The 108,762-nt window shown below is 64.0% G+C and carries 121 protein-coding genes and 3 pseudogenes (1 of these 124 only partly in view); 57 read left to right on the forward strand and 67 right to left on the reverse strand.

Annotated elements, in window-relative coordinates; translation table 11 throughout:
• Positions 1 to 176 (reverse strand): transposase (locus tag RAD16_RS05980; RefSeq protein ID WP_458157399.1); only part of this gene is annotated, 176 nt, incomplete at its 3' end.
• Positions 177 to 534: 358 nt separating this feature from the next.
• Entirely contained in the window at positions 535 to 1,356 is an 822-nt protein-coding gene (locus RAD16_RS05985) for an FkbM family methyltransferase (protein ID WP_458156961.1), read from the reverse strand.
• Between the two features lie 341 nt (positions 1,357 to 1,697).
• On the opposite strand from RAD16_RS05985, the gene RAD16_RS05990 reads away from it, so the two are divergent.
• Together RAD16_RS05990 and RAD16_RS05995 are read left to right on the forward strand one after the other, a co-directional pair.
• On the forward strand, positions 1,698 to 2,534 hold the full coding sequence (locus RAD16_RS05990) for a PhzF family phenazine biosynthesis protein (protein ID WP_458156962.1): 837 nt from the start codon (positions 1,698 to 1,700) through the stop codon (positions 2,532 to 2,534).
• 89 nt (positions 2,535 to 2,623) lie between these two features.
• Positions 2,624 to 2,974, forward strand: coding sequence for a zinc ribbon domain-containing protein YjdM (locus RAD16_RS05995; protein ID WP_458156963.1), 351 nt, complete (start codon positions 2,624 to 2,626; stop codon positions 2,972 to 2,974).
• A 54-nt stretch (positions 2,975 to 3,028) separates the two neighbouring features.
• On the opposite strand, the gene RAD16_RS06000 is transcribed toward RAD16_RS05995, so the two are convergent.
• Complete coding sequence (locus tag RAD16_RS06000) at positions 3,029 to 3,949, reverse strand: DMT family transporter (RefSeq protein WP_458156964.1); 921 nt, start codon at positions 3,947 to 3,949, stop codon at positions 3,029 to 3,031.
• Positions 3,950 to 4,134: 185 nt separating this feature from the next.
• On the opposite strand from RAD16_RS06000, the gene RAD16_RS06005 reads away from it, so the two are divergent.
• Positions 4,135 to 4,698 carry a bifunctional transcriptional activator/DNA repair enzyme AdaA gene (locus RAD16_RS06005; RefSeq protein WP_458156965.1) on the forward strand — a complete coding sequence of 188 codons (564 nt, stop codon included), beginning with the start codon at positions 4,135 to 4,137 and terminating at the stop codon, positions 4,696 to 4,698.
• A 4-nt stretch (positions 4,699 to 4,702) separates the two neighbouring features.
• On the opposite strand, the gene RAD16_RS06010 is transcribed toward RAD16_RS06005, so the two are convergent.
• The 3 genes from RAD16_RS06010 to RAD16_RS06020 all read right to left on the reverse strand — a co-directional run bounded on the left by RAD16_RS06010 (position 4,703) and on the right by RAD16_RS06020 (position 5,716).
• Positions 4,703 to 4,849, reverse strand: coding sequence for a hypothetical protein (locus RAD16_RS06010; protein WP_458156966.1), 147 nt, complete (start codon positions 4,847 to 4,849; stop codon positions 4,703 to 4,705).
• A gap of 283 nt (positions 4,850 to 5,132) precedes the next feature.
• A complete protein-coding gene (locus RAD16_RS06015) occupies positions 5,133 to 5,384 on the reverse strand; it encodes a hypothetical protein (RefSeq protein WP_458156967.1) in 252 nt (83 codons plus the stop codon).
• Between the two features lie 161 nt (positions 5,385 to 5,545).
• Positions 5,546 to 5,716: a Flp family type IVb pilin gene (locus RAD16_RS06020; RefSeq protein ID WP_458157400.1), complete on the reverse strand. Its 171-nt coding sequence runs from the start codon at positions 5,714 to 5,716 to the stop codon at positions 5,546 to 5,548.
• A gap of 307 nt (positions 5,717 to 6,023) precedes the next feature.
• On the opposite strand from RAD16_RS06020, the gene RAD16_RS06025 reads away from it, so the two are divergent.
• Positions 6,024 to 7,349, forward strand: a complete 1,326-nt coding sequence (locus RAD16_RS06025; protein WP_458156968.1) for a hypothetical protein — start codon at positions 6,024 to 6,026, stop codon at positions 7,347 to 7,349.
• Between the two features lie 4 nt (positions 7,350 to 7,353).
• On the opposite strand, the gene pdxY is transcribed toward RAD16_RS06025, so the two are convergent.
• The 3 genes from pdxY to RAD16_RS06040 all read right to left on the reverse strand — a co-directional run bounded on the left by pdxY (position 7,354) and on the right by RAD16_RS06040 (position 9,670).
• Positions 7,354 to 8,172: a pyridoxal kinase gene (gene pdxY, locus RAD16_RS06030; RefSeq protein WP_458156969.1), complete on the reverse strand. Its 819-nt coding sequence runs from the start codon at positions 8,170 to 8,172 to the stop codon at positions 7,354 to 7,356.
• 107 nt (positions 8,173 to 8,279) lie between these two features.
• Positions 8,280 to 8,921, reverse strand: coding sequence for an FMN-binding negative transcriptional regulator (locus RAD16_RS06035; protein ID WP_458156970.1), 642 nt, complete (start codon positions 8,919 to 8,921; stop codon positions 8,280 to 8,282).
• Positions 8,922 to 9,037: 116 nt separating this feature from the next.
• On the reverse strand, positions 9,038 to 9,670 hold the full coding sequence (locus tag RAD16_RS06040; RefSeq protein ID WP_458156971.1) for a TetR family transcriptional regulator: 633 nt from the start codon (positions 9,668 to 9,670) through the stop codon (positions 9,038 to 9,040).
• 97 nt (positions 9,671 to 9,767) lie between these two features.
• Here RAD16_RS06040 and RAD16_RS06045 point away from each other — a divergent pair, with 97 nt between their 5' ends.
• From RAD16_RS06045 to RAD16_RS06055, 3 genes are all read left to right on the forward strand, one after another.
• Positions 9,768 to 10,433: an O-methyltransferase gene (locus RAD16_RS06045; protein WP_458156972.1), complete on the forward strand. Its 666-nt coding sequence runs from the start codon at positions 9,768 to 9,770 to the stop codon at positions 10,431 to 10,433.
• 218 nt (positions 10,434 to 10,651) lie between these two features.
• Entirely contained in the window at positions 10,652 to 10,996 is a 345-nt protein-coding gene (locus RAD16_RS06050) for a DMT family transporter (protein ID WP_458156973.1), read from the forward strand.
• Positions 10,996 to 11,565, forward strand: coding sequence for a TetR/AcrR family transcriptional regulator (locus RAD16_RS06055; protein ID WP_458156974.1), 570 nt, complete (start codon positions 10,996 to 10,998; stop codon positions 11,563 to 11,565). Before RAD16_RS06050 ends, RAD16_RS06055 begins: the two co-directional genes overlap by 1 nt.
• A 109-nt stretch (positions 11,566 to 11,674) precedes the next feature.
• Here the strand turns inward: RAD16_RS06055 and RAD16_RS06060 are convergent, their stop codons facing one another.
• The 3 genes from RAD16_RS06060 to RAD16_RS06070 all read right to left on the reverse strand — a co-directional run bounded on the left by RAD16_RS06060 (position 11,675) and on the right by RAD16_RS06070 (position 13,659).
• Positions 11,675 to 12,460 carry a hypothetical protein gene (locus RAD16_RS06060; RefSeq protein WP_458156975.1) on the reverse strand — a complete coding sequence of 262 codons (786 nt, stop codon included), beginning with the start codon at positions 12,458 to 12,460 and terminating at the stop codon, positions 11,675 to 11,677.
• A gap of 469 nt (positions 12,461 to 12,929) precedes the next feature.
• Positions 12,930 to 13,301, reverse strand: coding sequence for a hypothetical protein (locus tag RAD16_RS06065; protein WP_458156976.1), 372 nt, complete (start codon positions 13,299 to 13,301; stop codon positions 12,930 to 12,932).
• A gap of 25 nt (positions 13,302 to 13,326) precedes the next feature.
• Positions 13,327 to 13,659 (reverse strand): hypothetical protein, encoded by a 333-nt coding sequence (locus tag RAD16_RS06070; RefSeq protein ID WP_458156977.1) that lies wholly within the window; start codon positions 13,657 to 13,659, stop codon positions 13,327 to 13,329.
• On the opposite strand from RAD16_RS06070, the gene RAD16_RS06075 reads away from it, so the two are divergent.
• Positions 13,658 to 13,921: a DUF3551 domain-containing protein gene (locus RAD16_RS06075; RefSeq protein WP_458156978.1), complete on the forward strand. Its 264-nt coding sequence runs from the start codon at positions 13,658 to 13,660 to the stop codon at positions 13,919 to 13,921. The two genes, RAD16_RS06070 and RAD16_RS06075, sit on opposite strands and share 2 nt — an antisense overlap.
• A gap of 19 nt (positions 13,922 to 13,940) precedes the next feature.
• Here RAD16_RS06075 and RAD16_RS06080 read toward each other — a convergent pair whose 3' ends face one another.
• The 3 genes from RAD16_RS06080 to RAD16_RS06090 form a co-directional block, all read right to left on the reverse strand.
• On the reverse strand, positions 13,941 to 14,168 hold the full coding sequence (locus tag RAD16_RS06080) for a hypothetical protein (RefSeq protein ID WP_458156979.1): 228 nt from the start codon (positions 14,166 to 14,168) through the stop codon (positions 13,941 to 13,943).
• Between the two features lie 222 nt (positions 14,169 to 14,390).
• Entirely contained in the window at positions 14,391 to 15,410 is a 1,020-nt protein-coding gene (locus RAD16_RS06085; RefSeq protein WP_458156980.1) for an SH3 domain-containing protein, read from the reverse strand.
• 144 nt (positions 15,411 to 15,554) lie between these two features.
• Entirely contained in the window at positions 15,555 to 17,477 is a 1,923-nt protein-coding gene (locus RAD16_RS06090) for an FAD-binding monooxygenase (protein WP_458156981.1), read from the reverse strand.
• Positions 17,478 to 17,583: 106 nt separating this feature from the next.
• On the opposite strand from RAD16_RS06090, the gene RAD16_RS06095 reads away from it, so the two are divergent.
• Positions 17,584 to 18,048 (forward strand): MarR family winged helix-turn-helix transcriptional regulator, encoded by a 465-nt coding sequence (locus tag RAD16_RS06095; protein ID WP_458156982.1) that lies wholly within the window; start codon positions 17,584 to 17,586, stop codon positions 18,046 to 18,048.
• Between the two features lie 121 nt (positions 18,049 to 18,169).
• Positions 18,170 to 18,601, forward strand: coding sequence for a COG4315 family predicted lipoprotein (locus tag RAD16_RS06100; RefSeq protein ID WP_458156983.1), 432 nt, complete (start codon positions 18,170 to 18,172; stop codon positions 18,599 to 18,601).
• Between the two features lie 22 nt (positions 18,602 to 18,623).
• On the opposite strand, the gene RAD16_RS06105 is transcribed toward RAD16_RS06100, so the two are convergent.
• Together RAD16_RS06105 and RAD16_RS06110 are read right to left on the reverse strand one after the other, a co-directional pair.
• Positions 18,624 to 18,824 carry a hypothetical protein gene (locus RAD16_RS06105; protein ID WP_458156984.1) on the reverse strand — a complete coding sequence of 67 codons (201 nt, stop codon included), beginning with the start codon at positions 18,822 to 18,824 and terminating at the stop codon, positions 18,624 to 18,626.
• A gap of 114 nt (positions 18,825 to 18,938) precedes the next feature.
• Complete coding sequence (locus RAD16_RS06110) at positions 18,939 to 19,535, reverse strand: L,D-transpeptidase (RefSeq protein WP_458156985.1); 597 nt, start codon at positions 19,533 to 19,535, stop codon at positions 18,939 to 18,941.
• Positions 19,536 to 19,867: 332 nt separating this feature from the next.
• On the opposite strand from RAD16_RS06110, the gene RAD16_RS06115 reads away from it, so the two are divergent.
• The gene (locus RAD16_RS06115) at positions 19,868 to 20,920 is read left to right on the forward strand and encodes a hypothetical protein (RefSeq protein WP_458156986.1); all 1,053 of its coding nucleotides are present in this window, start codon (positions 19,868 to 19,870) and stop codon (positions 20,918 to 20,920) included.
• 385 nt (positions 20,921 to 21,305) lie between these two features.
• A complete protein-coding gene (locus RAD16_RS06120) occupies positions 21,306 to 21,536 on the forward strand; it encodes a DUF6894 family protein (protein WP_235546697.1) in 231 nt (76 codons plus the stop codon).
• On the opposite strand, the gene RAD16_RS06125 is transcribed toward RAD16_RS06120, so the two are convergent.
• Positions 21,533 to 22,318 carry an SDR family NAD(P)-dependent oxidoreductase gene (locus RAD16_RS06125; RefSeq protein ID WP_458156987.1) on the reverse strand — a complete coding sequence of 262 codons (786 nt, stop codon included), beginning with the start codon at positions 22,316 to 22,318 and terminating at the stop codon, positions 21,533 to 21,535. The two genes, RAD16_RS06120 and RAD16_RS06125, sit on opposite strands and share 4 nt — an antisense overlap.
• 131 nt (positions 22,319 to 22,449) lie before the next feature.
• On the opposite strand from RAD16_RS06125, the gene RAD16_RS06130 reads away from it, so the two are divergent.
• The 3 genes from RAD16_RS06130 (at position 22,450) to RAD16_RS06140 (ending at position 24,394) form a co-directional block, all read left to right on the forward strand.
• Positions 22,450 to 22,836, forward strand: a complete 387-nt coding sequence (locus RAD16_RS06130; protein WP_458156988.1) for a hypothetical protein — start codon at positions 22,450 to 22,452, stop codon at positions 22,834 to 22,836.
• A gap of 91 nt (positions 22,837 to 22,927) precedes the next feature.
• Positions 22,928 to 24,046 carry a hypothetical protein gene (locus RAD16_RS06135; RefSeq protein WP_458156989.1) on the forward strand — a complete coding sequence of 373 codons (1,119 nt, stop codon included), beginning with the start codon at positions 22,928 to 22,930 and terminating at the stop codon, positions 24,044 to 24,046.
• A 96-nt stretch (positions 24,047 to 24,142) separates the two neighbouring features.
• The gene (locus tag RAD16_RS06140) at positions 24,143 to 24,394 is read left to right on the forward strand and encodes a hypothetical protein (protein ID WP_458156990.1); all 252 of its coding nucleotides are present in this window, start codon (positions 24,143 to 24,145) and stop codon (positions 24,392 to 24,394) included.
• A 64-nt stretch (positions 24,395 to 24,458) separates the two neighbouring features.
• On the opposite strand, the gene RAD16_RS06145 is transcribed toward RAD16_RS06140, so the two are convergent.
• The 4 genes from RAD16_RS06145 to minC form a co-directional block, all read right to left on the reverse strand.
• On the reverse strand, positions 24,459 to 24,644 hold the full coding sequence (locus RAD16_RS06145) for a hypothetical protein (protein WP_234682669.1): 186 nt from the start codon (positions 24,642 to 24,644) through the stop codon (positions 24,459 to 24,461).
• Between the two features lie 203 nt (positions 24,645 to 24,847).
• On the reverse strand, positions 24,848 to 25,129 hold the full coding sequence (gene minE, locus RAD16_RS06150) for a cell division topological specificity factor MinE (RefSeq protein WP_018644672.1): 282 nt from the start codon (positions 25,127 to 25,129) through the stop codon (positions 24,848 to 24,850).
• Positions 25,126 to 25,941 (reverse strand): septum site-determining protein MinD, encoded by an 816-nt coding sequence (gene minD / locus RAD16_RS06155; protein WP_458156991.1) that lies wholly within the window; start codon positions 25,939 to 25,941, stop codon positions 25,126 to 25,128. The genes minE and minD overlap by 4 nt, the downstream gene beginning before the upstream one ends.
• A 21-nt stretch (positions 25,942 to 25,962) precedes the next feature.
• Complete coding sequence (gene minC / locus RAD16_RS06160) at positions 25,963 to 26,661, reverse strand: septum site-determining protein MinC (RefSeq protein WP_458156992.1); 699 nt, start codon at positions 26,659 to 26,661, stop codon at positions 25,963 to 25,965.
• Between the two features lie 398 nt (positions 26,662 to 27,059).
• Here minC and panB point away from each other — a divergent pair, with 398 nt between their 5' ends.
• The gene (gene panB / locus RAD16_RS06165) at positions 27,060 to 27,881 is read left to right on the forward strand and encodes a 3-methyl-2-oxobutanoate hydroxymethyltransferase (RefSeq protein ID WP_458156993.1); all 822 of its coding nucleotides are present in this window, start codon (positions 27,060 to 27,062) and stop codon (positions 27,879 to 27,881) included.
• A gap of 36 nt (positions 27,882 to 27,917) precedes the next feature.
• Here the strand turns inward: panB and RAD16_RS06170 are convergent, their stop codons facing one another.
• The gene (locus tag RAD16_RS06170; protein WP_458156994.1) at positions 27,918 to 28,922 is read right to left on the reverse strand and encodes an ABC transporter substrate-binding protein; all 1,005 of its coding nucleotides are present in this window, start codon (positions 28,920 to 28,922) and stop codon (positions 27,918 to 27,920) included.
• Positions 28,923 to 29,022: 100 nt separating this feature from the next.
• On the opposite strand from RAD16_RS06170, the gene RAD16_RS06175 reads away from it, so the two are divergent.
• From RAD16_RS06175 to RAD16_RS06200, 6 genes are all read left to right on the forward strand, one after another.
• Positions 29,023 to 29,670 (forward strand): TetR/AcrR family transcriptional regulator, encoded by a 648-nt coding sequence (locus RAD16_RS06175; RefSeq protein ID WP_458156995.1) that lies wholly within the window; start codon positions 29,023 to 29,025, stop codon positions 29,668 to 29,670.
• Between the two features lie 81 nt (positions 29,671 to 29,751).
• Positions 29,752 to 30,522: an ABC transporter permease gene (locus RAD16_RS06180; protein ID WP_458156996.1), complete on the forward strand. Its 771-nt coding sequence runs from the start codon at positions 29,752 to 29,754 to the stop codon at positions 30,520 to 30,522.
• A gap of 30 nt (positions 30,523 to 30,552) precedes the next feature.
• The gene (locus RAD16_RS06185; protein WP_458156997.1) at positions 30,553 to 31,590 is read left to right on the forward strand and encodes an NAD-dependent epimerase/dehydratase family protein; all 1,038 of its coding nucleotides are present in this window, start codon (positions 30,553 to 30,555) and stop codon (positions 31,588 to 31,590) included.
• On the forward strand, positions 31,577 to 32,398 hold the full coding sequence (locus RAD16_RS06190; protein WP_458156998.1) for a GNAT family N-acetyltransferase: 822 nt from the start codon (positions 31,577 to 31,579) through the stop codon (positions 32,396 to 32,398). The genes RAD16_RS06185 and RAD16_RS06190 overlap by 14 nt, the downstream gene beginning before the upstream one ends.
• A gap of 6 nt (positions 32,399 to 32,404) precedes the next feature.
• Entirely contained in the window at positions 32,405 to 33,460 is a 1,056-nt protein-coding gene (locus RAD16_RS06195; protein WP_458156999.1) for a dihydrodipicolinate synthase family protein, read from the forward strand.
• Positions 33,448 to 34,230 (forward strand): ABC transporter ATP-binding protein, encoded by a 783-nt coding sequence (locus tag RAD16_RS06200; protein WP_458157000.1) that lies wholly within the window; start codon positions 33,448 to 33,450, stop codon positions 34,228 to 34,230. The genes RAD16_RS06195 and RAD16_RS06200 overlap by 13 nt, the downstream gene beginning before the upstream one ends.
• Positions 34,231 to 34,451: 221 nt before the next feature.
• Here the strand turns inward: RAD16_RS06200 and RAD16_RS06205 are convergent, their stop codons facing one another.
• Both RAD16_RS06205 and RAD16_RS06210 read right to left on the reverse strand, forming a co-directional pair.
• Positions 34,452 to 35,543 (reverse strand): TRAP transporter substrate-binding protein, encoded by a 1,092-nt coding sequence (locus RAD16_RS06205; RefSeq protein ID WP_458157001.1) that lies wholly within the window; start codon positions 35,541 to 35,543, stop codon positions 34,452 to 34,454.
• A 155-nt stretch (positions 35,544 to 35,698) separates the two neighbouring features.
• The gene (locus RAD16_RS06210) at positions 35,699 to 36,229 is read right to left on the reverse strand and encodes a MarR family winged helix-turn-helix transcriptional regulator (protein ID WP_458157002.1); all 531 of its coding nucleotides are present in this window, start codon (positions 36,227 to 36,229) and stop codon (positions 35,699 to 35,701) included.
• 495 nt (positions 36,230 to 36,724) lie between these two features.
• On the opposite strand from RAD16_RS06210, the gene RAD16_RS06215 reads away from it, so the two are divergent.
• Positions 36,725 to 38,581 (forward strand): tannase/feruloyl esterase family alpha/beta hydrolase, encoded by a 1,857-nt coding sequence (locus tag RAD16_RS06215; RefSeq protein ID WP_458157003.1) that lies wholly within the window; start codon positions 36,725 to 36,727, stop codon positions 38,579 to 38,581.
• Positions 38,582 to 38,841: 260 nt separating this feature from the next.
• On the opposite strand, the gene RAD16_RS06220 is transcribed toward RAD16_RS06215, so the two are convergent.
• Together RAD16_RS06220 and RAD16_RS06225 are read right to left on the reverse strand one after the other, a co-directional pair.
• Positions 38,842 to 39,099 carry a hypothetical protein gene (locus RAD16_RS06220; RefSeq protein ID WP_326898474.1) on the reverse strand — a complete coding sequence of 86 codons (258 nt, stop codon included), beginning with the start codon at positions 39,097 to 39,099 and terminating at the stop codon, positions 38,842 to 38,844.
• Positions 39,100 to 39,163: 64 nt separating this feature from the next.
• Positions 39,164 to 40,114 carry a DUF2778 domain-containing protein gene (locus tag RAD16_RS06225; protein ID WP_458157401.1) on the reverse strand — a complete coding sequence of 317 codons (951 nt, stop codon included), beginning with the start codon at positions 40,112 to 40,114 and terminating at the stop codon, positions 39,164 to 39,166.
• A gap of 192 nt (positions 40,115 to 40,306) precedes the next feature.
• Between RAD16_RS06225 and RAD16_RS06230 the strand changes: the two genes are divergently transcribed.
• Positions 40,307 to 40,744 (forward strand): DUF1810 domain-containing protein, encoded by a 438-nt coding sequence (locus RAD16_RS06230; protein WP_458157004.1) that lies wholly within the window; start codon positions 40,307 to 40,309, stop codon positions 40,742 to 40,744.
• A gap of 9 nt (positions 40,745 to 40,753) precedes the next feature.
• Here the strand turns inward: RAD16_RS06230 and RAD16_RS06235 are convergent, their stop codons facing one another.
• A complete protein-coding gene (locus tag RAD16_RS06235; protein ID WP_458157005.1) occupies positions 40,754 to 41,530 on the reverse strand; it encodes a crotonase/enoyl-CoA hydratase family protein in 777 nt (258 codons plus the stop codon).
• Positions 41,531 to 41,656: 126 nt separating this feature from the next.
• On the opposite strand from RAD16_RS06235, the gene RAD16_RS06240 reads away from it, so the two are divergent.
• The 3 genes from RAD16_RS06240 (at position 41,657) to RAD16_RS06250 (ending at position 45,297) form a co-directional block, all read left to right on the forward strand.
• A complete protein-coding gene (locus tag RAD16_RS06240) occupies positions 41,657 to 42,268 on the forward strand; it encodes a TetR/AcrR family transcriptional regulator (protein WP_458157006.1) in 612 nt (203 codons plus the stop codon).
• A 15-nt stretch (positions 42,269 to 42,283) separates the two neighbouring features.
• Positions 42,284 to 43,069, forward strand: a complete 786-nt coding sequence (locus RAD16_RS06245) for a 2-keto-4-pentenoate hydratase (protein ID WP_458157007.1) — start codon at positions 42,284 to 42,286, stop codon at positions 43,067 to 43,069.
• Positions 43,070 to 43,215: 146 nt separating this feature from the next.
• Positions 43,216 to 45,297 (forward strand): methyl-accepting chemotaxis protein, encoded by a 2,082-nt coding sequence (locus tag RAD16_RS06250; protein ID WP_458157008.1) that lies wholly within the window; start codon positions 43,216 to 43,218, stop codon positions 45,295 to 45,297.
• A gap of 103 nt (positions 45,298 to 45,400) precedes the next feature.
• Here RAD16_RS06250 and RAD16_RS06255 read toward each other — a convergent pair whose 3' ends face one another.
• Positions 45,401 to 45,991: an NADPH-dependent FMN reductase gene (locus tag RAD16_RS06255; protein WP_458157009.1), complete on the reverse strand. Its 591-nt coding sequence runs from the start codon at positions 45,989 to 45,991 to the stop codon at positions 45,401 to 45,403.
• A gap of 37 nt (positions 45,992 to 46,028) precedes the next feature.
• Positions 46,029 to 46,976: a helix-turn-helix domain-containing protein gene (locus tag RAD16_RS06260; RefSeq protein ID WP_458157010.1), complete on the reverse strand. Its 948-nt coding sequence runs from the start codon at positions 46,974 to 46,976 to the stop codon at positions 46,029 to 46,031.
• 306 nt (positions 46,977 to 47,282) lie between these two features.
• Between RAD16_RS06260 and RAD16_RS06265 the strand changes: the two genes are divergently transcribed.
• From RAD16_RS06265 to RAD16_RS06275, 3 genes are read left to right on the forward strand one after another with little or no spacing between them, the layout of a single operon-like run.
• Positions 47,283 to 48,401 (forward strand): DUF2336 domain-containing protein, encoded by a 1,119-nt coding sequence (locus tag RAD16_RS06265; protein ID WP_458157011.1) that lies wholly within the window; start codon positions 47,283 to 47,285, stop codon positions 48,399 to 48,401.
• Positions 48,402 to 48,404: 3 nt separating this feature from the next.
• The gene (locus RAD16_RS06270) at positions 48,405 to 48,743 is read left to right on the forward strand and encodes a PilZ domain-containing protein (RefSeq protein WP_458157012.1); all 339 of its coding nucleotides are present in this window, start codon (positions 48,405 to 48,407) and stop codon (positions 48,741 to 48,743) included.
• Between the two features lie 47 nt (positions 48,744 to 48,790).
• Positions 48,791 to 49,909 (forward strand): HD-GYP domain-containing protein, encoded by a 1,119-nt coding sequence (locus tag RAD16_RS06275; protein WP_458157013.1) that lies wholly within the window; start codon positions 48,791 to 48,793, stop codon positions 49,907 to 49,909.
• Positions 49,910 to 49,936: 27 nt separating this feature from the next.
• On the opposite strand, the gene RAD16_RS06280 is transcribed toward RAD16_RS06275, so the two are convergent.
• Positions 49,937 to 50,218 carry a hypothetical protein gene (locus RAD16_RS06280; protein WP_458157014.1) on the reverse strand — a complete coding sequence of 94 codons (282 nt, stop codon included), beginning with the start codon at positions 50,216 to 50,218 and terminating at the stop codon, positions 49,937 to 49,939.
• A gap of 63 nt (positions 50,219 to 50,281) precedes the next feature.
• Positions 50,282 to 50,959, reverse strand: a complete 678-nt coding sequence (locus tag RAD16_RS06285; protein ID WP_458157015.1) for a nitroreductase — start codon at positions 50,957 to 50,959, stop codon at positions 50,282 to 50,284.
• Between the two features lie 140 nt (positions 50,960 to 51,099).
• Here RAD16_RS06285 and RAD16_RS06290 point away from each other — a divergent pair, with 140 nt between their 5' ends.
• The 3 genes from RAD16_RS06290 to RAD16_RS06300 all read left to right on the forward strand — a co-directional run bounded on the left by RAD16_RS06290 (position 51,100) and on the right by RAD16_RS06300 (position 53,745).
• Positions 51,100 to 52,062: an alpha/beta hydrolase gene (locus RAD16_RS06290; protein WP_458157016.1), complete on the forward strand. Its 963-nt coding sequence runs from the start codon at positions 51,100 to 51,102 to the stop codon at positions 52,060 to 52,062.
• Positions 52,063 to 52,181: 119 nt separating this feature from the next.
• Positions 52,182 to 52,430 (forward strand): hypothetical protein, encoded by a 249-nt coding sequence (locus tag RAD16_RS06295; RefSeq protein WP_458157017.1) that lies wholly within the window; start codon positions 52,182 to 52,184, stop codon positions 52,428 to 52,430.
• A 223-nt stretch (positions 52,431 to 52,653) separates the two neighbouring features.
• Positions 52,654 to 53,745: a type II asparaginase gene (locus RAD16_RS06300; protein ID WP_458157018.1), complete on the forward strand. Its 1,092-nt coding sequence runs from the start codon at positions 52,654 to 52,656 to the stop codon at positions 53,743 to 53,745.
• Between the two features lie 50 nt (positions 53,746 to 53,795).
• On the opposite strand, the gene RAD16_RS06305 is transcribed toward RAD16_RS06300, so the two are convergent.
• Positions 53,796 to 54,671: an MBL fold metallo-hydrolase gene (locus RAD16_RS06305; protein WP_458157019.1), complete on the reverse strand. Its 876-nt coding sequence runs from the start codon at positions 54,669 to 54,671 to the stop codon at positions 53,796 to 53,798.
• A gap of 256 nt (positions 54,672 to 54,927) precedes the next feature.
• Between RAD16_RS06305 and RAD16_RS06310 the strand changes: the two genes are divergently transcribed.
• A complete protein-coding gene (locus RAD16_RS06310; protein ID WP_458157020.1) occupies positions 54,928 to 57,132 on the forward strand; it encodes an alkaline phosphatase family protein in 2,205 nt (734 codons plus the stop codon).
• Between the two features lie 188 nt (positions 57,133 to 57,320).
• Here RAD16_RS06310 and RAD16_RS06315 read toward each other — a convergent pair whose 3' ends face one another.
• Together RAD16_RS06315 and RAD16_RS06320 are read right to left on the reverse strand one after the other, a co-directional pair.
• On the reverse strand, positions 57,321 to 58,943 hold the full coding sequence (locus RAD16_RS06315; protein WP_458157021.1) for an ABC-F family ATP-binding cassette domain-containing protein: 1,623 nt from the start codon (positions 58,941 to 58,943) through the stop codon (positions 57,321 to 57,323).
• A 155-nt stretch (positions 58,944 to 59,098) separates the two neighbouring features.
• Positions 59,099 to 60,367 (reverse strand): serine hydrolase domain-containing protein, encoded by a 1,269-nt coding sequence (locus RAD16_RS06320; protein ID WP_458157022.1) that lies wholly within the window; start codon positions 60,365 to 60,367, stop codon positions 59,099 to 59,101.
• A 411-nt stretch (positions 60,368 to 60,778) separates the two neighbouring features.
• Between RAD16_RS06320 and RAD16_RS06325 the strand changes: the two genes are divergently transcribed.
• Positions 60,779 to 61,921 (forward strand): transporter substrate-binding domain-containing protein, encoded by a 1,143-nt coding sequence (locus RAD16_RS06325; RefSeq protein WP_458157023.1) that lies wholly within the window; start codon positions 60,779 to 60,781, stop codon positions 61,919 to 61,921.
• A gap of 81 nt (positions 61,922 to 62,002) precedes the next feature.
• Here RAD16_RS06325 and bamD read toward each other — a convergent pair whose 3' ends face one another.
• From bamD to RAD16_RS06340, 3 genes and pseudogenes are all read right to left on the reverse strand, one after another.
• Positions 62,003 to 62,404: an outer membrane protein assembly factor BamD gene (gene bamD, locus RAD16_RS06330; protein ID WP_458157024.1), complete on the reverse strand. Its 402-nt coding sequence runs from the start codon at positions 62,402 to 62,404 to the stop codon at positions 62,003 to 62,005.
• A 225-nt stretch (positions 62,405 to 62,629) separates the two neighbouring features.
• On the reverse strand, positions 62,630 to 62,860 hold the full coding sequence (locus RAD16_RS06335) for a hypothetical protein (RefSeq protein WP_458157025.1): 231 nt from the start codon (positions 62,858 to 62,860) through the stop codon (positions 62,630 to 62,632).
• Between the two features lie 159 nt (positions 62,861 to 63,019).
• A pseudogene (locus tag RAD16_RS06340) lies at positions 63,020 to 63,211 on the reverse strand (GrlR family regulatory protein); the annotation flags it as partial.
• 151 nt (positions 63,212 to 63,362) lie between these two features.
• Between RAD16_RS06340 and RAD16_RS06345 the strand changes: the two are divergent.
• Both RAD16_RS06345 and RAD16_RS06350 read left to right on the forward strand, forming a co-directional pair.
• Positions 63,363 to 64,550, forward strand: a complete 1,188-nt coding sequence (locus RAD16_RS06345) for an acyltransferase family protein (protein WP_458157026.1) — start codon at positions 63,363 to 63,365, stop codon at positions 64,548 to 64,550.
• A 206-nt stretch (positions 64,551 to 64,756) separates the two neighbouring features.
• Complete coding sequence (locus RAD16_RS06350; protein ID WP_458157027.1) at positions 64,757 to 65,656, forward strand: alpha/beta fold hydrolase; 900 nt, start codon at positions 64,757 to 64,759, stop codon at positions 65,654 to 65,656.
• Positions 65,657 to 66,480: 824 nt separating this feature from the next.
• Here RAD16_RS06350 and RAD16_RS06355 read toward each other — a convergent pair.
• Positions 66,481 to 66,888, reverse strand: coding sequence for a hypothetical protein (locus tag RAD16_RS06355; protein WP_458157028.1), 408 nt, complete (start codon positions 66,886 to 66,888; stop codon positions 66,481 to 66,483).
• A 271-nt stretch (positions 66,889 to 67,159) separates the two neighbouring features.
• Entirely contained in the window at positions 67,160 to 68,203 is a 1,044-nt protein-coding gene (locus RAD16_RS06360) for a medium chain dehydrogenase/reductase family protein (protein ID WP_458157029.1), read from the reverse strand.
• Between the two features lie 167 nt (positions 68,204 to 68,370).
• Between RAD16_RS06360 and RAD16_RS06365 the strand changes: the two genes are divergently transcribed.
• Positions 68,371 to 68,682 (forward strand): hypothetical protein, encoded by a 312-nt coding sequence (locus RAD16_RS06365; protein WP_458157030.1) that lies wholly within the window; start codon positions 68,371 to 68,373, stop codon positions 68,680 to 68,682.
• A 254-nt stretch (positions 68,683 to 68,936) separates the two neighbouring features.
• Here the strand turns inward: RAD16_RS06365 and RAD16_RS06370 are convergent.
• A pseudogene (locus tag RAD16_RS06370) lies at positions 68,937 to 69,248 on the reverse strand (tyrosine-type recombinase/integrase); the annotation flags it as partial.
• A 405-nt stretch (positions 69,249 to 69,653) separates the two neighbouring features.
• Here RAD16_RS06370 and RAD16_RS06375 point away from each other — a divergent pair.
• Together RAD16_RS06375 and RAD16_RS06380 are read left to right on the forward strand one after the other, a co-directional pair.
• Complete coding sequence (locus RAD16_RS06375) at positions 69,654 to 69,899, forward strand: hypothetical protein (protein ID WP_458157031.1); 246 nt, start codon at positions 69,654 to 69,656, stop codon at positions 69,897 to 69,899.
• A gap of 390 nt (positions 69,900 to 70,289) precedes the next feature.
• Complete coding sequence (locus tag RAD16_RS06380; RefSeq protein WP_458157032.1) at positions 70,290 to 70,484, forward strand: hypothetical protein; 195 nt, start codon at positions 70,290 to 70,292, stop codon at positions 70,482 to 70,484.
• 304 nt (positions 70,485 to 70,788) lie between these two features.
• Here the strand turns inward: RAD16_RS06380 and RAD16_RS06385 are convergent.
• The 6 genes and pseudogenes from RAD16_RS06385 to RAD16_RS06410 all read right to left on the reverse strand — a co-directional run.
• Positions 70,789 to 70,981 (reverse strand): annotated as a pseudogene (locus tag RAD16_RS06385) (GrlR family regulatory protein); the annotation flags it as partial.
• Positions 70,982 to 71,462: 481 nt separating this feature from the next.
• Entirely contained in the window at positions 71,463 to 72,236 is a 774-nt protein-coding gene (locus RAD16_RS06390; RefSeq protein WP_458157033.1) for an anti-sigma factor family protein, read from the reverse strand.
• Positions 72,233 to 72,760, reverse strand: a complete 528-nt coding sequence (locus RAD16_RS06395) for a sigma-70 family RNA polymerase sigma factor (RefSeq protein ID WP_458157034.1) — start codon at positions 72,758 to 72,760, stop codon at positions 72,233 to 72,235. The genes RAD16_RS06390 and RAD16_RS06395 overlap by 4 nt, the downstream gene beginning before the upstream one ends.
• 35 nt (positions 72,761 to 72,795) lie before the next feature.
• Positions 72,796 to 74,259, reverse strand: coding sequence for a YncE family protein (locus RAD16_RS06400; protein WP_458157035.1), 1,464 nt, complete (start codon positions 74,257 to 74,259; stop codon positions 72,796 to 72,798).
• Between the two features lie 16 nt (positions 74,260 to 74,275).
• Positions 74,276 to 75,337: an alpha/beta fold hydrolase gene (locus RAD16_RS06405; protein WP_458157036.1), complete on the reverse strand. Its 1,062-nt coding sequence runs from the start codon at positions 75,335 to 75,337 to the stop codon at positions 74,276 to 74,278.
• Between the two features lie 103 nt (positions 75,338 to 75,440).
• The gene (locus RAD16_RS06410; protein ID WP_458157037.1) at positions 75,441 to 75,959 is read right to left on the reverse strand and encodes a DUF305 domain-containing protein; all 519 of its coding nucleotides are present in this window, start codon (positions 75,957 to 75,959) and stop codon (positions 75,441 to 75,443) included.
• A 1,339-nt stretch (positions 75,960 to 77,298) separates the two neighbouring features.
• Here RAD16_RS06410 and RAD16_RS06415 point away from each other — a divergent pair.
• The gene (locus tag RAD16_RS06415) at positions 77,299 to 77,775 is read left to right on the forward strand and encodes a DUF4440 domain-containing protein (protein WP_458157038.1); all 477 of its coding nucleotides are present in this window, start codon (positions 77,299 to 77,301) and stop codon (positions 77,773 to 77,775) included.
• 204 nt (positions 77,776 to 77,979) lie between these two features.
• Here RAD16_RS06415 and RAD16_RS06420 read toward each other — a convergent pair whose 3' ends face one another.
• Together RAD16_RS06420 and RAD16_RS06425 are read right to left on the reverse strand one after the other, a co-directional pair.
• Positions 77,980 to 78,684, reverse strand: a complete 705-nt coding sequence (locus RAD16_RS06420; protein WP_458157039.1) for a GrlR family regulatory protein — start codon at positions 78,682 to 78,684, stop codon at positions 77,980 to 77,982.
• A gap of 258 nt (positions 78,685 to 78,942) precedes the next feature.
• Complete coding sequence (locus RAD16_RS06425) at positions 78,943 to 79,092, reverse strand: hypothetical protein (RefSeq protein ID WP_128925370.1); 150 nt, start codon at positions 79,090 to 79,092, stop codon at positions 78,943 to 78,945.
• 101 nt (positions 79,093 to 79,193) lie between these two features.
• On the opposite strand from RAD16_RS06425, the gene RAD16_RS06430 reads away from it, so the two are divergent.
• The gene (locus RAD16_RS06430) at positions 79,194 to 79,652 is read left to right on the forward strand and encodes a hypothetical protein (RefSeq protein ID WP_458157040.1); all 459 of its coding nucleotides are present in this window, start codon (positions 79,194 to 79,196) and stop codon (positions 79,650 to 79,652) included.
• Positions 79,653 to 79,665: 13 nt separating this feature from the next.
• Here RAD16_RS06430 and RAD16_RS06435 read toward each other — a convergent pair whose 3' ends face one another.
• The 4 genes from RAD16_RS06435 to RAD16_RS06450 form a co-directional block, all read right to left on the reverse strand.
• Positions 79,666 to 80,487, reverse strand: coding sequence for a tetratricopeptide repeat protein (locus RAD16_RS06435; protein WP_458157041.1), 822 nt, complete (start codon positions 80,485 to 80,487; stop codon positions 79,666 to 79,668).
• 32 nt (positions 80,488 to 80,519) lie between these two features.
• Positions 80,520 to 81,206, reverse strand: a complete 687-nt coding sequence (locus tag RAD16_RS06440) for a substrate-binding domain-containing protein (protein WP_458157042.1) — start codon at positions 81,204 to 81,206, stop codon at positions 80,520 to 80,522.
• A gap of 19 nt (positions 81,207 to 81,225) precedes the next feature.
• Positions 81,226 to 81,927, reverse strand: a complete 702-nt coding sequence (locus RAD16_RS06445) for a GrlR family regulatory protein (protein ID WP_458157043.1) — start codon at positions 81,925 to 81,927, stop codon at positions 81,226 to 81,228.
• 200 nt (positions 81,928 to 82,127) lie between these two features.
• Positions 82,128 to 83,162 (reverse strand): glutamine synthetase beta-grasp domain-containing protein, encoded by a 1,035-nt coding sequence (locus RAD16_RS06450; protein WP_008129886.1) that lies wholly within the window; start codon positions 83,160 to 83,162, stop codon positions 82,128 to 82,130.
• Positions 83,163 to 83,702: 540 nt separating this feature from the next.
• Here RAD16_RS06450 and RAD16_RS06455 point away from each other — a divergent pair.
• On the forward strand, positions 83,703 to 83,906 hold the full coding sequence (locus RAD16_RS06455) for a DUF2735 domain-containing protein (protein WP_458157044.1): 204 nt from the start codon (positions 83,703 to 83,705) through the stop codon (positions 83,904 to 83,906).
• A 131-nt stretch (positions 83,907 to 84,037) separates the two neighbouring features.
• Here the strand turns inward: RAD16_RS06455 and RAD16_RS06460 are convergent, their stop codons facing one another.
• Complete coding sequence (locus RAD16_RS06460; RefSeq protein ID WP_458157045.1) at positions 84,038 to 84,364, reverse strand: MliC family protein; 327 nt, start codon at positions 84,362 to 84,364, stop codon at positions 84,038 to 84,040.
• Between the two features lie 84 nt (positions 84,365 to 84,448).
• Here RAD16_RS06460 and RAD16_RS06465 point away from each other — a divergent pair, with 84 nt between their 5' ends.
• The 4 genes from RAD16_RS06465 to RAD16_RS06480 all read left to right on the forward strand — a co-directional run bounded on the left by RAD16_RS06465 (position 84,449) and on the right by RAD16_RS06480 (position 87,082).
• Positions 84,449 to 85,192, forward strand: coding sequence for a tyrosine-protein phosphatase (locus tag RAD16_RS06465; protein ID WP_458157402.1), 744 nt, complete (start codon positions 84,449 to 84,451; stop codon positions 85,190 to 85,192).
• 23 nt (positions 85,193 to 85,215) lie between these two features.
• Positions 85,216 to 85,896 (forward strand): SDR family oxidoreductase, encoded by a 681-nt coding sequence (locus tag RAD16_RS06470; protein ID WP_458157046.1) that lies wholly within the window; start codon positions 85,216 to 85,218, stop codon positions 85,894 to 85,896.
• Positions 85,897 to 85,998: 102 nt separating this feature from the next.
• A complete protein-coding gene (locus RAD16_RS06475; protein WP_458157047.1) occupies positions 85,999 to 86,682 on the forward strand; it encodes a DUF2161 domain-containing phosphodiesterase in 684 nt (227 codons plus the stop codon).
• Between the two features lie 94 nt (positions 86,683 to 86,776).
• Positions 86,777 to 87,082, forward strand: coding sequence for a hypothetical protein (locus RAD16_RS06480; RefSeq protein ID WP_015686575.1), 306 nt, complete (start codon positions 86,777 to 86,779; stop codon positions 87,080 to 87,082).
• A gap of 79 nt (positions 87,083 to 87,161) precedes the next feature.
• Here RAD16_RS06480 and RAD16_RS06485 read toward each other — a convergent pair whose 3' ends face one another.
• Both RAD16_RS06485 and RAD16_RS06490 read right to left on the reverse strand, forming a co-directional pair.
• Positions 87,162 to 87,773, reverse strand: coding sequence for an N-acetyltransferase family protein (locus RAD16_RS06485; protein ID WP_458157048.1), 612 nt, complete (start codon positions 87,771 to 87,773; stop codon positions 87,162 to 87,164).
• Positions 87,774 to 87,925: 152 nt separating this feature from the next.
• Positions 87,926 to 88,324 (reverse strand): PaaI family thioesterase, encoded by a 399-nt coding sequence (locus RAD16_RS06490; protein ID WP_458157049.1) that lies wholly within the window; start codon positions 88,322 to 88,324, stop codon positions 87,926 to 87,928.
• Between the two features lie 119 nt (positions 88,325 to 88,443).
• Between RAD16_RS06490 and RAD16_RS06495 the strand changes: the two genes are divergently transcribed.
• On the forward strand, positions 88,444 to 89,223 hold the full coding sequence (locus tag RAD16_RS06495) for a cobalamin-binding protein (protein ID WP_458157050.1): 780 nt from the start codon (positions 88,444 to 88,446) through the stop codon (positions 89,221 to 89,223).
• A 195-nt stretch (positions 89,224 to 89,418) separates the two neighbouring features.
• On the opposite strand, the gene kynU is transcribed toward RAD16_RS06495, so the two are convergent.
• From kynU to RAD16_RS06520, 5 genes are all read right to left on the reverse strand, one after another.
• Complete coding sequence (gene kynU, locus RAD16_RS06500) at positions 89,419 to 90,621, reverse strand: kynureninase (RefSeq protein ID WP_458157051.1); 1,203 nt, start codon at positions 90,619 to 90,621, stop codon at positions 89,419 to 89,421.
• Between the two features lie 8 nt (positions 90,622 to 90,629).
• Positions 90,630 to 91,469 carry a tryptophan 2,3-dioxygenase gene (kynA, locus tag RAD16_RS06505; RefSeq protein ID WP_458157052.1) on the reverse strand — a complete coding sequence of 280 codons (840 nt, stop codon included), beginning with the start codon at positions 91,467 to 91,469 and terminating at the stop codon, positions 90,630 to 90,632.
• A 35-nt stretch (positions 91,470 to 91,504) separates the two neighbouring features.
• Complete coding sequence (locus RAD16_RS06510; protein WP_458157053.1) at positions 91,505 to 92,314, reverse strand: alpha/beta hydrolase; 810 nt, start codon at positions 92,312 to 92,314, stop codon at positions 91,505 to 91,507.
• Positions 92,315 to 92,746: 432 nt separating this feature from the next.
• Positions 92,747 to 94,024: an ArgE/DapE family deacylase gene (locus tag RAD16_RS06515; protein ID WP_458157054.1), complete on the reverse strand. Its 1,278-nt coding sequence runs from the start codon at positions 94,022 to 94,024 to the stop codon at positions 92,747 to 92,749.
• Positions 94,025 to 94,077: 53 nt separating this feature from the next.
• Positions 94,078 to 94,803, reverse strand: a complete 726-nt coding sequence (locus RAD16_RS06520) for a pyridoxamine 5'-phosphate oxidase family protein (RefSeq protein WP_458157055.1) — start codon at positions 94,801 to 94,803, stop codon at positions 94,078 to 94,080.
• A 75-nt stretch (positions 94,804 to 94,878) separates the two neighbouring features.
• Between RAD16_RS06520 and pdxR the strand changes: the two genes are divergently transcribed.
• Positions 94,879 to 96,360: a MocR-like pyridoxine biosynthesis transcription factor PdxR gene (pdxR, locus tag RAD16_RS06525; protein ID WP_458157056.1), complete on the forward strand. Its 1,482-nt coding sequence runs from the start codon at positions 94,879 to 94,881 to the stop codon at positions 96,358 to 96,360.
• Positions 96,361 to 96,427: 67 nt separating this feature from the next.
• A complete protein-coding gene (locus tag RAD16_RS06530) occupies positions 96,428 to 96,673 on the forward strand; it encodes a DUF6719 family protein (protein WP_458157057.1) in 246 nt (81 codons plus the stop codon).
• A gap of 4 nt (positions 96,674 to 96,677) precedes the next feature.
• Here the strand turns inward: RAD16_RS06530 and RAD16_RS06535 are convergent, their stop codons facing one another.
• Together RAD16_RS06535 and RAD16_RS06540 are read right to left on the reverse strand one after the other, a co-directional pair.
• Positions 96,678 to 97,043 (reverse strand): hypothetical protein, encoded by a 366-nt coding sequence (locus RAD16_RS06535; protein WP_458157058.1) that lies wholly within the window; start codon positions 97,041 to 97,043, stop codon positions 96,678 to 96,680.
• Between the two features lie 34 nt (positions 97,044 to 97,077).
• Positions 97,078 to 97,245: a hypothetical protein gene (locus tag RAD16_RS06540; RefSeq protein WP_458157059.1), complete on the reverse strand. Its 168-nt coding sequence runs from the start codon at positions 97,243 to 97,245 to the stop codon at positions 97,078 to 97,080.
• A 418-nt stretch (positions 97,246 to 97,663) separates the two neighbouring features.
• Between RAD16_RS06540 and RAD16_RS06545 the strand changes: the two genes are divergently transcribed.
• Positions 97,664 to 97,867, forward strand: coding sequence for a hypothetical protein (locus tag RAD16_RS06545; protein ID WP_458157060.1), 204 nt, complete (start codon positions 97,664 to 97,666; stop codon positions 97,865 to 97,867).
• 71 nt (positions 97,868 to 97,938) lie between these two features.
• Here the strand turns inward: RAD16_RS06545 and RAD16_RS06550 are convergent, their stop codons facing one another.
• Entirely contained in the window at positions 97,939 to 98,487 is a 549-nt protein-coding gene (locus RAD16_RS06550; protein WP_458157061.1) for a CreA family protein, read from the reverse strand.
• A gap of 207 nt (positions 98,488 to 98,694) precedes the next feature.
• On the opposite strand from RAD16_RS06550, the gene RAD16_RS06555 reads away from it, so the two are divergent.
• The 4 genes from RAD16_RS06555 to RAD16_RS06570 all read left to right on the forward strand — a co-directional run bounded on the left by RAD16_RS06555 (position 98,695) and on the right by RAD16_RS06570 (position 102,761).
• Positions 98,695 to 100,353: a L,D-transpeptidase gene (locus RAD16_RS06555; protein WP_458157062.1), complete on the forward strand. Its 1,659-nt coding sequence runs from the start codon at positions 98,695 to 98,697 to the stop codon at positions 100,351 to 100,353.
• A 90-nt stretch (positions 100,354 to 100,443) separates the two neighbouring features.
• Positions 100,444 to 101,013, forward strand: coding sequence for a glutathione peroxidase (locus tag RAD16_RS06560; protein WP_458157063.1), 570 nt, complete (start codon positions 100,444 to 100,446; stop codon positions 101,011 to 101,013).
• 163 nt (positions 101,014 to 101,176) lie between these two features.
• Positions 101,177 to 102,190: a polysaccharide deacetylase family protein gene (locus tag RAD16_RS06565; protein ID WP_458157064.1), complete on the forward strand. Its 1,014-nt coding sequence runs from the start codon at positions 101,177 to 101,179 to the stop codon at positions 102,188 to 102,190.
• Positions 102,191 to 102,197: 7 nt separating this feature from the next.
• Entirely contained in the window at positions 102,198 to 102,761 is a 564-nt protein-coding gene (locus RAD16_RS06570) for a dihydrofolate reductase (RefSeq protein ID WP_458157065.1), read from the forward strand.
• Between the two features lie 78 nt (positions 102,762 to 102,839).
• Here RAD16_RS06570 and RAD16_RS06575 read toward each other — a convergent pair whose 3' ends face one another.
• Positions 102,840 to 104,867, reverse strand: a complete 2,028-nt coding sequence (locus RAD16_RS06575) for a tetratricopeptide repeat protein (protein ID WP_458157066.1) — start codon at positions 104,865 to 104,867, stop codon at positions 102,840 to 102,842.
• Positions 104,868 to 105,256: 389 nt separating this feature from the next.
• The gene (locus RAD16_RS06580; protein ID WP_458157067.1) at positions 105,257 to 106,417 is read right to left on the reverse strand and encodes a L,D-transpeptidase; all 1,161 of its coding nucleotides are present in this window, start codon (positions 106,415 to 106,417) and stop codon (positions 105,257 to 105,259) included.
• A gap of 357 nt (positions 106,418 to 106,774) precedes the next feature.
• Here RAD16_RS06580 and RAD16_RS06585 point away from each other — a divergent pair, with 357 nt between their 5' ends.
• Positions 106,775 to 107,902: a transglycosylase gene (locus RAD16_RS06585; RefSeq protein WP_458157068.1), complete on the forward strand. Its 1,128-nt coding sequence runs from the start codon at positions 106,775 to 106,777 to the stop codon at positions 107,900 to 107,902.
• A 299-nt stretch (positions 107,903 to 108,201) separates the two neighbouring features.
• Here RAD16_RS06585 and RAD16_RS06590 read toward each other — a convergent pair whose 3' ends face one another.
• On the reverse strand, positions 108,202 to 108,504 hold the full coding sequence (locus RAD16_RS06590) for a hypothetical protein (protein WP_458157069.1): 303 nt from the start codon (positions 108,502 to 108,504) through the stop codon (positions 108,202 to 108,204).
• 33 nt (positions 108,505 to 108,537) lie between these two features.
• Here RAD16_RS06590 and RAD16_RS06595 point away from each other — a divergent pair, with 33 nt between their 5' ends.
• Positions 108,538 to 108,762, forward strand: the beginning of a protein-coding gene (locus tag RAD16_RS06595; protein ID WP_458157070.1) for a hypothetical protein. Its footprint extends 243 nt past the window's final position; only the first 225 of its 468 coding nucleotides appear in the window; the start codon lies at positions 108,538 to 108,540; its stop codon lies off the right edge, out of view.

Genomic DNA, 108,762 nt, shown 5'->3' on the forward strand with positions numbered 1-108,762 from the left:
ATCGGCCGCAGCGCCTCCGCCCCGCCGGCGCGAAAAAGATCGCGCCATGCATAGAGGTCCTTACGTAACACATTCAGCTCCTGGGAAAGAGCCCTTATGCGCTCACCCGCCAGAATGCGACGGACTGCCTCGAGCTTGAACTCTCGGCTGAAAACACGGGGTGATTTGTTGGGCATACGTTCTCCGTTAGAGAACTGTCCCTAATTTCCCGTGTCTCACTTTTGGGGTGCACTCCAAAACCGGCCCCGGATTTCGCTTCGCTCCATCCGGGCTACGGGACTCAATCCCGGCTACGGGACTGGCGCGGCCGCAACAGGCGCAGCGAAACCCATCATTCCAGTACGGCCATTGAGGGGTCGCTTCCGCCTTCGCTCTTTGAGCTACGGCGGACAGGTCGCTCACCCCATCGCACGCAAAGATTCGTAGCCCGGATGGAGCGCAGCGTAATCCGGGACCAGTGCGCCTTGCGGCAAACATCCCGGATTGCGCTGCGCTCCATCCGGGCTACACAGCCCGTCTAGGCGTTCGTTGCCGCTAGGCCGCGTGCGGCCGGCCGGCGGCTTGAGCCTTGGTGATATCCACCCAGCAAGGATCGCTGGTATGGACCGCGACGACGTTGATTCCGAGCGCCAGGAACTGGTAGCCGTTGTCGCGCAGCCACTGCTCGAGCTGCTGGGGGTCCGTCTTGATCTTTTCGATCAGCAGGATCGGGTGATACCGCTTGATCGTCTGATGGGCGCCCGCGAGGGCCTCCATCTCCATGCCCTCGATGTCGATCTTGATGAAATCGACCCGCGGCAGGTTGAGCTCGTCCAGCGTCATCTTGCGGACGAGGACGGTATTCTGGGCATAGTCGATCGGCTGGCCGATGAATTCGTTGCCCGGGCGCTGGCGCAATTCCAGGCTGCCGAAGCTGGACGGCGTGAAATAGTCCGGGTTCGGGATCTGCATCGTGCCGGATTCGGAGGATACGGCCGCGTTCACTGCCAGCGCGTTGAAGCAGTTGTTGATGGCGATGTTGCCCGCCAGCGCGTAGTAGATCCGTTCCTGGGCCTCGATCGCAACCACCGAGCCCCAGCCCGTCATGAACGAGGCCCATTCGACCGTGTGCACGCCGATATTGGCGCCGCAGTCGATGGCGATCACCCCGTCATGGAAGTGTTTGCGGCGCAAGCCCAGCAGATCGAGCGCGACGTTGACTTCGCCCCGGTCGAAAGCGCCGGTTTCCAGGATCTGGAAGCCGACGCCATAGCCGCGGTCAGGCGCGACCATGCGGTAGTCGAAGCGGTTGACGATCATCGTGCCATGGTTGGACGAAGCCATGACGAAGGCCAGCTTTTGCCCTGCGATAGGCATGCAGAATCTCCTCTCACCCAGAGTAGATTCCACTATCCCAGTGCCTGCTTACGCGAGGCTTATCCCGGCCTCGGAGCGTCCCCGTCGCGACCATCGCCATCATGTCACCATAGCCCTGTTTTGCCCGACGGAGCAAGGTTCATTTCGTAAAATCCGCAAGGCTGCAGATTCAACGACTTGGCTACTGTGCATGGGGTTGTTTTCGACGTTTTAGTTGGTAAGCCCGTAGCCCGGATGGAGCGCAGCGCAATCCGGGACCACTGTGTCTGCCTGGACAGCCCCCTGATTACGCTTCGCTCCATCCGGGCTACACGCTTCATCCGGGCTACAGGAATGCCCCCATGACCCCAGTCCTCCGCATCGCAGCCTTCTCCGACGGCAACACCGGCGGCAATCCCGCCGGCGTCTGGATCGGCGACGTCCTGCCCGATGCCTCGCGGATGCAGGCGATCGCCGCCGAGGTCGGCTTCTCCGAAACCGCTTTCGCCGCGCCCGAGCGCGACGCCTGGCGCGTCCGCTACTTCTCGCCGTTGATGGAGGTGCCGTTCTGCGGCCACGCCACCATCGCGCTGGGCGCAGCCCTTGCGCAGCGCCACGGCGACCGCAGCTTCGCGCTGCAGCTCAATGACGCCGTCATTTCCGTGTCGGGGCGCCGCGACGGCAACACCATCGCCGCCGCGCTGCAGTCACCGCCGACGCGCAGCGCGCCGCTCGATGCCTCGCTGCGGGACGAGCTCTTGGACCTGTTCGGCTACGCCGCCGCCGATCTCGACCCACAACTGCCGCCGGCGAAAATCCATGGCGGGGCCGATCATGCCGTCCTCGCGCTGACATCCCGCGAAGCGCTGGCGCGCATGGGATATGACTTCGAACGCGGCCGCGCGCTGATGGCGCAATCAGGTCTCGTCACCATCGCGCTCGTCAACATCGCGACGCCGCGTCTGTTTCATGTCCGCAACGCCTTTGCCGCCGGCGGGGTCGTCGAGGATCCCGCGACGGGCGCGGCCGCCGCGGCGTTTGCCGGCTATCTGCGCGACATCGGCTGGCCGCATGGCGGCGCCGTCGACATCGTGCAGGGCGAGGACATGGGCGCGCGGTCGCTGATCCACGCCGAGATCGGCGAGGCCAGAGGTAGCTCGATCCGGGTCTCGGGCACCGCGCGCGTCATGGACGCGTGATCGGCGCGAGGCGTGGAGCTTTTGCTTGCATTCCCCCGCTCCGCCCCTACGGTGCGCCGCGCGAAGACAGCTATGAGACGAGACCTGCCATGACCGACGCCACCAAATGCCCGAAGTGCAATTCCGAGCACGCCTATCAGGATCGCGATCTCTGGATCTGCCCGGAATGCGCCCATGAATGGAGCGCTGCGGCCGGCGCGGTCGCGGATGCGCCGCAGGAGGCCGGCGTGCGCGATGCCCATGGCAATGTGCTCACCGACGGCGACAGCGTCATCGTGATGAAGGACCTCAAGGTCAAGGGCTCATCCTCGGTCGTCAAGGGCGGCACCAAGGTCCGCAACATCCGCCTCCAGGACGCCACCGACGGCCACAACATCGCCTGCAAGATCGACGGCATCGGCGCGATGAACCTGAAGTCCGAGTTCGTGAAGAAGGCGTAGGGTTCGCGCAAGTGCGTAGCCCGGATGGAGCGAAGCGCAATCCGGATGACAACCTCACCGCTGTCGTTGCGCGAGGTAAAATCCGCACAGCACCGTGACGAGGCCCGCGGTCTGCAACATCGTCGGCGGCTCGCCGAGCAGCAGCCAACCGGTGAGCAGCGTCAGCGCCGGCACGCAGGCCGGAAACACCGCCGCGCGGCCGACGCCGAGGCGCTGGACCGAGACGGCGTAGAGATAGAGCGCGGCGGGACCGGCGAGCACCCCCTGCGCCAGCGCTTGGATGGCGTTTTCGGTGACGCCGATCGCCGCGATGCGGGCAAGCCCGCCCGTGACGAGATAGACCGGCAGCAGCAACAGCGACAGCACGTTGATGACGAGCGCCGCCGACACGGCTGAGACGCGCCAGTGCCGCAGCAGCGCGCCGAAGCCGGCGAACATCAGGCCCGTGAGCACGAAGATCAGATCGCCCTGCACGCCGTCGGCGCCGATATGGCCGATCGATTCCGCGCCGATCACACCCAGGCCGCCGACGATCACCAGCGCACCCACGAGGCGCGAGGCGGAGATCCTCTCCTTCAGGAACAAGGCGGCGAGCAGGAGCCCGCCGAGCGTGGCGCAGGATGGCTGGATCACGCTGCCATGACCGAGCGGCACGAACAGAAAACCAGTGTAGGAGATCAGCGACATCACGGGGCCGCCAAGCACCATCAGCGCCACTCCCCTCGCCCAGCCGATGCCGCAGAGATCGGAGATGCCCGCGCGAAAGACCAGCGGCAGGAACGCGATGCCCGACCAGACATAGCGATGCACCAAGAGATCGACCGGCGTGAAACCGACCTTCAGGCCATGCCGCGTGCCGGCAAAGCCGAGCGCCCAGAACAGCGCCGCCGACAGGCCACAGACGACGCCGAGAAGCGCCGGTGCCGTATCGTTCTTTTGGGTGAGAGCGTCAGCGCCGCTCGTTCGCTGATCCATGACAAAGCCTTATGTCAGGGCGCGATGAGGCTCAACCCACGCAGCTGCACGGCTGGGCCGCAGTGAGGTTGCGTAGCCCGGATGGAGCCGCGTTCTATTCAACCACGCGCATGACGGCTCGCCGCAATCGGACTCGGTCATCCCGAGTTGCTTCCACCTGCGCCGTGCTGCGCTATCATCCGGCCATGCTGAGTTTCGACGACTGCAACGCCGCGCGCCTGCGCAGGGATCCCCGCTACGACGGCCGCTTCTTCACGGCGGTGAAGACGACGGGCATCTATTGCCGGCCGGTCTGTCCGGCCAAGCAGCCGCTGACGCGCAACGTCGTCTATTTTCCGACGGCCGCAGCCGCCGAGGCCGCGGGCTTCCGGCCCTGCCTGCGCTGCCGTCCCGAGACTGCGCCGTTCTGCCCGGCCTGGAACGGCACGCGCTCGACCGTGGCGCGCGCGGTGAAGCTGATCAATGAAGGCGCGCTCGACGAATGTTCGGTGGTGACGCTGGCGATGCGGCTCGGCATCTCCTCGCGTCATCTGGCGCGGCTGTTCGAGCGGCACGTCGGCGCCACGCCGCAGCAGCTTGCGAAGACGCTGCGCGTCCAGCGCGCAAAACGCCTGCTCGATGCCGGCGATCACAGCATGACTGATATCGCATTCCAGTCAGGCTTCGGCAGCCTGCGCCGCTTCAACGCCGCCTTTGCCGAGCTCTACGGCAGATCACCGTCGAGGCTGCGTGCGATGCGACGCGTGTAATCGCTCAGAAAAAGCCTGGGCTGAGATCGAGCCCGTAGGTCAGGCTCAGCACGAACACGAACAGCGCGGCGGCGGCGAACATTGCAAAATGCCGGACGATAAAATCGCGCGGCGACGTGACGGCAACAACGGCTTTCTGGGCAACAGGCATGACGGCTCCATTATGAAAACGATTCTTGGCCGCCAATATGCGGCGCCCGCATCAAGCGCCGCGATCTGCAAAGCAACTATTAAAGAGATCACACTCGTTTTGAACGGCGATACACAACTCGCGTGTCAGAGCTCATTTTTCCGCGCAATGATTCTCACTCCGCGCATCAACGCGTGATGCGACTGATCACATCGTCGCGACTGCATCCAAAAAAAATGGCCGGGACAAGCCCGGCCATGACGTCGTTGAAAGCACCGAGCTCGCAGCTCAGTGCGACGTCAGCTTAGCGCGCGGAGCCCGTGGTCACGGTTGCGGTCTTCAGCTTGCGCGGCGTCAGGACGCTGGCCTGGAGCGCCGTCACGCTGGTGGCGGGCGCCGTCACCTGTTGCTCGACATGGGAGGCGCCGAGCACGCGGACCTGCACGGGCGAGGCCGGAATGCCGTTGGCCTCATAGGCCGGCAGCTCGGCAGCGAAGGTGGCAGTCGAGCCCGCGATGACGAGGGCGGCTGCGATCGACAAAGTCTTCTTGTTCATGGTGATGCTCCAAAGAGTAGTTTAGAGCCCATGTAAGCCTGATTTGCTGCATTGCGATATGCACTGCTGCAACGCAATATCGCGCGCCATGCATGGCGATATGTTTAACGCGCCCGACGGCCTGGACGGATCCCCGCCCAGGACCTCGGCGGAAAAGCGCCCTACTTCAACGCGGTCGCCAAGGCTTGCAGCTTTTCGACGAGATTGGTTCCGAGCGCATAGATCACTTCGATAATCGCGAGCGCGATGCCCGCTGCAATCAGGCCGTATTCGATCGCGGTGGCGCCGGTCTCGTCGACCGCGAATTCAATCAAGAGGCATTTCAATTTCACAAGCATATCCTTCCCAAATCTACCGGACGTTGCCGACACGCGAGCAATGCACGACCACAATCCAAGATTGAGTAAATCCAGATCATTCAATTTGATTGGCATTCGGGGGCAATTTTTCCTGTTTTCCCGCTGGATAGCCGATGGTTCCGCCATTGGGAACTCAAGTTGCATCCGGGCAACACTCGCGTGAAAAGCCCTTTTTCGGCCATTGGTGCCATTGCGTCGCCACATCGTCCCCCGAACAATTGACGCGCCGCGTGCTTGGCTGTGCAATCTGGTTCGCTCACGAACTTCGGAGGCAGGGATCATGAATGATCGGCGGTCTCTTCTTGTGGCGGTCTCATGCCCCTCGGCCGTCATGGCCGGCTGGCTGGCGCTCTCCCTCTCCGCCTATGCCCCTGCCTTGATCGAGAACAGCGGCGCCAACGCAGCCGCCCTCTCCCGCGCGAAAGACCTCACCCGCCTCGAGCTTGCCGACATCCCGCACGCAGCGACAATCGACGACGGCGTTGCGCTGACGGCCGACATTGCCGCCGCGGCTGCGATGCCGAGCGTGGCGCTGGTCGAAGCGCCGCCGCCCGAGACCCCCGGCCCTGCCGTCCAGGTCGCCTCGGCCGATCCGACCGATATGGTTCCAGCGATCTCGCCGCCGCCTCAGGTCGCGCCTGAGCCTGAGCCCGTCGCCAGCGAGGCCAAGGCCGAAGTTAAGTCCGGGGCTGCTGAGGCTGAGCCCCCACCGGAACCTGCCATCAAGCTCGCCTCCGCCGATCCCGGCGACGTCGTCCCATCGGAAGCACTGTCGCCGGCGACGATCGCAACCGGACCGGCGCCGGCCCCAAGCAAGGCATCGCCCTCCGCCGACACCGTCGCCGTGCTCGACGAATGCTTCGTCATGGACGCCTGCATCGACCGCTATCTCTGGGCCCTCTATCAGCGCACGCCGAAAGAAGACTCGGTCAAGGTTACGGAGCGCCGCGCCGTCACCATCAAGCGCAGGGGCAAGATGGTGACCGTGATGCGCAGCTTCACGAAACTGGTCGATGAGGATTTCGGCTGGAAGGATCCGAAGGCAGCCGAGCACGCCAAGATGTCGATGATGGATTACGTCATCGGCGGCATGGACAAGAGCTTCAAGCGAAAACTGTTTCGCACGCTGCTCGCCGCCGAAGCGGCCGGCCTCTCCCCGGGCATCACCAGCGCGTTCCGCGACGATTATCGCCAGTCGATCGCAAGCGGCCTGAAGGCCGCCTCCGACCGCTCCTATCACGGCGGCAGCACGCGCGGCGGCTACGGCCACGGCATGGCCGCCGACATCGTCTCGACCGCCGGCAACAACCGCGCACAGCGCTGGGTCTCGACCGAAATCCTGTGGAAGTGGGTCGACGCCAATGGCAAGGCGCTGGGTATCGGCCGGCCCTATCTTGACCGCGATCCGCCGCATGTCGGCCCGGTCGACGGCGCCGAATACATCTCCAAGCGTGGCACGGGCGACCGCGTCGCCAGCGCCAAGTCCAGGAAGGTCGCGCGGGCCGCGGCCCACGCAAAGCCGCCCAAGGCGCAGGCCGCGCGTGAGCAGAGGAGCTCGGCCAAGCCGCAGAAGTCGGCACAATCGGCCGGCAAGCGGGCGACCTGAACCGTTACGCCTTTCGTCCTGACATCGGCAACGGCACGAGACGCATCTCGGCTGTCCCTGCTTGCTGCGTGCGCACCAGCACACCAAAGATGGTCTCGACCGCAAGCCGCACCGCCGCCTCCATCGCCTTGCCCTTGGCCAGTTGCGCCGCGATCAGCCCGGTGAGGAGATCGCCGGTGCCATAGGGGCGGATCGGCAGACGCGGCGTCGCAAAGCGCGACAATTGCCCGTCCGCACAGAGGATCGTCTCCACCTGCCTATCCGGCGTGTCGCTGAGCGTACAGCCGGTGGCAACGACGTCGATGCGGCCGGCCCCTGCGAGCGCCGTGCACGCCGCGCGCAAATCTTGAGTATTCGCAATCGACACGCCTGACAGCAGTTCGAGCTCGAACTGGTTCGGCGTCGTCAGGTTGGCGGCCGGCAACAGCCGATGCCGCACCACATCCAGAATACCGTCGGCGACATAGACGCGGCCGTCATCGCCGATCACGGGATCGCAGAGATAGACGAGCTTCGAATTCCGGTTCAAGGCCCGCTCGACGAAATCGGCGATCACCTGGGCATTGCCGGGCGAGCCGAGATAGCCGGTGACCAGCACCGCGGCCTCGTCGACGAGATCGCGTTCCTCGACACCCCTCAGGAGATCGGCGACGAGCTCGGTCTCCAGCACGCGGCCACGCAAGGTCGGATAGCGCGGATGGTTCGACAGCAGCGTCGTCGGCACCGCCGCGACGTTGACGCCCTCGGCCTGCATGGCATAGGCGGCCGCGCTGTTGCCGACATGGCCGTGGACAACCTGGCTTTGAATGGAGATGACGAGCATGGGAGGTCCGTAAGGTCTAACAATGAGAGTGGCAAGCGTAGCCCGGGTGGAGCGAAGCGTAATCCGGGGTTTAAGCATGCGGCACGATTCCCGGATTTCGCTGCGCTCTACGGCATCTCATACCCAAGCTCCGGCCGCAGCGCCTGCATCTTTCGCGCCAGCCGCCGGTGCCCACTCTCCTCCGACCGCGCCAGCCGGCCCGCGACCGCGACATGGTCCGCATCGCTCTTGTGCTGATTGAGCTTGGCCTGTCCCTCGATCTGGTCCACCACGAGATCGACGACGCGGATCGCCGCCAGCATGCTCTCGCGCTTGTCCGGCTCCATCTGCGCGAGGTCCCACGGCGCCTTCGGCAACCGCGCCTCGGCGACCGCCAGCAGCGCATCACCATGACCGCGGTTCTCGCCCTGCCCACGCAGATGTGCCACGCCGGACAGGTGCACCGCCTCATAGAGCCAGGTCGAGACGTTATCGCGCGACGAATACCAGTCGTTGGAGATATAGGCGTCGTCGCCGGCCACGATCAGCAGGAAGCGCCTCGCGCCATCTGCCAGCGGCACGAGTGGATTCTTCGCCGTGAAGTGGATCTGCACGATGGTGCGCCCGTCGCGCCGGTCCAGCACGAACGGCACATGCGAGGCGCGCGGGCCACGCTCATCCGCCGCGACGATCGTGCCGAAGCCACGCTGGGCTGCGAATCCCAGCGCACGCTCCTCCTCGATACGAAACTGGGGCCGAAGGACGTGCATGGCGTGGCGCTCGAGCTGGACGAAGGACGAAGGACGAAGGACGACGCAAGCCTAACCCATCATCCGGCGAAACCTGAAGCAATATTGGCCCGCAAACGCGGATGTCAGGAATGAGCTCAGCGGCGCGCAAGCTCGCCGAGATAGGCGCAGAACATGTCGGCGAGCCCATCGGCGTAGCGCGCGATCTCCGCCTCGCTGCGCGGCGTCTCCGAGAACCGCTTGCCGACCTCGCTCAGGGTCGTCGTGATCAGCTCGGCGGCAAGCCCGCGCATCGCGTCCGTCGCCGCGGGAAGCACTTCCTGCATGAAGGCGGCGACGATCCCCTTGCCGGCGGCGCGTGCGTCCTGCGCCTCGGGCGCATCGCGGTAGAGCGGTGCGGTGTCACTAAGCGCCGTACGGATCGCAGCCTCCTCGCATTCCGAGCGGATGAAGCCGTGGACCAGCGCGCGCAGCCGCACCAATGGCGGCTTCGCACGATCATCGAGAATGCCGCGCAACAGCTCGCTCGTGCGCCGCCACTCGTCGCTCTGGAGGCGAAACAGGATTGCCGCCTTGTTCGGGAAATATTGATAGAGCGATCCGACGCTCACCCCGGCCCGCTCGGCCACCCGTGCCGTGGTGAAACGCTGCGCGCCCTCCTTGGCCAGAACCTGAACAGCCGCATCGAGAACAGCCGCCACGAGCTCGCTGGAGCGGGCCTGCTGCGGCTGTTTTCGTGAGGAAACTGAACGACTTCGGCGATCAGCCACGGCATGCCCCAGTCCATGCGAATAGGAAACGCGACGAATTAGTCGTATTTCCTATTCCACGCAAGCACGTGTTTGCCGCGAACTCTGGAGACTTGAAATGACGACCCCAACCATCACTTCGCTTGCGCCGTTGCTGGAGCGCCTGTTCGACCAGGCCGAAGCCTCGGGCGGTGCAACGCGAGCCGCCGTGGCGGACCTGTCCGACGCCGACCGCGCGCGGATGATGCGAAGCAAGACCGATTACCGCGCGCTCTATGGACGCCTGAAGGACGCGCCGCTGGCCGTCTCGCGCGAGACGGGGCAGCTGCTCTACATGCTGGTGCGCAGCTCCGGCGCCAGGACGATCGTCGAGTTCGGCACGTCGTTCGGCATCTCCACCCTCCACCTTGCCGCGGGCTTGCGCGACAATGGCGGCGGCCGTCTCATCACCAGCGAGTTCGAGCCGTCCAAGGCGGCGCGGGCACGGGAAAACCTCTCGGCCGGCGGACTGATCGACCTCGTCGAAATCCGCGAGGGCGATGCGCTGCAGACGCTTCGCGAGGATCTGCCCGATACGATCGATCTCGTACTGCTCGACGGCGCCAAGGCGCTCTATCCTGAGATCCTCGATCTACTGGAAGACCATCTCAAGCCCGGTGCAATCATCGTCGCCGACAATGCCGATGACAGCCCCGACTACCTCGCGCGCGTGCGTAGGCCCGGAAACGGCTACATGTCCACGCCCTTTGCCGAGGACGTCGAGCTCTCCGTGCGGATTAGCTAGCGCGAGAATCGAACCGTTGCGACATCTCGGAGGCCGCCGTGCGATTGATCGCGCGGCGGCTTTGCGTTGCGGGCGGAAGCCTCGATAGTCCATGGTATAGGGTTCCGATCTGTCGCAGGCTCGTCACTCACACGTGATATCTCCTCCCGGCAAAAGCCATGTTCAGCGTGCGAAACATACCTACCGCGCGGTATCTTTCGTGCCTACATAAGCTCATCATGACCTCCGCCTTCAGTGCCTACGCAGCCCTCGCCCTTGCCATCGTCTTCGAGGTGACGGCGTCCGCCTTCCTGCAGCAATCCGCGCAGTTCACGCGGCCGTGGCCGACGCTGGCCATGGTGCTGTTCTACGTCGCCTCGTTCTACGCGCTGTCGGTGGCGATCCGGGTCATTCCGCTCAGCATCGCCTATGCGATCTGGGGCGGCGTCGGCATCATTCTGACCGCGACCGTCTCCTTCGTGCTGTTCCGCCAGATGCTGGACGCCGCAGCTTTCGTCGGCATCGGACTGATCGTCTCGGGGGTCGTGGTCATCAACCTGTTCTCGCAGACGACGGCGCACTGATGCCGGCGAGCGCCTATAGCCGCGCCAAGCAGCCCGAGCAGGTCCGGCGCGCCCTGCTCGACCATGCGGCGGCCATCGCCATGGACCATGGCGTCTCGGGGGTCACGGTTCAGGCAGTAGCGGCGGCGGCCGGCGTGACCAAGGGCGGGCTGTTTCATCATTTCGGCAGCAAGCAGGCGCTGATCGAGGGCCTGTTCGCCGATCTGCTCGCGCGCGTCGATGCCGAGATCGACGCAGCGCTCGAAGCTGACCCGAAGCCGCGCGGCAGTTTTACGCGCGCTTATGTGAATGCGGTATTCACCGGAAAAGCCTTCGGCTTTGCCACGCCCTGGGCGGCGCTGAGCATGGTGGTCGTGACCGATCCCTCGTTGCGCCAGCTTTGGAACGACTGGATGAAGGCCCGCCTCAAGCGCCATCGCGCGACCGACGGCACTCCCGAGCTCCATGTGGTCCGTCTCGCCGCCGACGGCGCCTGGCTGTCCTTCGTCACGACGGGACAGACGCGCATCAACGCCGAGTTGCGCGCCGTACACGACCGGCTGGTCGCGCAGACCTATCGGCGCAGCTAGCGGCCGGCCGCTATCCGTAGCCCGGATGGAGCGCAGCGCAATCCAGGATCCCTGTCGCCGTAGGCGCTGCCCCGGATTTCGCTTCGCTCCATCCGGGCTACGAACAACCTTACGGTGCGGTCTTGATCTTGGCGCGCAACGTGTTCACGTCCACGATACTCGGCAGGAAGCTGAAATTCGCCGAGGTCTTGCCGTCCGCCAGTGTCGCGAAAGCGTGGCAGCTCACGCATGAGCCCGGACCGGCAGCTCCATTGCTCAGATAGTTCTGGATGTAGGTTTCGAGCGTCATGTTGGAGAGCATGCCCGGCACGGCGTTGAACGGCACCGGATTGGGCGGCGTCGGCGGTTCGACCACGCCGCCCCATTGCGTACCCACCAGCATGTAGTTCTGGAACACGCTCTTGAGCGTGCCGAGCGCCATCCGCCATTGTTCGTTGAGGGCGGCCGTCGTCGGATAGATCCGCCAGCAGCGCACCGCCTGTGGCTGCGCGGTCGCACTGGTCGTGCTGCCTTGGGCGTAGGGCTTGCGCGGATTCCAGGGGAATGTCGTCTTGCTGATGTCCGGCGATTGCGGCGCGATGTTGGTGCCGAGGCCCGATGGCGCGCCGGTGTTGAAGAACGAGAAATGCGATCCCGGCGCCGGGTTCGCCGGCCCGCAGCTCGGCTGATTGATCCAGTTCGTGGCCTTGTCGGTGCCGCAGCCATCCGCGACGTTGCACGGCTTGTCCGCGAGCGGCGCGTTGTCGACATGCTCGAACGTCGCCCAGATCCATTGCGGCCGCAGCGCCGGATTGTTCTTGTCCACCGGATTGCGCTGGAGGATGTGCATGCCGACGAGTCCCACCCGCTCGCTGCGGCAGAACGGACGGCCGTCGCGCACGAGGTCGCCGGACACCGCAGCAGGATGTTCTGCGTGTAAAATTTCGACGGATCGTCCTTGGACGGATCGAGGATGCGCCAGGACGCCTTGATCTCGATCGAGCCATTGGTGCCGTCAGGCACCGTGGCCGATGATGTGAATTCGGCGCCGCCGGGATTGCTCTTGATGAAATTGAGCTGACCGGCCTTCGTCGTCAGCGTCTGCAACTTCTGACCGCCGGGCGCGCGCAGATATTGCGCCTCGATCTCGTTGACGCGGCGCTCGAACAGCGTCCAGTTGCCGTTGACGTCGATCAACGGCTTGTTGGTCGCGGCCTGCAGATATTCCTCATTGTTCGGCATCGGCTGGCCCTTGCCGTTCGAGCCGATATGGAAGATCGGAAACGCCAGCGCCTGCGGACAACCGGCGATCACGGGCGCATTGCCGAACAGCGAGGAGACCGTCGGATAGATCTGCCAGACCCGCCGGCGCCGTGGGGACGCGACTACTCGCTCTGCACTGGTTTGGGCGTGTGCGACTTGGATCGCGCAGGCTTTTTGGCAGGCGCTCCTGCAGCGCCCGGAGGCGGCGTATCGACCGACACCAGATAGGCCGCGAGAGCCTTGGCGGTGTCGGAGCTGGTGGAATAATGGTCCTGCAGGAACCAGGACAGCGTGAGGCTGTAGCGCCCCTTCGCAAGCCCGCGCGGGCTGCGATGGCAGGTCGTGCAGCCGTCGGCGAAGAGCTTTTCGGCCGATTTGCCGGCGTCGAGATTTTGCGCGGAGGCAAACGACCCCGTCAGCACGACGCCCGCTGCAGCAATGGCCCCAACCAGAGGCGCGATGACTTCGCGCCTCGGTCGAATGAGCGATCTCAATTTCGTCCCCTAGCCCGTCTTGCGGTCACGCCGCCAATAGCTGATCGAACTCTGTCGGAGTATAGGCCTTGCCGTCCTGGTCGGTGATGACGACCTGCCATCCCTCGCTCGCCCAGACTTTTGCCTTCGCCACGATGAGCAGCCGGCTCTCGCGGGCAAAACTGCACTTCTCATTGTCGCGTTCTGCGACCATCTTATAGGCCAATGCGCATCCCCTTGCGTTGCCCTGCACCCGTTTCCCTCGTGACAGCGGGCTTTGGCGGCAATTCGCCGGGAGCATGGCAATTTGATGCCAACCACGGCAGCATTGTGCTTCGGTTCCGGCCAAATGAGGGAGATTGATCGTGAGCCGCATCATGAAAGCGATTCTGCTTGTCGCGGGCTTGCTTGGCACCGTGCTCGCTGGCGCTCCCGCAGGGGCGCAGACCTACGACCCGCGCTATCCTGTCTGCATCGAGATCTACACTCTCGACGGCAGCAACATCGATTGCAGTTTTATGACGATCGCACAGTGCATGGCGACTGCATCAGGACAGTCGGCGCAGTGCTATGCCAATCCCTATGCCGCGCTGGGCCGGCAACCGAGCCCGATCCCGTCGCCGCCGCGACGGAGCCGTTAGCTCACTTTCTGCGCCCCGATCAGTGGACGCGAATGATATGGGGACGGCCGAGATCGATCAGCCCCTGCACCGCCGAGAGGCGATCGTCCAGGGCTGCGATGGTGAGCAACAGATTGTTGCGGCGCTCGTCGAGCATGCCGATCTCGGCGCCGGTGAGCTTCGTGCTCGTCCGCTCCTTGTGAATCCCGTCGAGGGATTTACGCAATCCGGCAATCAGGCCGGCCAGCTGTTTGGCTTCTTTGGTCATCGACCGCTTCGCGACATTCTGGCGGCGCGTCCCCGCCTGGTTCTGTCTCATCGTCATCCTCCCGTAGCCCCGCTGCCCCGAGTGGATGCTTACATCTTTGGGTCGACCTGTTACGATCGATGAAATCTGCCAGCGAAGAACTTTCTTAAATTGGATGCGCCGGGAACCTGGGCCCGGCCCAACAGAAAGCCCGGCGCGAAGGCCGGGCTTTCGTTGGTGGATTTACTGCTTCTGATGGCCGCCGCCGGGACCGCCGGCCGGCGCGCCGCCGCCATGCGGAGCGGCGTTGATATGCGGAGCGCCGCCGCCACCGTGCGGCATCGCAGGCGCGGCCGCGCGCGGCGCCGGCATCTGCGCATGCGCATTCATCGGCGAGCCATGACTCACATTCGGCTGAGCCACGTGAGGCGCGGCAGGACGCGCAGGAGGTGCAGCCGAGACGCGCGGCGCTTCATGCGCACGCGCCATCGGCTGCGCGCGCACCGCGGCGCGGGCCTGCGCCGGCTCATGCATCATGCGGGCCTGTGCGTCGCGCGGATTGCGGGTCTGCATGTTGGCCCGCTCATGCGCGATGTGATCGGCTCGTCCGACACGGGCCCGGTCGGCCGTCACGGCAGCGTCGCGTCTGGCGATTGCAGCGTCGCGCCTCGCGATCGCGGCATCATGCCGTGCGGTCGTGGCGTCACGCGTCGAGATCGCCGCAGCGCCCTTGGCGTCAGCCTTGCTGATCTCACCCTTGCCACGCACGCCCTCGCGTCCCAGCGCGATCGCAGCGTCGCGCGTCGCCGCGCGGCCGATGCGGGCCACACGCGGATCGATCGTCATCCGCGTCGCGATGTTCTGGTGCGAGGTCCAGTAATTATTCCAGTAGGCGTGGCGGCGATACCAGGGACGTCCCTCGTAATAGCTCGACCAGTACGAGGTCAGCACGAACGGGACGATCGGCACGTCGATCTGGTCGGCATAGTCGGGCAGATAGACGTAGTGATTGCGGTAGAGATATTCGAGATATTGCGACGAGACCCAGCCGCGATCGTCGGAGAAGCTCACGTCGCACCAGGCATTGCCGCGCAGGCAGCCATGGATGTTGACGCGGGCGCCCTCGGGGACGCGATCGACCAGCGGAAAGCCTGGCCCCGGTCCGGCGCGCAGGCCGGTCGAGACGGTGACGATGCCCGGCGCGGCCAGCGCGGCCGTCGGGGCGAGCAACAATGCTGCAACTAAAGCGGTTCTGAGCCTCATGGCGTAGTCCTCCTCTTGCGAGTCGGAACGCGCCAGCGGAATGAGCGTTCCGCGTGCCGTCGTTCATCCGTCAAAAGATTGAGATGCACGCCGCACGCGGTTCAATATTCATTCGCCGTTCATCGGCAGAGCACTGCCAGCGCGTCAATTCACCGACAGCATGAAGTTGTCGAAGTACGACGCAAGCGCAGCAAACCCGTTGAGCGGCAGCACGGTCGCGACATACTGGTCCGGCCGTACCACGACCATGCAGCCCGCCTTGCGATCGATACCGCGCATCGCGAAGACGTCGTGGCCGCTCTTGAGGTCCGGACAGAACATCTTTTCGTAGTCGAGCAAACCGTAGCGTCCTTTGCGCGGCAACAGCAGCGCGGGCATCGCCTCAATGGCGAGCTCGCGATGATCCTGCTGGAAGACCGCGCGCAGATCGATCACGCTATCGATGTCGGCGGCCGCAGGCGTATAGAGCCTGATCGGAGACTCCCGGGCCTCGCCGAGGAAATTGCACAGCGCGCGAATGGCCGAGCCTGACGCCGCAGGGTCTTCCGCCGGCGCGAACGCGTAGATGCGGAAGCGGCCGTCGGCCTGCGAGGCATGGCCGAGATGGACCGGCTTGGCGTCGCCGAGCCGAATGACCGGCGCGGAATGGAAGCGTTTGCCGATGACGAGACCTTCGGCGAGATGCTGATGCGAGGTGGCGCCGGTCAGGGTCGACGGCTTGTAATGCGTCGCGGTGCCCGCGGTGTAGCGGCCGTGCCTGACAAAATAGTCCTGCGTCTTGGCGGCATCGGCGCCGCCGGCCTTCGCAGCGGACGCCAGAATTCCCGCCCATTCGCGGTCGAAATCGATCAGCTCCTTCGCAACCGCCTGGCGTTCCGCCGAATAGGAATGCAGCAAGGTCGGCGGGCACTGCTTGCGCAGCACGGCTGCAAGCTTCCAGCCGAGATTGAAGGCGTCCTGCATCGAGACGTTCATGCCCTGCCCCGCCTTCGGGCTGTGGGTATGGCAGGCATCGCCGGCGATGAATATCCGCGGCAGACGTGAATTGATCTCGGCTTCCGGCACGTCGTCGAACTTGTCGGTCAGGCGCTGACCGATCTCGTAGACCGACCACCACGCGATCTCCTTCACCTCGAGCGTGTGCGGCTTCAGGATCCGCTGCGCTTTGGCGATCACGTCCTCGGCCGTGATGTTGCGATTGGCGACGCGCTCGCCGACATCGAGTTTTGCCAACTCCACATAGAGGCGCGCCATGTAGCCGCCCTCGCGCGGAATGATCAGCAGGCTGCCGTCCTTGGCCGACTGGATCAGGGATTTGAAGCGGATGTCGGGAAAGTCGGTCACCGCCAGCACGTCCATCACGCCCCAGGCGTGGTTGGCGGAATCGCCGTGCAGCTCGCGGCCGATCGACTTGCGCACCGTGCTGCGCGCGCCGTCGCAGCCGACGACGTAGCGCGCCTTGATCGTCTCGACCTTGCCCTCGTTTCCGGCATCGGCGCGTTCGAGCCGCGCGGTCACGGCATGGTCAGTAGCTCCTGCGGCCGGATCGACCTGGAGGTCGAGCAGGCGCCGGCTGTAGTAAGGTTCGAGCTTGGCCGGTGACTTGCGCATGACGTCGAGAAAGCCGTCATGGATGCGGGCCTGGTTGAGGATGACGTGCGGGAATTCGGACAGCCCATCCTCGACGTCCTGCACCCGGCCGCTGCGCACGATCTTCTCGGGCGCGCGCTCGTCCGGCTTCCAGAACGTGGTCTCGTTGACCCAATACGCCTCCTTCAGCACGCGCTCGCTGAAGCCGTAGGCATGGAACATCTCCATGGTGCGGCAGGCGATGCCGTCGGCCTGCCCGACCAGCAGCCGTCCCGGCTTCTGCTCGACGATGCAAGTCTTGATGTCAGGAAATTGCGCGAGCTGGGCCGCGAGCGTCAGGCCCGCCGGGCCGCAGCCGACGATGAGGACATCGACCTCTGCAGGGACGGTGCCCATTGCGCCCGGAGCCTGAACGCGCTCGGCGGGATCGGCAATTTCAGGATCGCCCGGCTGAAATCCATTGAGATGGAATTGCATGAGCACCTCTCCCTGGCAACGTTCTGTTTGGATATTGATCAGTATGCTGACTATCAGTATACTTGTCAATGATCCGCACCACTCCTGCCCGCAAACGGAGAACTCGGTGAGCGAACCCAACGATATGCCCGGCCATTTGGCGCGCCGGTTCCAGCAGATCGCCGTGGCCGTGTTTCTGGCCGAAGTGGAAGATGCCGGCTTCGATCTCACGCCGGTGCAATACGCCGCGCTCGCGACCATCAAGGCCAATCCGGGGCTCGACCAGGTGACGCTCGCCGGCCTGATCGCCTATGACCGCACCACCATCACCGGCGTGATCGATCGCCTGGTGCAGAAGGATCTGATCGAACGCCGCGCCAGTCCCCGCGACCGCCGCGCCCGCGAGCTCGAGATCACCGACGAGGGCCGTCGCACGCTGCGCAAGATCACGCCCGCGGTGGAATCCGCCCAGCGCATCATGCTGCGCGGCCTCAGTGCCAAGGAAGGCGACGAGTTGATGCGGCTGCTGCGCAAGGCCATCGCGGCCGGCAATGAACTCAGCCGCGCCCCGCTGCGGCAAGCGGGGACGTAATCCTGTATTTCTATGGGCATTTGTCGGAGGTCTGCGAAACCTGGAACTAACCTTCGGCTGCTAGCGTCGCCCCCATTCGGCGCTTAACGCGCGATTAACTTTGCCGGTTCGGGAGTTTCGGATGTTCAGGTTCCACATTGCGGCCGCGGCCATCGCGCTCTCGACCGTTCCTGCATTCGCGAACGGCCATGGCGGCGACGCCCCTCCTCCGCCCAAGCCCGAGGCGACGACCGCACCGGCCAAGGTGGTCCTGACCAAGCAGGGTCCCAAGCTGGTCGATCTCAAGGGCATGACGCTCTACACCTACGAGCGCGACACCAACGGCAAGAGCTCGAACTGCAACGGCAAGTGCACAGAGAGCTGGGTCCCGCTGACCGCGACCACCGACGCCAAGGCCGTCGGCGACTTCACCGTGATCAGCCGCAACGACGGCAGCAAGATGTGGGCCTATCGCTACCGCCCGCTCTACACCTCGCCCGCCGACAAGGCCCCCGGCGATGCCAACGGCAATGCCACGACCCTGCAATGGCGCGTCGCGCGGCCTGAGGATTGACGCGCCAGCGCCTCCGGCCGCATCAGTGTTTCGGCGCGCTCACGGCGACCTTGCCATGCGCGCCGGAATCGACCGAGGCGTAATTCACGTCAGCATTCCGATGCAGCGCCACATAGAGAGCCATTCCGGCCAGGAGCGATCCATAAAAACCGAACACCGCTAGCCGCCATTTGCGGGCAATTCGGCGATCGCTCTCATTCCATTGGTAAAGGAATTTCTGCATGATGCCTCCGATGGCAACCGGCCATCGGGGCATAGCAAGATCCCGTTTCATCGGCTGTGAAGCACTTCACCCTTGCAGCGCAGCGTCTTCACGCTTGAGTGAGCCGACGCAACGCTAGCCCCGCCAGCTCCTGCCGGCCTCGACCTGCGCGCTCTGTCCGGGCGGCAGCACCACGACGGTCGAATTGAGCTTCACCCGGTCGTAGAGATCGATCACGTCCTCGTTGCGCATCCGGATGCAGCCTGACGAGATCGCCTGCCCGATATATTCGGGCTGGTTGGTGCCGTGGATGCGGTAGAGCGTGTCCTTGTTGCCGAGGTAGAGATAGATGCCGCGCGCGCCCAGCGGATTGGCGGGGCCGCCGGCGACGCGCGCCGGATAGGGCCCGAGCCGCGCCTGGATGTCCGCCGTCGGAACCCAGTCCGGCCATTCCGCGAGCCGGCCGACCCGCGCGACGCCGGAGAACGCCATCGCTTCCTCGCCGACCGCGACGCCGTAGCGGATCGCCTTGCCGTCAGGCAGCACGAAATAGAGATAGCGCGCATCGGTATCGACCAGGATCGTGCCCGGCTGCTCCTTGCGCGGATAATCGACGATGTGGCGGAGATATTGCTCCGGCACGTTCGCCTTCGCGTAAGGCGTGTGCGCGAGCAACTGACGGTCGCGCGCAGTCATGCTCGCATCCGTCGATGGCGAAAGCGTCGTTTGCATGCAGCCGCCCAGCGGCAGCAAGGCAACGACGAACAAAGCGAGTAGAGATTTTGGCACCGCCGGCCCCCCGATAGCGCAAAGCAGCGCCCCCAGCATCCCCACTTGCTGCCTAAATCGTGCTGAAAGCAAGGCAATCTGGAACACGACCGCGTGTTGGGCAAAGCGGGTTCCATCACCACAAACGGCAGAGGAGCGTCGCAGCATCTCCATGCCCTCGCCTTGCTTTGGTCAAACCCGGCTGGACTCGTGGGTCCCAGGGTTTGGGAGATGGGGCACACCTCAACAGATCGGCTCGCGCCAATGCGGACGATGAAGGCATCAAAGGAGCTGCGATGCTCGCGACGCTGAACAGCAGTCAAATCGTCGATGCGATCGTGAAGGACACGGTGAAAGACACGATCAAGGACAACGATCCGCACGACGCGGTTCAAATCTCGCCCGAGATGGTGCTGGGCTCGCGCTCCATCAGCGTTGCGCCCGCGCTGGCGCCCGAGATCGCGGCGCGTCCGGAGCCGAAATTCGCACCGGAGCCCAAGGTCGGTCGAGAGATCAGTATGGAGCCGAAGTTCAGTCCTGTCGCCGAGCCGCAGACGGCAGCGCCTGCGGTCGACACCGCCGTACGCGTCACGGCGAGCGATGGTCATGTGAGGCGGAAGAAATCAGCTGTAGGCAGGTGGCTGCGCGGCGCGTTCCTCACGTTCCTGTTTGCGGGTGGCAGCGCGGCCGCCACCATCGCCTGGGAGAAGCACGGCGACACCGCAAAACAGATGCTCGCCGAATGGAAGCCGGTCCTGGCGGCGTTGTTGCCAACGACATCGCAGACCGCGCCCGTCGCCGCTGCAGAGGCCGCGCCGCCCGCGGCGCAGGCCGCAACGGACCAAACGGCCGATCAGCCTGCGGCACAAGCTGTGGCCACTCAGCCCGCGACGCCGCCTCCGGTTCAAGTTGCCGCCGCTGCTCCCACAGCAGCACAACCCGATACCGTGCAATCGTTGACGCGCGATCTCGGCTTGATGGCGCAGCAGATCGAAACGCTCAAGGCCAGCATCGCCGAGTTGAAGGCAGGTCAAGAGCAGATGGCGCGCGAAATGGCGAAGCCACCCGCACCGAAGCCGGTGGTCGAAGCGAAGCCGCCGATCGATCCGCGCGCACGCGTGTCGGCGATTCCGCCGCGCGCAGCCGCGCCGACGCCACCACCGGTTCGCAAGCCGAAGCCGGTCGTGTCGCACACTTACCCGCCGGCTTATTCGCCCGCGCCGCTCGCTCCTCCGCCGCCGCCCTCGCAGGCTGCCGCGATGCCGCCGCCGGCAGCACCGGCCGCCACGACGCAAGCCGTTGCCGATGACGACGGACCTGTCGTGCGCCCGCCGATGCCGCTGCGCTAGACAGCGTCATCAACAACGCAAGCGTTGTGCACGGTGACCTGAGTCGATGTGATGCGTTAAGTCCGGGCAATTACGGGAAGCGATGTTTCGATCGTCTTCCCTCATGAGAAAAGGCCGTCGGGATCTATGCCGCCGGCCTTCTCTTGCAGCTGCCGGTTCCCGGAGCCCGGTTCTGCTGCAATTCCATGCCTTATGATCGCGCCGACATATTTAATAAAATCTTAACGCCCTCGAACGCTGCACATCATTTCTGCGCCATAGGCACAGAGAATGTGCGGTCTGTTCATCCGATAAATATCGACTCGTGGTACGATCCAGCATGTTTTGAAGACTTCCGTTGAAGGCTTCGTTTGGAAATTTGGGTCGTCAACACCGGGGAATTCGGATGCCATACTACTCCTTCGATCTCGTGGTTGGTGAAGAGTTCAAGAACCAGGGCGGTATCATTCTCGAAGACATCGAGGTCGCCTCCGATCGCGCCGTTCAACTGGCGTGCGAGCTCTCGCAGGTGAAGCCGGAGCTGCAGCAGAAAGGTTGTGCGGTGCGCGTCACCGATCGCGATCACAACGAAGTCTATCGCACGCCGCTCGATCCCGTGCCGGCCTGGCAGCGCTAATCCTCAAGCACCGGCGCTTCGAACCAGTTCGTCAGCGACAATCCGCCGTCGACGACGAACGCTGCGCCGGTGACGTAGGCTGACAGCTTGTTCGACAGCACCGTGAGCGCCATCGGCGCGAGGTCATCAGCCGCGCCGAGACGCCCGAGCGGAATGTGCTTCGCGAGCGACGCGTCCGCGACGAAGCCGCCGGCTGCGATCGCCCCCGGCACCAGCGCGTTGACGCGGATGTCGTGACGCCCAAAGCTCTTCGCGAGCTCCTTCACCAGCATCGCCATGCCTGCCTTCGCCGTCGAATAATGCGGCAGGTTGCGCGGCGTGCCCGCATGCAGCGACGTCAGGAACAGGAACGAGCCGGGACGCTTGGCTGCGATCAACTTCTTGGCGATCGCGCGCGCCAGGTGAAAGCCGGCCTCGAGGTTGACGGCGTGCATCTCCTGCCAGGTGCTGCGATCGACCGCGAGCGCGTGGTCAGCCTCGCGGCGCGGCGGCGAGGCGCTGTGCACGAAATGCGTGACGTCGCCCAGCGCGGCATGTGCGGCCGCCAGCAACGCATCGCATGCATCTAACCTCGCGAGATCGCCGACCCACGGGACCGCCAGATCGGGCCTGCCGCTCGCCCCGATCGCGGCACTCACCCGTTCCGCGCTGATATCCGCGAAGACGGTCCGGACGCCCTCGCGGACCAGGGCTTGTGCGATCGCGCGGCCGATGCCGTTGCCGGCGCCGGTGACGAGCGCGGTGTCGCGTGCGGGATCGAATGGCGTGCTGAACAGGCTCATGTCGCGCTCCGGGTCCGGGAGCGGCTAGCGTAGCGCACCGCACCGCGATGCGACAATTCCGCCCCGGCGCCATTGCGGAGCCCCGCGCCGGACGCTAGCCTCCCCCAAAAAATCGAGGAGGTTACCCAAGAATGCGCACCCGTTTTCTGATGGCAGGCCTGTTGCTGATCGCAGCTCCCGCCCAGGCAGCCGACGACCACCCCCGCTCGACCTATGTGACGATGGTCCTGCAGGCCTTCGCCGCCAAGGTCGAATGTCCCGGCACCGATGTCGTCTACCAGGATCTGGTGCAGAAGGCGCAGCAGATGCAGCTGCCCGACGGCACCACCGAGCAGGTGCGCAAGGCGATCGCCTGGATGCACACCGGCGGCAAGATGGGTGAGAAGCAGGCCGACGACATCATGGCGGAGGTCGCGGTTGCGACCCAGATGACCGATCTCGATCAGCGCCGGCTCGGCATGAGCAATTGGTGCGAAAAGCAGAAGACCGCCGGCCTGATCCGCAGCAAGGGCGGCTAGCGGGACCGCAACCCCGGTCGGGCTTTCCGGTGAACCTCAGAGCTCCCCTCCGAGTCCAATGCTTCGAGCTGAGGACAACTCGAGAGGGGCCATGCTCTGGACACGCCGAATGGCGGCGCTTGCGGTGCTCGCCGCCGCCAATCTGACACTGCCCGCCCTGGCCGCAACCACGGAGGCTCCGGTCGCCGGACGGCAGGTGCGCTTTCCGCAAGGCGTGTGGAGCGCCCTGCCCCAGCTCGGCCCTGACGGCAAGGTGAGGCAATGCGTGCTGGTCGCGCCGAGGCAACGCAGCAAGCCCGGCGGCAAGGTCGATACCGCCTTCGTGCTCAACATCAGCCGCGGCTCGGGCCTCTCCATCACGTTGATGGATGACGGGCTGCCGAGCGAGCGGGTGCTGGACGACCAGGCCGAGATCGTCCTCGATGGCCGCAGCTTCCCCGCGGTCGCCTTCCCGGTCGGCAACGCCTTCGCGCTGCATCCCGGCGATGCGGAGGGCGTGCTCGCGGCGCTCGGCAAGGCGCGGGACGTCACGCTGCGCTCGGACGGTGCCGGCGTCGATTCCGGGCCGATCGCGCTCGATCTCCCCGCGGATGCGCTGAGCTGGCTGAAGCAATGCGGCAAGGCCTTCGATATCGCGGTCGACAGGCCGACCGATCCCAATGCGCCGGAGATGCCGGCGCCGCGGCAGCGCTCGCCGAAGATCGCGGTGATGCAGCCGACGCCGGCCGGCCCTCCCGGGATTGAGGACAAGCAGAAGATCGAAGGCTGGGATGCATCCGAGCTGCGCAACAGCGACGGGGCAATCACCGCCTGCTTCATCCGTCGCCGCTATCTCATCGGCACGGACGCGCCCGCGCCTGCACGCCGTCTCGGGATATTCCTGATCGTCAGCCGCGCGAAGGGGCTGACCATGATGCTGAAGGACTCCAAGCTCAACCGGCCCGAGGGCGAGGCCATCGAGGCGACGCTGAAGATCGGCAATGCGCCATTCCAGGGCTTCTCGGCGCAGGTCGAGGGATCCGACGAAATCGCCCTGTTTCCGCAGCATGGCGCCGCGCTGGCCGGAGCGATCGAGACCGGCTCCGTGCTGGCGATGAAGGCCAGGACGATCGAGGACAATTACGAGTTCTCGGTGCAGCCCGGTGTCGTCGGCTGGCTGCGCGCCTGCGCCCGACGCAACGGGATGGCCCTCGAGCCCGCCAGGCAGTGAGGGCCGCGCGTTAAGCACATCGCGGCGGAACTCGCGCCGCGGCCCATAATCGTCACATTCCTCGCCAGCATGCGGCTCTTCGAACAGGAGACCCCCGTGCGGATTGCTCATCTCGTTGTCGCCGGTACCCCTGCGATCAGCGCCGTGCTGGCAGGCCCCGCCTTCGCGCGGAACTCCGACGCCCAGAAGGGCGAGGACAAACCCACTTCATCGTCATCCTGCAGCGCCTATCAGCAGGCGCCGGACGGATCGTGGGAGCAGCTCCCCTGCAAGGAAACCGGCGAGCGCAGCCAGCCGCAAACCCAGCACAAGTCAGGCGCGCAAGACGCCGGTCAGGGCGAGCGTTAAGCCGCATCCTGGTGGCAAGCCCTCGACATGAATCAAGGATGGAAGCGGGCGGGGCTGATTTCGATCAGCTGTGGGCCGGCCCGCGCATGATCTTCATGGCATCGGCAATGTGACGCCACTCCTTAGCCTCGTCGGCCTCGCCGCGGCCCTCGCAGGCCTGCGCCTGTTCGGCGGCCTTCGCAATCGCCGCAAAACCATGCCGTTCCAGCATCTGGCGCGCGACGGTGTGGACCTGGACCTCGGACATCATGGGCGCTCTCCCGTCTTGAGGAAACCGCGGCGCCCGGCTCGGCGCTCCGCGGGTCTCTGACAACGATCTCGCCGCCGGCCCTGTTCCGCCGGGCGCCGATCACATCAACAAGCGCCGGGAACTACCCCAAACGATGAAGGCGGCCCGCCATGCCCGGCGGACCGCCTTCTCACCCACCCCAAATGGGCCGTCAGCCGCGTCCCCTACGCGACCGCCACTTTCTTGCGCTCGATATCGTTCGGCACCTCGATATCGACCTCGAGGGTCGAGACCTCGTCGCCACGCTCGAGCCGGACGATGACCTTGGTCGGGTCCAGCGTCACGTGCTTGGACACGACGGCGAGAATTTCCTCACGCAGCACACCGAGCAGATCGGGCTGGCCGCGCATTCCACGTTCATGGGCAAGCAGGATCTGCAGCCGTTCGCGAGCGACGGGTGCGGACGCCTTGTTGCCGCGGAGAAGCCGAAGCAGACCCATGCTCATGCAGCCCTCCGTCGCAGCAGACGATCCATCAGGCCCCTGCGCTCGGCGGGAACGTGCATCGCAACGGTCTCGCCACAGAGGCGCTTAGCCGCGTCCATATAAGCCCGCGCCGGCGCGCCATCCGCGTTCGACAGCGTCACCGGCGTGCCGACGTTGGAGGCCTTCAGCACGTCCTGGCTCTCGGGGATGATGCCGAGCAAGGGCGTTGCGAGGATCTCGAGGATGTCGTCGATGGTCAGCATCTCGCCGCGCGCGGCGCGCGAGGGATCGTAGCGGGTGATGAGAATGTGCTTCTCGACCCGCTCGCCCTTCTCGGCCCGCACGGTCTTGGAATCGAGCATGCCGATGATGCGGTCGGAGTCGCGCACCGAGGAGACTTCCGGATTGGTGACGATCACGGCTTCATCCGCAAAGCGCATCGCCATGGAGGCGCCGCGCTCGATGCCGGCCGGGCTGTCGCAGATCACCCAGTCGAAACGGCTGCGCAGGTCCGCAATGACCTTGCCGACGCCCTCTTCCGTCAGCGCGTCCTTGTCGCGGGTTTGCGAGGCCGGCAGCAGCCAGAGATTCTCCAGCCGCTTGTCCTTGATCAGCGCCTGCGGGAGCTTTGCCACGCCCTGCACCACGTTGATGAGGTCGAACACGACGCGGCGTTCGGCGCCCATCACGAGGTCGAGGTTGCGCAGGCCGACGTCGAAATCGACGACGACGACCTTGTCGCCGCGTTGCGCGAGCGCAGCGCCCAATGCGGCGGTCGTGGTCGTCTTGCCGACGCCGCCCTTGCCTGATGTCACGACCAGTACCTTACTCATCTGAAATGTCTCCTTTGCTGGTCAGTTCAGTGCTGTAATTCGCATGGTATTCCCCTGCAGCCAGGCCTGCGCCGGCTTGCCGCGCAGGGCGTCGTCGATGTCGTCGGCGGTCTGGTAAAACCCATCGATTGCAAGCAGTTCAGCCTCGATCTTCTGGCAATAGATCCGCGCGCTCGTGTGCCCGTTCACGCCCGCCATGGCGCGGCCGCGGAGCGCGCCATAGATGTGGATGGAACCGCCGGCGACGACCTCCGCACCGGAACCGACGGAGCCCAGAATGGTGACGTCGCCCTCCGGGAAGATCACGGTCTGCCCGGAGCGCACGGGGGCCTCGAGCAGCAGCGAGGTCGGCTTGGTCTCGGCTTTCGCCTCGGGCTTCTTGGGGGCCGTCGGCTCGATCACGCAGCTCCGCCCGCCCGACAGCAGCGGCGGCATCATCGGCGTCAGCCTGCCCTCGTCCACGCCCTCGAGGCCGAGCACGCGGATGTTGCGGTCCTGCAGGCTGGTCAGCAGATGGCTGATGCCGGCCTGGCTCAGATCGACCGAGGACAAGTCGATCACGACGGGCCGCCCGGCGAAGAAGCCCGGCGAGCGGGCAATAGTGGCGTCTATTTCCCCAAGCCAGTCCTGGATCGGAACCGTCGGCACGAATACGAAGGCCACATAGGAGCGCCCCCGCAGGCGCACCATTTGGCGTTGGACTTTTGCTGCAGCCTCCATAGCGGCCGACTCGTTCCCCGTTATTGAATGGTTAACGATGCGGCAGATTTGGTTAATGGCCGGTTAATTTCTGCGGAGGGGACGTGGGCGGCATGGGCTGGCTGGGCGGCCCGCACTCCCCATCCCCGTCATCCTGAGGTGCGAGTGGCGCGATGCCCAGGCATCGCGCCGTGAGCCTCGAAGGATGAACGGCCGAGCAGCCAGCCGAGCGGAAGGAGCCGGGCCGTCGCCCTTCGAGGGCCGCTGAAGCAGCGGCCGCCTCAGGGTGACGGGAGGACAAGTAGCGCCCCTGCCCCCCTCACCTCGCGCCGTCCATTGTGATCGCAGACCCGGTCATCCGGATTGACACCATCGTGCCTTCTGGTTTCGATCCGCCTCCCCCGTGGATGGAGCCGATCATGTCAATCCAGTCGTCCACCAGACGCAAGACTGCGCCGGACATTCGGGCTCGCAAGCGCGGCGAGCCGGTCGTCATGCTGACCTCCTATCATGCGCATACGGCGGCGCTGGTGGACCGGCATTGCGACATCATTCTGGTCGGCGATTCCCTCGGCAACGTCATGCACGGCTTCGAGACGACGGTGCCCGTCACGCTCGACATGATGATCCTCCAGGGCGCGGCCGTGATGCGCGGGTCCAGGCAAGCGCTGGTCGTGGTCGATATGCCGTTCGGATCGTATGAAGCCTCCAGGGAGCAAGCATTCAACGCCGCGGTACGGATCATGAAGGAAACCCAATGCGGCGCGGTGAAGCTTGAAGGCGGCGTCCGCATGGCCGACACGATCGCATTCCTGTCCGAGCGCGGCATCCCGGTGATGGGCCATATCGGCCTCACGCCGCAATCCATCAACACGCTCGGTTCGTTTCGTGCGCAAGGACGCAACGAGGTGGATTGGGGGCCGATCGAGGACGATGCCAAGGCCGTCGCCGACGCCGGAGCCTTCTCGGTCGTCGTTGAAGCCGTGGCCGAACCGCTGGCGCGCAAGATCACGGAGACGATCGCGATCCCCACCATCGGCATCGGCGCGAGCGCGGCCTGCGACGGCCAGGTGCTCGTGCTCGAAGACATGCTCGGACTGTCGCCCCGGACTCCGAAATTCGTCCGGCGGTACGGCAATCTCGGGCCGGCCATTGAAGCCGCGATCGAAAGCTATGCCGCCGACGTGCGGTCACGCGTCTTTCCCGGGCCCGAACACGTCTACGACATGAAGAAGAGCTGACGGCAGCAAGCCGTCAGGCGCCGCTTGCGTCAACGGCTACTTCTTCACCTTGCTCGCATCCATCTTGATGGCGGGATCCAGCATCTTGGTCGTGAACGCCGTCGAGACGTCGAACGGCTTCTCCATGCCAAGATAGGTCTGGACCAGCTCGTAGTCCTTCTTCATCCGCTCGCCGTCGATCCAGCCGAGCGACTTCGTCGTCGTGAACTCGTCGGTCATCAGAAACTTGATGCGCTCCCACTGGCGCTCCTGGTTCTCCTTGTCGAGGCCGGAGACCTGGTCGAGCAGCGCCTTCAGGCACGGCGTGACGTCGGCCACGCATGCGGCAAAGGCCTTCTGCGTGACGCGGACGAAATCCTCGACCACCTTCGGGTTCTTCTGCAGGTAGGCGCCGTTGACGATCAGCGAGTTGCCGTAGGGATTGAGCCCGATGTCCTTCCAGTTGATGTAGCCGAGGTCCTGCCCGAACTCGATCACCTTGAGATCGTGCTCGTTGTAGAAGTCGCTGATGATGTCCACGGTATGGCTCTTCAGCGCGGCGATCTTCGCGGTCGGCCCGACATTGACGAAGCCGACGGAGTCAGGCGCGAGCCCTGCGGCCTTGGCGAAGGCCGGCCACATCACGCGCGAGGCATCGCCCGGCGGGTTGCCGATCTTGTGGCCGGCGAAATCCTTGACGCCGTTCACGCCGTAGCTCTTCAGCCAGTAGAAGGTTTGCCCGGTGTTGGCATAGACGCTCATCACCGCAACGGTGTCGGCGCCCTTGCTCTTGGCCACCAGCATGGTGGCGAGATCGGCGACGCCGAACGGCGAGCCGCCGGAGCCGACCCTGGCGGCGGAGACGCCGGAGCCCTTGCCGGTCTCGATCGTCAGATCGATGCCTGCCTTCTCGTACCAGCCCTGCGCCTTGGCGTAATAGTAGGGCGAATGGTCGGCCGTCGGCGTCCAGTTCAGGATCAAATTGACCGCCTCGCCCGCGCTCGCCGGCACCGCCGGCAATCCGAGCGCCAGCGCCATAAAGGCCGTCCGCAAATGCTTCATCGCATCTCTCCTCATTCCCGCGACCCGGCTTGTCGCTCTCCCCCTGTGAGGATACCAATGCAACAAGCCCGCCCTCAACTTGTCAACTGTTTGGTTGGAAATGCCCGCAAAACGATCTGGCGACACCGTGCCGCAGCGGCGCGATCCCGTCGCCACCCGCAAGAAACTGCTCACCGCGGCCCGCCAGGAGTTCGCCCGGCACGGCTTTGCGGGGGCCCGCGTCGACGAGATCGCCGAGCGCGCTGCCGTCAACAAGCAGCTCGTTTACCACTATTTCGGCGACAAGGACGCGCTCTACCTCGCGGTGCTCGAATGGGTCTATGAGGACATCCGCGAGCAGGAGCGCAAGCTTAATCTCGAGGGCCTGGCGCCGGACAAGGCGATCCGCCGGCTGATCGAAGCCTCGTTCGATCACCTCGCCGCCAACCCTGATTTCATCGTGCTTTTGAACGACGAGAACCGTGGCGGCGCCCGCCATGTCCGCGGCTCGACGCGGCTGGAGGCGATGCATTCGCCGCTGGTGAAAAGCGTCTCCCACATCCTCCACGAGGGCGTGCGCGCGGGCGTGTTCCGCAAGGGGATCGACCCCATCCAGCTCTATATCTCCATTGCGGGCCTCAGCTATTTCTTCTTCTCCAACACGCCGACGCTGTCGGCAATCTTCGGCAAGGACCTGTCGAGCCGTGCCCAGCGCCGCGCCCGGCGCCGGCACGTAGCCGATTTGGTGCTGCAGTCGCTCCGGCCGTAATCAACCAACTGGTTGAAAGTTGTTCCGAGGAGAGTTAGGCTTGCCGCCGCGGCAGTGAAGCCGCGGCAATGGGAGCAAAAGGTGGCAGCCAGCGGAGCAAATCCGGCACGCAGCTTCGCGGTCATCCTGATCGTGCACCTTGCCGTGCTCGTGCTCTGGCAGGTCGCGGTCGATGCCTTCCACGTCCCGAAATTCATCCTGCCCTCCCCGCTGGCGACGGTGCAGACGCTGGGGACCGCGGGCTACGCCTGGGGCGCCAATACGCTGGTCACCGCCGTCGAGATTCTCGGCGGCTTCGCGCTCGGCGCCTTCATCGGCGTTGCGCTCGCCGTGATCTTCAGCTGGGCGCCGCTGCTCAGCCTCGTGCTGCTGCCGCTGTTCGTGACCTTGAACATGATCCCGAAGGTCGCGCTTGGCCCGCTCTTCATCGTCTGGTTCTCCTACGGCATCGTGCCGAACATCCTGATCGCCTTCAGCATCTGCTTCTTCCCGATCCTGCTCACCACCGCGCGGGGCCTGCGCGAGGTGGAGCCTGATCTGCTCGACCTCGTCAAATCGCTGCGCGGCTCGCGCTGGACGCTGTTCCGCAAGATCCAGCTGCCGGGATCGCTGCCCTACATCTTCTCCGGCATGAAGGTCGGCGCCATCCTTGCGGTCGCCGGCGCCATCGTCGGCGAGTTCATCGCCTCCGAGCGCGGGCTCGGCTACCTCATGATCCAGGTGCAGTCCTCGCTCGACACGCCCGCGATGGTGATGGCGGTCGTGCTGCTGACCCTGCTGGGCGTTGCTCTCTACGGCCTGGTGCTCGTCCTCGAACGCATGTTCGTGGTCGGCGATGCAAGACAGAACTGAAATCGGCAGGCTTAACTAAAGGACCGACCCATGCTGCTCACCCGCCAGACGCTGCCGAAGACCATTCCCGATATCGCAGCGCTCGACGAGCTCCTGTGCCGGCCGACCCAGGCGCTGATCGACGACCTCAGGAAGGTCGAGGGCGACATCATGATCCTCGGCGTCGCCGGCAAGATGGGCCCGACGCTGGCCGGCCTTGCGAAAGCCGCCGTGCCGGACCGCCGCGTCATCGGCGTTGCCCGCTTCAGTGACGCCGGCGTCAAGGACTGGCTGCAGGCACGCAGCGTCGAGACGATCAATTGCGACCTGCTGGATGAGGCCGCGATCAACGCGCTGCCGAAGGCGCCGAACATCATCTTCATGGCCGGCCGAAAATTCGGCGCCGAGGGCGATTTGTCGCTGACCTGGGCGATGAATGCGCATGTGCCGGCGCTGGTCGCGCAGGCCTTTCCGTCCTCGCGCATCGTCGCGTTCTCGACCGGCTGCGTCTATCCGTTCGTGCCCGTCGACGGCAAGGGCTCGACCGAGGACATGGCGCCGAACCCGCCCGGCGAATACGCCCAGTCCTGCGTCGGCCGCGAGCGCATGTTCGAATATTTCTCGCACAAATTCGGAACGCCGGGCCGCCTGTTCCGGCTGAACTACGCGATCGACATGCGCTACGGCGTGCTGCACGACATCGCCACGAAGGTCCTCACCGGCACCCCGATCGACGTCAGCCTCGGCCATGTCAATTTCATCTGGCAGGGCGATGCCTCTGCGCAGGCGCTGCGGTGCCTGGCGCATTGCACCGCCCCGACCTCGCCGATCAATGTCAGTGGCCACGAGATTTTGGCGGTACGCGACCTCGCGCAGAAGTTCGGCGCCCGCTTCGGCTGCGCGCCGGTGCTGACGGGCAAGGAAGAGCCGACGGCGTGGCTGACCGACACGTCAAGGGCGGTCGAGCTGTTCGGCCTGCCGGTTGTGGACACCGAGCAGTTGATCGCCTGGACCGCGGACTGGGTGTCCCGCGCCATGCCGAGCCTCGGCAAGCCGACCAAATACGAGGTGCGCGATGGTCGTTACTGACGGTCCGACAATCCTCAAGCTCGGCGTCGACGATGCGATCGCCGGGCTGGTGCTGTCGACGGAAGCGCAATGGAACCAGACGGAAGAGGACTGGCGCATCTTCCTGCGCGACGGCATCGTGTTCGGCATTCGCGACGGCATGCGGCTGGTCGCAACCGCTGCGCTGCTCCCGTACTCCGGCAACAACGCCTGGATCAGCATGGTGCTGGTATCACGCACCCATCGCCGCCGCGGTCTCGCCACGCGCCTCGTCGATGCTTGCCTCGAGACCGCGCGCAAGAACGGCCTGACGAGCTGGCTCGACGCCACGCCCGACGGGGCCGCCGTCTACGGCCCGCTCGGCTTCACGCCGACGCTGCAATTGCGCCGGCTGAAGCTGGCGAGGCCCGCGCGGGCCGAAGCACCACCCTCCTCATCCGCGAGCATTGATGCGCTTCGCGCACGGGACCGGCGCGCGACCGGCTTCGACCGGACCGCCCTGCTCTCCGCCTTCGCACAGCGCTCCGGCTCGCGCATCGTCTCCGCGAACGGCGCCATCGCGCTGGTTCGCGACGGCCGGACCGCCCGTCATATCGGCCCGTTGTTCGCCGACAATGCCGCGGCAGCATTGGCCCTGGTTGATACGATCGCGCGCTCCGAGACCGGCCCTCTGCTGCTCGACGCCGTCGCCTCGCAGGCTGCGTTCCTGGAAGGATTGACCGCCTCCGGCTGGACCATCGAGCGGCCGTTCCAGCGCATGCGGTTCGGCCCCGCCACCGCTGGGGCTGAGGAAACGCCATTCGCCGTCGCCGGCCCGGAATTCGGATAGGACATCATGCACCACAGCCAGATCAACGCCGACATCCGCAAGCTGATTGCCGAAGGCACCGTGCTGCCGGCGCATCCCCTCGCCCTCACCGCCGAGCGCCGGCTCGACAAGACCCATCAGCGCGCCCTGACGCGCTACTACATCGATGCCGGCTCGGGCGGCCTTGCCGTCGGCGTGCACACGACGCAATTCGCAATCCGCGATGTCGGCCTCTACCGTCCCGTGCTGGAGCTCGCCGCCGAGACCGCCGCGAACTGGACCAAGCGGCCACTCGCAATGGTCGCGGGCCTTGCCGGCCCAACAGCGCAGGCGACCGCAGAGGCGCGCACCGCGCGCGACATCGGCTATCACGCTGGCCTGCTCAGCCTCGCCGCGATGAAGAGCGCTTCCGAGGACGAGATCATCGCGCATTGCACCGCCGTCGCCGCCGAAATCCCGCTGGTCGGCTTCTACCTCCAGCCGGCCGTCGGCGGCGTCATTCTGTCGAGCCGGTTCTGGCAGCGCTTTGCCTCGATCGACAACGTCATCGCGATCAAGATCGCGCCGTTCAACCGCTATCGTACGCTCGACGTGCTGCGCGGCGTCGCCGCCGCCGGCGCGCTCGACCGCGTCGCGCTCTACACCGGCAATGACGACCACATCCTGCTCGACCTGATGCTGCCGTTCGACCTCCGCGACAAGGGCGTCACCACGCGCACCTATTTCAAAGGCGGCCTGCTCGGCCACTGGTCGGTGTGGACCGCGAGCGCGGTCAAGCAGTTCGAGCGCTGCAAGGCGGCGCGGCACAAGGACAGCGTGCCGGCCGACCTGCTCGCGCTCGACGCCCGCGTCACCGATTGCAACAGCGCTTTCTTCGACGTCGCCAACAATTTTCACGGCTGCATCGCCGGCTGCCACGAGATCTTGCGGCGCCAGGGCCTCATGAAAGGCCTGTGGTGCCTCGATCCCAACGAAGGCCTCAGCCCCGGCCAGAAAGACGAGATCGACCGCGTCTGTCGCGAGCACGCCGACCTCAGCGACGATGCCTACGTCGCCGACAATCTGAACAAATGGCTGGCATGAGCTCAAACCCCTTCATCAGCCTGCAAGGCGTCCGGAAGGTCTATCGCAGTGGCGCCGCCGAATTCCTGGCGGTGTCGGACGTCACCATGGACGTGCAGGAAGGTGAGCTGGTCTCGCTGGTCGGCCCGTCCGGCTGCGGCAAGACCACGGTGATGAAGATTCTGGCCGGCCTGCACGGCGCCGACGGCGGCACCGTCAAGATCGGCAACGACACAAGCCCGTTCGATCCGACCCGCGACATCGGCATGGTATTCCAGCAGGCCTTGCTGCTGAAGTGGCGCACCATTTTGGACAACGTGCTGCTGCCGGCCGAGATTGTGGGACTGCCGATCAAGGCCGCACGCGAGCGGGCGCGTGACCTGCTCAATCTCGTGGGCCTCGCCGGCTACGAGCAGAAATATCCGCAGCAGCTCTCCGGCGGGATGCAGCAGCGCACCGCCATCGCGCGCGCCTTCGTGCACGATCCAAAGCTGATCCTGATGGACGAGCCGTTCGGCGCGCTGGACGCGCTGACGCGCGAGCAGATGAATCTGGAAATGCTGCGGATCTGGCGCGAGAGCGGCAAGACCATCATCTTCGTGACGCATTCGATCCAGGAAGCGGTGTTTTTGTCGTCGCATTGCGCGGTGCTGACCGCGGGGCCGGCGAAGATGGCCGACTATTTCTCGATCGACCTGCCCTTCCCGCGCGACCTGCCGCTGAAGACGACCGATGCGTTCGGGGCCTATGCCAGGCGAATTTATGCGAAGCTAGGCTTGGGCGCGGCGTAAGACAGCCACACGACAGGTCCCGTAGCCCGGATGGAGCGAAGCGCAATCCGGGATCTCGCACGTCAATGGCACCGTCCCGGATTTCGCTCCGCTCCATCCGGGCTACGCACTCAGACCTCGTAGGGTGGGCAAAGCGCAGCGTGCCCACCATTGACAACACGCGTGGTGAAATGGATTCCGGGTTCGCGCCAAGAAGGCGCGCCCCGGAATGACGACGATGCTTAGGTCTTGTTCCGCATCTTGCTGAGCAGGTAGTTGTCGTAAAAATTCTCAGCGATCTGCGTGTAGAACAGCAGTTCCTTCTGGTACGCGTCGTGGCTTTCCTTGGTGCGCTTGAACAGGTCGCTCTTGGCGGCGAGCTCGTTCAGGTGCTCCTGGGTCGCGCTGTAGCAGGCTTCCATCACCGGCTGCGGGAAGGCCTTCAGCTCGGCGCCGTTGGCGATCAGCCGCTTCAGCGCCGCCGGGTTCACGCTGTCGTACTTTTCGAGCATCCAGGCGCCCGCAGCGGACGCGGCCTGGTTGACGATCGCCTGGTAGTTCTTCGGCAGGCTCGCCCACTTCTCGTCATTGACGATCATGTGCAGCATGGCGCCGCCTTCCCACCAGCCGGGGAAGTAGTAGTACTTCGCGACCTTCTGGAAACCGAGCTTCTCGTCGTCATAGGGACCGACGAACTCGACGGCGTCGAGCGAGCCCTTTTCCAACGCCGCGTAGATGTCGCCGCCGGCGAGCTGCTGCGGCACAACGCCGAGCCTGGCCAGCACATGGCCGCCCATGCCGGCGATGCGGAATTTGAGACCCTTGAGATCGTCGACGGTCTTGATCTCCTTGCGGAACCAGCCGCCCATCTGGGTGCCGGAATTACCGCAGAGGATGGCGTGGGTCTTGAAGGGCTTGAGCGCCTCGTTGGTCAGCTCGGCACCGCCGCCAAAGAACCACCAGGACTCCTGGTGGCGATGGTTCATGCCGAACGGCGCGCCGGTGGCATAAGCCAGCGCCGGCTCCTTGCCGATGTAAAAATAGAGCGGCGTCTGCGCCATCTCGACGGTGTTGACGCTGACGGCGTCGAGCGCCTGCAGGCCGGGGACAAGCTCGCCGGCGGCAAAGGTCTGGATCTGGAATTTGTTGTCGGTGGCCTCGGCGACGTATTTCGCAAAGGTCTGCGCGGTGCCGTAGATGGTGTCGAGCGACTTCGGGAAGCTCGAGGTCAGGCGCCATTTGATCTCGGGCGTAGACTGCGCAATCGCAGGTGCAGCAACCAGCGTCGTCGCGCCGGCGACAGCGCCGCCCTTGAGGAATGTCCGGCGTTTCATATTGGGCAATCTCCCTTGAAGTCAGGCTTGAAATGGGTGGCGTAAGCCACGGTCTTCGCGGACCGTTTGCCCGTTCCTGCCACGCAGTTCAAGCCATGATAAAGGAGGGGCGGCCTGCCAAATCGGGGCCTCCGCGGCATGGCACCGCGGGGCTTTCAAGTGTCGGCGACGAAGATCGACAGTGCCCGCTGCAATTCCTTGTAGGCGCGCGGTCCGATCTTGGCTGCGAGCGCCTTGTCGCTCTCGGCGGCCGCCGGCCTCAGCCGTCCCAGCAGCGCCGTTCCGGCCTCGGTCAGATAGAGCACGTAGTACCTGCGGTTGATCGCCGACGCCGTGCGCCGCACCAGTCCCCGGCCCTCCAGATGATCCACCAGCCTGCCAAGCCCGGCCCGCTCGATCGACAAAAGCTGCGCGACGGCGAGCTGGTTGACTCCGGGATTGGCGTCGATCACGCAGAGCACGGAAAACTGGGCGGGGCTGATCTCGAAGGCCGCCAACTGCCGGCTGAACTCCCTGAAGATCCAGAGCTGCGCCCGGCGGATCGAGTAGCCCAGGAGTTGCGAGAGGTCGCCCAGCGCAAGCGGCTTTGCCTTGGCCGCCTTCGTGCCGGACACGATGCGCGGCGCCGGTCGCGACGGCTTCGTCGCGCGTGCCTGCTGCCGCGGTCGCGCGATCCGTTTCCTCACCCGTGCCTTGCCTGGCTGCATCGTCGCGCATCTTTCGCAAAGCCGATGCAGGCGCATCCGGCCATGACCCGAGGATTCGGACAGCGAGTCTAACGCAACGCAGCCGGATCGAGAAGCCGAGCCGAACCTCACCTCGCGCATACAGCTTCTACGACAGGTTGCATGGCAATATCGCGCAATGCGTCATGTTGACACGGCAACATCGCTCGCCTAAGGATCGTGAAAGCCTGCCGCACCACGAGCAGGTTCAAGGGGAGCGCAAGGGGAGCGAACGTCCGTGCCGTCATCAGGGGTGGGCGACGAGCCGCGTGCCACGCATCGCGGCGGAATGGTTTTGCGCGCGAATGGAACGGCGTCGTGGCTCATTGGCCGGCGCACGCGCATCTCCCCCAACAGCAATTTCAAAGATGTTTCCGATCACGCGACGCTTCGCCCAGCAGCGAGCCGTCGGACGCTTTCGTTCGATCATCGATGTTGAAACCGGGAGGGCATGCCTTGAAACGACTATTCCTCGCCTCGACGATCATCGCCACATGGGCGTCTTTCGGCCCGCAGGCGATGGCGCACGGACTGCCACCGAGCGGCGTCGCGCCGCGCGCGTCCTGCACAGCCCTCACCGGCCTCACGCTGCCCAACACGCAGATCCTCAGCGCGACGCAGAAGTCGGGCTATTGCAACGTGATCGGCATCATCAACAAGCGCGTCTCGACGCAGGATCCCGATCATTTCACCTACGGGATCGGGTTTGCGCTCAACCTGCCCAACACCTGGCACGGCCGTTTCGAGATGATGGGCGGTGGCGGCACCGACGGCAGCCTCAACGCCGATCCGCAAGGCGCGGCCGGGGTCGAGCTCGGCCAGGGCTGGGCCGTCGCCGCCGATGACGGCGGCCACGAGGACAGTGCCAGCAACGTCGTCGGCGGACATCAGGACGACGACCCCAATGCCGGCGGCTCCGCGCATTTCGCGATCGACGCCCAGGCCCGCCGCGACTACGGCTATAACGGGATCGAGAAGACCGCGACGATCTCGAAACAGATCATCTCCTATTTCTACGGCCTCGACACCGTCTATTCCTACATCATGGGCTGCTCGAACGGCGGCCGCGACGCCATGATGGCCTCGCAGCGCTTTCCCTGGCTGTTCGACGGCGTGATCTCGCAGAACCCCGGCTTCAACCTGCCGCAGGCGGGCCTCGCCGAAGCCTGGAACGAGCAGGTGCTCGGCACGCTCGCAACCAGCAAGGACGTCAACGGGCAGCCCTTCATTCCCGACACGTTCCCCGCGCAGGATCTCCAGGTGGCCTCGGCCGCGATCCTGAGCGCCTGCGACGCGCTCGATGGTCTCGTCGACGGCATCATCGACAATTATCACGCCTGCACGGCGAAGAAGGTGTATCCGGCGCTCGCCAGCTACACCTGCGGCACCGGCTCGCGCGGCAGCACGCCGCATGGCGGCACCTGCCTCACCGGCGCGCAGGTGGATGCGCTGAAGAAGATCTATGCCGGGCCGGTCAACTCCAGGGGACAGCGGCTCTATTCGAACTGGTTCTGGGATGCCGGCATCTGGACGCCGCCCACCGCGCCCGGCGCGGGCTGGCAGCTCTGGAACGTCGTCACCGCGCCGGTGCCGAACGTCAACACCGCCATCAACCTGACGCTCGGCGCGGGTGCGATCCCGATGATCTTCCAGACACCGCCGGTCGTCACGCCCGTCAACGGTCCGAACGGCCAGGAAGCCTTCGTGTTCAAGTTCAACTTCGACACCGACGCGCCGAAGATCTTCACGAAGACGGCGGCCTATCCCGAAAGCAGCATGGACTTCATGGCCGCGGTCTCGACCGATCTGCGGCCGTTCAGGTCGCGCGGCGGCAAGCTGATCATCTCCTCCTCCGTCAATGACGGCATCTTCTCAGGCGCTGCGATCGCCCGCTGGTATCGCAACATGGACCGGCACATGAGCGGTCGCGCCAGCGATTTCGCGCGCCTGTTCATGGTGCCGAACATGGCCCATTGCGGCGGCGGCGCGGCCACCGCGAGCTTCGCGACGAACCAGCTCAAGGCGATCACCGACTGGGTCGAGAACGGCACCGCGCCGGACCGCATCGTCGCGACCAACACCAACGCCACCTCGCCCTATCCGGCGGGCGGACTTTTCGATCCGCGCGTTGCGACGAACTTCCCGACCGGCGGCACACGGCCGCTCTGCGTCTATCCGAAGATTGCGGCCTACAAGGGCAGCGGCCTGACCAACGACGCCGGCAATTTCGCCTGCGTCGACCCCGGCTTCAACCGGGGCGGCGACCACGACTTCCACGATGACGACGACGGGCGTGGCGACGACCAGCGTTGAGACGTCGTGCCTCCTCTCGTGCCCCGGACGCAGCGCTTCTTCAGCGATGGCGCTGCGGAGCCGGAGCACGCGAGTGAGCAGCGATGATGCGTCTTGCTCCGTCATTGCGAGCGCCGTCTGTAGCCCGGATGGAGCGAAGCGCAATCCGGGGCCGACTCGCTTGTGGCACAAATCCCGGATTGTGCGGAGCCTGTCATCGGGCGGCGCTTCGCGCCGACCCGTTGGCTCCATCCGGGCTACGAGGGCTACGAGGGCTTCACTCAGAGCAGCTTCGCGGACACGAACAGCGCGCGCACGGCGTTGGTCGCCTGCACCGCGAGGATGGCGTTGTCGGCGGCGCCTTCGAGAGCCGCAACCGCCTCCTCGTGCAGCGCGCGGAATTCCATCCACTCGACGGATTTGAAGTTGGTGAGGAATTGATAGGCCTGGCCGACGGTCGCGATCGCCAGCGTGTCACCGTTCAGGCGGATCTTGAACGTCGTGCGCAGCGGGGTCTCGGAACTTGATGGATCACTCATGGGCTGCTTCTGGACGATGACGGCTTAACGAAGGGACAACGGCAGCCCCGCCGTCCGGCAAATATCAGGAGTCGGTGCTGGCGCGCTGCGAAGCGGTCGCCGCGCCGCCCAGGCTCGGCACCACGACGAGGCGGTTGAACTCGCCGTTGTCCCAGGACTTGAGGAAGCGATCATAGTCCTTGATCGAGACGCAGCCGTTGGAGTCGCCTCGCGGTCCGAGCATGTAATTGTGGGTGAGCAGGCCGACGCGGCCGAGCGCGCTGGTGCCGTCGGTAGGCGTCAGGCGCAGCGCGCGGACGCCGTGGAACAGCTTTTCGCGCGGCTTCAGATCGTAGGTCGCGGGTGGGGTCGCACCAACCATCCGTTGGTCCACGTGGTCCGGATCATCCATCAGCGCGCCCATGCCCGAATGGGCTTCCAGCGCGACGCCGCTCGGCAAATAGAGTGCCTTCGCCTTGATGTCGTAGACCGCGGTGCGCGAATCGTAGCCGAGCGCGGCGAGATCAGGCGCCTTGCCGAACAGGCCGCTGTCGGGCGTCAGCGAGGCCAGCTTGATCTTGTCGGTGAACTTTTCGAAGAAGTTGCGATTGTCGACCCTGGGATTGGCCTCGGCATAGGCCTGGCTGGAGGCGATCTGGGCTGAGAAGTCCGCCTGCGCCGGGCGCGAGCGCGGCATCGGGACGGCGTCGGCGTGCTGCGAGGGCCGCGGCTCTTCGGCCACCGAACGATCGTCTTCGGTCAGGGTCGAGCGCCAGTCGTCGCCCTGCAGTTTCTGGGCGAGCATCGCCTTGGCGTCGCGGAGCTTGATCTGCACCGCATTCACGGCGGAGCGCTCCAGCGTCCCCAGGCCGAGCGCGGCCGGGCCGCCCGACGTCGAGGCGAAGCGGTCTTCAAAGGAAGGCGTATTGGCATTGGCCGGCGGCAACGCGGCGGTCACGAGCGGGGTCGAATCGCCGATGTCAGCAACCCAGGCAGCGGCGCCCAGCGCCAGCGCGACGGCAGCCAAAGACAGCAGTATCGTCTCCGCTCGCCCAATACGGCGGCGCGACAACAGCCTCTCGGCGCGTGCGCGGTCGGAAACCATCAGATCCCCAAATCGACCCCCGGGGGACCCAACCCCCACCCGGAGACTCTCTATACCAGCTACCACATTGGGAGCCAAAAGTTAGGCATAATCGCGGCCGGCAAGGCACGCCAGGGGTATCCAATGACCGATCCTTTCGGCCTAAACCGCTTCGTTCAGGCCCAAAACCCGGTTTATCGCGACGTCCAGCGGGAGCTGACCCGGGGGCGGAAGCAAAGCCACTGGATGTGGTTCATTTTTCCGCAGGTCGCCGGCCTCGGCTTCAGCGCCATGTCGCAGCGCTATGCCATCGGCTCGCGGGCGGAGGCGGAGGCCTATCTCGCCCACCCCGTCCTCGGCCCGCGCCTGATCGAATGCACGAAGCTCGTGCTCGCGGTCGAGGGGCGCACCATCAACGCCATCCTCGGTGCGCCCGATGATTCCAAATTCCGCTCATCGATGACGCTGTTCGATGTGGTCTCGAATGAGCCCGTTTTCAGCGAGGCGCTCGCCCGCTATTTCGCGGGCGAATGCGACGGCGCGACGCTGGAGATCCTGTCGAAGCTCGAACGGCAGCAATAGCGCCTGAGATCAGCGGCCCTGGAAGACGGCTGCGCGACGCTCGATGAAGGACTGAATGCCCTCCTTGGCGTCGGCGCTGCCCAGCACGCGGTCGCGGATTTTCGGAATGTACGCGATCGCCGCCGCCTCGCCGGCTTCGATGTATTTGGCCGCAGCTTCCTTGGTGACCTGAATGCCGAGCGGCGCGTTGTTCGCAATGATGGCGGCGAGCGCCATCGCCCGCTCGACCTGCTGTCCCGGCGGCACGACCTCCTGCACGAGCCCGATGGCGTGCGCGCGCTGCGCCGAAAACTCGTCGCACAGGAACAGGTGGTACATCGCATCACCCCAGCCGGCGCGCGTGAGGAAGCGGAAATGCGCGCCGCCGAGCGGCGCGATGCCGCGCTTGGCCTCCATCTGGCAGAAGCGCGCATCGTCAGCCGCAACCACGATGTCGCCGGCGAGCATCAGCTCGATGCCGATGGTGAAGACGATGCCCTGCACGGCGGTGACCACAGGCTTGCGGCAGCGCTTGGCAAGGCCAAACGGATCGACATTGCCCTCCTTGATATTGCGCTTCTCCGCCGTTGGGCCGAAGAATTTCGGCATGTCGAGACCCGCGGTGAAGTCCCGCCCCTCGGCGCAGACCACGCCGACACGATAGGCCTCGTTGTCGTGCAGCGCGGTGAGCGCATCAGACAATTGCTCCATCATCGCCGGCGTGAAGGCGTTCTTCTTCGCGGAATTGTCGATGATGATCTTGAAAACATGGCCGTGCACTTCGGTGCGGATCTGACCTTCGCTCATGTGTTTCTCTCCCTGACGACGCTGATCCGGCGCCCCTGCACTCGAATATGACACTCGTCATATTTCGACTTGCGCCATCTATGTCAAGCGTCATATTGTGGTTCCAGACTCGAATCCGGGCCCCTGATGACCACCACCACACGCGACAAGATGATCGCCGGCGCCGCCGACCTGTTGAGCCGCCGCGGCGTCAACGCCACCAGCATGCGGGACGTAGTCCGCCATACCGCAACGCCGCGCGGCTCGATCAGCCACCACTTCCCGGACGGCAAACGGCAATTGATCGCCGAAGCTGTGACCTTTGCCGGCAGGCAGGTGTCCATTCCCCTGGAGAAAGCCATGAACGAACGCGGCGTGATCGGCGGTCTCAGAGCTTTCGTCGCATCATGGCGCCGCCATTTGGAAGCAACCGGCTTCGAGGCCGGCTGCCCCGTGCTCGCCGTTGCCGTCGACCGCTATGTCGGCGAGCCCCACGACAAGGACGACGAGACGGCGCAGCAGCATTTGCTCGATCTCGCCGACGGTGTGTTCGCCGATTGGCGGCAGATCATGCATGCAGCCTTGTTGCGCGAAGGATTGGCTGCCGACCGCGCCGCGCGGCTCGCAACACTCGTCGTCGCCTCGATCGAAGGCACGGTCGCGATGTGCCGCGCCAGCCGCAGCGCCGACGCGCTCGATCAGGTTCGGGAGGAGCTGGAGACTATCCTGTCCGCCGCCCTCGCCCGCACCGCCGAATAGATTGGAAACGCATCGATGGACCTGTCCCGACGACGCGAGCTCGCACGCCATCTCGCCACCTTGCGCCGCGAGAGCCGGCAGCAAAGCGGCCTCGATGCGCATCTGATGCCGCCCGATGCCGACACGGCGTATCGCGTCGCGCAGATGGTGGAAGAGGAATTGGGCTGGGACGTCGTCGGCTGGAAGATCGCCGGCATGAAGCCCGGGCTGCAGCGCCAGCTCCGCACCTCCTCGCCAATCTACGGGCGGGTGTTCGCGCCGATGATCAAGGCCTCGCCCGCGCATGTCGAGCACGCCAGGCAGTGCAGCCCGATCCCGGAAGTCGAGTATCAGGCCCGCCTCGGCGCAGATCTTCCGCCCCGATCCAAGCCCTACACCGTCGAGGAAATCGGCGATGCCGTCGCCTCGCTGCATCCCGGCATCGAGCTGGCCGAATGTCGCTTCATCCACGATGCGGCGTTTCCGCCGATGCCGGCGATCCTGGCCGATGGCGCGGGATCGGGAACGATCGTGCTCGGCGAGCCGATCGCCGACTGGCGCAGCCGCGACATCGCGAATCAGGACGTCGTGCTCAATTGCAACGGCGTCGAGCGGCGCCGCGGCAGCGCGGCGGAAGCGATCGACCATCCGCTGGTGCCGCTGACCTGGCTCGCCAATGAGCTGTCGCGCACCGGCATCGGCCTCAAGGCCGGGCAGACGATCAGCACCGGCACGCTCACGGGCATGCTGCGGCCGAAGGCTGGCGAAATCTATGTCGCCGACTTTGGTGCACTCGGAACCGTCAGCGCGACCTACGCCTGAAGCGTTTCCGCGCGAGGCGCAGCCCTAGACGAATGGACGCATGCAGGAGGAGCATGCCGGGCGGCAACGTAAACCCCCGGTTAACACCGGCTGCCTATCCTTTGCGCAAAATAATTTTCTCCACCTGCGCAAATGCCGGACAGACCATGAAAATCGGTACGCTGCTGACCACCGCCATCGTCTCGCTCTCGACCGTTGGCGGCGGCCTTGCCGTCTACGTCGCCGTGACGAAGTACCAGACCATGGACAGGATCAGCGAGGCGCAAGGGCGGCTCGCGATCGTCCGCGCCGTCAGCGACATCCCGCGCTATCTCAACCCCGAGCGCGGCTTTGCCACCAACATCCTCTACGGCCCCGCGACCTACGACCCCGCACAGCTCTCCGAGCACGATAAGCTGCGCAAGCAGACCGACGGCGCCCGCGACAAGATGAACGCTCTGCGCAAGGAGCTGCCCGGCCCGTTCGACGACGGCAGCACCATCGGCAGCAATATCGACGGCATCAACTCGAAATTCAGCGCATTGCGCGAGGCCATCGACAGGGCGATGGCTGGACCGCCGGAGGCGCGCAAGGACGCCGCCAAAAAGATCGTCGCCGACAACGCCGTGCTCAACGGCAGCGTGACCGCTCTGCTGAACGAGCAGGTCCGCCGCATGGCGATCCTCAATGGCGATGCGTACCGCCAAGCGAGCTACGCCAACGTCGCGATGACGCTGCGCGACGTCGGCGGCTTCAACTCCAGCCTGCACAAGAATCTCGTCGGGGGCAAGAAACCGGCGACCGACGCGGAGAAGGCCGACATCAGCCGCTCGCAGGGCCGCAACGACCAGATCGTGATGACACTCCAGGAATTGCGCGGCAATCCGACGACGCCTGCAAATGTCGCCGCGGCGCTGGAGAAGTTCAACGCGATCTATATCGAGGAGTTCGGCCGCGAGCTCAAGCTGGTGAAGGACGGCGCGGTCAGCGGCAAATACGAACATGATATGGAGACCTATTACGCCTCGACGCAGCGCGGCCTCAGCACCATCATCGACGTCCGCGACGCCTTCTATGACAATGCCGAGCAGATCCTCGCCGGCGCCTCCTCCGCCGCGCGCACCAGCTTCACGATCGCGCTCGTCGGCCTCCTCGCCGTGCTGATCGCCAGCGCCGGCCTCATCGTGATGGTCCGCCGCCGCGTCTGCGCCCCGATCGTCAGCCTGACGACCCGGATGTCTCGCCTTGCCGAGGGCGAGGTCGCCGAAGAGATCCCCGGCGCCGAGCGCTCCGACGAGATCGGTGCGATGGCCTCAGCGGTCCAGGTGTTCAAGGACAACATGATCCGCGCCGACCGGCTCGCGGCCGAGAAGCAGGCCGAGAACGACGGTAAGATGCGCCGCGCCCAGGCGCTCGACGGCCTCACCCGCGCGTTCGAGGCCAAGGTCACCGAACTGGTCGGCGGCCTGTCCCGCGCCTCCTCCACCATGGAAATCACCGCGCAGTCGATGACCTCGACGGCGTCCCAGACCAACAGCCAGGCCGCGGTCGTGGCCGCCGCCTCGCAGCAGACCTCGACCAACGTGCAGACCGTCGCCAGCGCCACGGAGGAACTGACCTCGTCGATCTCCGAGATCGGCCGTCAGGTCGCGCAATCGACCGAGATCGCGGCCCGCGCCGTCGACAATGCCCGCCGCACCGGCGACACCGCCCGCGCGCTCGCCGAGGGTGCGCAGAAGATCGGCGACGTCGTCACGCTGATCCAGAGCATTGCCGAGCAGACCAATCTGCTGGCGCTAAATGCGACCATCGAGGCCGCCCGCGCCGGCGATGCCGGCCGCGGCTTCGCGGTCGTCGCCTCCGAGGTGAAGTCGCTGGCCGGCCAGACCGCCAAGGCCACCACCGAGATCTCCGAGCAGATCACGGCGATCCAGTCCGCGAGCGACGAGACCGTGGCCGCGATCCGCAACGTCGCCGACGTCATCGCCGAGATCGACCAGATCGGCACCGCGATTGCGGCCGCGATCGAGCAACAGGGCTCGGCGACCCGGGAGATCTCCCGCAGCGTCCAGGAGGCCGCCCGCGGCACCCAGGAGGTCAACACCAACATATCAGGCGTGCAGCGCGCCGCCGACGACACCGGTGCGGCCGCCAAGGAAGTGCTCGGCGCGGCCGAGCAGCTCTCGACCCAGTCGCGCGACCTCGCCGGCCAGTTCGACCGCTTCCTCGGCGAGGTCAGGGCCGCGTAGGCCCGGGGCTTCGTAGCCCGGATGGCGCGAAGCGTAATCCGGGATCTCTGACGTCATCGGCACCGCCCCGGATTGCGCTTCGCTCCATCCGGGCTACAGCACCTCAATAAGGCGGCGCCTTCCTTGCCCGCTGCGCCTTGGCCGCTTCGATCCACCACGTCAGATCCTCGGCGAAGCGCGGGAACGCGCGCTCCAGCGCCTTGCCGCCGTCGCCGATCGGCTCGCCCTCGGCCGACAGCGACTGCGCGATCGGGCCGACGCCGATCGTGCTCGACACCACCACCATGCCCATCTCCGACAGCGTGCCGTGCCAGGCGGTCGCGGCCCGTGCACCCGAGAAGCGGCCGGCGGAATAGCTGACGATCGCGGCCGGACGCCAGAACCATTCTTCGAGGAAATGGTCGGTGAGGTTCTTCAGGCCCGGCTGGATGCCCCAATTGTATTCGCCAGTGACGAAGACAAAACCGTCGGCGCCACGGATCTGGCCAGCCAGCTTCTCCAGCGCCTCGGGCGCCGTCCCTTTGGGATATTCCTTGTACATGCGGTCGAGCATCGGCAGGCCGATGGCCTTGGCGTCGATGAACTCGACGTCGTCGCCGCGGCCGCGCAAGCGATTGATGACGAAATTCGCAAGGCGGATGCCCATGCGGTCGGAACGGTAGGAACCGTAGAGGACGAGGATGCGATTGCTCATGGGCGCAAGCTAACACAAACCCCGCCGGTTTGTCGTGCTATCGCCTGCGCCCGCGTTCCAGCGTCTCCGACGGCGTCTCGCCGAATTGATCGCGATAGCTTCTGGAGAAATCGCTGAGATGCCAGAAGCCGAACGCCAGCGCGACGGCCTTGACGCTGTCGGCGCCGGCGAGCAGCCGCCGGCGCACCAGCCACAGCCGGCGCAGGCGCAGATAGCGGTGCAGGCTCATGCCGCGATAGCGGCGGACGACGTCGTGCATGGTGCGCACGGACAGGCCGAGCTTGCGCGCGATCTCTTCGCTGTAGATCGGCTGCGAGAGGTCCTCGGACAGCAGCGCGCGGATGTCCTGGAAGATCTTGAAGTTCCGCTCGTCATTGGGGCGCAGCGTCCATCGTGCGGGAACGACGCTCTCGAATGCGCCGTCGACGGCGCCGAGCAGGGATTCCTTCATGGCCGCGGCCTTCAACGGCAGGTCCGACGCATCAACCGGCTCCGACGCTGCGGCTAGCACCTCCCCAACCACGCCGCGCAACCGGTTGAGGCTCGCGGCGGTCGTCTCGAAGATCTTGAAGCTCAGCGCCGCCCGCGGCCAGCCGCGATCAGTAACCTCGGGGCGGAAGATCACCGAGGCAATGTGTCGCTGCACTTCCTCGATCGCGGTGTAGGCGGCCCCACCGCTACCGATCACGACAACCGGCCGCGCGCGCTGCGCGCCGTTGAACCGTACGGGCACGTCGAGGTCGTCCATCGTGAAGCCGACCGCCGTGCAATTGTCGACGAGCTGCGCATCGACGACGCGGGGAAATGCCCGCGTCAGATTCACGTCGCAGCCAGGCAGCGACAGAATGGTCTGTTCGGCCGAAATCCTCCGCACGAAGGGCGTGAACTCGAAGTTCAGGCCGCGGATGGCATTTCGAAATTCATCGACGTCGGAAAAGCGGAATATCTTTGGCGCCAAATTCGGCGCGTCATCAGCATTGTTCATGGCGATACAAGACGCAGCGTCGCGATCTGCGCGCGTCCGGCGGCAATGCCCCGGTTCGCTGGTCCCCCTTTCGGTTTCCCCGTTAGACCGAAAGAATCATCCTAACGTGTCCTGATCAGTTGGCGAGTGTCCCGTCCAAAGGACAAGCAGGAGTCGCGAAGCTCGCCGAATTTCGATAGCGTTTCCGGTGAAGCGGATGGTGCGCTGATACCCGAGACAAACCGGCCTCAAATCCAAAATTAACGCATGTCAGGCGCAATGATGAGCGTTGGATCGTCAAAGTTATTTTAAATTCAGGCTCCTGCCATGATGGCAAATTCGCCTGCCGATAGTCTCGCTGAATTGGAAGACGCGGTCGTAAACAGCCCGCCGGAGCGCTGCGTACGCATCCTAACGGGAATAGTCCGCCTGCTCGCAGCCAGCGGCAATCTGCCTCAGGACATGCTCGTCAACGTGGTCGACGGCGTCCTGCTGCGCCTTGCCGAGCGGGTTGCTCCCGACGCGCTGGTCGAGCTCAGCAAGGCACTTGCCGAGCTGAACGTGGCGCCGCGGGAGACATTGCGCCATCTGGCCTCGCATGAGAAGGCGGAAATCGCCTGTCCGCTCCTCCTCAAATCGCAGGCACTGTCCGCGGCCGATCTCGCGATAATCGCGGCGACGCGCAGCGAGCGGCAGCAATTTGCGATCGGCGCCCGCGACAGCATCGCGCCCGACGTGACCGAGGCGCTGATCAGGCACGCTGGCCCTGCACTCTGCCTTGCGCTGATCAAGAACCAGGGAGCCAAATTCTCCCACGCCGCCTATGCCGCCTTGATCGACCGGCACGGGCAGAATGATGAGGTCACGAAGGCGCTGGTGCTGCGGCCGGATACGCCCGACCTCGTCGTGCGGAAACTGCTCTCCGTCTCCTCCGGCAAGATCTCTCCCGGCAAGGCAGCACCGGCCAAGCCCAACGCCTTCGCTGTGCCGCCGGCGCCCGCATCCGTGCCGGTCACAACCAGGCTGCCCTGCCCGGCTGACTATGCGAATGCGAGGCCGGAGATCGTCGCCCTCAGCCGCGTCGGCAAGCTCAACAATTCCACGGTGAACCGCTTCGCGATCCGCGGCGAAACCGCCAATCTGGTCACGGCGCTGTCGGTGCTCTCGGGCGCGCCGGTCGAGATCGTCGAGCACGTCATGACCGACGGCGATTGCGAGGGCCTGGTCATGGCCTGCCGCGCCTCGCGGCTGAACTGGGCGACCACGCTTGCCATCCTGAGCAATCGCAGCGGCGCACGGCTCTCTTTTGCGGAGCGCGAGCGCGCGCAACACATCTTCGAAACGCTTCTGTTGTCGACCAGCCAATGGACGGTGCGCTGGGGGGAAATTGCAGCACGCGCCAATACGAGCGATACGGGACATCGCGGCGCAAAAGGTGGGGGTTAACCGATGAAGTTCGACGGTCGCAAAGCCTCTCGCGTGAAAATGGACCACCGGCAGCCCGTCAACCTGATGGGCTCCGACGGCACATGGCGGCGCAGTTGCGTGCTGCTCGACGTATCGAACACCGGCGCCAAGATCGAGGTCGAAGGCACGCTCGACGTGCTGCAGGCCAAGGAATTCTTCATGGTGCTGTCGTCGACGGGGCTCGCCTATCGGCGCTGCGAGCTGGTCTGGATCGACGGCACCACGGCCGGCGTCCACTTCATCACGGCAGACGGCAAGAAGAAGTCGGCGAGCGCGCCAGCAGCCGCCGCCAAAGTCTCAACCCAGGGCTCCGCTCAATAATTCCGGATTTCACTTCACGCATTGGACATCAGGTCTCAGGTCAACCAGTGCAGAACGCGCGAACCATATCAGGCTCCGTCAATCGCGACGGAGCCACTCGGGAGAAAGAGGCGGCGCGCCCGTTCGTGCATGTGCTGGCCGACTCCTCCGACAAATTATCGCGCGTCTGCTCGATGCTCGAAGAGCGATTCACCGTTGCGGGCGAACGGCTCGACGCCGACGCCAAGCTGTCGCAGGTGCCCTCCGCCATCGTCATTCGCGTAGAGCTGCGCGATGTCGACAATATCGCAGCCATCAAGAAGCGGGCCAGCAGGCTCGTCAAAGCCAGGAAACGCATCTTCCTGCTCGAGCACACCTCGCATGTCTGCGTGTCGCAGGCCTACGCGCTCGGCGCGACGCTGGTGCTTCCCGGCGTGGTCAACCGGAGCAGATTGCTCGCGGCGCTGTCCGATACCGCCGAGCCGGTGTCCACCTCGGGCGGTCAGGCGCAACCCGACAATGCGGTCGAGACCGCAGCGACCGCGATCGCATCGGTGTTCACCTCCGTCACGCTCGGCCAACCGGTCGATGTCGACGGCGCCAGGGAAGCCGGCCGGCAGATTGCCGATCGCATCACCCAGCACGGCCTGTCCGAATGGCTGACGACGGTACGGCGCCACCATGAGGGAACCTATCAGCACTGCCTGCTCGTGACCGGCGTCGCGATCGACTTCGGCCTCAGCCTCGGCGTCGGCCGAGCCGATCTGGAGCGCGTCTATTCGGCCGCCATGTTCCACGACATCGGCAAGGCGCGGATTCCGCTCGCCATCCTCGACAAGCCGGGCCGCCTCGATCCCGACGAGCGCGCCATGATCGAGACGCATCCGGCCGCGGGCTACGATTTCCTCAGGGAACACGAAGGGATCTCGCCCGAGATCCTCGATGCCGTGCGCCATCATCACGAATATCTCGACGGCAGCGGCTATCCGGATGCGCTCTGCGCCGAGAGCATCGGCGACATCGTGCGGATCCTCACCATCTCGGACATCTTCGCGGCGCTGATCGAGCATCGCCATTACAAGCCGACGATGCCGCGCGCCGAGGCTTACAACATTCTCTGCGGAATGAATGGAAAGCTGGAGAAGGCGCTGGTCGCATCATTCAAACAGGTCGCCCTCACGCGGTGAGCGCGACAACTATCCCCGACACAAACCTCAGTGCGTCGCGCGGTATCTGGCGCGGTGCGGGATGGAGCGGCATGCGAGCCCTTCCGCGAGCAGCTTCATGTCCTCGCGTTTGCCGCTGCGGATCAGCCGACTGAACTCCTCGGGTGTGAAGGGGAGAGTAGGATCATCATCGATCGGGCGCCGCACTCGCGGACCGAACAACCGTCGCACCAGGCTAGCCAGCCGCCGCATATCAATTCCCTCGCGCCAGCAACAAACCCTTTCGTCCGCATATTGTTCCTCCCGCACGATCGAGATTGCAAGGGCCATCGAGGACTCCGCACGAAAAATTTCGGTGAGAGAATCTTCTTCTCGACGAGTCGGCCTATCGTGCTAATCGGCAAAACCGACGTAACGCACGAACTCCTGATTGTGCTCGCGATCCGAGCGCACCGCATTCGCGGCAAAGTTGTCGTCGGGATAGCCCATGGCGACGCAGGTCATGATGACTTCCTCTTCCGGAATCTTCGCGACCTCGCGCACGATGTCGGAGCGCATGATGCCCTGCCCGTTGATGACGGAGCCGAGGCCGCGGTCCCACGCCGCGAGCACGATGCCGTAGCAGAGCGCGCCGAGATCGAAATGGCAGACCGCGCCGGGATCGAGTACGCGGTCATAGGTCAAGACCAGCGAGACCGGCGCGTCGAACTGACGGAAGCCGCGCAGCACCCAGTCCTGGCGCATCGGCTTGTCGTCGCGCGCGATCCCCATCGCGCCGAACAGCCTCTTGGCGATGTCGACCTGGCGGTTGCGATGGACGCCCTGATATTCGCCATGGCTGATGATGTCGCGCTTGACCTTGGCGCCGCCGACCATCTCTTCCATGTTGCGGCGGCGCACCTCTTCAAGCGGCGCGCCCGTCAGCACGTGGACATGCCAGGGCTGGGTGTTCATCGACGACGGCGCGCGCTTGGCACTCTCGATGATCGCCTCGACCACGGCGCGCGGCACCGGCTCGTTCTTGAAACCGCGCACGCTGCGGCGTGACTGGATCAGCGTTTCGAATTCCACCTGTTTGGCCTCCCTGCCCGTTCATTCCGCGGCATTGCAATTGTAACGCGTAATCGGTTGCCGATGCGGTGCGCCAAATCTATGCTAACCCGCAAGCAAGACCAAGAACCCAGCCCAAGGACGACCCGAGGACTAAAGCAATGCCCGCACCGCTCGATCCCGTCATCGCCGAGATCATTCCGCTGCTGCCGCTGCGCGATCCCACCACGATGACGCCACAGAGCGCCCGCGATGCCTTGCGCGCACTGGCTGCCTCGCGCGCGGCCGTGCCGCCGCCGCCCGTCGATGTCGTACAGGATATCAAGGTGAAAGGCGGCGCCGGCCCGCTCGATGCCCGCGTCTATCGCGTCGGCACCGTCCCCGCGCCGACCGTGGTGTTCTTTCATGGCGGCGGCTGGGTCGCGGGCGATCTCGAGACCCATGACCGGCAGGCGCGCAATCTCGCGATCGAGACCGGCGCGGTCGTCGTGTCCGTCGATTACCGTCGCCCGCCGGAGGTGCGTTTTCCCGGCGCCTACGAGGACGCCTTTGCCGCCGCACGTGACGTCTTCAACCGCGTCGCGGAATTTGGCGGCGATGCCAAGCGGCTCGGCGTTGCCGGCGACAGCGCCGGCGGCAATCTCGCCGCCGCCACCGCGATCGCCTGCCGCGATGCCGGCATCGCGCTCGCCGCGCAACTGCTGGTCTATCCCGTCACCGACGTCGTCGGCAATTATGCCGATGCACGCGAGAACGCGCGCTTTCCGTCGCGCGACGAGAATGCCGAGGGCTACTTCCTCACGCGCGCCACGATGGAATGGTTTTGCGGCCACTACCTCGCCAATGCCAAGGACGCCGCCGACTGGCGGGTCTCTCCGCTCCGTGCGACGTCGCTCAAGGGCCTTGCGCCCGCGATCGTGACCACCGCCTGGTTCGATCCCCTGCGTGACGAGGGCGCCGCCTATGCGCGCGCGCTGGAGGCCGCCGGCGTGCGGGTCAAGCACCATGAAGGCGCCGGCCTGATCCACGGCTTTTTCGGCCTCGGCGAGGCCTCCGAGGTCGCGCGCGCCGAGGCGCAGCGTGCGCGCTCCGATTTCAAGGCGTTGCTGATGCGCGGCGCCTAGAGGATCCCGACCGGACAAAAATCCGCGATGATGGCCATGGCGCGCATCGATCCAGCTTGATTGCGCCACGATTCCGGTCTCCAATTCGCCCGCCATCTTTTTGGTTTAGGGAGACACCTATGATGAAGCGGATTTTCCTGGCTGCGATCGTTGCCACCTTTGCAGCCGGCTCGGCCTTCGCGGACGACACCTGCGAGAGCAAGGCGGTCGGCAAGGACGGCAAGCCGCTGGCCGGCGCCGCCAAGACCTCGTTCATGAAGAAGTGCAAGGCCGACGCCTGCGCGCCCAAGGCCGTCAGCGCCGACGGCAAGCCGCTCGCCGGTGCCGCCAAGAACAGCTTCATGAAGAAGTGCGAGGTCAGCGCGTAAAGACGCTGCGAATTCGCGGCCTCTTTAGTGAGCAATCGCCTCATCGATTTCGTCATGGCCGGGCTTGTCCCGGCCATGCTCGTTTGACGAACCTCTTCCGCACCCGCCGCACGCGCAAATCAAAATCACCGCCACTCTGGACAGAAAGCCAGGACTGACGGATCATGCAGCGCTGAGCGAAACGGGGCGCATCGACGAGGGTTTTCAGGAGAGGGACGTCAAGATGTGGCAACTTCGAGTGCGTCATCAGATCGTGGCGACAGTGAGCGTGCTGTTCGCGCTGCTCATCAGTCTTGAGGCCGCGAATGCGAGAGGCCCCGGTCTGCCCAACGTCATGGTTCTCGCAACCGGCGGCACGATCGCCGGCACCGGGGCGAGCAGCACCACCGTGGTCGGCTACACCGCAGCCACGGTCGGCATCGACACCCTCCTGAACGCCGTTCCCGAGCTGAAAACCGTGGCCAACGTCAAGGGCGAGCAGGTCTTTCAGATCGCCAGCGAGAACATGAACAATGACTATTGGCTGAAGCTTGCCAAACGCGTCAACGCGCTCCTCGCGCAGGACGACGTGGACGGGATCGTGATCACCCACGGCACCGATACGATCGAGGAAACCAGCTATTTCCTGAACCTCGTCGTCAAGAGCAAGAAGCCCGTCGTCATCGTCGGCGCGATGCGGCCGTCGACGGCGATCAGCGCGGACGGCCCGATCAATCTCTTCAATGCGGTGATCCTGGCAGGCAGCGACGAGGCCGTCGGCAAGGGCGTGCTTGTGGCGCTCAACGACCAGATCAACGCAGCACGCGACGTCACCAAGAACAACACCTCGACGGCGGACACCTTCCGCACGCCCGAACTCGGCTTTCTCGGCTACATGCAGGGCAACAAGCCGTACTTCTATCGTCAATCGACCCGCCGGCACACGGCGGACTCCGAATTTGACGTCTCCAATCTCGATACGCTGCCGCAGGTCGATATCGTCTACGGCTATGCCAACATGAACCGGGTCGCGGTCGACGCGTTTGTCGCCGCTGGGGCCAAGGGAATCGTGCACGCCGGCGTCGGTGACGGCAGCCTTGCCCGCCCCGCGGTCGAGCCGGCCCTCGACGATGCGCACAAGAAGGGCGTCGCGATCGTTCGGAGCAGCCGTGTCGGCAACGGCATCGTCGCGCGCAATGGCGAAGCCAAGGACGACGAACACGACTTCATCGTCTCGGATACGCTCAACCCTCAAAAGGCGCGCATTCTGCTGATGCTGGCGCTGACCAAGACGACCGACAGCAAGGAAATCCAGCGGATGTTCTACACTTATTAGACCATCCGAAGCCTGGATCATGCGCTTGGATCATCCGAAGCGCGGTCGCCCTACTCCCGCTTGAAACGGTAGTCGAACGCGGCGCCGAGCGGCTTGATCAGTCCGACGGTCGGCGCCGGGAAATGGATCGGCAGGATCAGCGTGTCGGTGTCGGCGACGGAGGCAAAGAACTTCCGTCGCGACACCGCCGATTGCTTGGCATCCCAATCCGGCTTCGCCGACCAGTCCGGCTCGCGGCACTGGATCTGGTGATGCATGAGGTCGCCCGCGACGACCGCGCGCTGGCCCTTCGAGAAGATGTTCACGCAGCAATGACAGGGTGAATGCCCCGGCGTCGGCGTCAGCGTGACGGTATCGTCGAGCGCGTAATCGTCGTCGACCAGCAGCGCCTGCCCGGCCTGGACGATCGGCAGGCAATTGTCGCGAAACACCGTGCCCGGCGGGTTGTTGCCTTTGGCGTTCTCGGCCTCCCAGGCGGCATATTCGCCCTTGTGGAAGACATATTTCGCGTTGGGAAACGTCGGCACCCAGCGGCCGTCACGCAAGGTCGTGTTCCAGCCGGTGTGGTCGATGTGCAGATGGGTGCAGAACACATAGTCGATCTGCTCGAAGCCGATGCCGAGCGCGAACAGCTCGTTGCGCCAACGCTCCTTGCCCGGAAAATCGAACGGCGGCGGATGGCCCTTGTCCTCGCCGGTGCAGGTGTCCACCAGAATGGTGTAGCGCGGCGTGCGCACCACGAAGGTCTGATAGGTGATCACCATCATGCCGCGCGCGGCGTCATAGACCTCCGGCTCCATGGTCGGAAGATGACGCCTGAATATGTCGTCGTCATAAGCCGGAAAAAAATCTTGTGGGCGCCGCCACGGCCCTTCCCGTTCGATCACCGCATCGATGGTGATGTCGCCGATCTTCAACTGCTTCACGCGCCCCTCCCGATTTTTCTCAAGCGTAACGAACGGGTTCGCGGCGTTCAAGGCGGGTGTGCGCAGGCCTGCGTTGCCGAGTTCCCATCACTCACGCGCCAAACATTGCGTGGACTCTTGCGACAATATCCGCGCAGCAACGCATACGCGTCGCTCAAGCGTCACACGCTCGTCGTCGGCCGCACTCGATACTCCACGTGTCATCTGAGGTGAAACGCGCACAGATTGTGCAGCAGAAAAGATCACGGGGCAGGACGTGGACAAGAAAAGTCTCTTCACGCTGGTATCGTCGCTCTCGCTCGCGGCATCGCTGGCCGGCACGGCTGTGCCCGCATACGCCGACAACGACAATCGCGGCCGCGATTCCGACAATTCCCGCGGTCACGATCACGGCCATCACGGACGTCGATCGCCGGTGGTCCTCATCTCGCTCGACGGCGCGAAGCCTGATTTCATCCAGCAGTTCATCGACGAGGGCGTGCTGCCGCGTGACGGCGGCCTGGCGCGGCTGAGCCGGCATGGCGCAGTGGCGTTGCAGAACATCACGGCCTCGCCTTCGCTCACGGCGGTGTCGCATATCGAGATCGCGACCGGTTCGAACGCGGTCCACAACGACATCCCCTCGAACACCTTCCAGGCGATCGTCGGGCCTGTTACCTCGAGCATCAGCGGCTTTGCGGCGCCGATCGGCGGCTATCGTGAGAGCCCGCTCGGACCTTCGCAGCACCTGACGGCGTTGCCGCTGTGGGTGCAGCTGCGCCAGCAGGGCAAGAAAGTGGTCACCGCGACATGGCCGGGCGGCGACGGCGCCGACGTCTCGATCAACGGCACCTTGGTGCAGCCGGCCCAGCCGATCCGCGTCACCGACTACACGGTGCCGTTCGGTGCATTCGGCGGCCTTAGCGCCCAGGGCTTTTCGCTCTCCAAGACGGACTTCGCCACTGACGCGGGGGTGAGCGCGGCCCTCCAGGCGGCCGGCCGCTTCTCGTTCAGCCCGGTGCTGGCGACGTCGAATCCGATCGAGACGTTCTCATGCGCCTCGGCGTCGACCGCGACCTGCACCAGCGCGGCGACGCAGGACCTCAAATACGCGATCCGCGTTGCGGCGCTCGACACCACCAACGACAACAAGGTGAACTACGACACCCTCGTCTTCTTCGACGCCACGCGCGGCATCCCGGCAGGCCCCTTCGCCCCGCCGTCAACCGGTCCGGCTTACGCAAAATTCGGTGGCGAGAACGCCCCGTTCTTCTTCGAGGGCAGTGGCGCCAAGGTCGGCGCGGCCTATTACGTCTCGCAGCTCGCACCCGATCTGTCGGTGGTGCGATTCGCCCGCTACGGCGCCAACTACATCCCGCGCAACGCACCCGTGCTGGCCGATGTCGACGACATCAACAACAGCATCGGGTTCTGGCGTCCGCAGGCCGACTTCCGCATTCCGGAGCGGCTGAGCCCGGGTTTCACCAACTTCCCCGACGTCGAGATCGAGGCGATGTTCGAGGACATGGTCAAGACCTTCGTGCGCTACCAGGCCGACATCGGCGAGCGCGCCATCAAGAACAATCCCGACGCCGACCTCGTGATGGTCTATATCGAGCAGCCCGACGGCTCCGAGCACCAGTTCCTGCTCACCGATCCGCGCCAGGGCACCAACCCGAAGGACCCGAACTCGATCGGCGCCAACCAGGATGCCGCCAAGGTCGCCCGCTACAAATCCTACATCCGCTTCGCCTATCAGACGGCGGACAAGGCGGTGAAGCGGATTGCCGACGCGGCCGGCCCGGACAGCAACGTGATCGTCGTGTCCGACCACGGCTTTGCACCGTTCCACACCTCGGTCAGCATGACCAACATCCTGAAGAACGCCGGCATCGACACCACCAAGGTGGCGATCCGCACCTCGGGGCCGGCGGTCAACATCTACGTCAACCTGCAGCAGCGCGAGTCCGGCGGCACCGTCGATCCCGCGACCTACACCGCGCTGGTGACGCAGATCACCGATGCCGTGAAGAACGCGGTCGACCCGAACCCGAAATTCAACGGCTCGCTCGAGGGCGGACGTCTCTTCACGGTGGTAGAGACCCGCCCGCTCCAGTGCGAAGCCGGCCTCGGGCAGTGCACCAGCAAGACCATCGGCCAGGACTTCGGCGATGTGTTCGCGCTGATGGCGCCGGGCTATAATTTCGACGGCATCCAGAGCCCCGGCGTCGCCCGGCTCGGCGATACGCCGTTCAACGCGGCGACGACCATGCTGTCGATGCCCAATTTCTACGGGGCCCACGGCCACGATCCCAAGCTGCCGGTGATGAGCGCGACCTTCATCGCCGCCGGTCCGCAGATCCGCGACAACACCACCATCCGCCGCATGCGCAATCTCGACGTGGCGCCGACCATCATGCAGATCCTGGGCGTCAGGCCGCATGGGGTCGATGGCGAAGTGCTGCGCGAGATCCTGCGGTAGCGATCGACAGCCACAACGGATGGGCGCCGATCGGCGTCCATCCCGCGAGTTTATTGCAACTCTCTCGATTTGGTTGTAGCCCGGATGAAGCGAAGCGTAATCCGGGGCCGAACCATCCGCATCGCATCACCACCGGCGTGGCACGAATCCCGGATTGCGCTGCGCTCCATCCGGGCTACCGATCCCGGTCAGCTCCGCAATCCCGGCGCTTCCTGCCCGGTCCGCGCGACATATTCCGTATAGCCGCCGCCATATTGGTGGATGCCTTCCGGCGTCAGCTCCAGCACGCGGTTCGACAGGACGCTGAGGAAATGCCGGTCATGCGAGACGAACAGCATGGTGCCTTCGAAATCCGCCAGCGCCGTGATCAGCATTTCCTTGGTGGCGAGATCGAGATGGTTGGTCGGCTCGTCCAGCACCAAAAAGTTCGGCGGATCGAACAGCATTTTGGCCATCACGAGGCGCGCCTTCTCGCCGCCTGACAGCACCCGACAGCGCTTCTCGACGTCGTCGCCGGAGAAGCCGAAGCAGCCGGCGAGCGCGCGCAAGGAGCCCTGCCCCGCGGTCGGAAACTGGTCTTCCAGCGACTGGAACACGGTGCGCTCGCCGTCGAGCAGATCCATCGCGTGCTGCGCGAAATAGCCCATCTTGACGCTGCCGCCGAGCGCGACCGTGCCCTCGTCCGGTTCGCTGGCGCCCGCAACGAGCTTGAGCAGCGTCGACTTGCCGGCGCCGTTGACGCCCATCACGCACCAGCGCTCGCGCCGGCGGATCATGAAATCGAGGCCGTCATAGATGCGCTTGGCGCCATAGCCCTTGAACACCTTCTTCAGGGCGACGACGTCTTCGCCCGAGCGCGGCGCCGGCGGGAAGTCGAAGGCCACGCTCTGGCGGCGGCGCGGCGGCTCGACGCGCTCGATCTTGTCGAGCTTCTTCACCCGGCTCTGCACCTGGGCCGCATGCGAGGCGCGCGCCTTGAAGCGCTCGATGAACTTGATCTCCTTGGCCAGCATCGCCTGCTGGCGCTCGAACTGCGCCTGCTGCTGCTTCTCGTTCAGCGCGCGCTGCTGCTCGTAAAATTCGTAATTGCCGGTGTAGGTCGTGAGCGAGCCGGAATCGATCTCGACCACTTTCGAGATCACGCGGTTGATGAACTCGCGGTCATGCGAGGTCATCAGCAGCGTGCCTTCGTAATCGTGCAAAAACTTCTCCAGCCAGATCAGGCTTTCGAGATCGAGATGGTTGCTCGGCTCGTCGAGCAGCATGACATCGGGGCGCATCAAGAGAATGCGCGCCAGCGCCACGCGCATCTTCCAGCCGCCGGAGAGCTTGCCGACGTCGCCGTCCATCATCTCCTGGCTGAAGCCGAGGCCTGACAGGGCCTCGCGCGCCCGGCCATCGAGCGCGTAGCCGTCGAGCTCCTCGAAGGCGTGCTGCACCTCGCCATAGCGCGCGATGATCTCGTCCATCTGGTCGGCCTTGTCGGGGTCGGCCATGGCGGCCTCGAGCTCGCGCAGCTCGGCCGCGACCTCGCTGACGGGCCCTGCCCCGTTCATCACCTCGGCCACGGCGCTGCGGCCAGACATCTCGCCGACGTCCTGGTTGAAATAGCCGATGGTGATGCCGCGATCGGTCGAGACCTGCCCCTCGTCGGGCAGTTCCTCCCCGGCGATCATCCGGAACAAAGTGGTCTTTCCGGCGCCGTTCGGCCCGACGAGCCCGATCTTCTCGCCCTTGTTGAGGGCGGCGGAGGCTTCGATGAACAGGATCTGGTGGCCGGCTTGCTTGCTGACGTTGTCGAGGCGGATCATGGGGTCTTTTGGGGGGATTTTTGCGTTGCAGCGTCATAGGCCATACGGGCTCCCGGGGGAAGCCCGGCAAGGCCCGGATTCGCCCCGCCAGATATGCGCCCGGGATACCAGCTCGCCGTCCGCGTTCGCCCCAAATCGCGCCAGCCGGGCCGCAATCATTGCCCGAGCTGCTGAAGCACGGCGGACCACAATGCAAGCGGCTCCCTGAGGGCTCCCGGCTCAGACGGCTTTTGGCGAACGGCAGTGTGCACCATCACGAGTTTCGAGGCCGGATCGACCAGAATGACCTGACCGCGTATGCCGAGCAGAGCAAATCTGCGCTCCGCGCCAGGGAGGAGCCACGTCTGATAGCCGTAGCCGAAATAGGAGGTGGCGACTCCCGGCGCGAGATGACCATCGATTGGCCTGACGGTCGTGGCATCCAACAGCCACTGCCGGGGGATCAACTGACGACCTTCCCAAGTGCCGTCGTGTGCGAGCAGCCGGCCCAGACGCGCGTAGTCGCGCAGAGTTGCGTTGAAGCAGCAGAAAGCGATCTCTTGGCCGCTACCATCTATCGCCCATGAGGCATCCGCTTCGGCACCGATGGGATCCCAGATCCGGTCGTGGAGATAGTCTGCAACCGGCGTGCCCGTGGCGGAGCGCAGGACCAGGCCCAGTATTTCAGTTTCCACACTTGCATAGTGCCATCGGGTACCCGGCGGTGCGGCACGGGTATTGAACTGCGCGACGACGGCGGCGGGATCCTTTGTCCCTTCAACGAACAGGGCTCGCCCAAGCCGGGCTATGTCATCCTTCCCATCATAGACTTCCGAGAATTCAACGCCCGAAGACATATTCAACAAGAACCGGATGGATGTGTTTCCATATTCCGTTCCTGCGAGACCAGGGACGTAGGTTGAGACGAGGTCGTCGATCGACTTGATCCGTCCTTCCGAGACCGCGATCCCGACCAGCATGGCCACCAGCGTCTTGGCCATGGACTGCGAAAGTAAGCGGTCGTGATCGGTCCGCGAATATTGATAGTGCTCGTACAGGATGGTGTCGTCCCTGGCGATCAAAAGCCCCGTGACCGGGTTGCGCTTGAGGTAGTCCGCGATGCTCAGCCGTTCCGTGCCGAAACTATAGGCGATGGATGGCTCTGGCGCGCGTTTGAAGCGCCAGGGGGCCGTCGCGCGACCGATCGGGCGCGACGGATAGATCTCGCCGAAATGGCTGTAGACCCCGACAAGCTTGTCGAGCTGGGTGGTGGTCCCCCGCGTGCCGACCGGATAGCCCTCGGCCGCGCCGTAGATATCAGCGTCGGGGCCGCTATCCGAAAAGACCGGCCCCGCCTCGCTTCCGTCACGAGCACCGGAAGAGCTTCGGACGTCCTGTGCGCATGCCAACGGCACCCAGACTCCGAAGAGAAGAGTGACAGACACTAAGAGCCTGCTGCAACCGCGCGGCCTGCAGTGCGCGTCCCAATTCATTGGACTCGTCTCCTCAAACGTTCTTGCGTGTACGCTTTCGAGAACAACCTCGCAGTCCGGTGACGAGCCTCATGCTATCATTGCGGGTGGACGGAGTCAGCATCTCGCCCTTCCAGGTCCCTACCCGCTTTTGGCGCCAAGCGCGCCACGAGGCGTAGCCGCCAATGCGGCCATAGCGGACTTGCCGCTACCGGCTCGCCTTTTGTCATCGGACGGGTATTCGAACACCCACGCTGGTGACTGACCCCGACGGTGATCGCGTCGCATCGTGACCGTCTTGTGTTAGGCTCGGCCGTCAATCCGTAACCAGTGTCACGCCCTGGGCACACGCAGACAACGCGGCTCTCGACAGGGAAACCATTGATGCCTCGCCCTGATCTCTCGGGTCGTCTTCGCGCAAGTGGCGTCTGGCTGCTTGACGCGCTTGCGGCCAAGATCGCCCGCGGGCTCGTGTTGGTCCTGCTGACGTGTATCACCTGCTCCATGGCTGAAGGTGGGACCACCAAGCTCAAGGTGGCGACCAGAATAGTCCCTCCCATGGTCATTGAGAAAAATGGGACTCTGAGCGGCTTCAGCATCGAGCTTTGGAACAGCATTGGCGGCCGGCTCAACTGCGAGACCGAATACGTCGTCATGTCAGACGTCGGCGAATTGCTTGACGCCGTCGAACAAGGTCGAGCGGATCTGGCGATCGCGGCCATCTCGATCACGTCCGACCGCGAGAACAGGTTCGACTTTTCTCAGCCGATCATGAATTCCGGCCTGCAAATCCTGGTGCGTGGCACTGCGGCCAATGTCGATCCGAATCCGTTGCGCGAGTTGATGCAGCTGTTCTTCTCCCGTACGCTTCTGATCTGGCTCGGCATTGCGCTGCTGTTGATCCTCATCCCGGCACATCTGATCTTCCTGGTGGAACGGCACCACAAAAATGGAATCATTCCGAGCGCGAAGTATTTCCCGGGAATCTTCCATGCCATGTTCTGGGCCGCAGGCACCCTGGCGACACAGGCGGATCAAATGCCCCGGCACTGGGTGGCTCGGATCGTGGCGGTGCTCTGGATGTTCACTGGCGTCGTGTTCGTGGCTTTCTACACGGCGCAATTGACGGCAACTCTGACGGTCCAGCAGATCAAGGGACCGATTAACGGTCCGCGCGATCTGGTCGGGAAGCCGGTCGGCACGACACGGGGAAGCACCGCGGCAGTCTACCTGAACGAGGCCAAGGCTCAGGTTCTCGAGTTCGAGAAAGTCGATGATCTCTACAATGCTCTGTTGAACCGGGAGATCGACGCCGTCGTATTCGATGCACCCGTGCTGCACTACTACGAGACCCACGACGGCAGAGGACTGGCAAAGATCGTTGGCGCCGTATTCCACAAGGAAGACTACGGCATCGTTTTCCCGACCGGCAGCCCCTTGCGCAAGCACGTGAACGAAGCGCTTCTGGCGCTGCGCGAGAACGACACTTACCAGAGAATCTACGAAGAATGGTTCGGCAAGCGCTGAGCTTCGCGACGACATTGTCGGCAGCCTGCGCCCGCCGCGTCAGAGAGCGCCACGGCGCGAACAAGCGGGTCGCCTTTTTACCTACTGAAAGGCGAGCGCAATCCAGGACTTCTTATCCTCTAGCGGCACCAGCCCAGCTGTACTTAGGACGTTGCGTGCATCCGCGGTGAATTGAGTGGTTGGAAACATGCGCTCCAACACCGCGACAGCGGTTTGCGCCTCTGATGGGATGCCGAGGACCAAGTATCCTTTAGCAAGGTGAGCCAGGGCCTCCGGCGCGCCTGAAAACGCGGGACATTTCTGAATTATGCTCTTAAAGCGATTGATTCCAGCGACATAATCGCGCTTGCCGACATAGTATCGGCCAACGGCCAAGTCTCTCTCACATTCCGATTGCTGCACACCACCAGCGCTTTCCGCAACCCTGACTGTTCCGTCCTGCGGCGGACGCCAGTTTGCGAGAAGGATGAGAAGAAAAACCAACGTCGCTAGTCGAGCTATCATACTCAGCCAAGATCACTTTCATGCTCTGCCCTCAAAGGAGACTTTTGCTGGACGCAGCACATCGAGGTCGTCCGCAACATGGCTCTTAGCCGACTTCCCAGCTGCCCGATATCTGGTGTCCGATGACAGCCCTTAGCGGACTCCAGGGCTTGAATGCCCTCCCCTCACAACGTCAGCTACTGACTCATCTTGCCTCGGTGCCCTTCAACTGGCTTTGCGGCTTTCGTCTTCGAACCGTGGACGACTGAGATGCCTCGTGAGGCGTCCTTCAGCACCCCATCCGTACCGCCTGGCGATCGGGACGAACAGCAGGCAGACCAGGTTCAACGCAATCAGCCCGATCAGCAAATAGAGGCCAAAGAACACGTAGATACTGGCCGTGCCCCCAACGATGAGGACGAGCAGAACGGTGGAACGAATGCCGAAGCGGGACATGCTCGCCATGGTAGCACAAGGCCGTCTCAGCTAGCGGTTCTCCGGGAATAAGGTTTGCAGACCGTTTATGCCTGCAATTGGTTGAAGACCAATATCCGGGTGCACGCCCTCAACGTCGCCTTCCGAAAACACAGCAGACGCGACGGAATTGTCGGCCGCCTACGCCCTTCTCATCAGCCTCAGCGAGGCCGCAAGGCGCAGGCTGCGCTTTCCGGCAGGCGCGATGCCTTCGCGCTCGCCGCTCTCGGCCGTGCAGGTCCCGGAGAAGCCGATCCCGACCTCGTAGCCGCCGAAGGCAGGGTTCCCGCCTTTCGCCGGCGTGTGCTCCTGCTTCAGCATCTCGCCCGCCCAGCTCCAGGATTGATCCAAGTCAAGCCTCCGCCCGCGCAGGGGGCCAAATCTACAAGCCAAACAGGTCGGCCGAACGGAAGGCGGGTGGCAAGCTTCCGGTCTGCAGGTTCAAGACGCGTGACGTTGCTGCTCCGAGGATGGGAGGGGAAGCATGACCGCAACTCTCGATGCTGTCGCACCGGTCAATGCGCAATCCATACCCAGGGTGAAGTCCCGCAATCTCGCGATCGACCGGGCGCGGACGTTTCTGACCCTGGTTGTGTTGCTGCATCACGCAGTGATCCCCTACACCTATTTCGGCCATACCGATCCGAAGTTCTTCTTCGGCTTCGACATGATCGTGCTCGCCACCGACAGCTTCTTCATGGCGATGTTCTTTTTCCTGTCGGGGCTATTCGCCTGGTCCGGCATCGCCCGGAAGGGAGCGGCGAACTATCTGCAGGACCGTTTGCTTCGGCTCGGCCTGCCGTTCGTGATCTGCGCCTTCACGATCATTCCGATTGCCTACTATGCCATCTCGCTTCGACACCATCCCGAAATCGGCTTTTCGGAATACTACCGGACCATGATCACCAAGGGCCCGTGGCCGAGCGGGCCGATCTGGTTCCTCTGGGTCCTGTTCGCCTTCGACCTGGTGGCCTGCCTGCTGCACCGGCTGAGCCCCACCCTGCTCGACCCGATCAATCGACTTTCAGTGCACGGCCGCCGCCGGCCGGCAGTCTTCTTCGCCGTCATGCTGGCCGTCACCGCCGCGTTCTACGTTCCCGGCCTGATCCACTATGGACCTAGCAGGTGGTTCGAGTTCGGGCCGTTCTCGGTGCAGCTCGGGCGGGTGATGCTCTATGCCAGCTATTTCTTCTTCGGCGCCGGCATCGGCCTTGCGAATATGGATCGCGGCCTGCTCGCCGCGGACGGCCGGATGGCCAAGGTCAGCTGGGACTGGATGGTGCTCACCATCGTGCCGTATTGCCTGCTCTGGGGACTGATCTTCATCAAGCGGGAGATCCTCGGCAATCCGTCGCCGTTGCCCGCCTGGTATGAAGGGCTCTACGCGATCTGCTTCACCGTCTTCAGCGTGGCCATCATGTTCCTGATCCTGGCTTTCTTTCAGAGGTTCAAGCAATCAGGCACAGCCAGGCTGCTCGACCCGATGCAGGCAGACGCCTTTGGCATGTTCCTGGTGCACTACCCGATCGCGCTGTGGCTGCAGTACTGGCTGTTCGATTACGACCTGCCGGCGATCGTCAAGGCGACGGTCGGCTTCGTCCTGACAGTCGCATTCAGCTGGGCACTGACGCGCGCGCTGCGACAGATTCCTGGCGCGAGCAAGGTCCTGTAGCCAAGAAGGCGGCGTTACGGCACTTGCTTAATGCGTGCTGTTTTGGAGTCGCCGACGTTGCAGGCAGCGCCTACTTTCATGGTAGCTCGCGTCCTGCTCGCCCGGGCTGTCAAGCCTCCGGTTTATTGATAGCTGCAACGCAACGTCGCATGGCGGAGCTTACATTGCCGGGATATTCTATCTACCTTGAGATGCAGGAGGTCATCATGCACTTCGCACTCAAAGCCCTGATATCCGGCCTCATTCTCTGTCCCTGGCATTTGGCACCAGCTATCGGAGCTGATGTCAAACAGGTGAGCGTCAACGGCACGCAATTCGCCTATATCGAGGCTGGGCAAGGTGATCCCGTCGTTTTGGTGCACGGCGGACTTCAGGACTATCGTTTTTGGAATGCGCATCTGCCGGTGTTCGCGAAGACGTACCGTGTGATCGCCTATAGCCGGCAGAACCACTTTCCGAACGCAACGAACAAGGATGGTCTGCCTGATGCCGCCGCAGACGTTCACGGCGAGGATTTGGCCGCCATCCTGGCTGGGCTCGGCGTAAAGCGAGCTCATATAGTTGCTCACTCGGCTGGCGCACATGCTGCGCTGTTCTTCGCTCTCAATCACCCTGAAATGGTGCAAACGCTGATCATCAATGAACCCCCGGCCACAGGTTTGCTCGCCGGAGCACCCGGTGGCGCGGAGATCTTGAAGGAATGGAACGTTCGGTTTGCGTCCACACGGGACGCATTCCGAAATGGCGAGATCGATGCCGGGCTGCGGCTGTTTGCCGAAACTGTGGGCGGACCCGGCACCTACGACCGGCGGTCCGAGAGCGATCGCAAGATGATGTCGGACAATGCGCTGTCTTCCGTCGCAGACGTGATAAGTACCCGCCCGCGTCCGGTGTTCACCTGTGACATGGCAAAGCGCATCTCGGCGCCCACGCTTGTAACGAATGGTGAGCGCAGTCCCGAGTTCTTCCGACGCATCGTGGACGAACTTGAACGATGCCTGCCTCAACGAACGCGGGTCAAAATTCCCGACTCATCTCACACCGTTCCGGGAGAAGCCCCGCACGCCTATGACGAGGCCGTAGTTGCCTTCATCGCGAGCCACTAACAGAGTGCGACTGCTCGTGTTCTCCGAGGAGCCTTAGTCTCGTGACCATCGGAGCGCTCTAGCTCTCTCTTTCGCCCCACCATTCGTGAAGTGATTGAATGAAGCAGCGCGACTTCTGGTACTGGCTCCTCAGCCGACCTCCCTGCCTGTCGGCGGCTGACGTCCGATAACCGCCCTTGGCGGACTCCAGGGTTTGACTGCCCTGTTCCACCAGCGACTTCTGCTGGCCATGGCGGCCTCCGATCAAAACTACTTTCCGGGAGAGTGCGAAAACTCGTGACTCTCAAGCCGCTGAATTGCTGCTTCCTTTGAATGCTCTGAAAACCAGACCAAAAACAGGACGAAGGCTCCAGTAAGAGCGACCAGACCAATGTATAGGTTCCTGTGGCTCATGCTCCAGAACGCCTGAAGGCCCCCAAGGTTGCTGCAGGCCGCGGACGCGCAAAACCCCAGCTCCCTCCGTGCCGCCCGCGGCTGACATCCGATAACAGCCCCTTAGCGGACTCCAGGGCTTGAATTCCCTGCTCCGCCGGCCACTTCTGCTGGCCCACGGCGGCCTCGAGGATCGGCCAATTTTTCAGAATTCGCAGCTCCGGTCCTGCCGTACTTTAAGACGCCTTCAACGTCGCCTTACCGCAGAACAGACCCAGCGAAATGATCCGCCGCCTACGCCCGCCGGATCAGCCTCAGTGAGGCCGCAAGGCGCAGGCTGCGCTTGCCGGCGAGCGGACGAACTTTTCTCCGGCGGTGACATTGCAACAATCCATGATCCTGCAGGCGGATGGCGCGTCGTCGCGTGCGCCATCCGCTCCTCCACATGGGCTTTAAGCTTTCAGGTCCGTGATCCGCATAATCGCGACCACATTCCCGTCGTTGTACGCCTGTTCTTTTGTTTCCTTGTTGCAGGTCCAGACAAAGTTCTTCTTGCCCGTAAAGGTCTTTCCGTCCTGCTCAAGCCGAAGCTCCCCTTCGGTGATATGGCAGATCATGGCATTCATCATCGGGGGCCCCATGGTCTTCGCCCCCGGCTGCATGATGACATCGCGCATTGAGACGGTCCTAAAACCTGGGATCAGGGATGGTGTCTCGCCTTCATACTCACGCACCACGACACCTGGCCAAGGCGTCATATCCTTGTAGCCTGTGGCTTGAGCGGCGGCTGGCTTGACCATGGCAGCCGAAGCCGCTGCCAACGCGATTCCCAGTGCGGACCTTCGATCGATCTTGCTCATCGCTTTCTCCCGACGTTACCGAACGAGCCGCCGCATAAGCAGCGCGCAAAGTTCGTGGTGAACGGTGGTACGAAACCGAAAAAAGAACGGCTTCTAAGAGAGCGCGCTTGCCGATGGCACCAGTGCTGCTCGTTTGCCCAGACGGTGATTTCGGCACATCCCACTTTAAGGGCAATGACATTCTACGTCACCTGACGAGTCCGGGGAACGGGTGAAACGAAGTCTCTGCCGGCCCACGGAAAGGTCCGGATTTGGCCCCAAGCGCGCCGCCTCAGGCCGCACGCTGGCTGCGTCGCGAGGAGAGATCCGGACAAAGAACGAGTTTGCCCTCAAGACCGCCAGCCTCGAGACGACGGTGAGCATCGGCGACCTCCTCGAACGAGATCCGCTCGGCGATCCGCGGCCGGATGGCGCCAGTTGCCAGTAGCCCGAACAGTTGCTCCAAGTCCTCCTTGAACCAAGCGGGATGTCGTGCCCGCATGGCATTTACAGAGTAAAAGCGGGCTCGCTTGCCGCCGGGCAATAGTCTCCACAGGTAGAGGCGCGCGATCTCCATCAAAATTGGCAGCATTCGACGCTGTGCCCGCACGCTCGCCGAAAAGCCGATGGCACAGAGCAGGCCTCCCGGTTTGAGCGCCGCGTATGAGCGGCGGTAGCCGTCTTCGCCAACGCCGTCGACAATGACGTCGAACCCACCCGGCACAATCCGCGTGAAGTCCTCATGCTGGTAGTTGATTGCCGTTGCCCCAAGGTCTTGCACGAGCGTCATGTGCTCGCGGCGTACAGTGCCCCACAGCTCGAGGCCGGCCAGTCCTCCAAGCACGAGCAGCGCCTGGCCGACCGCGCCAGCCGCCCCGTGCACGAGCACGCGTTGGCCCCGCCGGACCTTGGCCGCGCGGTGCAGAAGCTGGTGCGCAGTCGTCCAGCTCAGGATCAGCGCAGCCGCTTCAGCCGCGTCCACATCCACCGGCACGCGGGCCACGTCGCTCGCCCGAAGCGTACGATAGTCGGCATTTGACCCGACCACCGTCATGTCGGCGACGCGATCGCCAATCTGAAAGTCGTGTACGCCTTCGCCGAGCTGATCGACTGCCCCCACCACGTCGTAGCCCATTACGAACGGCGGCCGGAGGCGCATCGTTTGCGGATAGAGATGGCGCCTGATCAACACCTCGGTGTAGTTGAGACTCGACGCGAGTACGCGAACGCGCACCTCGCCCGAACCGGCGGTCGGCAGAGGAGCGTCCACCACCTCTAATCTCCCGGGATCACCGAAGCGGCTGACCTGAACGACTCGGTTGCGCTGCTCCATCATGACCGATCTCCATGCACCGACATCCAGCACGGAACGGTCAGGCTGCCGCCAGGCCGCAACAATGGAATTGATCCAGATCAAGCTTGAGGCTGTACTCTTTGGAATTCTCCTCTGGCCAAATGACCAATCCGGTTGCTTGGCGCGATCATTGCTCATCGGAGGGGAAAATGCCTGCAGTCATTATGCAGTTCGTTTCGCATCCAAGGCCCGGTAGTGATCTTGCAACCATCCTGCAGCTGGCAAAGGACGGCGCGTCACTTTGGAGGAAACACGGGGCCGATGTCAGCTATTGGTCCGTGATCGGCGGCGAGATCGGAAACTATGCCTTCGTCGCTCGCTTCGATAGTGTAGAGTCTTATGGGCGTACCTTGGCATCACTGGGTGCCGATCCGGCCTTCGTTGAATTTCAAGCCAAGCGGCTGAAGGCCGGGCAATCGGATTGGGTGCGCTCCAATGTTGCCGTCCAAGTCGATCTTTGACGGAGCGCCTTCTCGCCCAAATGCGAGACCGCCCCTCGGGCGGTCTCTTGCTACGCGGTCGATGTCGGTTGTTGGCCCCGAAGCCGCCTGCAAAAGAGGGGCAGAGCATGTCCGCTCTGCCCAGTCACTTCAGACGTCTACCTGTTCCGCTAATGCTAAAGCATGATCCGGAAAAGTGCGCAGCGGTTTTCCGAAAAGATCATGCTCAAACAACGACTTAAAGCGCGATGACGATTCATCCAAATCTCATCGCGCTTTAGTGCATCATCGACCTCTATTCCAAGATAACGGACGGTGCTCTCGATTTTCGTGTGGCCCGGCAAAAGCTGCACGGCCCGCAAGTTGCCGGTGCGTCGATAGATGAGCGTCGCCTTGGTTCGACGCAGTGAATGCGTTCCGAAGAGGTGAGGATCCAATCCTATACCGGCCAGCCACTCCGACAGCAGACGCGCATACTGCCGTGTCGTCAGGCTGCGGCCTAGTCCTCCGCGACCAGTGAATAGGCGATCTCCAGGCTTCTTGCCAGTTGCGCGCAAGTAGTCGTCGATGGCTTGACGAGGCTGATCATTCTCGGGCGGGCAACCTTCTGAATTTACGTCGGCTTCCGAACAATTGGAGCCGTACTTGCGTCCAGTTCAGCCGACCGAGAGAAATGACCCGGAGCGGGCTTCGAGGCATGGAGCGCGAACAGCGAATTTGAACCGCCGAGAAGCACGCAGCGCCGATACACTGGAACGGAAGTTTTGTTCAATTCGTTTAGCGTCGAACGCAATTTTTTGAGGAGAAAGACTATGCTTGCTAACAGGCTTATGATCTTGGGCGCGGTGCTAGCCGCCAGCGCCAGCGCCGTATATGCGGGTCCCTGCAATATGGCGAGCCGCGATGCAGGATCTGGGAATGTCCCAGGCTATACCGGGCAAACCACTGGTTCCACAGCAACTGGTTCCGGGCAGCATCCGGCGACGTCTGCGATGAACAAAGCCTCCGAGAATGTCGCAACATCGTCGCAGGACGCTCAACGCCAGATGCAGAGCGAGCCTACCGCTGCCGAGCAATCAAAGAAGGTCGAGCCCGCACCCTCCTCGCAGTCACCGGATCGGACGGCAGGCACGGTCGAGCAGACCCGTCCCGCGCCCACTGAACACCCAAAGAAAATGACGGCCGGTGAGGCCGAGCAAGCACCGTCTCAGCAAAAGGTGGAGCAGGACTGCGATTGAGCGCGGAGACGATGACTTCGATTTGCGGCTAGGGGCCGAAGGGCCCCTGTGAGAAACCGATTGCGCTCCCGCGAGACCAAGAGGAGCGAGCATGATCGACCCTCCTCATTTCGATTTCGTATTCCATACAAGCGCGCATCTGTCCTGGCGTTGCTACCTTCGGTGATACCCTCCTCGTTGCTGCGGCGATGTCGAGCTTTCTACTTCCTGCAGTAAGGCCGCGAGCGGCCCCGGGGAGCCTTCACTTGGGCTTTGTTACTTGGGTTTTGTTCTGGCGTCGCTCCGGTTCCGGGTGCATATTGGTTCTATCACCGTAGGCACCGCTGCTTCGGTCGGTGATGAGGACGCCGGTTGCGCTCCCGCCCAACTCACGTAGGGAAGGAGAGTGCCATGAGACGACGCCCACAACCCCACACATTTGACGAGAATCTGAACGCGGAGAGAGCCCGCATCATAGCTGAGCTGGAAAACACGCAGCCAGGACCGCAGCGTGATCTTCTGGAAAGCAAACTGCGCCAGCTCGAATCCGCTTCTGCCATAGACGGGTGGCTGACGTCGCCGGGCCTGCAACCCCCTGAAGAATGAGGCCGCCTCCGTTGGTGGCTTCTACGCAAGGGGGCAGCAGATGCCCGAGTATCGCGCACATATCATGGGCCTTGACGGACATATCGAGCTTCGCATCCAACTGATCTGCGAGGACGAAGCCGAAGCCAGGAAGCGCGCCAGATCCTTGGCTGACGGGTACGACGTAGAGCTATGGAGCCAGGATCGAAAGATCGCAGAGTTTAAGAGTGAGTGAGGCCGCTTCAGCTGGCGGCCTCTGTCGTGCTCGTCATCCTGCGATGTCACCTGTTGACGGCAGAACAGACCCAGCGAAATGATCCGTCGCCTACGCCCTTCTCATCAGCCTCAGCGAAGCCGCCAGCCGCAGGCTGCGCTTGCCGGCGAGCGCGATGCCTTCGAGCTCGCCGCTGTCGGCGGTGCAGGGAGAAGCCGATCCCGACCTCGTAACCACCGAAGACGGGGTTCTCGCCTTTCGCTGGCGTGTGCTCCTGGTTCACCATCTCGCCCTTCCAGCTCCCTGCCCGCTTCCGGCCCAAGCGCACCACGAAGCATAGCCGCTAATGCGACCATAGCGGACCTGCCGCTGCCGACCGTCAGGCGTCGCTTATGACCCTGGCTGTGTGAAAACTCAAAAATCAAAACGCGACGAAGAATGATGTTCTTCAGGTCGACCTCTAAGTTGAATTCGCTTGTCGCGTTGAGCGGCTGAAGTGGTCTTGGACGAATAACTTGTTCTACCGCGATTGAGTGTCTTCGCGTTTTCACACAGCCAAGACCCAAAGGCGACATGGTGGCGGGGCGCAAGATGTCTGTTCTAAAAGGAAGGGCGGATCTGTCGGGCGCGGGAGTTTTTCATTCATCCCCATAGTAGCCCTTCCGCCAGATCGCGACGCAACGGAAGCGTCGGTTGAGACTCCTCACTCGAAGTTCCGAGATCAACCTGTTCGCGGTTGTACTCATGGCGCGGTCCTGCCTTGATCGGTGTCACCGATCCGGCGTCTAAATCGCCCGTGCCTGCCTGCGAACCTCATTTGCAATCGGCCTCAAGGTTTCCGGGGCCGCCTGACCGACCAGGCTGTAGCCGACGCCGTCATCAGCCCAGGCGAAGCCTCCGACATCGCCCTGCGACCGGGGCGTCATGGGCGCATTTTGGTCCGCATTGCTCATCGGCCGGGTCAGCACGACAATCCGGCCGCCGCGATCATCGTCATACATGAACATCGCAGCGGGGCCGTGCGAGGTGGCGACAAGCCGTCCTCCCATCAGCCGGTATCCCGACGTAGTCAGATCCGGCACCCTCACCGGCCGATGCAGCCGGTCAGAAACCCATTGCACGAGCTGAGCGGAATCGGACGCGCGGACCTCGACAGGGCGGACGCGGTCCGGCGCGTAGACGTTATATGAAATGGAGGCCTCCTGCGCGAGCGCAGCCAGTCCGCCGGGCGCCATCTCCAGCGCACTGCGTACCGCCCACCCGCCCGAACCTCCGATGCTCAGCAACAACATTGCCGCCATCGCCCACCGGGCCATCGAAGGCCGCCGCGCGCGGTTTTCGATGATTCGGGACAAATTGAGCTCCGGCGGCAGGGGTTCTTCGGCGATCGGCGAGAGTGCCGCGCGCAACAGATCCCGCTGGCCAGTCAAGGCAGCGACACGCTTGGCCACATCAGGATGTTCGCCCAAATAATCCGCGACTTCCGCCTGCCGCTCCGGCTCAAGGACACGATCCACATAGCCGTGGAGATCATCTTCTGTGATCGGTCGAGGGCTCATTTCCCGCTCCGTAGTGACACGACGTTGGCCGGCATATTGCCTGCAGTCCCTTCGATCTCCTGCTGGAGCCTTTCCCGGGCCCGCGAAAGCCGCGACATCACCGTACCCACGGGAATATCAAGCACCTTTGCAGCATCCGCATAAGAGAGATCCTCTACCGCAACAAGCAGCAGCACGGCGCGCTGGTCCTCCGGAAGTCTCGCGAGCTTGTTCATGACATCCTGACACATCATTTTCCGTTCCTGCACGGCGGGCTCGCAGAAATCGTCCTCATTGGTCTCGTCGATCGGAACATGCCTGCCGCGCGTCGCCGTTTGACGAAACTGACTTATTGCCAGGTTGTGGACGATAGTGAAGAGCCACGCGCGAACGTCGCCGTCGCGCCGCTGGTGCCAGCGGCTGACGGCACGCTCCAGGCAGTCCTGCACCAGATCGTCGGCATTGGCACGATGGCGAACCAGGGCGCGGGCATAGCGGCGGAGCGCGGGTATCAGCGGTTCGACCTGCAGCAGCATGTCTTTCATGGCGCGCTCCGCCTGCGGCTTGCATTACTCTAGCACTATCGGGTCTGCACCTGTACTGCCTCTCCGAACGTCGTCATATCTCCGGGGGCAATCACCAGATAGCGCCGCTCTGGGGGCGCGGGATCTTTGACGATTTGCCGGAGCGGACCGGTCGCAGTAACGATCGCCGATCCCGCCGGATTGGTCATGAAGGCCGCCAGCGGTTGCAGGGGACCACCCCCGTCCGCGCGATCGGCCAGCGCGAGCACGTACTTCTGCTTTGGCTCGAGCCCCGTGACGGACGCCTGCAACACCTGGATCAATCCCTGATCGAACAGCGCAACGCTGGTCGGCTGCTGTCCGTCCTTGGCCTGCTTTGCCGCAAGCGCCAGATGCGAGGCCTGGGCGGCGACACCAAGAGGCTGCAGGTTTTGGTGATCGTCGGGATCTGGAGCAGCATTGGGCACATAGGCGATCGCCTGGGGCGCTTGTCCGACCGGAATGTTTGCGATCACGGTGTTGCTTGCAGTGTCGATGGCCGTGAGTGCATCGGCATTCTCCAGTCCAACATAGATGCGCGCCCCGTCGCCGGACGGCCACACGCCGTGCGGAAGATCCCCCACCGGGATGGTTGCGGCTTGCGAAAAATCGTCGGTGCGGAATACCTTGACTTCGTTCAAGCCGCCGATTGTTACATAGGCAAACGTTCCCTTCGCGGTATGAGCGAAGTTCACGTGGTTGGTGATCGGGCCTGTGTCGATCGTCTTGATCAGGTTGAACGGCGGCCTGGCGTTGAACACCTGGGTCTTGCCGACATCCTTGAGCGTGAACCACACCTGGTTTCCGTCCGGCGTCGCGGCGATGTTCGGACAGAACGGGCTTTCCTGCTTGACCTTTGCAATGATTTCGTGGTCAGCCACGGATACGACGTCGGTTTCCGGATTGAAGGACGAGCAAATATAGCCGTATTTGCCGTCGGGCGAGAAGATCTGCATGCCGGGCCCGTTAGGCGTCGTGATGCGCGTCTTCTCCGTGAAGGTCTTGCTGTCAATCACGGAGATGTAGTTCTCGCCGCGCACGGTTACCCAGACCTCCGTGCCGTCGGGAGTGAAGAACGCTTCATGCGGAGAGCGGCCGACATAGGTCATATGTTTCACGGCATTCGTGGCAGTGTCGATGAAGGTCACGGAATTCGATCCGATCGAAACCACGGCCAGCGTCCGATGATCGGGCGAATAGCCCATGCCATGGACGAGAACCTGGCCCTTGTAGAGAGGGCTGAAATTGGCTGGCTGCGGATCTCCCAACCTGATCACGCCGAGGAGCTTGTTATCGACCGGGTCAGTCACCGAGACCGTATTGGAGAACTGTTCCGCGGCATAAACGCGGTCGTGATGGCTGATCGGGACATCGGGCGCGGATAGCGCGCCGGGCGCCTGGCCTGCCCACGCACTGCCACAGGCCGCAAGCATCGTGCTTGCAAGAAGAAGGCTTTTGGCGATTGAGAACAGCTTGCTCATTTTCGTCATCCTTTGGTTAAAGGCCAGCAGCTTTCGTGACGTCAGCCACCGCTTCGGCAAAGGCTTGAGGAGCCTCCTGGGGCAGATTGTGCCCGATGCCGCCCGTGATGGTCCGGTGCGAATACTTGCCGGAAAACATCTTTGCATAGGCCGCAGGGTCGGGATGCGGCGCACCGTTCGCGTCACCTTCCATGGTGATGGTCGGCACGGTGATAACCGGACGCTGGGCGAGCCTTCTCTCCAGATCGTCGTATTTCCGTTCGCCCTCGGCGAGGCCGAGCCGCCAGCGGTAATTATGGATCGCGACCGCGACATGATCGGGATTGTCGAATGCCTTCGCGCTGCGATCGAAGGTGGCGTCGTCGAACGCCCACTTCGGCGACGCGAGCTGCCAGATCAGCTTCGAGAAGTCGTGACGGTATTTGTCATAACCTTCGCGACCGCGCTCGGTCGCGAAATAGAATTGGTACCACCATTGCAGCTCGGCCTTTGGAGGCAGCGGTCTATTTTCGGCTTCAGGGTTGCCGATCAGATAACCGCTCACCGAGACCATGGCCCTGCAGCGTTCCGGCCAGAGTGCTGCGACGATGTTAGCCGTCCGCGCGCCCCAGTCGAAACCGGCGAGCGTCGCCTGCTCGATCCTGAGCGCGTCCATCAGCGCGATAGTATCGACGGCGACTGCCGACGGCTGGCCGTTGCGGATCGTCGCGTCGGAGAGGAAGCGCGTGGTGCCATAACCGCGCAAATAGGGCACAACCACGCGATAACCCGCCGACGCCAGCAAGGGCGCGACATCGGCAAAACTGTGAATGTCGTAGGGCCAGCCATGCAGTAGGATGACGGGCGCGCCGTCGGCGGGACCGGCTTCGGCGTAGCCGACATTGAGAAGCCCGGCGTCGACTTGCTTCAGCGACGCGAACGAGGTGTTCGTGCTCGGCTTGAAGGTGCGCGCATCCTGAGTCTTCTTGCTCGCTGATTGCGCGTTGGCGGAATCGTTGAGGGCGAATTGGGTTGCGGCGAGGATCATCGCTGCTGTGCCGAAGAAGCGCCGCCGATCGTGGTTGATCTTGTCTGACATCTTGATGTTCTCCTGATCGTTGCATCTTCGTGCGCCGATGAGTTCGCCCGCCATTGCCGGTTTGGTTTGCAATGCCACGATCAATTCACCAGCGGAGGTCTCGTTATCGTAATGGCGTGTCCATCTGCATGCCGGAGTGGTGATGTTGTGCCGGACTGGAAGCCGGTTGCTGTTGCGTCGGAGCAGGCGTGGAATTCGTTACGGATTCGCCGATCGCAAGTTTCATGGCCGCGATTTCCTGAACCTGGTCGACAATGATCTCCTGCGCGATGCGCCGCAGCTGTTCGTTCTTGCCATAGCGCAATTCGCTGACCGCCATCTCGATCGCGCCCTGATGATGAGGGATCATCATTGCTACGAAATCGCGATCGATATCGCCGGTCGGCTTGATCGCCATATCGTTCATCATCTTGATCATTGCCGCCTCGTTCTCTTTCCAGAACGGAGCTTCGTCGACGGTGGCTGCCGGCGGCGCAGGCGGGTGGTGTTCCTGCGCCATCACATGTGACGGAAGGGCAAACGCGACAAGAAGGCGCGCGCCGAGGAACGCAGCGCCGAGACCATGCTTAGGGAGGTGGCTCAAGAGTGCCATTGCGGCGCTGCGAAACGATGACTGATGCATTGTCAGCTCCATGACTGGTGTGTTGTGGGTGTGACGTGCCGGGGGGCGTCCTATTCCGCCGCGCCTGCAAGAAACTCCGGAGGGGCGGCTCGCCGAATCTTGAAAAGCGCAATCGTTGCAAGGACAAAGGATCGTCCAGGGAGGCCGATCACATAGACGTTAGGTTTGCTGGCACGCGTCGTGGAGAATTCCGCTTGCGATTGCTAGCGGCGGGAATCGGATATTATCGGGCCGACACGAAGGACATGTCCCGGAGCTGGCCGATTACGTTGACCGCATCTTGAAGGGTGCCAACCCGCCTATTTGCCCGTCCAAGCGGCGGATTGGGCTCAGCTTTTCCTGCAAAGCCAGATCCGCCTCTCTCTCTCGCAATACGCCGCTGGGTTACGCTTCGCTAACCCGCCCTTACAAACGGGCTCAACAGATTCGCGGACTATCGCCGGCGTCGCAAACGCCTCCGGGCTGGTTCTGGAGCGACAGGTCGGATTTCGCGGTGGCCGGTGCCGGCATGCGGGCATGACTGTAGAGCCACTGGTCCGCCGGGGCGGCACTCGCATGGTGCGTCTGTACGGCGTATCGCTCGGCCGCTGAGGTCTCGTGAGCCGCAGCTGATGTCGTGAGCATGGCGACCGCAATCAATGCCGCCGAAAAGAGTTGAATTGGAGTCATCGAACGTCTCCTTTGGGTTTGGGCTTCAGCAAGCGCGAGGACGTTTACCCTCGCTGCCGCCACCCGTTGCGCTCTCGTCATGACGAATCTCGCGGCGTTTTATTCCGGCTCGGCTGGGTTAGCTTGCCCCAAATCGAAGGTTTGTGATGGACGCCTTTTAGATGCCGCTCGCTGGGCGGATTGCCGAAATGTAATCTGCGTCCTCCCATTCAGTGCACATCTGTATGCCGATGTTCCATCATGCCGTGCAGTCCTGCTGGGACAGACTGAATCAGTGATATCTCCGCGTCGCAACGGCGACCCTTTTCAACAGAATCGGTCCTGAGCTGCCCAACGCAACAGCAGCCGCCATGTCGGCTGTTTGCGGGGGGCCGGACGTTGTACGATGGTTTGCGGTGACCGCCGCTCGTGACCCATTGCGGAACTGACCAGCTAATGCGTCTAAGTTGAATCCATCTTCTCCGTGATCGTATAGGCCCCAGATCCGGCCGGACCTCTGCGCCTTGCTTGCCGCAGGCAGCGCAGACGAAGCGCTGGTCGATCAGGGATAGGCGGAGATCATCCGGCCGGCGTTTTTCAGATGCCGCAGCAAACAAACTGACAGAGGTCTGTCTCTCTCATATAGTTTCGACGTGACGTGTCCAGGAAGCTAACCATACGGAGGAGTGTTATGAAAAAGACGCTTTGCGTATTGTTACTAACGTTCGCCGTCGTCACCCCCGCCTTGGCGGACGACGCCAAAACAATCGCGCAGCGCCTCGACGACAAGTGGATCGAGGCCTTTAACAAGAAGGATGCAGCTGCCCTCACTGCTCTGTACACGGCCGACGCCGTCCTGTTACCGCAAGGCAAAGATCAACCCATCATCGGTGCGAACAATATCCGCAAATTCATGGATGAGATGATAGGCGAAAAACTCGAAAATATGGTTCTGCCGGTCGCCGAGGCGAACATGCTAGACCAAAAGTCGCTTTATCAAGCCGGCACCTGGGCAGCTGACGCTGGAGGCCAGCACGTCACTGGAACGTATTTGAGCGTCATCGTACAGGAGGGCGCAGACTGGAAATATCGCGCCGACACGTGGAACATGATGCCACCTCCTCCCGCGGCATCGGCGACGACCGGTTCAAGCTCCGCAAATAAGTAGAGGCAATCAAGGGCCAAACAACCGTGCCCGCAGGCACGACCGGCCCCTTGTTCGCGGCGGCCGAATAAGCCGCCGCGCGGGGCAAAGGCCCTCCTGATGTTTGCTGCAATGCATGAGTCCGCTTGTGGCCCAAGACCGACATCCAGGTGCGCGCGCTCAACGTCTCCTTCTGGCAGCACAGCAGACGAACGGAACGATCCGTCGCTACGCGCGTCGCATCAGCCTCAGCGAAGCCGCCAGCCGCAGGCTGCGCTTGCCGGCGAGTGCGATGCCTTCGAGCTCGCCGCTGTCGGCCGTGCAGGTCCCGGAGAAGCCGATCCCGACCTCGTAGCCGCCGAACACGGGGTTCTCGCCTTTCGCCGGCGTGTGCTCCTGGTTCAGCATCTCGCCCTTCCAGCGCCCGTCCGCCGACGAGTACGAGCCGAGATAGTAGAAGAACGCATCGCCGCCGAGGATGCGGCCGTCGATCAGCAGCATCACGCCGGAGAGTCCGGCATCGACCCCGTCGAGCGCGCGCAGGCCCATCCCGTAGAGCCCGTTGACGATGCCGCCCGGACCGACCACGCCGCTCGGCGGCAGCGCCTCGTCGTCGAGCCGCGTCAGGTTCGCCCAGAAGTTGCCGCCCGGCATCGTGTCCGCGCTGCCGTGGAGACGGATCTGGTTGCCGATCAGCCGGCCGCGTGCGCCGATCCTGGCGACATCGGCCCCCATCAGCGGCTTGTAATTGGGATCCTCGTTGTGCCGCTCGGTGATGACCTCGGCGACGATCTCGCCGTCGCGCTCGGAATAGGTGCCAAGATGCGCGAAGGCTGAATTGCCGCCCAGCATCTTGCCGTCATGCAGGCACATGATGCTGCGCCCGAACGCATCGTGGACGCCGTATTCAACCTTGTAGAGTCCGTCCAGCAATGCAATCAGCCCATAAAATGCAAAAGGAATCGCGGGCTACCTAGCACCGCCGCCACGTCGTTTCCATCCGGCTTTTCCGCGCAGGGGCCATCCGCGGGGCCCTCTCTGCACGATGCCATCATGCTCCTGTTTTGCCCGACGAGTCAAACCGGCTTCGCAAAATCCGCAAGCTTGCAATTTCAAGCACTTGGCTACTGTGCATGGGGTTGTTTTTCGACTTTTTTGTTTGGCTCCCCCCGGACGGCCCCTCCCCATGCGTCAGTGACGCTTGAAATACTGCACCTCGCGCTCGTGCTTCTCGGCCGCCGCGCGGCTCTTGAAGGTGCCGAGGTTGCGGCGCTTGCCGGTCCTGGGATTCACCTTGCGTGAGTAGAGGCGGTATTCGCCGGATGCCAGTTTACGGATCATGGTCGCACCTTTCGCCTGCATGATCCCAACGGCTTGTCCCGAAGCTCGTTCCTTCCATCCGCCCCTTCGAACCCGCCGGCACAAGCCCGCGACCAAGGGCCATGAACCAGACAGAGCCATCGGCCGAGGAACGGATCGCAGCCTTCATCGCCAGCGCGGCGAAGCAGCCACTGCTCGATGCCGCGTTCGAGCTCTGGCGCTGGCGCTACCGGCTGAACTCGATCGAGGGCCGTCCGACCGACGACGAGGTGCGCATCAATCGCACCCTCACCCCGCAGCAATTGTCCGAGAAATACCGCTACGACCGCGACCATGCCCATGAAGGCCCGATGTTCGGTTATGTGAAGCGCGCCCATCCGCGCGCCGGTGACGACGCGATCAGGCAGGCCATCATCACCGCCGTCAAGTTCGAGAGCGCGACGGAAGCGCATTTCAAATGGGACGGCGATTTCTGGGCCTGCATCGTGCGCGCCGTGGCGCAGGCCGCCGCGGAGTATCCCGACTTTCTCGAGACCACCTATCGCGACGCCCGCAACAATCTTGCCTACTACATGAAGTGAGCGGACGCGCTTTCTAGAAGCACAGCGTGGTGACGAGCTTGCCCTGCTTGTCCTTGATCGCATAGGGGCAGCGCAGCCGCTCCAGCGCCTTCTTGGCGTCCTCGTCGCCGAGCGCGGCAGCGCGCTCGTAATAGGCCTTTGCGGCGTCCTTGTCCTTGGCACCGCCGCGGCCTTCCTGCGCGAAGGCGCCCATCCGCTCCAGCGCGCCGGGATGATTTTGCGCCGCCGCCTTCTCGAACAGCGCCCGCGCCGCGACGTCGTCCTGCGCCCCGCCCGTGCCTTCGGAGAGCATCAGCCCGAGCTGATACTGCGCCTCGGCGTTGGTCTCGGCAGACTTGGCCAGCAGCGCGCGGGCCTGCGCGGGATCGGCCGGCGCGGCACCGCCGGCGCCGCCGATCGCGGCAAGGTTGCTGACGCCGCGGGGATTGCCGGCCTGCGCCGCCTTCTCGAACAGTTTTCGCGCCTGCGCCTCATCCTTCGCAATGCCCGCGCCGGTCCCATAGGCAACGCCGAGCTCGACCATCGCCGCGCTCGATCCCTTGTCCGCAGCCTTGCGCCAGGCGGCGATCGCCTCGCCGGTCTGCCGGTTGGCCGCATAGGCGCGGCCGAGCGCGAACATCGCGCGGCGCGACGAGCTTGCTGCCTGCTTGCAGAACTTGATCGCGGTCGCGACGTCGGAGCTTGCGATCTCCGCCACGCCCTTCACGTCAGCCGGCTTGTCGGGATCGCTGGGATCGGCGGCGACCCGGTCGCACAGGACGAGGTCGGCCGATTGCGCATGCGCCGCGAGCGGCGCGGCCAGCGCGAGAAGAATGGTAAGAAGATAGGTCCGCATGGGCGCCACGTTGCGTCCCCTCCCCGGCAAATTCAAGGCTCGAGTCCCGACTGGCGCAGCACGGGGACGACCTCGGGCGAGGCCAGATAGCGCAGCAGCCGGTCGGCTGCTTCGGCCTGCTTCGCGTTGGCCATGCGGCCGGCGGAGAACACCGCCGGTGTCTGCAAATCATGCGGGACCGGACCGATCACCTCGATGCCGCCAACCTGCTTCAGCTCGCTGATCTGCTGCACGGCAAGATCAGCCTCGCCGCTGACGAGCCGCTCCGCCGTAAAGCCCTGCTCGACGATGGTCGCCCTGGCGTTGATCTCGGCCGCGATCCCCATCCGCACGATCAGCTGGGCGAAGTAGACACCGCTCGCGCCCAGCCGCGAATAAGCAACCGACCGCGCCGCCAGCAGCGTCGCGCGCAGCGCGGCTGCGCTGCCGATATCGGGATGCGGCTGCGCTGCCCGCACGGCCATGCCGACAAAGGAGCGCGCCAGATCGGCCGCGGTGTCCGCGATCACGCGCCCCTCGCCGATCATCTCGTCGAGCCCCTCGCGCGTGAGGATCACGAGATCGGCGGCCTCGCCCTCGCGCAGGCGCTTGAGCAGCGCCAGCGTCGGCGCGAAGTCGGCATCGACATGGATGCCGCTTGTCCCCTCGAAGGCGGAGGACAGGCTGCGCATCGCGCCCATCAGGCCGAGCGTCGAGAGCATGCGAATGGTGTTTGCCATGGGTATTCCCGGATAAGGCTCAGGCGCGGTGCATCAGCTTCAGCGCAGCGGTCAGGCGCAGGCTGCGCTTGCCGGCCAGCGCGGTCGCCTCCAGCACCGCCTGTTCACCATCATAGCTGCCGGAGAAGCCGATGCCGACCTCGTGGCCGCCGAAGATCGGATCGTCCTTGGCCGGCGTGTGCTCCTGGTTGAGGATCTGGCCCTTCCAGCGCCCGTTGGCGGCGGTGTAGCTGCCGAGATAGTAGAACGCGGCGTCACCGCCGAGGATGCGGCCCCGGTTGAGCAGCATCACGCCGGTGAGACCGCCGTCGACGCCGTCGAGCATGCGCAGGTGAACCGAGTAGAGACCATCGGCGATACCGCCCTCGCCCAGGCCGCCGGCGACCGGCACCCCGTCCTCGGTGATCGGCGTCATCACCGACTGGAAGGGCACGCCCGGCAGCTCCTTCAGCTCGCCCTTGAAGCGGTAGAGATCGCCGTCGGCAAAACCTTTCGCGATCAGGGTCGCGTCGTCGGTGCCGGCCATGGCGCGGTAGTTCGGATCGGGGTTGTGGCGGACAGTCTTGATGACGATGTCGATGCCGGCATTGGTCTTCTCGTAACTGCCGATATGGGCGAACGCCGAATTGCCGCCGAGCATCTTGCCATTGCCGGCATGCATCACGCTCCGGCCGACGGCGTCGCCGAGTTGAAACCGCACCTTGTAGAAGCCTTCAAACACCAGCCGTGTCCCCGGCCCTGCGCGCATCCTGCGGACACTCTATCCCGCTTTCGGCGGCGATGGACAGACTTCAAGCCGGCATGGCCGGCAGACCCACAACATCGGCTGTCGTCAGAATGCAAAAATCCGCCGGAGCCTTTTGAGCTCCGGCGGATTGAATGCCAACCCGGGCCAGCCCCCTAGCCCGGGCCGGGAGGATTTTAGGCCGCAGCCTTCTTGTCAGCCGGGACGGACGCAATCGTCTTCAGGATCTGCGAAGCGATCTGGTATGGGTCGCCTTGCGAGTTCGGACGACGGTCTTCCAGATAGCCCTTGTAGCCGTTGTTGACGAAGGAGTGCGGAACGCGGATCGACGCGCCGCGATCGGCAACGCCGTAGCTGAACTTGTTCCACGGCGCGGTCTCGTGCTTGCCGGTCAGACGCTTGTCATTGTCCGGGCCGTAGACGGCGATGTGGTCCATCAGGTTCTTGTCGAACGCGGCCATCAGCGCCTCGAAGTACTCCTTGCCGCCGACCGTACGCATGTACTCGGTGGAGAAGTTGGCGTGCATGCCCGAGCCGTTCCAGTCGGTGTCGCCGAGCGGCTTGCAGTGGAACTCGATGTCGATGCCGTACTTCTCGGTCAGGCGCAGCATCAGGTAGCGGGCCATCCACATTTCGTCGGCGGCCTTCTTGGAGCCCTTGCCGAAGATCTGGAATTCCCACTGGCCCTTCGCGACTTCCGCGTTGATGCCTTCATGGTTGATGCCGGCCGCGAGGCAGAGGTCGAGATGCTCTTCGACGATCTTGCGGGCGACGTCGCCGACGTTCGAGAAGCCGACGCCGGTGTAGTACGGACCCTGCGGGGCCGGATAGCCCGAAGCCGGGAAGCCGAGCGGACGGCCGTCCTTGTAGAAGAAATATTCCTGCTCGAAGCCGAACCAGGCGCCGGCATCGTCGAGGATGGTGGCGCGCTTGTTGGAGGCGTGCGGCGTCTTGCCGTCGGGCATCATGACTTCGCACATCACGAGCACGCCGTTGGTGCGGGCGCCGTCCGGGAACACCGCGACCGGCTTCAGCACGCAATCGGAGCTGTGGCCTTCGGCCTGCTGGGTGGAGGAGCCATCGAAGCCCCAGAGCGGAAGCTGCTCGAGCGTCGGGAACGACGCGAATTCCTTGATCTGGGTTTTGCCGCGCAAATTCGGTGTCGGCGTATATCCGTCGAGCCAGATGTACTCGAGCTTATACTTGGTCATTGAGCCTCTCTGTAGATGATGCGAAAGGTGGGGGCCGGCAAAGGCCCCCGCACGTTTGTACCCGGCCATCATCGGCCGGCCCTTTACAAGCATTTAACGTGCCAAAAGGCCGCAGCGCTCAGGGTTGTCGACCGCGGCCGGGGTCGGCCTGCCGGCAGCAAACCATCCACAGCGACGTGCGGCATAGAAGCGCACCTTCGCGTGAAGCTGCACTGCAAAAATCCCGCGGAAAACGCCTGATTCCGGAGCACCGGCCGCACTGCGGGAGGTTGCCGATGAAACGCGCATCAACGTCCGGCAATTTTCGCAAAGCCCCCGCCCCTGCCTAGCAACCTTTGGAATGGCCCAGGCGTTAGTCACCCACACTGTGCCTTGGGGGATGCAGACCGCCGCGTGCTCACAAATTAGGCGGCAGCTGATTTCCTTTTCAGCACTTTCCAATTCGGGGGGCGCGGCCGATATGGGGATTCCAGTAACCACAATCGAACGAGTCGGGCGCACCATGGAGGCCAAGGCGCTTCGACCTAGGAGCAAACCGCAATGATGAACAATGGTCTGAGTCAGGGATCTGCAAAGATCTACCAATTCCCCGCCGGGGGCCGCGCGGCTCTTGCCGGACGCCGCTATGGCGATACCCGCCTTCCCGCCGATCATGCGTCGCTTCCCGCGAACGTCTCGATCTGCAGCGACAGCTGGTACCACCAGGACGCGGTCGACGAAGCAAAGCCCAAATGGGAACGCTAATGCCAGTGTCTGGTTTGAGACCGCCGCGCTCTTTCAAGCGATCGACGGAAGTTTGAAAAAGGGTCGAAACAACGAGGTTTCGACCCTTTTTAATTTTAATTCTGGCTGGCTCCCGACTGGAGACTTGGCTTTTAGAGACTTGGCTTCTCGACAACCGCACAGGCCGTGACCGGCCGCTTCAGATGCTTGACCGTGGTCGCTCCGGTCTTGGCGATCCTCAGTGTGATCCCTGCCCCCGAGTAGCGCGCGCCCGACAGCGCCAGCCGTTTCTCCAGCGTGGCCGGTTCACCGTCGATCTGGAGGAAGGCCCGCGTGTCGTGGTCATAAAACCCGACGATGAACCGCGTACCATCAGTGCAGCGATAGGTCCGGAACGTCTGCGCCTCCGCCTGTCGTGCACCGACAATTCCGCCCACGAGCATGGCGATCGTCAAAACAATGGCCTTGTGCCGGCCCATGATTACCCCCTGAATGCACCCAAGGGCGCCAGCCGTGCGCCCAGTGGAACCATAACCCAAGCTGAGCCCATGCAAGACTCTTCCCTGAAGGACTCCCCAGCCCGCCACCTCGCCTTGCAAGGCGCCAGCAATTTTCGCGACCTCGGCGGCTACGCCACAACCGACGGCCGCACCACGCGCTGGCGTCACATCTTCCGCTCCAACCATCTCGGCCAGCTCACCGCTGAAGACATCGAGATCGTCCGCGCGCTGGGCGTGCGAAGCGCGTTCGACTTCCGCGGCGTCGAGGAGCGCGCGGCCGGTGTCTGCGTCGTGGACGAGATCACGGTGCATTCGCTGCCGATCGAGCCGACGGTCGTCGCCGCGCTGCGGGCTGAGCTTGCCGCAGGCAAATTGACCGCGCCTGTCGCGCTCGAGCTGATGCGCGAGTCCTATCGCAACTATGTCCGCCACAACACGCACAGCTTCCGCATGCTGTTCGGCCATCTGCTGGAAGACCGCGCGCCGCTCGTGATCCACTGTACCGCCGGCAAGGATCGCACCGGCTTTGCCAGTGCGCTGATCCTGCACGCGCTGGGCGTCGCCGATGAGGTCATTGCCGAGGACTATCTCCTCACCAACCGGCACTACAAGCGCGACCTGTCGAGCGCCTCTGATCTTCCCGCCGACGTGCTCGACGCGATCGGCTCCGTCCAGGCTTCATATCTCGCCGCGGCCTTCGAGGCTGTCAGCAGCGAGTATGGCGACCTCGAAACCTACTTGCGCGACGGGCTCAAGCTTGGCACGGCAGAGCGCACCGCACTGAAGGCGCGCTATCTGGAAGCCTAGGCCGCAGCGCCGGGAGAACGACAATGCAAGGCAAGGTTCTGATCGTCACCGGCGCACTCGGTGCGCTCGGCAAGGTGGTTGCGGAGGTCGCGCGGGCGCGCGGCGCAGGAATCGCCGGCATCGACCATGCGCCTTCGCAAGTCCCGGCAACGCCTGAGCGCATCGAGATCGGCGGCGTCGATTTGTCCGACGCAGCGCAGGCCAAGGCGGCGGTCGAGACGGCAGCGAAACATTTCGGCAGACTTGACGCACTGATCAACATCGCCGGCGGCTTTGCCTTCGAGACCGTCGGCGACGGCGACATCAAGACCTGGCAGCGCATGCATGCGCTCAACGTGCTGACCGCGCTCAACACCTCGCACGCGGCGCTCCCGCACCTCGCCGCCTCCAACGCCGGCCGCATCGTCAATATCGGCGCCATGGGCGCGCTTCAGGCGGGCTCAGGCATGGGGCCGTATGCGGCATCGAAGGCGGGTGTGCATCGCCTCACCGAAGCACTGGCGAACGAGTGGAAAGGCAAGGTCACCGTGAATGCGGTGCTGCCGTCGATCATCGACACCAAAGCCAACCGCGCCGACATGCCGAAGGCGGATTTTTCCAAATGGGTCACGCCACAGGAACTCGCTGAAGTCATTCTGTTCCTCGCAAGCGATGCCGCAAGCGGCGTCACCGGCGCACTGATCCCGGTCGGCGGGCGGGTGTAAGTCTCGGTCTAGCTCTGATCAGCCTGACGAGCGCGGCCCTGATTCAATCGGAGCCGGGAAGGCTCTAAACTGCCCGCAACTGATTCTCCGATCGGACCTCCCGTGGAAACCGCGCTCTACCTGCCCGTCAAACGCTTCCTCGAAGAGCTTGGCTTCACTGTGAAAGGCGAGATCGGCGGCTGCGACCTCGTCGGCCTGAGCGCCGGCGATCCGCCGGTCGTGGTGATCGGAGAGCTCAAGCTTGCCTTCAACCTCGAGCTGATCCTGCAGGCGGTCGATCGGGCATCGGCGGCCGACGAGGTCTGGATCGCGGCAAAGATGTCGATCCGCGGCAAGGGGCGCGAGAGCGACGCGCGCTACCGCAATCTCTGCCGCCGCCTCGGCTTCGGTATGCTCGGGGTCACCGACCGCGGCCAGGTCGAGGTGCTGGTGAAGCCGCCGACGGCAGCGCCGCGCCGCGAGCCGAAGGTGCGCTCGCGCCTGGTTGCCGAGCATCAGCGCCGCCAGGGCGATCCCGTGCTCGGTGGCAGCACGCGGGCGCCGATCATGACCGCCTACCGCCAGCAGGCGCTGGCCTGCGCCTCGCAGCTTGCCGAGGGCCCGCGGCGCGTCGGCGATCTGCGCGAACGCTGCCCCGACGCCGGCAAGATCTTGCTTAACAATGTGTATGGCTGGTTCGAGCGCACCGAGCGGGGAATCTACGGGCTGACGGAGGCCGGACACGCCGCGTTGAAGCGCTGGCCACAACAAAGGGTTGAGCGTGCCGGTGTCGCGTCACCGCCATGACGCCCGACCGGTGCATAGCTGAGATGCCACACCGATTCCATATTGCAATGCAACATCTGCGGCACTAGGTATCCGGCATCAAAACGAGGCCGTTATGAGCGCAGACTGGAATACGAAATATGGCACGCGGCGCGTGCGCCACGATCCGCCCACCCTGGACGAGGCGATCTTCGCCGCCGTCGGCATTACCGACGACCAGGAGCAGCAGGCCGAGATCGCTGCGGCGCTGATGGGCATGCCGCTCGACGTCGTCCAGGCCGAGGTGAAGAAGCAGGCCCGCACCAACAGCCGCATCACCGCCACGCGCGTGATCGCCGGCGAACAGGGTGCGCAGCGCTCGGTGGTGGTCGAACGCCGCGTCGTCCGCCGCTTCGGTAACGACAAGCGCACCGGCACCTGAGCCCTTATTCCACGACCCAGAATACAAAAGCGGACCGGTTTTGCCGGTCCGCTTTTTGATTCGAGACCGCCTCTTAGGTTCAGGCAGCGCGATTGGCGTACATGCTGGAGATGATCTTCCAGCAGGTCGAGTTGAAGCTGAGAATCGCGCGCCCGGCCTTGAAAGGCGCGGCGGCGAGATCGGCCAGTTCGTCCTCGGTCGTCTTGGTGAGATCGATTGTGCCGGTCGATTCGCCGTGACGGAATTGCAGATGCGCGCCGAACTTCCTGGCGAGCGCCCGCATCGCGTGATTCTCCGCGCCCGTGGTGATGCGCAGGCGCTTAAAACCCTTCCAGCGCGCTTCGGCGATCAGGCGGCTGAACAGGATGGTGCCGACGTTCTGGCGCCGTGCGGAAGCTTCCACGCTGAAGGCAACCTCGGGCAACGAATCGCCCTCCGGCGGATGCAGCTCGGCCGCACCGCAGACCACGCCATCGACGATGTAGGCGACGATCACGGTGCCGTCCTCGGCGCAGCGGGCGGCGTAACGCTCGATGAAACTGTCGTCGAGAAAGCCGTTGAAACGGTCGTGCCGGCTCTCGGCATCAAGTCTCAGCAGGTGATCGCGAAGAAGCGGCAATTCTTCCTGCTGGCTCAGGGTCCGCACATAGCCCGGAACGGACGTCGCGCGGACGGTGTCTTCAAGTACCACGTCAAAACTCCTCTTGGTGTCCCTCGAGGAGGCGTTCGAATCCCTAGGCCTCCTATATTGTGCGCCGCAACAAATTTTTCAAGACGGGAACCTGCCCAAGTTTCGGGCATCGGGAGCGACTAATTCGTTAATAAAATCAAGGCCCCGTAGTCTTACAGGACCAGCTGCGTCTGGGTCACGATGGCGACCAGTTTGCCGTCCTCGGTCTCCAGCCGGGTGGTCCAGACCTGGGTCCGGCGGCCTCGGTGCACCGGGATGGCGGTGGCGATGACTGTGGCCCCCTCTTTGGCGCCGCCGATGAAGTTGGTCTTGCTCTCCAGCGTGGTCGTGCCCTTGGCATCCTCCGGCAGGTTGATCACGGTCGCCGCCGCGCCGACGGAGTCGGCAAGCGCCATCACCGCGCCGCCATGGACGGTGTGGTGCAGCGTGCAGAGATCGGGGCGGACGACCATGCGCGCGACCACGCGGTCCTTCTCAGCCTCGACGAACTCGACGCCCTTGAGCTCGGCGAACGGCATCTTCATCGCTTTAAGTTTCTCGAGCGGCGTCATCAAAAGTCCTCCCAATTCCTTGTTGCCTCAGCGTGAATGGCTTCGCGCGGCAAAGCAATGACGTCCGAGGTCATGGCGGTGCTGACATCGCCGCATTGATTTGCGCATATGCTCCTCCCATGCGCCACTTCCCGCCCCGCCGCATCGTCTGCCTGACCGAAGAGACGGTCGAGACCCTCTATTTGCTCGGCGAGCACGACCGCATCGTCGGCGTCTCCGGGTACGCCGTTCGCCCGCCGCAGGTGCGGCGCGAGAAGCCGCGGGTGTCGGCCTTCGTCTCCGCGGATATCCCGAAGGTGCTGGCGCTGGAGCCGGACCTGGTGCTCGCGTTCTCCGATCTTCAGGCCGGCATTGTTGCCGATCTCGTCCGGGCCGGCGTCGATGTCCACGTCTTCAACCAGCGCGACGTTGCCGGCATCCTTGCGATGATCCGGACCTCGGGCGCGCTGGTGGGCGCGGCTGAGCGCGCGGAGGAACTCGCGCAAGGCCTTGAGCGGCGCCTCGCTGCGATCGCGGGAACGCCCCGCCCCTCGCCGCGTCCAAAAGTTTATTTCGAGGAATGGGACGATCCGCTGATCTCAGGAATCGGCTGGGTGTCCGAGTTGATCGAGATCGCCGGCGGCGAGGACGTGTTCCCGGATCTGCGGCATCGGCAGGCGGCGAAGGATCGCATCATCTCGGCGGAAGCGGTGCGCGCGGCGGCGCCCGATGTGATCCTCGCGTCATGGTGCGGCAAGAAGGTCGTCCCTGCCCGCATCCGCGCGCGCGATGGCTGGAGCCACATTCCGGCGGTGCGGGATGATCGCATCGTCGAGATCAAGTCGCCGATCATTTTGCAGCCGGGACCGGCGGCGCTGACGGACGGGCTGGATGCGATCGTGGCGGCGCTGTGGGGGTGAGCGCGCCAACTTGACGCGACCTCTCTAGCCCCGTCATCCCCGCGCAACCGCGAAGCGGTTGTCGCTGGAGGTGCGAGGCATAGGGCGCAACTCGTCCCATGGGGAGCCTCGAAGGATGAACGGCCCCGATATAGCCGGGCCGTCGCCCTTCGAGGGCCGCTAGCGCGGCCGCCTCAGGGTGACGGTGATAGAATTTCACGTCACCGCATTGACGACCTGATACTCCGGCTGGCGCCACACCTCGCCTGTGATCACCTCCTCGATGATCTCCGCCGCACGGACGATCTCATCCTCCCCGATATAGAGCGGCGTGATGCCGAAGCGCATGATGTCAGGCGCGCGGAAATCGCCGATGACGCCACGGGCGATCAGGGCCTGCATGGCGGCGTAACCGCCGTCGAAGGCGAACGAGACTTGCGAGCCGCGGTGCGCGTGCGCGCGCGGCGTCACCAGCTTCAGGGACGGACAACGGCGTTCGACTTCGGCAATCAGCAGGTCGCCGAGCGCCAGCGAGCGCGCGCGCACCTCGGCGATATCGACCCGGTCCCAGATGTCGAGCGAGGCCTCCAGCGCCGCCATTGCGAGCACCGGAGGCGTGCCGACGCGCATGCGCTCGACGCCACCGGCGGCGGCATAGCCAAGCTCGAACGCGAACGGCTTTTCATGCCCCATCCATCCCGACAGCGCAGCACGCGCCGTGTCGGCGTGGCGCGGCGCGACGTAGAGAAAGGCCGGCGCGCCCGGGCCCGCGTTGATGTATTTGTAGGTGCAGCCCGCGGCGAAATCGGCTGCGCAGCCGGACAGATCGACCGGCAGCGCACCGGCGGAATGGGCGAGATCCCAGACCGTGACGATGCCGAGCGCGTGTGCTTTCGCGGTCAGCTTTGCCATGTCGTGGCGGCGGCCGGTGCGATAGTCGACCTCGGTGATGTACAGCACCGCGATCTCCTCCGACAACGCTGCCTCGATCTCCTCCGGCGCCACCAGGCGCAATTGATGACCGCGCCCGAGCGTCGCGATCAGGCCCTCGGCCATGTAGAGGTCGGTCGGGAAATTGCCGGTGTCCGACAGCACCACCTTGCGCGATGCATTCATGTCGAGCGCGGCTGCGAGGGCCTGATAGACCTTCAGCGACAGCGTGTCGCCGACCATGACGGAGCCGGTTTCCGCGCCGATCAGACGCGCAATGCGGTCGCCAACGTGGCGCGGCTGCGCGTACCAGCCCGCCGTGTTCCAGGCGCGGATCAGTTCGTTGCCCCACTCGGTCGTGATGACGCGGTTGACGCGCTCGGCAACGCCCAACGGCAATGCGCCGAGCGAATTGCCGTCGAGATAGATCACGCCGTCAGGCAGATGAAACAGCGCTTTGGTGTCGTGATAGACGCGATATCTGGTCATTGGCATGTCTACAGAATGGTGCGGACGCGCCAGAGTTCGGGAAACAGCTCGACCTCCAGCATGCGCTTGAGATAGCTGACGCCACCGGTGCCGCCGGTGCCGCGCTTGAAGCCGATGACGCGCTCGACCGTCGTGACATGGTTGAAGCGCCAGCGGCGAAAATAGTCCTCGAAATCAACCAGCTTTTCGGCGAGCTCGTACAGCATCCAGTGCGTCTCCGGCGCCTCGTAGACGATCCGCCAGGCCTGCAGCACGCCCTCGCTGAAACTGTGGGTCTCGCGAACATCGCGCGCCAGCACAGCGGCGGGCATCTTGAGCCCGTTGCGGTCGGCAAGCCTGAGCACCTCGTCATAGAGGCTGGGCGTTGCGAGCTCGGCTTCGAGCAGCTTTATCGTTTCCACATCGTGGGCGTGCGGCTTCAGCATGGCGTGGTTGCGGTTGCCGAGCAGGAATTCGATCAGCCGGTACTGGCGCGACTGGAAACCGGAGGACTGGCCGAGCTGCGAGCGGAAGCGGGTATATTCGCTCGGCGTCATGGTGCGCAGCACGTCCCAGGCACCGTTGAGCTGCTCGAAGATGCGCGACATCCGCGCCAGCATCTTCATCGCGGGCTGCACCTCGTCCCTGGCGATGGCCCGGCGCGCGGCGCTGAGCTCGTGGATGGCAAGTCGCATCCACAGCTCGGTGGTCTGATGCTGGATGATGAACAGCATCTCGTCATGCGCTTCCGACAGCGGATGCTGCGCGCCGAGGATGGCGTCCAGCGCCAGATATTCGCCATAGGACATGCGCCGCGAGAAGTCGGTCTGGGCGCCTTCGTTTGCGGGATCGTAGTCGCTGGACGTCATGGCATGCCCTTTCGATCGGTCATCCCCAGCCCTTGTCAGTCGAGGCCGATCAGGCGCGCGGTGATCTGCGACGACGGATCCTTGAGGCCGTCGATGACGGTGAAATGATTCAGCGCAGGTTCGACCACGAGGCGCGTCGGCACGTCGAAACCGGTCCAGACGTTGGCCAGCAGGTCGGCCTGGCGGATAAATTCGGGCCGCTCGCCAGCACCGACCCAAGCCGTCACAGGCGAATGCCCGCGCGGCAAATGCAGCGCCGCGCTTTCGAGCGTCGCCTCCTCCATGCTCATGCGCAGCGTCTCGTTCATCTTGGTCTTGAGCAGCGGACGCAGATCATGCAGGCCGCTGATCGAGAGCGTGCCGGCGATGCGGCTGAAGACGGCGGGCTCCAGCCGGCTGTCGTCGCACAGCATGCGCGTGACGAGATGGCCGCCGGCTGAATGCCCGGCGAGCCGGATCGGCCCGGCGACGAGCGAGGCCGCTTTCGCAATGGCGGCGGTGATCTCGGCCGTGATGTCGGAGATGCGCGCGGCCGGCGTCAGCGTGTAGCTCGGCAGTGCCACGGTCCAGCCATGGTGCCGCGCACCTTCGGCCAGATCGGTCCAGGTCGATTTGTCGAAGCGCATCCAGTAGCCGCCATGCACGAACACGACGAGGCCCTTGCTGTCGCCGTCGGGCAGGATCAGGTCAAGAAGCTGGCGCTCACCGGAGCCGTAGGCGATGTCGGGACGATAATTCGTCAACCCGGCGCGGTAGGCGGCCGCCCGCTCCGCCCATTGCGCCGGCATCTTGTCCGAGCCCGGGATATGGGCCGAGTTGGCGTAAGCATCATCCCAATCGCGCATCGTTACTCCCTCGGACTCGTCCAGCGGACTGGCCGCCAGTCTGCCACCAGCAAGGGCAGCATCCTAGTCTTTATTTTAAGCTTAAAGGATTTGAGCGCGCCCGTGTTTCGGGCAGCGGAGCTGCAAGATATTTCCTGTCGGGTGGGGATCTGGCAGCCCGCTCCGTCATTGCGAGCCAACGGGTCCGCGCAAAGCGCGGCCCGATGACAGGCTCCGCGAAGCAATCCAGAATCCTTTCCGCGGGGGCAGCCTGGATTGCTTCGTCGCTTCGCTCCTCGCAATGACCGCGGGTGTCGTAAGGTGGGCAAAGCGGCTTGTTCGCCTTAGCTCGCAGAGCGAAGGCGGAAGCGTGTCCACGATCTTCGTCATGTCGGGAAAAACCCGTGGGCACGGCGCTTGCGCGCCTTTGCCCGCCCTACGAGATCTCGCTCGCTACGCCTTCTCCACCCCGCACCATTCCGCGATGAACAGCGCCGTCGCCTTGGTCGTCTTCTTCAGCGACTCCAGGTCGACGAATTCGTTGAAGCCGTGCATCTCGCCGCCGCTGGCGCCGAAGCAGAGGCCGGGGATGCCGTAATTGAGGCCGTAGAAGCGGGTGTCGGTAAGCGCGGTGAAGACGAGGTCCTCGACCGCGCCGCCATAGACCTTGTTGAACGCCTTGCCGAACGCGGCTTCCGGCGCCGCGGCGTCGGTCAGCTCATAACCCTCCGAGAGGAAGCCGGACCATTCGACCTGCGGCGGATTGTTGGCGAGGAAGCGGTGGCTGCGCGAGGCGGCGGCAACGCAGGCCAAAATCTCCTTCTGGTGATCGGCGACCGACCAGCCCGGCAGGATGGCAATGCGGCAATCGACATCGCACCAGGCCGGCACGCTGGAGGCCCAGTCGCCGCCCTTGATGATGCCGGGGTTGAAGTTGATGGGATGGTTCAGCGTCTTGAAATGGCGGTCGGCCTTGGCGCGCTCGTTCCACTCGATCTCGAGCTTCTGCAGCGCGTGGACGAGATGATAGGCCGCCATGATTGCGTTGGAGCCGGAGCCGGCAAAGGCGACGTGGGTCGGATGCCCCTTCACGCGCAGGCGGAACCAGATCACGCCGACCTGCGAGCGCACCATCTTGCCGGCGGTCGGCTCCGGAATGAAGCAGGCATCGGCGCGATAGCCGCGCTGCAGCGTCGAGAGCGCGCCGACGCCGGTGCTCTCCTCCTCGATCACCGACTGGAAGTGGATCCGCGCCGTCGGCTTGAAGCCCGCGGCCCTGACCGCATCGAGCGCATAGAGCGCGCCGATGGTGCCCGACTTCATGTCGCAGGCGCCGCGGCCGAACATCTTGCCGTCCTTGATGACAGGCGAGAACGGCGGCGTGTCCCACAATTCCAGCGGTCCTGCCGGCACCACGTCGCAGTGCCCCTGGAGGATCAGCGATTTGCCGGCCTCGGTCGCGGGACGATAGGTGCCGACCACGGTGCGTGCCTTGGAGAAGTCGTGCTCGATCGGACCGAAGCCGCGGAGGTCCTTGAGATCGTCGCCATTGATATGCCAGTCGTCGACCTCATACCCCCGCGCGCGCAGGAGATCGCCGATCATGTCCTGACACGGTCCCTCCGCCCCGCGGGTCGAGGGGATCGCGACGAAGTCTCTTGTGGTCGCAAGCTGGGCTTCGAAGCCGGCGTCGACGGCGTCAAGAATCCTCTGCTGCGTTTCGGCATTCATCAGGCAAACTCCGGGCATCCAGTTGGTCAAGGGTGCGCGCAAGCTAGCCGATTTCAGCCGTTCGGGTACTCCACAAAATAAGCATCCCGCAATGCATCTTCGAGCAGTCGGCCCTCCGAATAGCCATTCAGCGTCGCAGGACGCGTGACGCCGTCGAGCAGGCGCGGACACGGCTCGGGCGCGCCCAGCACCGTGCGCACCGGGATGCGCTCGGCATAGATCGGCAATTCGTAGTCCTCGTCGTCATCCGCGACACCCTTGGCGCGGACTTTGGCCGAGGCCTCCTCGATCTCCATCGCGATGAAGGAGGTCGCCTTGATCTCCTGGGTGTTGCTCGCCCGCAGACCCGCGGTGCGGTCCGGGAAGAAACGGTCGACCATGGCGATCACCGCCCGCGCCTTCTCTTCAGGGTCGGTGACGAGATAGGCGGTGCCGAACGCCATAACGGCGCGATAGTCGGCCGAGTGGTTGAAGCCGCAGCGCGCCAGCACGAGGCTGTCGAGATGGGCGACCGTCAGACACACGCGTTCGCCCTTGGTCTGGTTGCGCAGCATGCGGCTTGCGCTCGAGCCGTGCCAGTAAAGCTTCTTGCCCTCGCGCCAGAAGAAGGTCGGCGTGCAATAGGGCTGGCCGTCGATGACATAGGAGACGTGGCACAGCATCGAGGAATCCAGGATGCGATGAACCGTCTCGTGATCGTAGAAGCCGCGGTCGTGACGGCGCTTGACCTGGTTGCGCGCTGACGTCGGATAGGAATTTTGGCTCTCGGTCTGGCTCACGGCCGCTCCTGTCGGGATTGGAACAATTCCAGGAGAGTTGTAGCGGCCGATTTGGTCTGCGATAGTGCCAATTCCATGCAAAAAATTCCGACCAATTCTCCCGCCAAGACCTCTTCTACGGCAAAGGCCGAGCTGCCGCTCGACCTCACCGGGGCGCACATCACGGCCGGCGCGTCCGCCGCGCACCGGCTGTACCAGGCGCTGTGCGAGATGATCGTCTCCGGCCTCGTCAAGCCCGGCGAGCCGCTGCCGCCGTCGCGGACGCTGGCGAAGCAGACGGGCTTCCGGCGCAACGCCGTCGTCACGGCGTATGAGCGGCTGATCGCCGATGGTTTTGCCGACGCAACCGTCGGCTCAGGCACGTTCGTCGCCGCACGCATTCCGGCACGCACGAACGGACCGAAGAAGCCGAAAATCGTGGTCGAAGCTCCGCGGCAAGGCGCGTTCGCGCTCGGCTGCACCCATATCGACGAGCGTGCGGTACAGCGCTTTCGCGCCTTCGTCGGCCGGCGGATGCGCGCGTTCGGGTCCGAGCATCTGCATTATGGCGATCCTCGCGGCAGCCGCGAGCTGCGCGCCGCGATCGCCGATCACCTGCTGTCGGCGCGCGGCCTGCGCTGCGATCCCGACCAGATCATGCTGACCTCGGGCACGCTGCACGCGCTGCGCATCGTGCTGAGCGCGATCCTCAAGCCCAATGATCAGGTCTGGTGCGAAGATCCTGGTTACCCCGCAGCGCGAAAAACCATCGCACATTGCGGCTATCGCGCCGTGCCCGTTCCCGTCGACGAGCACGGCATGCGTGTCGCCAAGGGACGCACAGCAGGTCCCAACGCACGCGCGGCCTATGTGACGCCATCGCACCAGTTTCCGCTGGGCGTGCAGATGTCGATGCCACGGCGGCTGGAGCTGTTGGACTGGGCCAGGCAAGCCGGCGCCTTCGTGCTGGAGGACGATTACGACAGCGAGTTCCGCTATGATGGGGCGCCGCTGATGTCGCTCGCCGGCATCGATCATCTGCAGCGCGTGATCTACATGGGCACGTTCGCCAAGACGCTGTTTCCGGGCCTGCGCATCGGCTATTGCGCCCTGCCCGAGCGCCTGATCTCCGATGTGACTGCCGCCCGCGCCGCGCTCGACCGTTTTCCCGGCACGCTGATGGAAGGCGCGGTGGCCGACATGCTCAATTCCGGCGCGTTCGCTGCGAACCTCAAGCGCGTGCGAAAGCTCTATCGCGAGGCCCGCGATGCGCTGGCCGAAACGCTGGAGGCGGCCTCCGACGGCGCGCTGTCCGTGCCGGTGCCCTCGCAGGGGCTACACCTTGTCGCCCGGTTCGATCCGTCGGTCGACCTGGCGGTCGCAGCGGACGCGAAGCAAGCCGCCGGCGCGGAAGGCTGGCTGCTCGCTGACACCTATTCACGCGCACGCCCCCTGCCCGGCTTCGTGCTGGGATTTTCGGGACACGCGGTTCCCAAGCTCGTGGCATCGGCGGAACGGCTCGCGCAGGAAGCGCGTGGCGCCTTGCGCGCGAGGAGCAAACCAGCCCGGCGCGCCTGACGAAGGCTCACTATCAGAATCGGTGGACGGACCCTACATTGCGGCATCGATGCCGGGACCTCTGACCATGCCTCTCTGCCGTGCAATCCGCCTCGCGCTCCTGATCTCCGCTGCGCTCGCGACGACGGCACACGCCGCCACCGTCGGACGCGAACAGGACATCACCGATCTCAAGCTGGGCCAGCGCGTGCAGGTGGATGACGGAACCTGCCCCGCCGGACAGGTCAAGGAGGTGCGCGGCGCGAAGATGACCGACAAGGGTGTGGCGAGGACCAGCGCCTGCGTGCCGCGCTACGGTCCGAAGACGAAGTGAGAGCTTAGGACTTCGCCGGGTCGAACATGCACTGCAGGGTCGGCTTGGCGATCTTGGTGAAGGTCGGGCCGATCTCGCTCTGCTTGGACGTCGGCACCCAATCGGTCTCGATGGTAGGCACGCCGGTCTCGCTGATGCCGCGCAGCAGCGCCTCGCGCAGATCGCGATCCTCGACCACGGCGGCGGCGTGGTCATGCAGGCAGCCGCAAACCGCTTCGGGATGCTCCCAGCGTCCGAGCATCCGCGGTGCACATTGACGCACGAACTCGCTACGGGGATCCGGCAGCCGTGAGGGCGTGCGCACCTGTGCCTGGGCGGCACTGATCGCCAGAAGCGATACGAACGCGGCAACGCCGAAACGAACAATCATGATGGCCTTTATCGGCTGTTTTTGTTGTTGGCAATCAGAAGCGGGTAGCGACGACGATCGGCTGCTGTGGCGCCGGAGTGGCGACCGGCGAGCCACTGTACTGGAAGGTTCCGATCCCGGGAAGATTGCCGTCGGGCGTGCCCGCGAACGAGGAACCGGCAAGCACGAAACCGAAGGCAAGGATGAAGCTGAGCGTGCGCATGATCTTGTGTCCCAATCGGTAGTCGGCGGTTCCGCCGTCGTCGTTGTGAGCCTGATAACCATGCGTCGTTTCGCGCGTGATGCGCCAAAAGCGGAAAATGGTTTCGTCTTTGTGAGAATTGTTTCGTCGCGCTGGAGGCGACGAAACATTCAGCGAAAAATCCCAATCTTTTCAGATGGGTCACACAGCGTCTCAAAGCGGCGTTGCAAGCTCACGTCGCGCTTGAAGGCAGGCCGGGCACAGCGCGCCGTCATGTTCGCGCCTTATGCGCTTCACATGCATTTTACGCTTTTCTGCTTAAGAGAAGCCCGAACGAAGGCTGGGTCCGATCGAACCGGGGGCGCTTCGACTGCGACCCAAGCCATCGAAACCGAGAAGCCCGGAACCACCGGGCGCGTTCAGTCGAGGGATGGCCATCATGACGGCGCAAGATCGCGCAACAGCGCGCGACGCGGACACGGGCCGCGCCGACCAACATACCAATCGCATTCGCGTCGCGTCAGTCGGCGCAATGTCGCTGCAGTCGGGCCGCGGCTACGAGGCCGCGCCGCAAGCATGCGTGCGGCTGACCGGCTCGCATCTCGTCAAACCACAGACCAGCCGCACGCTCGTCACTGAGTGAACGCAAACGCGTCACTGCGTGAACGCAAGTGCGCCACTGTGAACACAAGCGTCACTGTGAACGCGCGTGCATCACTGTGTGAAGAATTCGCCGCACTTCTGCACGTTGGCGTCCGCCGGTCCCCACGGCATGATCGGCACGGTTGAGGTCGAGTTCTTCGGCGAGCCCTCGATCAGCTTGTCCGAGTAGACCATGTAGACCAGCACGTTGCGCTTGGCGTCGCAGCCGCGCACGATCTGCATCTTCTTGAAGAACAGTGAGCGGCGCTGACGGAACATGTCGTCGCCCTGCTCCATCTTGCCCTTGAACTTGATCGGGCCGACCTGGCGACAGGCCAGCGAGATGTCCGAGACCTCCTCGGCAAGGCCGAGCCAGCCCTTGAAGCCGCCCTTCTCAGGCACCGTGAAATGACAGGCGACGCCCTCGACTTCGGGGTCGTCGAGGCCATAGGTCGCGAGCTTGTCGTTCGGGCTCATCCATTTGAACACAGTGGAGCGGCGGAAGATCAGATCGGGCTCATCGGCGGCGGATGCGGAAGCGAGCGGCAGGGCCAAAGCCACGAGGAATAAAGCAAGGCCTTTCAAGCGGATGCCGGAAAGACCGGGGAAACGAGATGACATGAAGTTCTCCGGTAACAAGTCCCGGCAATGTAGGCATGCGCTGGCGTCTCAGGAAGAGACAGGCGGTCGAGCGCGGCCGCCGTTTACCGCTCCGTGAGGCTTTTTTGCTACGTCCTGAACAAAAGTAGCTGATGCCAGAACTGCTTTGCTGGTGAACGCGTATCCCCTCTGCGAGACTAACGTTTGATTGGGATTATGGATTCGAGGATGAACAGCGTGAACGGGTCTGGTTTTTCTGCCAAGCCGACGCGGCTATGGCAGGTCGCCATTTTGACGGCGGCGGGTGCGATCGGCACGGCAAGTCAGGCGGACGCTGCATTTTACTATTGGACGGATTATTCGGACGGCTCCTATGGCCGGCAGGAACGGCATCCCGAGATGCCGCGACAGAAGCCGCAAAAGCACGGCGCCTCCAGCAAGAAAAAGGAAACCGTCGTCGAGAAGGAAGCCGGCACCAAGCCGCAAGGCCCGCTCGTCATCGTCGTCTCGATCGACCGGCAGAAGGTCACGATCTACGACACCAACGGCGTGTTCGCGGAATCTCCGGTGTCGACCGGCATGAAGGGCCATTCGACGCCGATGGGTGTGTTCAGCGTCATCCAGAAGCACAAATTCCACCACTCCAACATCTATAGCGGCGCGCCGATGCCGTACATGCAGCGGATCACCTGGTCCGGCGTCGCAATGCATGCCGGCGTGCTGCCGGGCTATCCGGCTTCGCACGGCTGCATCCGCATGCCGATGGCATTCGCAGTGAAGATGTGGAACTGGACCAAGATGGGCGCGCGCGTCATCGTCACGCCCGGCGAGATGACGCCGCATAGCTTCCAGCACCAGATGCTCGTTTCGGTGCGCGTGCCGCCGCAGCCCGCGGCGAGCCTCGAGTCGCCGACTAATGTCGGCGACAAGGCCGACAAGGGCGCGGCACCGGCCAAGGTCACTGAGGCCAAGCCGCAGGAGACCAGGACTGCGAGCGCCGACAGCGTGCTCGAGCTGCGCTCGTCGGTTGGCCACACCGTCATGTCGGACATGACCACGGGCAATGCACCCGCCCATGAGGATTCGGCCAAGCCGGCCGACAAGTCCGAGACGAAGACCGCCGAGGCGTCAGATACATCCAAGCCGCAGTCGGACGACGTTGCAAAACCGGCGAGCACTGACGCGAAGCCGGCTGACGCCGCTGACGCGCCGAAGGCAGCCGCGACCACCGGCGACAAGCCCGCGGACCAGGCCCAGGCTGCGAAGACCGCGCCTGAACCCGCCAAAGCGGAGCCCACCAAGACCGAGTCAGCCGACACTGCGAAGAAGCCCGACGCGGCCGTGACAGCCACGGCGCCCGCAGCCGATGCCAAGAAGGACGAGACCCGCGTCGCCGATCCCGCGCCGGCGGCAAAGCCGGAAGCGCCGAAGCGGGCCGGCCAGATCGCGGTCTTCATCAGCCGTAAGGATTCAAAGATCTACGTGCGGCAGAACTTTGCGCCGCTGTTCGAGGCGCCGGTGACGATCGCCACGAGCGACCGGCCGCTCGGCACGCATGTCTTCACCGCCGAGATCGACAAGACCGATGCCAATGCGCTGCGTTGGTCGGTGGTGTCGCTGCCCGTCACCGCTCGCGCCGCTGCGCGCGAAGATGACAGCCGCATGACACGCCGCAAGGGTGGCGCCGCCGTGATCCCCGTCGCCGTAAAGCCGGTGGTGACGCCGGACAGCCCGGCCGAAGCGCTCGACCGTATCTCCGTCCCTGCAGACACCATGGCGAAGATCAACGAGATGCTGACGTCAGGCGGCTCGATCATCGTCTCCGACCAGGGCATCAACCAGGGCGAGACCGGCGAAGGCACTGACTTCATCGTCCGCCTGTACTAGGCCGGAGCGTTCCCGATAACGCGGTGTTGAGCGCCCGACTCGCGCTGTCGGCGTTAAGCTGCGCCCGGATCATTTCGGGGGGACGCCGTCATGATGAACCGCAGGACTATGCTCGTTGCGACGCTTGCCGGCGCAATTGTGCCGGCGAGGCGCGCGTTCGCCGATGGCGGCATGAGCCGGATTCCGGCCTACGCCTTTTCCTTCCCCGCATTATCAGGTGACGACATCCGCCTTGCCGCGTTCACGGGCAAGCCGCTGCTGGTGGTCAACACCGCCTCGCTTTGCGGTTACACGCCGCAATATGCCGGCCTGCAGGAAATCTGGACCGAGTTTCGCGCGCGTGGCCTCACCGTGATCGGCGTGCCCTCCAACGATTTCGGCGGTCAGGAGCCCGGCGGCGCCAGCGAGATCACGGAGACCGCACACCACCAATATGGGGTTACCTTCCCGATCGCGGCAAAGGCCGTCGTGGTCGGTGCCAAGGCACACCCGTTCTACAAATGGGCGGCCGACGCGCGCCACAAGGAAGTTCCGCGCTGGAACTTCCACAAATACCTGATCGGCCGCGACGGCTACATTGCCGAAGTCTTTCCGTCGGCGGTCGAGCCGGCCGATACGCGGGTCAAGACGGCCATCGCCAGAACGCTGGCCGATAGCTGAGGCGCCGCGCACCCATCCGGTTGGGCACAATTGTGGCGGGGTGCCAAACAGCCGTTGCAATGACGAGGGCCCACCATCTAGGCTAGGATCATCAGGGGCAGGAAGGTTTTGCCGGAGCGAAAAGCCACGGTGGAACAACGGGATCAATCTCGAGGACAACACCATGCGTGTGGCGGCAGGACTGATTTTGGCAAGCGCAATGTCTGTTGCGATGGCAGGTGCGGCATGGTCGCAGACCCCGGCCGCGAAGCCCGCTGCCGCGACCCAGGCTGCACCGGCGGCAGCACCCGCTGCAGCGGCGGCTCCCGCACCGGCGGCCGCAGCGCCGGCGCCGGCCGGCTTCGTCAATCCGCCACCGCCGCAGCAGGCGCCGCAGCCTGCGCGCGCGGCCTGCAACACGCCCGGCGCGCTCGGCGTCGCCCGCACCGTCGAGATCGACACGACAGGCGGTCCTGGCTTCGGCTTCGAGCATTTCAAGGAGCTCGACTTCCTGCGCGACAAGGAGGTCGTGCTGACTTTCGACGACGGCCCCTGGCCGAAGAACACGCCTGCGGTGCTGAAGGCGCTCGCCGACGAATGCACCACCGGCATCTTCTTCTCGATCGGCAAGCACGCGACCTATGAGCCGGAGATCCTCAAGCAGGTCTACGCGGCCGGCCACACGGTGGGCACCCACACCTGGTCGCACGCCAATCTCAACAACAAGAAGCTGAGCGAAGCGCAGCGCAAGGAAGAGATCGAGAAGGGCCTGTCCGCGGTGAAGTGGGCGCTCGGCGGCATCTCGCCCTCGCCGTTCTTCCGCTTCCCCGCGCTGCAGCACCCGCCGGAGATGGTCACCTATCTCGGCAACCGCAACACGGCGATCTTCTCCTGCGACATCGACTCCTTCGACTTCAAGGCCTCCAAGCCCGAGAAGGTGATCGAGACCGTGATGAAGAAGCTCGACGGCAAGGGCAAGGGCATCATCCTGATGCACGACTTCCAGAAGCACACCGCCGAAGCGCTGCCCGAGCTGCTCAAGCGCCTGAAGGCCGGCGGCTACAAGGTGGTGGCGATGCGCGCCAAATTCCCGGCCTCGTCGCTGCCGGAGTACGACCAGGAGCTGCTCAAGGACGTCAAGCTGCCGACGGTGAGCACCCGGCCGGTCAATTCCGTGGTGACGACTGTTTCCGAATAGCCTGAACTTGTCGTTCCGTTTCGAAGGCTACGTCATCGTCTCCGCGGACGGCATGCTTGCCGATCCGTCGCACATCATGCCTGCCACGCTGGTGTTCGAAGGCGACAAGCGCTTTTTCGAGCAGGCGCTCGATCGCGCCGCGATCGTCGTGCACGGCCGCCGCTCGCATGAAGGTCAGCCGAATTCGCCGAAGCGCAAGCGGTTGATCCTGACCCGCAAGATCAAGGCGCTCACCGTCGATCCGGAGATGCCGAACGCGACGCTGTGGAATCCCGAGCACGCCAGCTTCGAGGAGGCCTGCGCCTTCGCCGATGTCTCGTCCGGCACGGTTGCGATCATCGGCGGCCCCGCCGTGTTCGACATGTTCATGGACCGCTACGACACGTTCTGGCTGTCGGAAGCCCCGCATGTGCGGCTGCCCGGCGGCGAAGGCTGTTTCGTCGGCGTGCCCGCGCGGACGCCGCATGAGGTGCTGGCGTCACACGGGATGAAGCCGGGCGCCCCGTATCTGCTCGATGCGGCACATGAGGTCACCGTGACCCCGTGGCGGCCGGTCAGAGGCGCCAACTAAAACTCGAAAAACAACCCCATGCACAGTACCGGTGTTTTGACACCTGCGTGCAACGCATTCGTCCACCACGCATAATGATCACTGGACGCTGGGTCGGGCTAAACTCGATTTCTGCAGTTCAGCGCGCACGCTCTGAAGGACGCTGCCCCAATCGCCGGGCCGCGGTTGCCGGAATTGCCGCAGCGTCGGATACCACGGGCTGTCGTCGCGGTTCAGCAACCACCGCCAGCACCGATCGAAGCGATTGAGCAGCCAGACCGGGCCGCCAAGCGCGCCCGCAAGATGCACCACGGCGGTATCGACACCAATGACCAGATCCAGCGCCTCGATCAGCGCTGCGGTCTCGCCGAAGTCGTGGAGATCGTCCGTCCAGTCGTGCCAGGACAGCCCGGGCGGCGGCGACTGGCTGGTGCCCGGTCCCTTCTGCAACGAGACGAAACTCACGCCCGGCAGGTCCGTCAGCTCTGAAAATCGTTCGAGCGGAAGAGAGCGGCGATTGTCGCCGCTCATCGCCTGATTGCCTGCCCAGACGAGGCCCACCCGCAGGCCTTCGAGCTGCCCGACCCGCTCGCGCCAGGCCGCCACGCGCTGCGGATCGGCCCGGAGATAGGGCGCCTCTCGCGGGATGGTTTCGAGCGTGGTGCCAAGGGCCCGCGGCAGGCTCAGCAGCGGACAATGCAGATCGAACGGCGGCAGCGGATCGCCGCGGACGACGATGCTCTCGATCCCCGGCAGTCCAGCCAGCAGCGGCAGCAGCGGCCGCTGAACCTCGAGAACGACCCGCCGCCCCGCCGCAATGGCCGGCACGAAGCGAACGAACTGGAGCGTGTCGCCGAGGCCCTGCTCCGCATGCAGCAGCAGGACCCGATCACCGAGCTCTTCTCCATTCCAGAGCGGCTGGCTGAAGCCGCGCAGCTGCAGCGTTTTCTTCGCCTGCTTCCAGCGCCACTCATATTCCCGCCAGCCTTCGTCGAACTGGCCGGCCAGCAACAGTGAGGCCGCCAGGTTGAAATGCGCGTCGGCATAATCCGGCCTTTGCGACACCGCCGTTCGCAAGCTCTGAATGGACTCATCAGGCCGCCCAAGATCGAACAGCAAGGTGCCGAGATTGTTGAGCGCCTCGGGCAAGACCGGATCGTGAGCGAGAACGGCCCGATAGCACGGCTCTGCGTCGTGGAAACGACCGGCCTCGCGAAGGGCATTACCGAGCGTCAGTTGTGCGGGAAAATAGTCCGGCTCCAGACGCAAAGCTTCCCTGCAATAGGCTTCCGCCTCTTCCAGCCGCCCCTGGAGTCGCAGCAAGTCACCGAGATTGCTCAAGGCCCCGGGGGAATCTGACTTGAGCCTGCAGGCTTCGCGAAGATGGACCTCCGCCTCGTCGAGACGACCCAGCTTGATGAGAAGACCACCGAGATTGGTATGGGCCTCGGCAAATGCCGGGTTGAGGCGCAGGGCCTCACGATAGCAACGCTCGCACTCCTCGAAAGCGGATAGATCGAACAGCACGACTCCAAGGTTGCAATGCGCCGCCACGAAATCCGGCCGCTGCCGCAGCACGTGCCGAAACTCGACGATGGCATCGTCGAACTGCTTCCGCCGCGCCAGCAGATTGGCGAGATTGAAACGGGCATCGACATGAGCGCGAGCGGCATTGAGGTCAAGGCCAGCGGGATGTCGCAGCACGAGCCGATAATGGGCCTCCGCGCCCGTGAAGTCGCCGCATTCGCCCAGCAGGACTCCCAGCTGATTGTGCACATCCAGACTGTCGGGCTTGAGCTGCAGCGCCTGCCGGTAGCTCGCGATGGCCTCGTCCCTTCGTCCGAGCGCGCGCAGCGCGCCAGCCATGTTGCTGTGATGCACGCTGTTGCCGGGCTGGAGCTCGATGGCGCGGACGATGAAATCGAGCGCCTTGCCGGGCTGCCCTGCCTGGAGCAAGGCAATCCCCAGGAGTTGAATACAGTCCGCACGATCCGGCTCGATCGCGAGGATCTGCCGATAAATCACTTCTGCTTGCTGCAGGCGGCCTGCCTGATGGTGCGCGAGCCCAGCCTCGAATGATACAGACCCCGACGACGTTGCAGCATACATTTCGATGGGCCCCATCATCGATGCAATTACGCAAGATGCGAGAAGATGGCCCTTCGTGCATTTGAATGCTGAGCAACCCTCGAATTTTCCGCACACCTCGCTCCCGGTCATTCTGCAGCAACGACCTTGCGCGAAGCTGGACGCGCGGCGTGGCGTCCAGCTCGCGAATGAGGGTTCACGCGGCGGCGACGTCGGGTGGATCAGGGCGCGTACTCATAAATCTGGACGCCCGCTTTCAGGGCCGAAGCGGACACGCGACCCGGCCTCAGGAATATCGCCTTGTGACCCAGAACGGACCTGGCGCCGCTTTGGCTTAGGTACGGACATCAAGAATTTTGCACGAGAAATTGCGCTCGAACAATTCCAACGGGTCGCGCAGCGGCGTCGCTTGTTGGTGCGTCGCCGTATCAATGCGTTGTCACGATGAAATCCGTGTCTTTTCCGGTCTCATGGCTAAATCCGTTGTCGGAAATGATCAATGAAGAGGCCGGCGTCAGAAGTTTAGAGATCCTCTCAACCGTATCCTGAGGTATTTCGATGCGATTGAGGACAGCGTTGGCCTGATCGGGCGACGGTACCGATAGGGCGGCTTGCTTCACGGTCGCCTCGCGCCCTCTCGTCGCACCCTCGATGCGACGAAATTCATCCGGAATCGACACGACGGTCCATCGAATAGCCGTTCCCTCGTTCTGGAATTCCATTGCGGTAAACACGTGCGTTCCCAGCGGCTCCTCCGGATTTTCGATCTTGACCGGGACATCAAACAACGGCGTGAATCCCTGACGCACGAACAGCTTGCTCAACTTACGACTGACGAAGATGGAGATTGGGACGATCTTTTTGGGCGCGCTTGCAGCAGGAACCGAGCCCGGCACCTGGAGACTGGCGGCTTCCGGAGTTTCGGCGTTTGACACCTGTGATTCCTGCGTTGCTGCGGTTGTACCGATGCTCTTGGTTGCGACGGTGGCAGCCTGGAATTCCGATGGAGCGGACGCGGCTTCCGGTTGAAAAAGATGCGGATTGGTTATCTCGACCGGCTGGACATCACCGTGCGCAATGATCACGCGCGTGCCGCGCTTCGTGAGATGCCAGAGTCGAACGGCAAAATCATTTTTCAAACGGATGCAGCCGTGTGACGCCGGATGCCCAGGCACGACACCGGCATGCAACGCTATCCCCGACCAGGTGATGCGCTGCATGTAGGGCATGGGGGCGGCGCTATAGATATTTGAACGGTGCCATCGTTGTTTGCTGATAACGCTGAACACGCCGAGGGGCGTAGGATGCCCCTCCATTCCCGTGGACACCGAAGAGCGTGCAATCAGGGCACCGTTGTCAAAAAGCGAGACTCGTTGGTCTGCTATTGAGATGACGATCTGGAGCGGGCCCTTCGGAAGGGGCTCGGGCGCGGTTTCAGATTTTGTCTGCCGGTGATGGTGCTTGTGTTTGTACGGAGCGTATTGGCCCGGCCAGAACGTGTGTTGGGCTCCAAACGGAAATTGAGCGTGTGCGATCCCTGCAGGGAGCATGAAAATGGCGAATACAGCCGTTGTTAACGCGCGCTGCATTGCTAGTAATCCCCTAGCGAACATCGTCCGTCGAATAGGCGCAATTTCATCGTTTCGAAACGATGCGCAAAGCCGACGCCTGATGCGTCATCCCGACCAACGCGCGAAGCCTCTCCTTCAAATCTGGTCGCAGTGGGTCGAAAATTGGACCGTACTCACAATTTGCGGTGGGAGTTGCCGTTGAGACGGGCGCAATTGCTTGCGATCGACGCGTTGCAATCGGGCAACACGTTTTGGAGAAATTGACGAGCGGCCGTTTACGCCATTGCGCGACCCACATTGATCCCAAGAATGAGCCTCTTCGCATGCTTGGCTTTTCTACACGGCTCCGGCGGAGCCTATGGAGGCGATGGCATCATGACCCCGCCGCGATTTGCGATAGTGGCGCCAACGTTTTGCGGAACGGTCGTTCTCGCGGGGTGGATTGCTGGCTGGCTGGCCGGCTTCGGTTCGGCCGGCACCGAGAACGCCCGCGCAGTGCCAATCGAGGACCGCGCATCTCTCGCCGCCACCGCCAGGCTCGCTGACAAACCGCAGGCAATCGCGATGGCCAACGCCGTTGTCGCTAACACCGTTGTCGCGAGCGCCACGGTCGCCAGCGCCGAAGTGGCGACGGCCGAACCCGCGGCAGGGACGGCCACCGACACGACGGCGGCATCGGATAAGCCGGCATCGATCGTCGCGTTGGCCGATCCGTCGCAGATGCTGTCGGCCGATTTACCGCCTGTGCAGGAATCGGTGGATTTGGGCCACCGTGATGTCGCCCAGCCGGCGCCGACAACGTGCGGTGCATCCGGCGGTTCCTCCAACTCGGGGCCGCATGATTTCCGGTATCTCATTTGTTACGTCTGGTCCGAACTGCCGTCTGCCGAGAAGCCGGCTGCGATCGTCTTGCGTTCGTTCAAGGACATCCCGGTCGGAACGCCGGTGGAAGAGATCAAGCGCGCGTCCGACGCTTTCGGTCTGGATTTCACCTTCATGAAGGCGGTGGCCAAGGTCGAGTCCGGTTTTGACCCCAAGCAACGCACCGGGTCGTATATCGGACTGTTCCAGCTGAGCAAATACGAGTTCGGCAAATTCGGCTCCGGAGACATTCTCAATCCCCGCGATAATGCCGTTGCGGCAGCCTACAAGGTCATCGTCGAAGGCATTCTGTTTCAGTGGGTGACGCACAGGGAGCCGAACCTAAACGATCTCTACCTGATCCATCAGCAAGGCTGGGAGGGCGCCGCGGAGCACCTCAGCCAACCCAATCGCATCGCCTGGAAATCAATGTGCGCCACCAGTGAAGGCAGGGAGAAGGGCGAAAAATGGTGCAGGCGCGCGATCTGGCGCAATACGCTTCCGGCCGTCAAAAAGGCGTGGAAATCGGTGGAGAAGCTGACGTCGGAGGCGTTCGTCGGAATGTGGCGCGAGCGGGTTGCTCATTTCTATTCGAAATACATGACCACCGCCACCGCCGATACCGAGCGGGCGCACCAGTAAATTTCCGTTGAGTAGTTGGCAGGAGTTGCCGCCCCCGCGGGCCGAGCGGGCATCACGGCCGCTGATCGGGAATTACGGTGACACTGCACTTAATTATTCGGCCAGACTTGAAGCAGAGCGACCAATTGAGTGCACTGTCACCGTAATTCCAGACTTGAAGCAGAGCGACCAATTGAGTGTGCTGTCACCGTAATTCCCCATTCATGGCGAACGTCACCTCAGTGGCGGCAGAGGTGTCGGTTCAAATCGGCAGATGAACGGCCCAACCCCGCCTCATCGGCGTCGCGAATGATTCGACTTCAGCAGCGGGAGATTGCGCGGGGCTTGTGAACGCTCCAGGTTTCGATCATACGGCTGAAAGCATCGTCAGTCAGATTGGCGAGATCGAGCTTGCCTTGCTCCGACAACGTCTGCATCTCATGCGAGGCCTGCTTGCCTTCCGCTGTTTCAGGACGGTTTCGTGGTCCCAGGAAAATGGTTTCGTTGTGGACGCGGCGGGCCGTTTCGTCTGATAGCCGTTCAATTCCGTGTTCAACAGCCTCGTAAATTCTTTCGATCGTCGGGCTCGTTGCATTGAACCGGCTGCACCGCAGAACGACCAACCCCTGGCATTGAAAATCGATTTGGAGGTTGGAATGAAACGAATTGCTCTGCTGATCGCGCTCGCTGGCTTCACCCTGGTGCCTGCGGTCAGTTCTTCCGCGGCGCCGCTGACATATGGCACCTATTACGATGAGACCGTGTCGTCGGGGATGTGCTTCTCGACCACGTCCTGCAACGTGTATTTCAGCGAGACGCCGGCGGACAAGCTGTTGATGATCAGGAAGATCAACTGCGTTTTTGGCGGTTCGATCCCCGCG

Source organism: Bradyrhizobium sp. 18BD, assembly GCF_054185225.1.

Coding starts and splice junctions, on each gene's coding strand:
- kynA (WP_458157052.1), bottom strand. CDS start 91,469: ATGACGTCCAGCGACTACGATCCCGCAAACGAAGGCGCCCAGACCGAC.
- RAD16_RS06365 (WP_458157030.1), top strand. CDS start 68,371: ATGCCTGCAGTCATTATGCAGTTCGTTTCGCATCCAAGGCCCGGTAGT.
- RAD16_RS05995 (WP_458156963.1), top strand. CDS start 2,624: ATGACCGACGCCACCAAATGCCCGAAGTGCAATTCCGAGCACGCCTAT.
- pdxR (WP_458157056.1), top strand. CDS start 94,879: ATGCAAAAAATTCCGACCAATTCTCCCGCCAAGACCTCTTCTACGGCA.
- RAD16_RS06425 (WP_128925370.1), bottom strand. CDS start 79,092: ATGATCCGTAAACTGGCATCCGGCGAATACCGCCTCTACTCACGCAAG.
- RAD16_RS06565 (WP_458157064.1), top strand. CDS start 101,177: ATGCGTGTGGCGGCAGGACTGATTTTGGCAAGCGCAATGTCTGTTGCG.
- RAD16_RS06085 (WP_458156980.1), bottom strand. CDS start 15,410: ATGAGGCTCAGAACCGCTTTAGTTGCAGCATTGTTGCTCGCCCCGACG.
- RAD16_RS06265 (WP_458157011.1), top strand. CDS start 47,283: ATGATGGCAAATTCGCCTGCCGATAGTCTCGCTGAATTGGAAGACGCG.
- RAD16_RS06585 (WP_458157068.1), top strand. CDS start 106,775: ATGACCCCGCCGCGATTTGCGATAGTGGCGCCAACGTTTTGCGGAACG.
- RAD16_RS06550 (WP_458157061.1), bottom strand. CDS start 98,487: ATGTCATCTCGTTTCCCCGGTCTTTCCGGCATCCGCTTGAAAGGCCTT.
- RAD16_RS06415 (WP_458157038.1), top strand. CDS start 77,299: ATGAAAAAGACGCTTTGCGTATTGTTACTAACGTTCGCCGTCGTCACC.
- RAD16_RS06190 (WP_458156998.1), top strand. CDS start 31,577: ATGGTCGTTACTGACGGTCCGACAATCCTCAAGCTCGGCGTCGACGAT.
- RAD16_RS06355 (WP_458157028.1), bottom strand. CDS start 66,888: ATGAGCAAGATCGATCGAAGGTCCGCACTGGGAATCGCGTTGGCAGCG.
- RAD16_RS06280 (WP_458157014.1), bottom strand. CDS start 50,218: ATGGCCCTTGCAATCTCGATCGTGCGGGAGGAACAATATGCGGACGAA.
- RAD16_RS06510 (WP_458157053.1), bottom strand. CDS start 92,314: ATGCGCGATTGGGATGATGCTTACGCCAACTCGGCCCATATCCCGGGC.
- RAD16_RS06035 (WP_458156970.1), bottom strand. CDS start 8,921: ATGCACGTCCTTCGGCCCCAGTTTCGTATCGAGGAGGAGCGTGCGCTG.
- RAD16_RS06515 (WP_458157054.1), bottom strand. CDS start 94,024: ATGAATGCCGAAACGCAGCAGAGGATTCTTGACGCCGTCGACGCCGGC.
- panB (WP_458156993.1), top strand. CDS start 27,060: ATGTCAATCCAGTCGTCCACCAGACGCAAGACTGCGCCGGACATTCGG.
- minE (WP_018644672.1), bottom strand. CDS start 25,129: ATGAGCATGGGTCTGCTTCGGCTTCTCCGCGGCAACAAGGCGTCCGCA.
- RAD16_RS06270 (WP_458157012.1), top strand. CDS start 48,405: ATGAAGTTCGACGGTCGCAAAGCCTCTCGCGTGAAAATGGACCACCGG.
- RAD16_RS06380 (WP_458157032.1), top strand. CDS start 70,290: ATGAGACGACGCCCACAACCCCACACATTTGACGAGAATCTGAACGCG.
- RAD16_RS06025 (WP_458156968.1), top strand. CDS start 6,024: ATGAATGATCGGCGGTCTCTTCTTGTGGCGGTCTCATGCCCCTCGGCC.
- RAD16_RS06545 (WP_458157060.1), top strand. CDS start 97,664: ATGACGGCGCAAGATCGCGCAACAGCGCGCGACGCGGACACGGGCCGC.
- RAD16_RS06560 (WP_458157063.1), top strand. CDS start 100,444: ATGATGAACCGCAGGACTATGCTCGTTGCGACGCTTGCCGGCGCAATT.
- RAD16_RS06540 (WP_458157059.1), bottom strand. CDS start 97,245: ATGCGCACGCTCAGCTTCATCCTTGCCTTCGGTTTCGTGCTTGCCGGT.
- RAD16_RS06105 (WP_458156984.1), bottom strand. CDS start 18,824: ATGCAGAAATTCCTTTACCAATGGAATGAGAGCGATCGCCGAATTGCC.
- RAD16_RS06410 (WP_458157037.1), bottom strand. CDS start 75,959: ATGCATCAGTCATCGTTTCGCAGCGCCGCAATGGCACTCTTGAGCCAC.
- RAD16_RS06575 (WP_458157066.1), bottom strand. CDS start 104,867: ATGATGGGGCCCATCGAAATGTATGCTGCAACGTCGTCGGGGTCTGTA.
- RAD16_RS06295 (WP_458157017.1), top strand. CDS start 52,182: ATGATGAAGCGGATTTTCCTGGCTGCGATCGTTGCCACCTTTGCAGCC.
- RAD16_RS06535 (WP_458157058.1), bottom strand. CDS start 97,043: ATGATTGTTCGTTTCGGCGTTGCCGCGTTCGTATCGCTTCTGGCGATC.
- RAD16_RS06335 (WP_458157025.1), bottom strand. CDS start 62,860: ATGTCCCGCTTCGGCATTCGTTCCACCGTTCTGCTCGTCCTCATCGTT.
- RAD16_RS06130 (WP_458156988.1), top strand. CDS start 22,450: ATGCGCACCCGTTTTCTGATGGCAGGCCTGTTGCTGATCGCAGCTCCC.
- RAD16_RS06440 (WP_458157042.1), bottom strand. CDS start 81,206: ATGGCAAACACCATTCGCATGCTCTCGACGCTCGGCCTGATGGGCGCG.
- RAD16_RS06110 (WP_458156985.1), bottom strand. CDS start 19,535: ATGCAAACGACGCTTTCGCCATCGACGGATGCGAGCATGACTGCGCGC.
- RAD16_RS06435 (WP_458157041.1), bottom strand. CDS start 80,487: ATGCGGACCTATCTTCTTACCATTCTTCTCGCGCTGGCCGCGCCGCTC.
- RAD16_RS06480 (WP_015686575.1), top strand. CDS start 86,777: ATGAGCGCAGACTGGAATACGAAATATGGCACGCGGCGCGTGCGCCAC.
- RAD16_RS06195 (WP_458156999.1), top strand. CDS start 32,405: ATGCACCACAGCCAGATCAACGCCGACATCCGCAAGCTGATTGCCGAA.
- RAD16_RS06115 (WP_458156986.1), top strand. CDS start 19,868: ATGCTCGCGACGCTGAACAGCAGTCAAATCGTCGATGCGATCGTGAAG.
- RAD16_RS06360 (WP_458157029.1), bottom strand. CDS start 68,203: ATGATGGAGCAGCGCAACCGAGTCGTTCAGGTCAGCCGCTTCGGTGAT.
- RAD16_RS06555 (WP_458157062.1), top strand. CDS start 98,695: ATGAACAGCGTGAACGGGTCTGGTTTTTCTGCCAAGCCGACGCGGCTA.
- RAD16_RS06430 (WP_458157040.1), top strand. CDS start 79,194: ATGAACCAGACAGAGCCATCGGCCGAGGAACGGATCGCAGCCTTCATC.
- RAD16_RS06400 (WP_458157035.1), bottom strand. CDS start 74,259: ATGAGCAAGCTGTTCTCAATCGCCAAAAGCCTTCTTCTTGCAAGCACG.
- RAD16_RS06000 (WP_458156964.1), bottom strand. CDS start 3,949: ATGGATCAGCGAACGAGCGGCGCTGACGCTCTCACCCAAAAGAACGAT.
- RAD16_RS06245 (WP_458157007.1), top strand. CDS start 42,284: ATGGACCTGTCCCGACGACGCGAGCTCGCACGCCATCTCGCCACCTTG.
- RAD16_RS06205 (WP_458157001.1), bottom strand. CDS start 35,543: ATGAAACGCCGGACATTCCTCAAGGGCGGCGCTGTCGCCGGCGCGACG.
- RAD16_RS06075 (WP_458156978.1), top strand. CDS start 13,658: ATGAAAGCGATTCTGCTTGTCGCGGGCTTGCTTGGCACCGTGCTCGCT.
- RAD16_RS06090 (WP_458156981.1), bottom strand. CDS start 17,477: ATGCAATTCCATCTCAATGGATTTCAGCCGGGCGATCCTGAAATTGCC.
- RAD16_RS06345 (WP_458157026.1), top strand. CDS start 63,363: ATGACCGCAACTCTCGATGCTGTCGCACCGGTCAATGCGCAATCCATA.
- RAD16_RS06005 (WP_458156965.1), top strand. CDS start 4,135: ATGCTGAGTTTCGACGACTGCAACGCCGCGCGCCTGCGCAGGGATCCC.
- RAD16_RS06260 (WP_458157010.1), bottom strand. CDS start 46,976: ATGAACAATGCTGATGACGCGCCGAATTTGGCGCCAAAGATATTCCGC.
- minD (WP_458156991.1), bottom strand. CDS start 25,941: ATGAGTAAGGTACTGGTCGTGACATCAGGCAAGGGCGGCGTCGGCAAG.
- RAD16_RS06175 (WP_458156995.1), top strand. CDS start 29,023: ATGCCCGCAAAACGATCTGGCGACACCGTGCCGCAGCGGCGCGATCCC.
- RAD16_RS06235 (WP_458157005.1), bottom strand. CDS start 41,530: ATGAGCGAAGGTCAGATCCGCACCGAAGTGCACGGCCATGTTTTCAAG.
- RAD16_RS06395 (WP_458157034.1), bottom strand. CDS start 72,760: ATGAAAGACATGCTGCTGCAGGTCGAACCGCTGATACCCGCGCTCCGC.
- RAD16_RS06460 (WP_458157045.1), bottom strand. CDS start 84,364: ATGGGCCGGCACAAGGCCATTGTTTTGACGATCGCCATGCTCGTGGGC.
- RAD16_RS06125 (WP_458156987.1), bottom strand. CDS start 22,318: ATGAGCCTGTTCAGCACGCCATTCGATCCCGCACGCGACACCGCGCTC.
- RAD16_RS06145 (WP_234682669.1), bottom strand. CDS start 24,644: ATGATGTCCGAGGTCCAGGTCCACACCGTCGCGCGCCAGATGCTGGAA.
- RAD16_RS06135 (WP_458156989.1), top strand. CDS start 22,928: ATGCTCTGGACACGCCGAATGGCGGCGCTTGCGGTGCTCGCCGCCGCC.
- RAD16_RS06490 (WP_458157049.1), bottom strand. CDS start 88,324: ATGACGCCGCTCGAGAAACTTAAAGCGATGAAGATGCCGTTCGCCGAG.
- RAD16_RS06080 (WP_458156979.1), bottom strand. CDS start 14,168: ATGACCAAAGAAGCCAAACAGCTGGCCGGCCTGATTGCCGGATTGCGT.
- RAD16_RS06580 (WP_458157067.1), bottom strand. CDS start 106,417: ATGCAGCGCGCGTTAACAACGGCTGTATTCGCCATTTTCATGCTCCCT.
- RAD16_RS06375 (WP_458157031.1), top strand. CDS start 69,654: ATGAACAAAGCCTCCGAGAATGTCGCAACATCGTCGCAGGACGCTCAA.
- RAD16_RS06240 (WP_458157006.1), top strand. CDS start 41,657: ATGACCACCACCACACGCGACAAGATGATCGCCGGCGCCGCCGACCTG.
- RAD16_RS06015 (WP_458156967.1), bottom strand. CDS start 5,384: ATGAACAAGAAGACTTTGTCGATCGCAGCCGCCCTCGTCATCGCGGGC.
- RAD16_RS06450 (WP_008129886.1), bottom strand. CDS start 83,162: ATGACCAAGTATAAGCTCGAGTACATCTGGCTCGACGGATATACGCCG.
- RAD16_RS06315 (WP_458157021.1), bottom strand. CDS start 58,943: ATGATCCGCCTCGACAACGTCAGCAAGCAAGCCGGCCACCAGATCCTG.
- RAD16_RS06170 (WP_458156994.1), bottom strand. CDS start 28,922: ATGAAGCATTTGCGGACGGCCTTTATGGCGCTGGCGCTCGGATTGCCG.
- RAD16_RS06325 (WP_458157023.1), top strand. CDS start 60,779: ATGCCTCGCCCTGATCTCTCGGGTCGTCTTCGCGCAAGTGGCGTCTGG.
- RAD16_RS05985 (WP_458156961.1), bottom strand. CDS start 1,356: ATGCCTATCGCAGGGCAAAAGCTGGCCTTCGTCATGGCTTCGTCCAAC.
- RAD16_RS06185 (WP_458156997.1), top strand. CDS start 30,553: ATGCTGCTCACCCGCCAGACGCTGCCGAAGACCATTCCCGATATCGCA.
- RAD16_RS06230 (WP_458157004.1), top strand. CDS start 40,307: ATGACCGATCCTTTCGGCCTAAACCGCTTCGTTCAGGCCCAAAACCCG.
- RAD16_RS06390 (WP_458157033.1), bottom strand. CDS start 72,236: ATGAGCCCTCGACCGATCACAGAAGATGATCTCCACGGCTATGTGGAT.
- RAD16_RS06495 (WP_458157050.1), top strand. CDS start 88,444: ATGCGCCACTTCCCGCCCCGCCGCATCGTCTGCCTGACCGAAGAGACG.
- RAD16_RS06220 (WP_326898474.1), bottom strand. CDS start 39,099: ATGAGTGATCCATCAAGTTCCGAGACCCCGCTGCGCACGACGTTCAAG.
- RAD16_RS06405 (WP_458157036.1), bottom strand. CDS start 75,337: ATGTCAGACAAGATCAACCACGATCGGCGGCGCTTCTTCGGCACAGCA.
- RAD16_RS06010 (WP_458156966.1), bottom strand. CDS start 4,849: ATGCCTGTTGCCCAGAAAGCCGTTGTTGCCGTCACGTCGCCGCGCGAT.
- RAD16_RS06470 (WP_458157046.1), top strand. CDS start 85,216: ATGCAAGGCAAGGTTCTGATCGTCACCGGCGCACTCGGTGCGCTCGGC.
- RAD16_RS06455 (WP_458157044.1), top strand. CDS start 83,703: ATGATGAACAATGGTCTGAGTCAGGGATCTGCAAAGATCTACCAATTC.
- RAD16_RS06050 (WP_458156973.1), top strand. CDS start 10,652: ATGACCTCCGCCTTCAGTGCCTACGCAGCCCTCGCCCTTGCCATCGTC.
- RAD16_RS06255 (WP_458157009.1), bottom strand. CDS start 45,991: ATGAGCAATCGCATCCTCGTCCTCTACGGTTCCTACCGTTCCGACCGC.
- RAD16_RS06530 (WP_458157057.1), top strand. CDS start 96,428: ATGCCTCTCTGCCGTGCAATCCGCCTCGCGCTCCTGATCTCCGCTGCG.
- RAD16_RS05990 (WP_458156962.1), top strand. CDS start 1,698: ATGACCCCAGTCCTCCGCATCGCAGCCTTCTCCGACGGCAACACCGGC.
- RAD16_RS06070 (WP_458156977.1), bottom strand. CDS start 13,659: ATGATGCGGCTCACGATCAATCTCCCTCATTTGGCCGGAACCGAAGCA.
- RAD16_RS06055 (WP_458156974.1), top strand. CDS start 10,996: ATGCCGGCGAGCGCCTATAGCCGCGCCAAGCAGCCCGAGCAGGTCCGG.
- kynU (WP_458157051.1), bottom strand. CDS start 90,621: ATGACCAGATATCGCGTCTATCACGACACCAAAGCGCTGTTTCATCTG.
- RAD16_RS06300 (WP_458157018.1), top strand. CDS start 52,654: ATGTGGCAACTTCGAGTGCGTCATCAGATCGTGGCGACAGTGAGCGTG.
- RAD16_RS06350 (WP_458157027.1), top strand. CDS start 64,757: ATGCACTTCGCACTCAAAGCCCTGATATCCGGCCTCATTCTCTGTCCC.
- minC (WP_458156992.1), bottom strand. CDS start 26,661: ATGGAGGCTGCAGCAAAAGTCCAACGCCAAATGGTGCGCCTGCGGGGG.
- RAD16_RS06250 (WP_458157008.1), top strand. CDS start 43,216: ATGAAAATCGGTACGCTGCTGACCACCGCCATCGTCTCGCTCTCGACC.
- RAD16_RS06100 (WP_458156983.1), top strand. CDS start 18,170: ATGTTCAGGTTCCACATTGCGGCCGCGGCCATCGCGCTCTCGACCGTT.
- RAD16_RS06120 (WP_235546697.1), top strand. CDS start 21,306: ATGCCATACTACTCCTTCGATCTCGTGGTTGGTGAAGAGTTCAAGAAC.
- RAD16_RS06200 (WP_458157000.1), top strand. CDS start 33,448: ATGGCTGGCATGAGCTCAAACCCCTTCATCAGCCTGCAAGGCGTCCGG.
- RAD16_RS06290 (WP_458157016.1), top strand. CDS start 51,100: ATGCCCGCACCGCTCGATCCCGTCATCGCCGAGATCATTCCGCTGCTG.
- RAD16_RS06045 (WP_458156972.1), top strand. CDS start 9,768: ATGACGACCCCAACCATCACTTCGCTTGCGCCGTTGCTGGAGCGCCTG.
- pdxY (WP_458156969.1), bottom strand. CDS start 8,172: ATGCTCGTCATCTCCATTCAAAGCCAGGTTGTCCACGGCCATGTCGGC.